The sequence below is a fragment of the Escherichia sp. 10290 genome (assembly GCF_030295155.1).
Taxonomy (GTDB): domain Bacteria; phylum Pseudomonadota; class Gammaproteobacteria; order Enterobacterales; family Enterobacteriaceae; genus Escherichia; species Escherichia coli_F.
In genome coordinates this window covers 3,102,344-3,217,686 of sequence record NZ_AP025741.1, presented here as the reverse complement: position 1 = coordinate 3,217,686, position 115,343 = coordinate 3,102,344, and the positions used below count along the sequence as shown (strand labels likewise).

The following is a 115,343-nucleotide window of genomic DNA, read 5'->3' as shown; positions in this document are numbered from 1 at the left end:
ACACTGTCACTGGGGCTGGTGGATATAACGGCGGTAATGTAATTCTGTCGAAGGCGTTAGCTAACGGTTACCAGATTTCTATATCACGAGAGCTCCCGGTTACGCAGGAAACTGATTTGCGTAATCAGGGGAAGTTCTTTGCAGAAGTGCATGAGGATGCTTTTGATAAGCTAACGATGCTGATCCAGCAGGTTCGAAGTTGGTTTAGCTTGGCGCTGCGCAAGCCGTCATTCGTGGCAAATTATTATAACGCGCTGAACAACTATATTCGAAACCTGAAAGACCCGGTAAACCCGCAGGATGCATCCACAAAGAATTATGTGGACAGTACGGTTTTATCGAATATCGACCATACAATCCGTGTTCCTGATTCTTATATCGATCCGCTGCCACCTCTCGCTCAACTTGAAGGAAGCATAATCGGCATCGCCAACGGTAAGCCCGTTCCGTTCCCTGTGCCTTCAGGAACGGCGGCTGACGTATTCAACCAGTTGGCCAGCAGCGCTGACGGGAAAGGTGATGCGCTGATAACAGTGAAGCAGCCTTACCAGGGGGCAATTTCTCTTTCGCAGCATATAAAAAATGCACAAGCCATTAGTGTTGTTGATTTTGGAGCGACAATTGATGGAACGCTTCACCCTTTAAGCGAGATATTTTCAACACTATCAGCTGCTCAGATGGTATATCCATTTGTTTCATCTCTATCTCAATCTGTTGATTATGCTGCGCTTCAGTCCGCATGTAACACGGGAAAAACAGTGCTTATTCCAAAGGGAACTGGTTACTATAATTCAACTATTTTTCTGAAAAACTCCGTTAGGATTGTTGGAGAGGGAACTGATACAATAAATAGAGCGCAATCATTTATGTCTATTGTTGGTAATATTTCAGCCTTTGCTTTAGATCAAGGTGATTCCCTATCGACAAAAATGATTCAGATTTTTATTGATGGTCTTTATATTTTCTATGATCCAGGAACCACACCAACGAATCCTGAAAATGATGGTGGGAAAATTGCATTTAATTTCTACTCGACAATTCCAAATTCAACAATCTTGGAAATGTCTGAAATTAAAAACTGTACAGTTCATGGTGCATGGTCATGCTTTAATGATCAGACTGGCACATACTTGACAAAACTTACGAATGTGTGGGCCAGAAACTGCCATAATGGTTTTACAAAAGGAACTGGCACTACCATTCTGATGGAAAGATGTTATACATCTGGATGTATATCACCATATCAGTTTGGTTCTGTCTTTGCAGCTACAATGATTAACTGTGCCATGGATGGATCAAATATTTCGTTAAACGCAGGTTCGCTTGGTGGGGCTGGCGTTCATGTTCTTAACACACATAGTTTTAACATTATTGGTTTTGATGCGGAGGGTAACACCATCTCTACAGATGGTTATGGAGAGGCAGCACTATTCCATTTCGAAAATAGTAGTGGTGGCATTTCTGGCCTGACTGCACATCAGAACAGCATGCGAAGTGTTGCGCCAAGTGATGCTGGTGTAGTTTCCTACATCAGGGCGTCAGGTAGCAGCGATGTTAAAATTGAGTCATCAGAAGATGATTTATCTGACACCAACACAGTTGCATATACTGGGTCTGGGTATCCCATCATGCTACATGCAACTGACACAGCTAAAATAAGCGTCTTTAATAGCAGATTCAGGGCGACTACCACTGGTACCCCTGTCTTAAGTACGCTAAGTACTGGTGATGTATCATGGTATGACTGCCCTAAAAAAACAGGACTTATCGTAGATGGTTATTCACAAATAACATCTAAGGAAGGATTGCAAACATCATGCTTCTATACCAGTAAAGGCTCTACTGCTGTTGCTGAAAATACTCCGACAACACTTTTCTCTCTACCAGATTCGCAAGGTACTTACATTATTAGCGTATGGGTGGCTGGAAGCGGAGAAAATTACGCATCTACACAACTGGCAATGTATGATGGAGATAAGCTAATTCTTGTTGCGTTAAAAATAGCAGCATTTCTTAGTTTTTCAGCAACAGGGAGAATTGTAACCATTACAAGCCAGGTGGCAGGCACTTTAAACTGGACTTACACTAAAATAGGTTGATGTTATGCGTGGGGAGCAATGCTCCCCATCATCAATTAAAAAATAAATGGCTTGTCATTTTTTAATTTTTTCCCAAACTCCCTTGAGCCTTCTAGAGTGAAATGACTATTATCAAAGTAAAGATAATCACCTTTAGTAGAAAGGATGTCACAATTCATTGACTTTCCGCACTGCTCGGCAAGCGTATCTATGTATTTATACGAATGCTGGTTGCTACCAAGATAGCCTTTTATCGTATTGTTAATTTCAACTCTACTATTGTCATAATACTTTTTAGAGTATTTATTTATCCCATCAACTGTGTTTACGCCAGATTTAAAAGCAGACTTAATTATTTCCATTGGCTGTGCCGTAAACTTCATCTTAGGCCCAAATACAATAACTTCTCCTTTAGTCCTCTCCTGTATTTTGCCTATAGAGTAAAGCATCCCGAACAGATCGCCAACGCCATAATCATCATGAAGGATTATAATGTTAGCTTCAGCTATGGCTGGAGATGAGATTACGTCATTGAATATTTTTTTGCACTTTTCTACATAGGGCATGTCGTTTGGTGTATAACCAAAGTTTGAACATAAGTTTGTAGTTCTTATATAAGTTATATCACCCTTCATCCCATTTTCAGTAAGTGCATAAGTCAGATCTATGCCATGAGAATTACCGATTATTACTATTTTTTTGTCACCTGTCTTCGGTACAGGGTGAGGCTTGTCTCCATCAACCCAATACCTGTTCATTTGTTCTTTTAGCTGTTCGGACGTCATTGTGGCAAACGAAAACCTTGATGGAATTCCAGATAGCAATAGTACAGCGAAGCACAAACCAACTACACCACCTACAGGTAGCACGATTGAAGTTAATTCATTCAAGGACCTGCCGTTTTTAAATTTTGAAAGTGCCTTTCTTGAAGGGTTTTCAATTAAATAAAATGATGCGGCACCAATAAGAATTGATAAGGCAACACCTGATACTGTATAAACCATATCATCCATCTTATTCATTGACATATATACAACTATGGGCCAGTGAACCAGATATACCGAGTATGAAATTTTCCCAACCCATTGAGATAATGCATTATCAAGTAATAGGTTATCTTTACATCCAAGATAAATGACAAAGAAAGTAGAAACGACTGGTATTAAGGCAAGATACCCAGGCCACTTCATTAAGCTGTTAAGCAAGACTATCCCCGATACTGCAAAGGCTATGGCAATCCATCTAAATACAGCAGTGCGTTTTGAATTTTGTATAGTAGGAAGAAGGTAGGCAAGGCCGCCAGCCAGCATCTCCCAAGCTCTGCTTGACAGAAGATAAAATGCAGCGCCCTGATTATTATAAGAAAGATACACTGAGGCAGTAAATGATATAATTGCAAGGATGGCAACAACATACCTTATATGCTTAGCGCCCAATAGCTTTGCAATCACCATCATTATGATTGGATATACCATGTAAAACTGCCACTCTACAGAAAGCGACCATGTATGAAGAAGCCATTTCTGCTTTGATGCAGTATCAAAATAATCAATGCTATGGTAATACTCAACGTTTGAGAAAAATAAAAGGCTACTTCTTACGTGTTGAGCCAGGTATTCATATTCAGAAGGTAAAAGAATGAAGTAACCAACTATCAGAACAGCAACTGAAACTACAGTTAAAGCAGGTATAATTCTTCTTGCCCTATCAAGATAAAATCCTAACAGTGAAAAGTTTCCATTAGATATCTTTGTGTAAATTATTCCAGTCATCAGATACCCTGATATAACAAAGAATATATCTACGCCTGAAAATCCACCAGAGAACCCTTTGACTCCGAAGTGATAAAGGACAACTGCCATAACAGCAATAGCCCTAAGCCCGCCTATATCTGTTCTGTATTTTAAAGAAGACATAATCGCTATCGTTTTGAGTAAGATGCATTAATGATATCACCTTTAGGGTAATTTCGTTAAGAGTTATCCGATCAAATTTAATCCACATATGGTTTATTGTGTATGATGAACTCACCAACTAAGGGGGTTCTTTATGCACAATAAACGGTGGTCACTATGGCGCATGTGCTGACAACAGAGTCAGTAAATCAGGGGTTAAGCCTGACTGCACTGGCGTCCGTGTTCGTTGGTATACCGCCTGAGGTGGCTTTAGGTGCTCTTGCTGGTGCGGTAATTTTTGTTACCTCAGCGGTTGAGTATCCGATAAAGCGTAGGTTGCTCCTGGCGCTCCTAAGCTTCCTCTGCGGCGTTCTCTTCTATAAAGCGACAGCTTCCATTCTGATTGGCTTTGCCAGCCTGATACCAACGATTACGCAGGACTCTTTTGAGAAGGGCATTGTGTATTCCGCCGGGGCATTCGTGTCTGCAATCGTCGCTGTTCGCATTGGCATCTGGCTGTATCACCGTTCTGAAAATCCGCGCGACATGATCCCGGGGAGAAAAGACGATGACCAGTCCTGATCTGCTTCTCATCCTTAACGCCGCTATCTGCGGTGGCATTGCAATCCGAGTGCTTCTGTTCCGCCGTGACGGGTCACGTCACCGCTGGTGGGGTGGGTGGCTCGCCTATCTGCTGATCGTCGTGGCAGCCAGCGTACCTATCCGGACTTTCTACGGGTACTACGTCAGCGCCGACTGGTCAGAAGTCATCATCAAAGCCGTGTTCCTGGCTGCGCTCATCAAGACAAAAGGGAACGTGGTGCAAATTTTCAAGATAACGAGGTCCCAGCATGGACATTAACCAATTCCAGCGTGCAGCTGGCATCAGTGAGGTGCTGGCCGCGCGCTGGTACCTGCATATCACCGCAGCCATGAAAGAGTTTGGCATCGAGCAACCGCTGCACCAGGCGATGTTTATCGCGCAGGTGGGGCATGAGTCTACTGGTTTCACCCGGCTGCAGGAAAACTTCAACTACAGCGTTGCAGGGCTCGCAGGATTCGTCCGCGCCGGGCGACTTACTCAGGGTCAGGCCAACGCGCTGGGCCGCCGTGCTGGCGAGCCATCGTTACCGCTGGAGCGCCAGCGCGCGATCGCCAATCTGGCGTACAGCAAACGCATGGGGAACAATGCCCCTGGTGATGGCTGGAATTACCGTGGCCGCGGACTTATCCAGATTACCGGTTTGAATAACTATCGTGATTGCGGAAACGTCCTGAAAGTGGACCTGCTGGAGAATCCTGAACTGTTGGCGCAGGACGAATATGCGGCTCGTAGCGCGGCGTGGTTCTTCGCCAGCAAAGGATGCATGAAGTATACCGGCGATATTGCACGTGTAACTCTGATTATCAATGGTGGCCGGAACGGCATCGACGACCGGCGCGCGCGGTACATCACTGCCAGTAAGGTGCTGGCGGTATGATCTGGGCATTCGCAAAAGCATACTGGAAACAGTTGCTTATCGTGGTGATGCTTGCTGTTCTGGTCATATCGGGAATTGTTTCCTGGAATGTACACGGCAGTCGTCAGTACGATGCCGGGTATGCGCAGGCGAAGGAAGACCGCAAAGCTGAAGATGAGATAGTTCGTCAGCACTACGAACAGGAGAAATCGATCAATGAACGTGAAGCGCAGCAGAGGATCGACCAGGCGCGCAATGATGCTCTTGATGCTGCCGCTCGCGCTGGCCGGTTGCAGCAACAACTCTTTGCCATCCGTGAGCAGCTCAGGCAGTATAACGCCATTGTCGGCGCTGGGACGTCAGCCGCAGACACCGGAGTTTTGCTTGCCGACGTGCTCAGCAAATCTCTCGAGAGAAACAGACAACTGGCAGAGTATGCTGACCGGGCAGCCGAAGCCGGAAGAGTCTGCGAAAAACAATACGACACCCTGACCAGATAGCATGGCATTTTTCATGGTACTGATTTCCGGTGACGGTATATAAAACGGTACTAGAAAAATGAAGTTTTGGAAAAATGTTATCACTCAATTGGTTATGATTGTCGTAAATAATTGAGTGGGAATGATTTGATCCCTGCACTATGAATTAGCAAAACCCTCTGTTACTACAGAGGGTTTTTATACTCACGAATCATAGGATTGAAGTTACTGACATCGCTTAGTTAAACCAGCTGTCCGATTTGTTCTCTTCTGCTTTGCCCACGCTTTTCATCAGATCGCGACCGCCTTCAGTCATATTCCTGTTTGCGTCAGCTTCAGATTGCACCACATCGGTTTGCGCAGCTTTGTGCTTCAGTTCCTGATCGATAAATTCGTTTTCTCGCTTAACGCGGGCTTCTTCTTTCGCCAGCGCCAGTTTTTGTTTCTGAATCTCTAAGCTGCGTAGCTCATCTTCATAACTTTGATCGCGTTTCTTGTCCGCAGTGGCTTCGGCGTCCAGTTTATCCTGACGAGCTTTCTTATTCGCCGCTGCCGTTGCCGCTCTTTTATTAGCCGCGGCCTGGGCGTTTGCGCGACGTTGCTTCTCTTGCTGGATTTCCCTGTTGCGCTCCGCGACCCATTCGTCATGCTGCCTTTGCTCTTCATTTTTACCTTGCTGTTCCGCTTCTGCGACAGCAGAGAGTTGATCCTGCAATGATGAGGCGATAGCCGGATAGCTTAAGGAGGCTAAGATGGCGCAAAGAAAAACTTTCTTCATGACTCCTCCTGATTATTAGCTCTTTTCAGGACATTTGGTATTTGGCTGAATACGCGTTTCGTTATACGTCGTGGTAATAACAACGGCTAAACCTGTCGTAAACTGGCACTCTTTACCCACCTGGGTGGAGGTATACACTTTGGTGCCTTCCTTATACGTTAGAGAAACACCTTCCACTAAGGTTTTATCATTCACCATAGAACCTGCTGCCGCGCCAACAGCTCCGCCGCCAACTGCACCTGCCGTCGTTCCGGAATTGCTGCCAGACCCCACGTTGTGGCCGATAACACCGCCAGCGACTGCACCAATAAGCGCGCCGAAGGCTTGTGCGTTTCGTTTATTTTGGGAGTTGTCTACGGCAACTTTTGCGGGAAGAATGGAAATAATATTAACGGTTTTAGTTTCTTGTTTGGTATTCAGTTGATCGGTTTGATAAACATCGGCGGCATGATCATCAGCATTTGACTGGCATCCTGCCAGAGTGAATGACGCTAACATTGCCACAGGCAGAAGACATTTTTTAAATTTCATCACTATTCCTTGTTATACACATTACGAAAAATAAGACATTTAAGATCATCAAAAGAGGAAAGTAAATGTATTGCGTATAAAGGAATAGATTAAATTTATTAAAATTCATGTGGAAAATAATTTATAAAAATACATCATTAAAACATATGTATTAATTTTATATTTATTTCGCAGCCAAACAGGATAAACATCAGTCAGGACAAAGACGTAAAATTTAAGATGAAAGAATATCTGCCGCTTTGATAATCCCAAAGAGCAAAAGCATCCGACAGCGAGGTGCCGTTATGTTCTGTGAAAGTGGAGAAGGTAACCGCTAACGTTGTACCGGTGATTCGACGGAGAGTGTGGATTGCTGAGCTTCTTTTTTGCTCTGATGGTGCTGCCATGCACCGACGGACGAGTAGATAAAACGGCCAAAGAAGAAGATAAAGCTGATGAGCAGTACGATACGGGTCATGCGACTGTTAAATCGGTGTCGTTTTCGCATACTGGTTGCCTGACTCACAAAAGGTTCCTTGAAGTATGTCCCACGCCGTGGACGGTACTTACATTAAGGCACAACAGGACAAAATGGTCAATTCTTCGTTATGTAAAAAAGCGTCAGTGGATACATATTTTAATGTTATGGAAGTTAATTTAATTATTTACAATGATGATGTAATAATGATGAATTAACATGATAAACGTAATAATTCATTAATCAGGGTTATTTTGTTTGATATATATCAATTGGAACTTTCATATGACACTTAGAATCAATGCTCTCTATAGTGATGAATAATCATCATTCGAAGTCAGGTGGGATGCCTGTCTGAATACACCTCCTTCAGGATGTGGGGGATTCTGCTGAGCATCTATGAAACTGAATGCAACCTATATAAAAATACGTGATAAATGGTGGGGGCTTCCGCTGTTCCTGCCTTCTTTAATCTTGCCCATTTTCGCCCATATTAATACTTTCGCGCATATTTCTTCCGGTGAGGTTTTTCTCTTTTACCTGCCTTTGGCACTGATGATCAGCATGATGATGTTTTTCAGCTGGGCGGCATTGCCAGGGATCGCCTTAGGGATTTTTGTTCGCAAATATGCAGAGCTGGGTATTTACGAAACGCTCTCATTAACAGCTAATTTTATTATCATTATCATTCTCTGTTGGGGCGGTTACAGGGTCTTTACTCCCCGGCGTAACAACGTTTCACATGGTGATACCCGTTTAATTGCCCAGCGTATATTCTGGCAGATTGTATTTCCTGCAACGCTGTTTCTAATACTTTTCCAATTTGCTGCGTTTGTTGGATTACTGGCGAGCAGAGAAAATCTGGTCGGCGTCATGCCCTTTAACCTCGGGACCTTAATCAATTATCAGGCCTTGCTGGTAGGTAATCTGATTGGTGTCCCGCTGTGCTATTTCATCATTCGGGTGGTGCGAAATCCGTTTTATTTACGCAGCTATTATTCGCAATTAAAACAGCAAGTTGATGTCAAAGTCACCAAAAAAGAGTTCGCGCTCTGGCTACTGGCATTAGGTGCGTTGTTGTTGCTGTTATGCATGCCGTTAAATGAAAAAAGCACGATTTTCAGCACCAATTATACCTTGTCATTATTGCTACCCCTGATGATGTGGGGAGCCATGCGCTATGGTTATAAGTTGATTTCGCTGCTCTGGGCGGTCGTGCTGATGATTAGCATCCACAGCTATCAAAATTACATTCCCATTTATCCTGGCTATACCACGCAACTGACCATAACCTCCTCCAGTTATCTGGTATTCTCTTTTATTGTCAATTATATGGCTGTACTGGCAACCCGTCAGCGAGCGGTAGTCAGACGCATTCAGCGGCTTGCGTATGTGGACCCGGTGGTTCATCTGCCAAATGTTCGCGCCCTGAATCGCGCGTTGCGTGATGCCCCCTGGTCTGCGCTTTGTTATTTACGCATCCCCGGCATGGAAATGCTGGTTAAGAACTATGGCATCATGCTACGGATTCAATACAAGCAAAAACTTTCTCACTGGCTGTCACCATTGCTGGAACCGGGTGAAGATGTTTATCAGCTTTCGGGTAACGATCTCGCGCTGCGACTGAATACAGAAGCGCACCAGGAGCGCATTACCGCACTGGATAGCCATCTCAAGCAATTTCGTTTCTTTTGGGATGGAATGCCGATGCAACCGCAGATTGGCGTCAGTTACTGCTATGTGCGCTCGCCAGTGAATCATATCTACTTACTGCTGGGAGAGCTAAATACGGTTGCTGAACTCTCCATCGTGACCAACGCCCCGGAAAATATGCAGCGTCGCGGGGCAATGTATTTGCAACGCGAATTGAAAGATAAAGTCGCGATGATGAATCGGCTACAGCAGGCGCTGGAACACAACCATTTTTTCCTGATGGCCCAGCCGATTACCGGTATGCGTGGTGATGTCTACCATGAGATCCTTCTGCGCATGAAAGGTGATAATGATGAACTGATCAGCCCCGACAGCTTCTTGCCGGTCGCGCACGAATTTGGTTTATCGTCGAGTATCGACATGTGGGTCATTGAGCATACGCTGCAATTTATGGCTGAAAACAGAGCGAAGATGCCCGCTCACCGTTTTGCTATTAATCTGTCGCCAACCTCGGTATGTCAGGCTCGTTTTCCATTTGAAGTCAGTCAGTTGCTGGCTAAATATCAAATTGAAGCGTGGCAACTTATTTTTGAAGTCACCGAAAGTAATGCTCTGACCAATGTTAAGCAGGCGCAGATCACCTTGCAGCATCTTCAGGAATTAGGCTGCCAGATTGCGATTGATGATTTCGGAACCGGCTACGCCAGCTATGCACGGCTTAAAAATGTGAATGCCGATCTGCTTAAAATTGACGGCAGTTTTATCCGCAATATTGTGTCAAATAGTCTGGATTATCAGATAGTGGCGTCGATTTGCCACCTGGCGCGAATGAAGAAAATGCTGGTAGTGGCAGAGTACGTTGAAAACGAAGAGATCCGCGAGGCGGTGCTCTCTTTGGGGATCGATTATATGCAGGGTTATCTTATTGGTAAGCCGCAACCGTTAATTGATACGCTGAATGAAATCGAACCCATTCGCGAAAGTGCCTGAATAATGCGGGCCGACATTTCTTGTCGGCCCGCAAAGCATTAAGCGGCGATTTCTGGTGTACTTTCTTCTTCAATTTTCAACCGCCAGCCAGCCACGCCTTCCCAGTATTCTTGCTCCTTTTCCAGATCAAGCAGTACCAGCGCATTCTGACTAAACCAGTCATGCGGAAAACGCAGTGTCCAGTGACTGTCATCGGTAATCAGCGTCAATGTTGGCGGTGTGGTGGTTGCCTGACGTTGATTATTGAGTAATACGCCAAGGCGCAATAGCTGAATCAGTGGCAGGAACTGTTTCTTCTTAAACAAGGTAAAGCGCGGCAGATCGTCGAGCTTAATCGCTTTACGGTGATAGCGCACCAGCGTCGCCATCATCAACTGCTGTTCCTGATTAAAACCCGGCAAGTCGCTGTTTTGCAGAATATAAGCGGAGTGGCGATGCAAACCGCTGTGGTTGATATTCAACCCGACCTCATGCAGCATGGCGGCCCATCGCAGTAGCGCCTCCAGTTGCGGATGCGCCAGCTTCGGTTGCTGTTCCCGCCACTGTTCGTACATTTGCATAGTGGTATCCAGCACCCGTCGGGCCTGTTCACTGTCGATGTGATACTGGTTAGCGAGACTACTGGCGGTGCGACTACGCACATCCTGATGACGGAAACGTCCTTCCATTTCATACAATACGCCTTCGCGTAACGCCCCGTCAGAAAGGCGCAGTTCACGGATGGCTAAAGCATCAAACACACCGCATAAAATCGCCAGTCCAGGAACGAAGACTGTTTTCCGTTCTTCGGAAAGACCCGGTAAACTCAGCGATGCGAAATTACGGTGACGTAAAACTTCTTTTACCAGTTTTTCCAGACGTTCCGGGGTAATTATCCCGTCTTTCTCGCCCATTTCCATTAACACTTCATGGGCGGCTTTTATGGTACCGGAAGCGCCCATTGCCACGTTCCAGCCCTGAATACGGAATTGCCAGGTTAAAGTTTCCAGTTTTTGTGCTGCCGCCATGCGAGCGCGCTGAAAATTCTCTTTATTGATGACCCCGCCCGGGAAATAGAGTTGGGCAAAGCTGACACAACCCATCCGGCGGCTTTCAACGAGAATCGGTTCGAAATTTTCACCAATCACCAGTTCCGTAGATCCGCCGCCAATATCAATAACCAGTTTGCGACCTTTTTCCGGCTGGGTATGTTCCACGCCCATGAAAATCAGACGGGCTTCTTCATTACCGGAAATAATTTCAATCGGGTAGGGAATGACCTTTTCCGCGCGTTTCAAAAAGTCAGTAGCATTCAACGCCTGACGCAGCGTATGGGTGCCAACAATACAAACGCTGGCAGGCGAAAATCCCTGCAAGCGTTCAGCAAACAACGATAGGCAGTTCAATCCGCGTGTGATTGCCTCTTCACTCAACATATTATCTGGCCCCAGACCGTCTGCCAGATGGACCCGCTGTTTCAGGCGACCAATAATCTGCATAGCGCCATCCACCACACGGGCAATAACCATGTGGAAACTGTTTGAACCAAGATCGACCGCAGCAAACTCCTGCGGACGAGGGGATTTGTCGTGTATTGGCATAGGGTTATTCAGGTTGTTCGAGGGATTTGATGTAATCGTAAATCGCCAACTGCGCCCGCACTTTGCGGCGGTTACCGCGGGGAACGTAGCGATTACTAAGTTCTTTATCGATATAACGCGCTTTGACCGTATCGCTGAATAAAATGTCGATGATGTCCAGTACTCGCTGCTTCAGGCGTGGATCGAGTAGTGGCGTCGCTACTTCAATACGATAATCAATATTGCGCGTCATCCAGTCGGCGGAAGAAAGATAAACCTTTTTATCGCCGCCATTTTCAAAAATATAAACCCGGTCATGTTCAAGGTAACGGTCAACAATACTGATAGCACGGATGTTATCACTAATGCCTTCCAGATTAGGGATCAGCGAACACATGCCGCGAACCAGCAGATTCACCGGCACGCCGGAGCTGGAAGCCGCATACAGACGGTCGACCAGACCTTTATCGACAAGGTTATTTAGCTTTAGAGTGATACCGCTGGGCAGCCCCTGCTGCGCGTTGGCGATCTCGCGGTCCACCATCTCATACAACAAACGGCGGGAGTTTTGTGGTGACACCATTAAATAATCAAATGTCACCGGACGGTATGGGTTTTCAATAAAGTTGAACACACGCCGTACTTCGTTGGTAATGCGCGCATCAGCGGTCAGCAACGAGTAATCAGTATAAAGCCGCGCGGTTTTTTCGTTAAAGTTCCCGGTCCCGATGTGCGCGTAACGCACCACTTCACCGTTTTCTTTACGTGAAATCAGGAACAGCTTGGCGTGAATTTTCAGCCCCGGCGCAGAGAAGATAACGTGCACGCCTGCTTCGGTCAGGCGCTTCGCCCAGTGAATGTTGGCTTCTTCGTCGAAACGCGCCTGTAACTCAACCACCACGGTGACTTTCTTACCGTTGTGTGCGGCGTGGATCATCGAGTCGATGATGCGTGAATCTTTCGCCACGCGGTAAATGTTAATTTTAATCGCCAGTACGCTCGGGTCGAACGAAGCCTGACGCAGCAGTTCCAGTACATGCTCAAAGGTATGATAAGGATAATAGAGCAACACATCGCGTTCGCGAATAGCATCAAAACCATTGCGGAACTGGGCTTTATCAAACCAAATGTGGCGTAAACGCGGCAGTGGTTTGTTCACCAGATTGGCTTTGCCGACGTTGGGGAAATTAATAAAGTCTTTAAAATTGTGATAACGGCCGCCGGGGACGATGGAGTCGTAGCGGGAAATAGTCAGTTTTTCACGTAATACTTCAACCAGCGCATTAGGCATATCGCGCTGATAAACAAAACGCACCGGCTCAGCAGTTAAACGCTGCTTGAGACTGGAAGACATCAACTCCATCAGGCTGGCTTCCATCTCATGCACTAAATCGTATTCGGCATCGCGGGTCATCTTCATTGAATAGGCATTCAGCGCGTCATAATCAAAGAAGCCTTTGAAAATATCATCAAGGCAGTAACGCAGAATGTTATCCAGAAGAATCATCGGCTTGCGTCGACGCGGCGCTTCTGGCGGTAAATTCACAAATCGCGGCACTTTATCTGATGGGATCTCCAGCAGCGCGTAACGGATGGTATCGCCACGGATAATTTCCACCGCCAGATAGGTGTAATCATCTTTCAGGAACTGCACTAAGTCAGTGTCAGGATTGATTAAAATCGGCGTAATGTGCTGACGCAGATACTGCTTAAAATAATGACGCAGCCAGTTTTGTTGATTGACGGAGAGTTGGCGTTCATTAATCAGGAAGATCTGGTTGCGCGCCATCTCCAGCAACAGCTCGTTGTAGAGGCCGTCGAATTCCTGATCGGCTTTCAGCACCCGGGACTGAATTTTGCCCAGTAAATGGCGGGAATGAGAGTTGGAACCTTGTTCTTCGCTAATAATGATGCGTCGCTTCAGTTCAGCGAAGCGGACTTTATAGAACTCATCAAGGTTATTGGAATAGATCCCCAGGAAACGCATCCTTTCAATCAGCGGGTTAGATTTGTCCGCCGCTTCCTGAAGCACGCGTTCATTGAACGATAACCAACTGAGCTCTTTTTCGATGTATAGCTTTTCCTGACCCATTACCACTTTTACTCCGTTTTATTCACGGGACACTGCCTGGATATTATGGCGAGCAATATTGGCAGATGTCCAACTATGCCAGAAAAGGGGGAAAAAAACTGCTGGAGCTTGCGATTTACAGGTGAATTGAAAAACGCCAGCGGCAGAGCTGGCGCTTTAACTACGGGGGCATTACTCGTCGGCAGCGTAGCCCTGCGGCGGCAGACGTTGACCATCCAGCCACGCGGCGTTTTCGTGCATTTTCAGACGACCATCGGCAAACCAGCTAATCACCAGTGGATAAATAGCGTGTTCCTGGGTTTGCACGCGGGCGGTGATGTCATCCTCCGTATCACCAGCAAATACCGGGACTTTCGCCTGTAAAATAACCGGGCCACCGTCCAGTTCATCGGTGACGAAATGCACCGATGTACCGTGCTCTTCATCGCCATTTTCCAGCGCCTGACGATGGGTGTGTAATCCGGGATATTTCGGCAGCAGAGAAGGGTGAATATTCAGCAAACGCCCGGCATAGTGGGAGACAAACGCCGGGCTGAGAATGCGCATAAAACCAGCCAGCACGACCACATCGGGTGCGTACATGTCGATTTCATGAATCAACTCCCGGTCATAGGCTTCACGACTGTCAAACGCGCTGGCGATGAGCGTATGGGTAGCAATACCCGCCTGGCGGGCGCGTTCAAGGCCGAACGCGTCGGCCTTATTGCTGAAAACTGCCCGTAGGGTGCCTTTAATTTTGTTGGCTTTGCAGGCGTCAATTATTGCCTGCAAATTACTTCCGTTGCCGGAAATAAGCACCACAATATTCATTATTCGATAACCACGCGTTGTTCGGAATCAGAAGCTTTGATGATACCGATTTTCCACGCGTTTTCACCGTTGGCATTGAGCAGGGCGAGGGCTTTGTCCACTTCCGGAGCAGGCAGGGCAATAATCATCCCGACGCCGCAGTTGAAGGTGCGATACATTTCATGGCGCTCAACGTTACCTGCCGTTTGCAGCCAGTTGAACACTTCCGGCCACTGCCAGGAAGATTCATCAATCACTGCCTGGGTATTATCTGGCAATACGCGCGGAATGTTTTCCCAGAAGCCGCCGCCGGTCAGGTGCGCAATAGCATGCACATCGACCTTTTCAATCAACTCCAGCACGGACTTCACGTAAATGCGGGTTGGTGCCAGCAGATGATCGGCTAATGGCTTACCATCAAGTTCGGTGGTTTGCGGATCACAACCGCTGACTTCGAGAATTTTGCGCACCAGCGAGTAACCATTTGAATGCGGGCCGCTGGAGCCGAGTGCAATCAGTACATCGCCGTCGCTGACTTTAGAACCGTCAATGATTTCTGATTTTTCTACTACCCCGACACAGAATCCGGCGACATCGTAATCTTCACCATGATACATCCCCGGCATTTCTGCCGTTTCGCCACCCACAAGCGAACAGCCCGATTGCAGACAACCTTCGGCGATGCCGCTGATCACCGCTGAAGCGGTATCAACATCCAGTTTTCCGGTTGCGTAATAGTCGAGGAAAAACAGCGGTTCCGCACCTTGCACCACCAGGTCATTAACGCACATGGCGACCAGATCAATACCAATGGTGTCGTGACGTTTTAAGTCCATCGCCAGACGCAGCTTGGTACCTACGCCGTCAGTGCCGGAAACCAGCACGGGTTCACGATATTTTTGCGGCAATGCACACAGCGCACCGAAGCCGCCCAGACCGCCCATCACTTCCGGACGACGCGTTTTCTTCACTACGCCTTTGATTCTTCCAACCAGAGCATTACCCGCGTCAATATCAACACCGGCATCTTTGTAGCTAAGAGAGGTTTTATCGGTCACTGCTTGGGTCCCCACGCGTTACTTGCGGTAGAAAAATAAAATTCGGCGCAATTCTAACAGGGAAAGCAAACGTTTGCGAGACTGCTTTACACAACCTTTTTGCACTTCATTTTCCCAAGCGCGCGGCGAAAGAATAGCTGCACCGTGGCAAAGGAGAGTTTTTGGATGGAATAATATTCTTTCATAACCACATGAATATAAAGTAACTTTATCTAAAACCGTTATCATTTTGACTAAAGTCAACGAAAATAATATTGCCGCCTTGAAGAAAGGAGGTATAATCCGTCGATTTTTTTTGTGGCTGCCCCTCAAAGGAGAAAGAGTATGAAGATCGTGGAAGTCAAACACCCACTCGTCAAACACAAGCTGGGACTGATGCGTGAGCAAGATATCAGCACCAAGCGCTTTCGCGAACTCGCTTCCGAAGTGGGTAGCCTGCTGACTTACGAAGCGACCGCCGACCTCGAAACGGAAAAAGTAACTATCGAAGGCTGGAACGGCCCGGTAGAAATCGACCAGATCAAAGGTAAGAAAATTACCGTTGTGCCAATTCTGCGTGCGGGTCTGGGGATGATGGACGGTGTGCTGGAAAACGTTCCGAGCGCGCGCATCAGCGTCGTCGGTATGTACCGTAATGAAGAAACGCTGGAGCCGGTACCGTACTTCCAGAAACTGGTTTCTAACATCGATGAGCGTATGGCGCTGATCGTTGACCCAATGCTGGCAACCGGTGGTTCCGTTATCGCGACCATCGACCTGCTGAAAAAAGCGGGCTGCAGCAGCATCAAAGTTCTGGTGCTGGTAGCTGCGCCAGAAGGTATCGCAGCGCTGGAAAAAGCGCACCCGGACGTCGAACTGTATACTGCATCGATTGACCAGGGACTGAACGAGCACGGATACATTATTCCGGGCCTCGGCGATGCCGGTGACAAAATCTTTGGTACGAAATAAAGAATAAAAATAATTAAAGCCGACTTTAAGAGTCGGCTTTTTTTTGAGTAAAGCGCCTATAACACATAATACAGAGGATAATACTATGACGCGCCGTGCTATCGGGGTGAGTGAAAGACCGCCACTTTTACAGACAATCCCGCTTAGTTTGCAACATTTGTTCGCCATGTTTGGTGCAACCGTCCTGGTGCCCGTCTTATTTCATATTAACCCGGCGACTGTACTGTTATTTAACGGTATAGGAACGCTGCTGTATCTCTTCATCTGTAAAGGGAAAATCCCGGCTTATCTTGGTTCCAGCTTTGCCTTTATTTCACCGGTATTGTTACTGTTGCCGTTAGGGTATGAAGTCGCGCTGGGCGGCTTTATTATGTGCGGCGTGCTGTTCTGCCTGGTTTCTTTTATCGTGAAGAAAGCGGGGACCGGCTGGCTGGACGTGCTGTTTCCACCTGCGGCAATGGGCGCAATCGTTGCCGTCATCGGTCTGGAGTTGGCGGGCGTAGCTGCCGGTATGGCAGGTTTACTCCCGGCTGAAGGGCAAACGCCAGACTCCAAAACCATCATCATCTCCATTACCACGCTGGCAGTCACGGTTTTAGGTTCCGTGCTGTTTCGTGGTTTCCTGGCAATTATCCCGATTTTAATTGGTGTGCTGGTAGGGTATGCGCTCTCTTTCGCAATGGGGATTGTCGATACCACGCCGATTATTAACGCCCACTGGTTTGCGCTGCCAACTCTCTATACGCCGCGCTTCGAGTGGTTTGCCATTCTGACTATTCTGCCAGCGGCGTTAGTGGTTATTGCCGAACACGTAGGGCACCTGGTAGTAACGGCTAATATCGTCAAAAAAGATCTGCTGCGCGATCCAGGTCTGCACCGTTCGATGTTTGCTAACGGCTTGTCGACCGTGATCTCCGGCTTCTTTGGCTCCACGCCAAATACTACCTACGGGGAAAACATTGGCGTGATGGCGATCACCCGTGTTTACAGTACCTGGGTTATCGGCGGGGCGGCGATTTTCGCTATCCTGCTTTCCTGCGTCGGTAAACTGGCTGCTGCTATCCAGATGATCCCATTGCCGGTGATGGGCGGCGTTTCGCTGCTGCTTTATGGTGTTATCGGTGCTTCCGGTATTCGTGTTTTGATCGAATCGAAAGTGGATTACAACAAAGCACAGAACCTGATCCTGACTTCCGTGATTTTGATCATCGGTGTCAGTGGTGCCAAGGTAAACATTGGCGCGGCGGAGCTGAAAGGTATGGCGCTGGCGACCATCGTCGGTATCGGCTTAAGTTTGATCTTCAAACTGATTAGTGTGCTGCGCCCTGAAGAAGTGGTGCTGGACGCAGAAGACGCGGATATAACAGACAAATAATGTACCGACCGGGCAGTGTTGCTGCCCGGTTCAAACATCATGGGATTCTGTGGTAAACTTCTCGCGATTTTGTGAAATCCTGGTTGAGGTATCTCTGAACACACCGGCACAGCTCTCTTTGCCACTTTATCTTCCTGACGACGAAACCTTTGCAAGTTTCTGGCCGGGGGATAACTCCTCTTTACTGGCCGCGCTGCAAAACGTGCTGCGTCAGGAACATAGCGGTTACATCTATCTCTGGGCACGCGAAGGCGCGGGGCGCAGCCATCTGCTGCACGCGGCTTGCGCGGAATTGTCGCAGCGTGGCGATGCGGTGGGCTATGTCCCGCTGGATAAACGCACCTGGTTTGTTCCGGAAGTGCTCGACGGTATGGAGCATTTGTCGCTGGTCTGTATCGACAACATTGAGTGTATTGCAGGCGATGAGTTGTGGGAGATGGCGATTTTCGATCTCTACAATCGAATTCTGGAATCGGGTAAAACACGGTTGTTAATCACCGGCGATCGTCCACCGCGGCAGTTGAATCTGGGATTACCGGATCTCGCGTCGCGACTCGACTGGGGGCAGATCTACAAATTGCAGCCTCTTTCTGATGAAGATAAGTTGCAGGCGCTACAGTTACGCGCGCGTTTGCGTGGTTTTGAACTGCCGGAAGATGTGGGGCGTTTCTTGCTGAAGCGGCTCGACAGAGAGATGCGCACGTTATTTATGACGTTGGATCAGTTGGATCGTGCGTCGATTACCGCGCAACGTAAGCTGACCATTCCGTTTGTGAAAGAGATTCTGAAACTGTAGACAAGACGTTTATTGTCGGATGCGCACCCATAGTATTCGTCGGCCGGATAAGACGCGGCAAGCGTCGCATCCGGCAACGTGATTTAACTCGCGAAAGGGCGCATATTAACCCACGATTTCCAGCACCTGCTCCGGTGGACGACCAATTCGCGCTTTGCCATTCGCGACCACAATCGGGCGCTCCATTAGCTTCGGATTATCCACCATTGCCTGAATCAGCGCCTCTTCGCTAAGCGAACTGTCAGCCAGGTTCAGTTCTTTATAAAGATCCTCTTTCTGGCGCATCAATTCACGAGCGCTATTCATTCCCAGCATTTTCAGCAAATCGCGCAGCGTTGCCGCATCGGCGGGTGTCTCAAGGTAGAGCACCACTTCTGGCTCCACGCCGTTTTCTTTCAGCAGGTTCAGCGTTTCCCGGCTCTTTGAACAGCGTGGGTTATGGTAGATTTTTACCTGTTTGGTCATTGTTCTTCCTTTAATGCGAATTACATCTTGGTATAAGGCTTAAAGCGTTCTTGCAGCTGGCGCAACTGGTCGATGCGCGCATCGTAACGCGCTTGTTGCAGGCTGCCTAATTTCACCTGAGAACTGGCGCTACTCAACAAGGAAATGGCCTGATCGAGTCGCCCGGCGAGCGCATAACCTTCTGCTCGCGCAGCCAGTTCCTGATCGCGGTTATTTAGTGCGGCTTCCGCCTGTGCCAGTAAATCCCAGCCGTTGCTGTCATCTTTATTGTTAAAAGTGTAGCGATTCAGAATATTGGCCGCTTCCTGTGGTTGCCCCCCTTGCAGATAAGCGTTCGCCAGGTTGAGCTGCAACACCGGATTGGTGCGCAAATCGCGGGCATTTTTCAGGCGATTGATAGCGTCATTGGCTTTGTTTTGCCCAAGATCGATATCGGTAGCCAGATCGAGATACCATGCGTTGCCAGGTTCTGCCGCCAGTAACGGTTGCAGCGTTTTACGCGCTTCGTCGTATTTATTGGCTTCCATCGCCTGTAAAGCACGACCATATTGCGCCGCTCGTTGCTGACGAACGTTTCCTTTCGCCCATTCATCCAGCAAATCACTGGTGAGCTGATTACGTCCGGAATTATACATCCCCAGTGTGCGCGCTTTCGCCAGATAGAAATCCTCCGACGACTGCACCACCATCGGGCGCATCTGATTAGCACGGTTGCGGGCATCTGCCAGACGACTTTCCGGCAATGGGTGAGTCAATAAAATTTCCGGCGGACGCGAGGAGTAACGCGCCTGATCGAGCAATTTTTCGAGGAAGGTCGGCATCGCCTGCGGATCGAATCCTGAGCGTTGCAGCACCTGAATACCAATGCGATCCGCTTCCTGTTCATTTTGCTGGGTGAAGCTGATCATCCCCTGGCGCGTTCCCGCCAGTGTACCGGTCAGCGCTGCCATCCCCGCCTGCGGACTGGCCATCGCCAGTAAAATAGAACCTAACGCGCCGACCCAGGTAAGCGGTGCGCTGCGCTGTTGATCTTCCATCGCTCGCGCCAGGTGACGTTGGGTGACGTGGGAGATTTCGTGCGCCATAACTGAAGCCAGTTGACTTTCGTTATCGGAATAACGGAACAGGGCAGAGTGCAACACCACGTTGCCGCCAAAGAAAGCAAAGGCGTTAATTTCGTCGTTATTGATCAAAAAGAAATGGAACGGCGTCTTAACCGAATTGGCATGCGAAACCAGACGCATCCCCAGCGAATTAATGTACTGCGTTAACAACGGGTCATTAATTAACGGCGCACTGCCGCGTAATTGGCGGACATAATAGTCGCCCATCTGCATTTCCTGACCAATGGAAAGCGTGCTTCCTGCGGAGGTTCCCATATCCGGCAAGGTGTCTGCGCTATCGGCAAACGCCGGGGCTACCTGACCGATAGTCATAGCAGCAATGAGGGTAGCAACCAGGTTTTTTTTCAACTGCCTGAACATAACCTCTGTCCTGTGTTTCTGGAGATAGTCATTTGACCGATACTGTGAAATATCGTTCCCACCGCGCCGCCTTTGAGTGTAACGGCGAAGATTAGCCCACTCAAATGACTTTTCAGTTTCCTGAATCCGTCATAAAAAGCGAAGTCTTTTTTGTGACATTTCGATACAATTGCGGATCACAATCCCGCTCTTGAGGTTCAGGGAAGGTCTTTATGCTCGAAATGTTGATGCAATGGTATCGCCGCCGTTTTAGTGACCCGGAAGCGATTGCCTTGCTGGTTATTTTAGTTGCCGGATTTGGCATTATCTTTTTCTTTAGCGGCCTACTCGCACCGTTGCTGGTGGCGATTGTGCTGGCCTATTTACTGGAATGGCCAACCGTGCGGCTACAATCAATAGGCTGCTCCCGACGCTGGGCGACGTCGATTGTATTGGTCGTTTTCGTCGGTATTTTGCTGCTGATGGCGTTCGTGGTAATGCCTATCGCCTGGCAACAGGGCATCTACTTAATCCGCGATATGCCGGGGATGCTCAATAAGCTCTCTGATTTTGCCGCCACGTTGCCGCGCCGCTATCCGGCGTTAATGGATGCGGGGATTATTGATGCAATGGCCGAAAATATGCGCAGCCGGATGCTCACCATGGGCGATTCGGTGGTGAAAATTTCCCTCGCCTCGCTGGTCGGTTTGCTGACCATTGCCGTCTATCTGGTGCTGGTACCATTGATGGTCTTCTTCCTGCTGAAAGACAAAGAGCAGATGCTGAACGCCGTTCGCCGGGTGCTGCCGCGTAACCGTGGACTGGCAGGACAGGTGTGGAAGGAGATGAATCAACAAATCACCAACTATATCCGCGGCAAAGTGCTGGAGATGATCGTGGTGGGGATTGCCACCTGGCTGGGATTCTTACTCTTCGGGCTGAACTATTCGCTGCTGCTGGCGGTGCTGGTCGGCTTCTCGGTACTTATTCCGTACATTGGTGCATTTGTGGTGACCATTCCGGTGGTTGGCGTGGCGCTATTCCAGTTTGGTGCTGGCACGGAATTCTGGAGCTGCTTCGCGGTGTATCTGATCATTCAGGCGCTGGACGGCAACCTGTTAGTACCTGTGTTGTTCTCCGAAGCGGTTAACCTGCATCCGCTGGTCATTATTTTATCAGTAGTGATCTTCGGTGGTTTGTGGGGATTCTGGGGCGTATTCTTCGCCATTCCATTGGCGACGCTGATCAAAGCCGTGATTCACGCCTGGCCCGATGGGCAAATCGCGCAAGAATAATCTTCAGCCCGACGAACTGTTTCGCCGGGCTGATTTTTAGGGTTCCTGACGTAAATAAATCGCCCGATAACAAATACTCACCAACACTGCACCGCCGATAATATTACCCAGCATCACCGGGAGCAGATTGGCGGTAATAAAATGGCTGACCGTCAGTGCCGGAAAATTGTCTGCGCTACTGTGCGCCAGTTGCCAGAAGGAGGTAGGGGCGAAATGGCGAATGGCAATGGCGAACGGAATCACAAACAAATTGGCGATACAGTGCTCAAAGCCACTGGCGACAAACAGGGTGATGGGCAAAATCATGGCGACGATTTTGTCGCATAATGAACGTCCGCAATAACTCATCCACAGCGCCAGACAAACCATCAGATTGCACATAATGCCGAGGCTGACAGATTCAGTAAATGTATGATGCATTTTGCCCTCGGCGCAGTGTAAAACCGCGACTCCCCACATCGCGTTTTCACTCATCACCAGCCCGGAAAACCAGATTAACAAACTGAAACAGGCAATACCTGCCAGATTACCGCAGGCCACCAGAAGTGCATTAATCAGCCATGTTCGCCAGCTAATAATGCCCCGACTTTTTGCCATCACCGTCATTACCGACGAGGTGAACAGGCTGGTGCCGCAAACCGCCAGCAAAATAAAGCCGAGTGTAAAGCAAAGGCCACCCACCAGATGGGTTAATGCCTGTGAAGACGGGGCATCGGCGATAACGGTAAGGTAAAAAGTAAATCCGATCGTCATAAACACGCCTGCGGACATCGCCATTAAAAAGACCGACACTTTGCTGCGGGCAATTTTATGGGCGGCAATCCGTTCAGCGATTGCCGCTTTTCTGGCGCTCAACTGCAAGTCGAAAGAGAGTTTGTTTCTCATGCATACTCCTGCAAAAACAGATTACAACACCTCGCGAACCGAGATCCCCAGCCGCTGCATTCGTGACAGCAGCGTGGTGCGCTTCATCCCTAATCGCGTCGCCGCGCCACGGGGCCCGGCAACAATGCCATTGGTTTCTCGCAATACCTGAACAATGCGCTTACGTTCTTCTTCGTCATTCTCTGGCGTCGTCGGGTGCAGTAACTGCGCCATTGAACTGCGAAGCGCTGAATCTTCATTTAGCGTCGGCAGTAAACGGCTTTGTCGGACATTAAGATGTAAATTCAGACTGTTACCGCGAGTCAGTAGTACCGCTCGCTCAATCACGTTTTCCAGCTCGCGCACGTTGCCCGGCCAGTCCCACGACATCAACTGGCGTAGCGCTTCTGTTGGAATGGCATCAATTGTGCGATTCATATGGCGAGCCATTTTTTGTGTAAAATGTTTTGCTAAAAGAGGGATATCTTCCGGACGGTCGCGTAGCGGCGGCAATTCCAGTGGAAAGACGTTCAGGCGATAAAAGAGATCGCTGCGAAACTGGCGATCTTCTACCATTTGCCACAAATCACGGTTGGTGGCGGCAATGACTCTGACATTCACCGGGATCGTTCTACTCCCACCGAGACGCTCAATTTCCCGCTCCTGTAATACGCGTAGCAGTTTGGGCTGAAGTTCTAACGGCAGATCGCCAATTTCATCGAGAAATAACGTGCCGCCATCGGCAATTTCAAAACGACCACGATGAGTGTTAATCGCGCCAGTAAATGCCCCTTTGTCGTGACCGAATAACTCACTTTCCAGAAGACTGGCGGGGATGGCAGCGCAGTTGATTTTGACCAGCGGCTTGTCGCGTCGTGGGCTAAGTTGATGGATCGCTCTGGCGATCACCTCTTTGCCGGTTCCGGTTTCACCACAAATCAACACCGTACTGTCGCTCTTCGCCACAATATCTACCTGCTGGAGCAAATCTTCCATTGCCTGGCTTTGATAGATAATGTCACCGACGCCCAGATTCGAAAGGAGCTGCTCGCTAAGCTGGTGGTTTTCTTGCTGCAAGCTTTCCTGCAAATCGGTCATGCTACGCCAGGCATCGGCATTGCCAACGGCAATAGCGATGCGATCGGCAATATGTTGTAGTAGCTGGCAGTTTTCCTCCCCAAAGAGAGTGGAAGAGGTATGCGCCAGCAACAATGCACCCGGTGTATGGTTGCCAAAGGTGAGCGGTATAAGGAGCGCAGATTCGCAGCCGTTAGATGCAAGTAAGTGTAATAACGGGTCGCGTTGCCAGAGAAACAGATCGTCTGCACGGTGCGTCAAGGTCGGTTGTCGGGTTTGTAGCGTTTGTGTCAGCAATACACTTTCGCCAGGCATACAGCGTGGCAGACTCGCACAATGTGAGGCAGAAAGATCGCTGCACCACAGGCTGAACTTCTCGTTCTTTCGATGATCGCCCAGTACCATACTGACTGAAGCCAGACCGAAAAAATGATGGATCTCACGAGCGACGTCAGCGATCAGATCGTCGAGATCAAGATGTGACAACACTGCATTAGTGATATCCACCAGTACCCGATGATGATCGCGATCTTTCTCCAGCAAACGCAGCGCCACCTGCTGTTCTTCATCATTGAGCCATGATTGCAGAACCGGAGTGATTATGTGTGCCAGCCAGTTAAACAGTGTGCAATCCTGGGGAGTAAAACGATTGCCGTGGGTGCGAATAAAGCGTAGCTCCGCCATTCCACTACTGCCGAGAAGGACGGCGTGGCGCGAATAATCGACCATCTCGCCCTGATACTCTGTTGTTGCCGTCACATCGCTGCCATCATCATGGTAGCGGTAATAGAAGTTGCTTTTGAGAACATGCAGTTCAATAAGTTGTACCGGGCTGAACGGCGGCGGCAGCGGGATGAAGGCGCGTAATAAAGACGCCTTGCCGTGTTTCTGCGCTAACCGCTCCGCGAGCATTCCGTTTACCGCTTCAATTGTTATTCCTTGTGGCGGGGCAAACATCGCCTCGTCTGACATAGCCATTAACAGTCCTTATTAATGAGAAATCCTTCTCACGCAATTTTTCTGGCCATCAGATAGATGGCCGGTTCCTGCACAATTTCATCCAACAGATGAATGAATTGAATGCTACGCGCCTGCCACACAGACGTCGCGTCATCTGCCAGTGGCGCGAATGCCCGGGTCAACAGGGCGGTGTGGCTGGCGTCAATAACAATCTCACCAAAGGTCATCACCCCCAGCATCTTACGTCGGGCTTGCTCCTCTTCGACCTGTGCAAGCCAATCTTCGTATTCCGTCTGTGGGCAGCGGAAGGCGACATTCAGACAATCAATCACGCCAACGTGATGACCGATAGCCAACGAGTAATACATTACCTGGGAGCTGTGTTCCGGCATCTCGTCGCTACTGGCGATAAATTTTTTTCGCAGTGTCCAGAAAACAATTTCCCCGCACTCCTCAGCCATGTAACCCCCGGAGAACGCGAAAGAGTTGCTGAACGATACTATTGAGACGCGGATCGTCGGCTTCGCGCAACCAGGTGTTAACCCGATTTCCTGTAGGATCGTCGCTTAAATGGCGCAGGAGCCGATCGCAAATTTCTCGCCCCTGACGATAGCCCGCCAGCCGCCTCGCTTCTCGCTCAATGGCGATACGCTGTGATGGCGGGATATGCGGCCACAGCGGTTGCATGGTCACCCCGGTGGGATCGCGATAATCCACCGCGTGAATCTTCTGTTGTAGCAAACCGAGCGCCACGGCGAAACCGTGAATGGTGGCGGCCGGTGTTGGCGGGCAGCCGGGGATCCAAACATCAATGGGGACAATGGTGTCGCTGCCGCCCCAGACGCTGTAGAGATCGTGGAAAATACCGCCGCCGACACCGCACGCGCCGTAGGAAACACAGATTTTATGATCGGGGGCAGACTCATATGCCCGAAGTGCAGGCATACGCATCGCCCGGGTGACTGCGCCAGTAAATAACAAAATATCGGCGTGACGAGGTGATGAAACAACCTTAATGCCAAAGCGTTCTGCGTCGAACACTGGCGTGATGGCGGCAAAAATTTCGATTTCACAGGCGTTGCAGCCGCCACAATCCACGCGATAAACGTAGGCCGAACGACGGATATCCTGTAGCAAATGCTGCTTCATCTTTTGCGTTTGTTCGTCCAGCGTGATGGGCTGGCTGACATGTTGCGTAAGCACTGGACTCATAGCTGCTCCTTAGCCACCAGCGGTTCATCTGTGTCGTCGTTGATCAGCGTCGCGCGTTGTTTGCATTCCGGGCAGACGCTCGCTTGCGCCCACAACATTTCGCGGTTTTGTGGTGCATTTTGTTGCTGTGCCAACAGTTCTGCAGCCAGTGCGACGGTTTTTTGCGGGGCAAACGGGCGTTCGCAACGGCTGCAACGTTGTAGATGGAACTTCGCGCGGGTATAGAGATCGGCTTTATTGGTGACGGTCAGTTCAAAGTTATCAGTAAGCTGAATGGCTCTGGTCGGGCACACTTCTTCACAACGTCCGCAGTAAATACAACGCCCCAGATAGAGCTGCCAGGTGCGCGTATTTTGCTGGTCGTCGGTCTGGATAGTCAGCGCATTTGCCGGACAAGCACAGGCGCAGGCACCGCAGGCAATACATTGGCTGGGCATCAGGTCCGGTTTCCCGCGAAAGCCTGGGCTGACCTCCAGTGGCGCGAAGGGATATTTCACCGTCGCGGTTCCGGCGCGCATAATAGTTTTCAGTAACTTCAGCATTTTCTGTCCTTACTTCAGCGGCGAACGGTTACGATCAATGCCGTAGCGTTCGATCTCTTTATACGGCACGGTTTTTGACTGGCGCTTGCGCACATCAACCAGCGTCACACGGTCGGTACAGGAGTAGCAGGGATCAAGGCTACCGATAATCAGCGGTGCGTCAGAAACGGTATTGCCGCGCAGCATGTAACGCAGCACTGGCCAGTTGGCGTAGGTGGCGGCACGACAGCGCCAGCGGAACAATTTTTGGTTATCGCCGAGCATGCTCCAGTGCACGTCTTCACCGCGTGGCGCTTCAACAAAGCCCAGCGCGAATGCGTGAGGTTTATAGCTAAAGCCTTCGGTCAGCAGTGGGGTATCCGGCATGTTGTCGAGGGCAAATTCCAGCATTGCCAGCGAATCAAACGTCTCTTTGACACGGACCATCACGCGGGAGAAGACATCGCCGCCGGTAAAGGTAAACAGCGTTTTTGGAATATTGCCGTAGTCGGCGTAGGGGTGATCAAAGCGCAAATCACGGGCAAAACCACTGCCACGGATCAGCGGCCCTACGGGGCTATAATCACGGGCGATTTGTCGGTCGAGAATGCCAATGCCCTGAGTGCGTTGTTCCATATTCGGCGTGGCAAGCAGCATCTCTACCAGCTCCGACACGTCGGCGCGCATCTCGCGCACCAGTTTCATCGTTTGCAGACGTTGCTCTTTGAGAATATCGCGGCGAACACCACCAATCAGATTCAGACCGTAGGTTTTACGCGACCCGGTCAGCAATTCCGCCATCGTCATCGACTTTTCCCGCACGCGGAAAAATTGCATAAAACCGGTATCAAAACCAACAAAATGGCAGGAGAGGCCAAGGTTGAGCAAATGACTATGCAGCCGTTCGACTTCCAGCAGAATCGAGCGAATAGTATGCGCTCGTTGCGGCACCTCAATCCCCAGTGCATTTTCAACCGAGTTGGTATAGGCCACACTGTGGGCAAAACCGCAAATCCCACACACGCGGTCCGACAAGAAGGTCACTTCGTTGTAGCCCATCCGCGTTTCTGCCAGTTTCTCCATGCCGCGATGGACATAAAACAGGCGGTAATCAGCATCGACAATATGCTCGCCATCCACAAACAAGCGGAAGTGACCTGGTTCATCGGAGGTGATATGCAGCGGGCCAACAGGGATCACCCGCGCATCGCTGTTGCCCTCGTTGATAAACGGATACGTTTCGGTATCAGTCGTCGGTTCAGGGCGCAGGCGATAATCCATCGCGTCTTTGCGCAGCGGATGCATATCTTCCGGCCAGTCATCGGGCAACACCAGGCGACGCTGATCCGGCAGGCCAACCGGAATCAGCCCGTACATATCGCGAATTTCTCGCTCGCCCCAGACCGCGGCAGGGACGCGCGGTGTGACTGACGGAAACTCCCGACTGTCGGCATCGACCAGTGCCTTCACCACGATCCAGCATTTTTCGGCCCCTTCCATTGAAAGGGCATAATAAACCGCGTAATGACCGTTAAGTGTCCGCTCGTCGTTGCCAAACAGGACCGGAAGCCAGCCATCATGTTGATAATAAAGATAATGTACAACGTCAGGCAGCAGATTTATTTTCACCGTAATGGTGACCTGTTCAGGCGTTTGTCGCTCTTCATCCAGCACCGCGCCGGGGAACTGCGTTTTCAGGGCGGCGAGAATCGCTTCGCCACGATTTGACGATGAATTAACGTTCACTGTGTTTCTCCGAAACAGATGCGGTGCCTGAAGGCAAAAAATCATGCCAGGTGCTACGTTGTGCAGGCAGGTCGTGCGTCCCTGAGAGGACTATAGTGGAAGCGCCCGCCAGGATCCTGATGACAGGTTGTGGAATATGCGTTCCCATCGCCAGCATCATGACCAGCAGAATCACCATTGGCGAGGTGGTCAACCAGCCAAGTTCACCCCGGTTAACGGCCTGCGGCGGTTTCGCCATTAACACCCGCGCAGCCATCCGTACCAGGCCCGCCAGCACCAGCGTTAACAGCAATAACAGCAGGACGATAATCAACAGGTGATTACGAGCCAGTCCGGCGGTAACGGTCATAAATTCGCTAAGAAAAATGTTGAAGGGCGGCATCCCGGCCAGCGCCAGCGCACCGCCGCCAAACAGCACGGCGGTAAATGGCATGATTTTGAGCATTCCGCAGACGACGTTGAGATCGCGCGTGCCGTACTTGAGCAGTACATTGCCGGAACCGCAGAACAGCAGCGTTTTTGCCAGACTGTGGTTTAAGGTGTGCAGCAGCGCAGCAAAAATTCCCAGCGGCCCGCCAATGCCTAGCGCCACCGCGACCAGTCCCATGTTCTCCACGCTGGAGTACGCCAGCAGACGCTTAATGTCCCGCTGTACCAGAATGAAAAATGCCGCCACGGCAACCGACAACATGCCGAAGATGAGCAACAACCGGTTGGGGAAATCGCTGCCGATGGCCTGGCAAATAATGATGTAATAGCGAATCAGCACCAACAGCGCGCAGTTCAGCAATACGGCGGAGAGCAGGGCGCTGACCGGACTCGGCGCTTCACTGTGAGCATCCGGCAGCCAGGCGTGCATGGGAAATAGCCCGGTTTTGGTGCCAAAGCCAATTAGCACAAACACAAAGGCCAACAGCATTAATGTTGGGTCAAGCAAGGACGATTGCTTAAGAACCTCGCTCCAGAATATCGCCATTTCTGCCTGCGGCATAACGCTGGCGGCGTTGGCGTATACCAGCACGGTACCGAACAGACCAAAAGCGACACCAACAGTACAAATAATGATGTACTTCCATGCAGCTTCCAGAGATGAACGCTGACCGTAAATGCCTACCAGAAACGCCGAGCTTAAGGTGGTGGCTTCGATTGCCGCCCACATCACAATCAGGTTATTGCTGGTAACAACCAGCAGCATGGTGAACAAAAACAGATGGAAGAAACCGTAGTAATCGCACAGCGTAACGGGTGAAAGCTCGCCGTGAGCCACTTCATGACGCATGTAGCCAATCGAGTAAACACCGGTGAGAAAGCCAATCACACCAAGAATGGCGAGGAACAAACCGCCCAGACCATCAATATGAAGCCACAGTCCGGCGGCGAATATTTCTTCCGCATCCGCGGCGGTTTTGACCACCCAGAGTGCCAGAATCAGCAGCAGCGTGATCCCTAAGCTATGTAATACTGTCACCGTGCGAGTCGCAGAGTGTCCCCGTTTCCGGCAGGCAAAACAGAGCAGCGAAAAAAGCAGCGGCGTGAGCAGGAGTAAAGCGAACATCACAGAATAACTCATCTCATTATCCCTTCAGCGCGGTCAAGTTGTTCACGTCCAGCGTGCCGTGGGTACGCCATATTTTTCTTGCCAGCAACACCATCACAACGACGGCGAAAATGGCATCGGTAGCGATACCAATTTCCACCAGTTCCGGTGCACGCCAGGCAAGAAGTGCCAGCACCAGATGGGAGCCGTTTTCCATCAGGCAGTAACCAAAAATTTGCCGCAGGATATTGCGCTGGCTGACAATGCACAGCAGGCCAAGCAGAAAATGACCTAACGCCACCGCCAGCGCCGGTTTCAGCCCGGTAGCCATCGGTAGCTTCACGGGCTGAACGACAAATGCGCAAAGCAGGACAATTAATGCCGCGAGCAATGCCATCATTGCCGGACCGAATAACGCTTTTTCCGGGAGGTTCTGGGGAATATTTCGTGCAGCGTAAATCATGATTAACGGTACCATCAGTACTTTGGTGATAAAGGCGCTGGCGGACCAGATCAGCAGTTGCTCTGCGGCGAACAGGCACGAGAGGGTGGCGAAAATAGACACCAGCACCAGCGACTGGCAGGCGTAAAATCCGCATGACAGGCGATAGCTTTTGACACTAATCACAAACAGCGATGTCAGCATCATCAGTCCCGCCAGATTATTTACGATCATAGAACCGGTCATTCATCATCTCCTTACTGCAACCAGGTCGCGGCGAATACGCTGGAAATCAGCGACATCACAATCAGTACAATCAACACCAGGCGCATTGATCCTGGCAGCGGTGCGGCATCAGCGACGGCCTCGCTCGGTTTGCCAGGCACAACGCGACCAAACCAGCGAATAAACCAGGCGAAACTGGCAATCGATTCAATCATCAGCAGAATCATGGCGGGCAGCAGGATCCAGTACTCCACTGACAACGAAAAACCGGCAGCAAACAGTGGGAATTTACTGAAGAAGCCGTTGAACGGCGGCACGCCAGTAATCGCCAGCGCGGCCACGCAGAAACCCACGCCTGGCAACGGCAGGGTGTGCAATACGCCACGCAGACGCGGCAACAAGCGCGTGCCGCAGCTGTAACTCAGCGCACCGGCTACAAGGAAAAACAGGCTTTTAGCGAACGCGTGGTTGACGATGTAGGCGATGCTGCCCTCCAGTGCCAGCCGCGAGCCGAAGATGGAGAGCGACAAGCCGAAGAACATCCAGCCAAGTTGAGTGATGGTCGACCAGGCCAGCAACCGCTTCATATCCTGCTGCGGCAAATACATCAGGAAGCCGTAAAGAATGGTGACCAGTGCCATGACCATGCCAACGCCGCCAATCACATGCGGGATATTGCCGCCGTCGATAATGGCGCGGGCAAAAATGTAAACGCCCACTTTCACCATCGATGCGGCGTGGAGATAGGCGCTGATCGGTGTTGGCGCTTCCATTGCATCCGGTAGCCACGCTTGCATCGGTAGCTGGGCCGATTTCCCCCACGCGGCAAACAGGATGCCACCATAAACCAGATAGCGTGCGTCGCCGTGTAACTCGCTCATCGCGCTAAGCGCAAACGTTCCGGTCTGCAAAAACAGCGTGGCGGCGGCAAGATACAACCCCAGCGAACCGATATGAGTGATAAGTAACGCTTTTAGTGCTGAACGTTGCGCTTTATCGCTCTGGTAATAACTGATCAACGCCCAGGAGCAGCCGCCCGTAATTTCAAAAAACAACAACTGACCGAGCAGCGTCGAGGAGAGTACCAGTCCCGCCATCGCGCCGATAAAAACCAGCAAAAATGCGTAATAACGATTCGTGCCGTTATGCGGGTGTTCGCGATTTTTATCCGTCAGATAACCCGTGGAGTAGATCGTGACCAGCAAACCGAGGAACACCACCACAAACAGAATCAGCGTACTCACGCGATCAATGATCAGGCCAAACAACGCCACATCCCCCACGTTGACCAACGTCAACGTGACGGCAACTTTATCGGCCTGATAAAACGCGGAGATCAGCGACAACATGCACAGCGTGGTCAGCGCGGCGAACAAAATCCCCCATTCGGCGGCCCGACGTTGTGGCGAAAACGAAACGACCAGTGCGCCGATAAAAGGCAGCAATAACGTCGTCAGAGCAAGATTTTCCATATTCCGTCAGTGCTCCTTACAGACCGGTTAACCAGAAGACCCAGGCAAGCGCAGCAAGGCTGAAGCCAAGCCAGGTCACATGGTGAATGAGTAAAAAACGCCCGCGTGCCAGCGTGTTTTCTGCGATAGAGGCCAGAACAAAAATCAGCAAAACCTTGAGCAGCGTAACGACAAGTGAAGTCAGCAGGCAGGTGAGAGAAAGCTCTTGCGCGCGCCCAAAGGGCAGAAACAGGGCCACAAACAGTGCTGCCATCACGACCTGTTTCAGCCCCAGCCCCCATTTCGCCAACGCCAGCCCGGCACCGGAATATTCGGTCAGCGGGCCTTCCTGTAATTCCTGTTCTGCTTCAGCAACATCAAAGGGAATTTTTCCCATCTCAATGAAGCAGGCAAAACCACAGGCCAGTAACGCCAGTACGGTGGTTAGCGGCGAGTTCCAGCCCGTCGCCAGCGTCTTGCTGATCATCTCGATATGCGTGGAATCCGCTATCAGCGCCAATACCAGCAGTGAGAGAATGAGCATTGGTTCGACCAGAATGCCGAGCGTCAACTCGCGACTGGCACCGACACCCGCAAACGGACTTCCGGTATCCAGCCCGGAAAGAGCAAAGAAAAAACGAAACAGGGCAAGAAGATAGATAAGGGTGATCAGATCGCCGCCGCCCGCAAAAGGGGAAACAGTAATAAATAGTGGTAGGGCCATCGCCAGCACCAGCATGCTGCTGATTAATACCCACGGCATCAGGCGGAACATCAGACCTGAAGATGTCGGCGCAACTTCCTGGCGTTTAAACAGTTTGTGGATATCGCGATAATCCTGCCAGATCCCCGGTCCGCGACGGGAGTGCATACGCGCGCGTATCTGCCGGGAAATCCCCGTAAAAAGCGGGGTTAGCGCCAGCAGAATCACGGCCTGTGCTAACGCAAAAATGATCAGATATCCGTCGCAAAGAGTTTGTCTCATGGTGATTTCCTTAGACGGCAATAGCGATTAGCAGCACAACCAGTGCGGCGACCACATACAGGCAATAGAGACGAAAGTCGCCGCTTTGCAGATGCTGTATTTCTTTGGCCAGCCGTTGGGTGGCGCTCACGATGGGGCGGATCACCCGCTCATCCCAAAAGGGTTCTGTGCTCTGAGCCCTGGCGGTGATGTGCGCGAGACCTTTGTTCAGCCTCAGCGTAGGGTCGAGCTGTTGTCGTAGACGAAATAGCGCAGAAAAGACCACACGCAGCGGCTGCATCACGCCATTGCCTGACGGGGCCATCGCATTTTCCCAGCCGTAGCCGCATGCCCAGGCATCTCCTGTGCGACGAAACGCTGCGCGGCGCGAACGACACCACAGCCAGTAAAGGCCAGGCAGCAAAGGCATCGCCAGTAGTAACAGCAACAGTAATGAGGGAGTGACCCGTGTATGAAACGTGCCGGGTACAAGTGCCATTCCGCTGGCGACAGTGACGGAAGGGGTATTGGTAAACGCATGGGCAATGTGCATTATCTTCGGTGCCAGCCAACTGGCACTAAGCGCAATGAATACGCAGAGTGCCGCGAGCAGTAGCATGGCGACGATCATCGTATTTGGCACTTCCTGTGCCTCTTCAGCGTGTGTACTGCGCGGCGCACCACAGAAAGTAATGCCGTACATTTTGACGAAGCACATTACTGCCAGCCCACCAGTGACTGCCAGCATCACCATAGCAATAGGACCCGCAAGTTGTAGCGCTACGGCTTCCACACGACTTAGTGAGAACAGCGACTGCCAGGTGTACCATTCGCTGATAAAACCATTCAGCGGAGGAATGGCTGATATCGCGAGGCAACCAATCAGGCATGCTGCGGCTGTCCACGGCATCCGTTTTGCCAGTGCCCCCATTTTTTCCATGTCGTGGGTATGCAAACGCGAAATAATCGCACCCGCGCCGAGAAATAGCAGCCCTTTGAACAGCGCATGGTTGAGCAGATGAAACAGTGCGCCGAGCAGTCCAACCACGGTGAGCAGCGGGTCGTGCAGTGACAGACCGACCATGGACACACCGACCGCCAGCAAAATAATGCCGACGTTTTCGACGGTACTCCAGGCCAGCAGCCGTTTGATATCCTGTTCCGCCAGCGCATACAGCACGCCCAGGAGCGCGGAGATTGCGCCGATCGCCATCACCAGAATGCCCCACCACAGCGGCAAACCCGTTTGCGCCAGCAGATCCATCGCCACTTTCAGGATGCCGAAAATACCGATTTTGACCATTACGCCAGACATCAACGCCGAAGCGTGCGATGGTGCGGCAGGGTGAGCGCGCGGCAACCAGCTGTGCAACGGCATCATCCCGGCTTTCGCGCCAAAACCGAAGAAGGCCAGCAGGAACACCGCCGACGCCAGCCCCGGAGAAAGTGAAAGCGTGCGGAAACTGGCAAAATCGAGGTTGCCGCTTTCGCGCCACATCAGCAAGAAGGCAATCATAATCAGCACCGATCCGGCGTGGGCGATAAAAAAGTAGAGCATGCCAGCGTTGATTGACGTTTTATCCTGCCTGGCAATGACCAGAAACCAGGAAGACAGCGACATCATTTCAAACAGCACGATGAACCAAAAAGCGTTGTCCATCACCAGCAGGGCAACCATCGATGCGATGAAAAGATTCATAAAGAAGCCCATCGCCGCCGCGCCTTTGCCCTCGTATTCGCGCATATAAGTCAATGAATAGAGCGAACAAACCACCACCAGCAAGGAGATAACCAGCACCATAAATGCCGAGAGGCTATCCATTCGCAGGGTTAAATCGGCAAAGTCAAAAGGCGTGGCAAAACGGGCGACTAAAGTTACGCCTGCATGTAATTGCGTAATTCCGCTGATGATGCCAATCGCGCCGCCCACCAGCGATGTGATGCCGGAAAGCTTAATAGCCAGTCTGTCCAGACCGAGTAAAAACAGCGAAGCCAGACTGGCAAACAGATAGAGGATCAGCGACCAGGTTAATAATTGCAGGGCATCCATTAGCGTTGCTCCTGAGTGAGGGAAAGGGGATCCTCCCCGCCATTGGCAAACCAGCTTGCGGCAAGGCGCTGTTTTTCTTTCATCTGACGTTGCAGGCTATCGTCGGTGATCAGCCGTAACGCATGATTCGGGCAAGCGCGAACGCAGGCCGGACCTTCTGGCAAGAAATCACACAGGTCGCATTTCACCGCGACGCTCTGGACACCCGGTTCCCAGCGCAGCAAAGCATGTTGGGTCGGCGCGTTTTCTTCGCCGTCTTTGAGTGAGCCGTCAGCCTGAAAAACATATTGCGCAGGGGCATTCACCGGACGGCTTCCTGAAGCGCTGATTGCGCCAAATGGGCAGACCACGGCGCAAAGCTTGCAGCCAATACAGAGGCTTTCGTTGAGTTGGATCGCATCATCTCTCTGGGAGATGGCATTGACCGGGCAGACCTGCAGGCAAGGGGCTTCCTCACAGTGATGACACACGACAGGGGCAGTGAGTGTTGACGTCTTCGCCAGGGCCAGGCGCGGGTGTTGCTGTAAACCTTGCGTTTTATGCACGTCCGAACAGGCAGCGAGACAGGTATTACATCCTGTACACCACAGTGGTTCGGCCACCACAAAGCGGTTCATGTCGGCTCCTTGAAAATGATATGAAACATTGCATTTCATATTGCATAAAGGATGCCAGTCTGATTAATTTAATATATTCAATAAGTTATGTATTAACTGGATTCTGAACGGTACAAAAATGATGGTCATTAACGTTCAGCAATAAATGGATTCGACACCCGTGTCGCAGGGGAAAGCGAGAATGTGATCTTGATCACGAGAAGTGAGGTGTGCTGGCCGCAAGCGCAGCCAGCACTGAATGGAGCAAAGTAATCAGGCGTGTTCTTTCAGCCAGTTCAGCACAACGTCGTGGTGATTGCTGGTTTTGAAATCGTCAAAGACATGTTCGATTTTGCCATCAGCGTCAATCAGGAAGCTGATGCGATGAATACCATCGTAGGTTTTGCCCATGAAGGACTTTTCACCCCAGACGCCGAATTGTTCGCACACCTGGTGGTCCTCATCAGACAGGAGCGTAAAGTTAAGCAGCTCTTTTTCCGCAAAACGGGAGAGTTTTTCGGGTTTATCGGTGCTGATACCCAGCACATCAACGCCCGCTTTTTTCAATTCATCCATGTTATCGCGTAAGCCGCAGGCCTGTACGGTACAGCCGGGAGTCATGGCTTTTGGGTAAAAATAAACCAGAACACGCTGTCCCTGGAAGTCGGTCAAATTAACTTGTTCTCCGTCTTGATCCGGCAAGCTAAATTTCGGTGCGATATCACCGGCTTTCAGTGGATTCATTACTTAACTCCATCCTGTTCATCATGTGGGGAATAATTGACGACGTTTATACTGCCTTGTGCATTGAGTTCTGTACATAGGGCTTTAAACGCTTGCTCAATATTTGCTGCATCCGCAGAGGCGGGACTGTGGGCGGTTATCTGAATATGCAACTGTGCAGCCCGTTCATTTTCAGCAGGTTGCGTGCGCGACACCAGCTCCGCAATGTTCATATGGTGCGCGTCGAAAAGTGCCGTGAAGCGTTCAATTAAATGCGGGGAGTCTGCCACATCGACCTGAACCCAGACAGATGCTGGCATTGGCGGACGCGGACGCGCCGTCGTGCGCTTCATCACGATTAAAAGATCCAGTTCGGCACCTTTCAACGGTAACGTTGATTCAATCAGAGTAATGGCATTCCATGAACCGGAAAGCAGCATGATAAACGTGAACTCTTCTCCCAGCATCGCCAGGCGACTGTCTTCAATATTACAGCCGCAACTACTGACATGACGGGTGATGGTGTTCACAATTCCAGGGCGATCGGCACCCAACGCAGTGATCACCAGATAATGTTGCGATGACAGTGTCAAACTGGTTATTCCTTTAAGGGGTGAGTTGTTCTTAAGGAAAGCATAAAAAAAACATGCATACAACAATCAGAACGGTTCTGTCTGCTTGCTTTTAATGCCTTACCAAACGTACCATTGAGACACTTGTTTGCACAGAGGATGGCCCATGTTCACGGGAAGTATTGTCGCGATTGTTACTCCGATGGATGAAAAAGGTAATGTCTGTCGGGCTAGCTTGAAAAAACTGATTGATTATCATGTCGCCAGCGGTACTTCGGCGATCGTTTCTGTTGGCACCACTGGCGAGTCCGCTACCTTAAATCATGACGAACATGCTGATGTGGTGATGATGACGCTGGAGCTGGCTGACGGGCGCATTCCGGTAATTGCAGGGACCGGCGCTAACGCTACTGCGGAAGCCATTAGCCTGACGCAGCGCTTCAATGACAGTGGTATCGTCGGCTGTCTGACGGTAACCCCTTACTATAATCGTCCGTCGCAAGAAGGTTTGTATCAGCATTTCAAAGCCATCGCTGAACATACTGACCTGCCACAAATTCTGTATAATGTGCCGTCCCGTACTGGTTGCGATCTGCTCCCGGAAACGGTGGGCCGTCTGGCGAAAGTAAAAAATATTATCGGAATCAAAGAGGCTACAGGGAACTTAACGCGTGTAAACCAGATCAAAGAGCTGGTTTCAGATGATTTTGTTCTGCTGAGCGGCGATGATGCGAGCGCGCTGGACTTCATGCAATTAGGCGGTCATGGGGTTATTTCCGTTACGGCTAACGTCGCAGCGCGTGATATGGCCCAGATGTGCAAACTGGCGGCAGAAGGGCATTTTGCCGAGGCACGCGTTATTAATCAGCGTCTGATGCCATTACACAACAAACTATTTGTCGAACCCAATCCAATCCCGGTGAAATGGGCATGTAAGGAATTGGGTCTTGTGGCGACCGATACGCTGCGCCTGCCAATGACTCCAATCACCGACAGTGGTCGTGAGACGGTCAGAGCGGCGCTTAAGCATGCCGGTTTGCTGTAAAGTTTAGGGAGATTTGATGGCTTACTCTGTTCAAAAGTCGCGCCTGGCAAAGGTTGCGGGTGTTTCGCTTGTTTTATTACTCGCAGCCTGTAGTTCTGACTCACGCTATAAGCGTCAGGTCAGTGGTGATGAAGCCTACCTGGAAGCGGCACCGCTTGCGGAGCTTCATGCCCCGGCTGGAATGATTTTGCCGGTGACCTCCGGTGATTATGCAATCCCGGTGACCAACGGTAGTGGTGCTGTCGGTAAGGCGCTGGACATTCGTCCACCAGCCCAGCCGCTGGCACTGGTTTCTGGCGCGCGTACCCAGTTCACGGGCGATACCGCTTCATTGCTGGTGGAAAATGGTCGTGGCAATACTCTGTGGCCGCAGGTGGTTAGCGTGCTGCAGGCGAAAAACTACACCATCACCCAACGTGATGATGCGGGTCAGACGCTGACCACCGATTGGGTACAATGGAACCGTCTGGACGAAGACGAGCAGTATCGTGGTCGTTATCAAATCTCTGTTAAGCCGCAGGGTTATCAGCAGGCGGTTACGGTTAAACTGCTGAACCTGGAACAGGCGGGCAAACCGGTTGCAGACGCGGCTTCCATGCAGCGTTACAGCACGGAGATGATGAACGTTATTTCCGCCGGTCTGGATAAATCTGCCACTGACGCCGCGAACGCTGCGCAAAATCGTGCCTCCACCACTATGGACGTACAAAGTGCAGCTGATGACACCGGTTTACCGATGCTGGTCGTACGCGGGCCGTTCAATGTGGTTTGGCAACGTCTGCCAGCGGCGCTGGAAAAAGTGGGCATGAAAGTGACCGACAGCACCCGTTCGCAGGGCAACATGGCCGTAACTTACAAGCCGCTGTCTGACAGCGACTGGCAGGAACTGGGCGCGAGCGATCCAGGCCTGGCATCCGGTGACTATAAACTGCAGGTTGGCGATTTAGATAACCGCAGCAGCCTACAGTTCATCGATCCGAAAGGTCATACTCTGACTCAGAGTCAGAACGACGCGCTGGTAGCTGTCTTCCAGGCTGCGTTTAGCAAGTAAAAATACAGGGCTGGAGTCATCCGGCCCTTTTTTCTGATATGATACGCAAACGTGTGCGTCGGCAGAAAAATGCGATTTTGGCGGTAATTCGCACGAAATTTGTTTGTCGGACGTAGGGCGGATAAGGCGTTCTTGCCGCATCCGACAAAACATCCGGCACACCAGACAGCAAAAGATTTTAAAACGTTAATTCACACCCAGGAGTGATAAAGATGCAAAAGCAAGCTGAGTTGTATCGTGGTAAAGCGAAAACCGTATACAGCACGGAAAACCCGGACCTGTTGGTGCTCGAATTCCGCAATGATACGTCAGCAGGGGATGGCGCGCGCATTGAGCAGTTTGATCGCAAAGGTATGGTGAACAACAAGTTCAACTACTTCATTATGAGCAAACTGGCTGAAGCGGGTATCCCGACTCAAATGGAGCGTCTGCTCTCCGATACCGAATGTCTGGTGAAAAAGCTGGATATGGTGCCGGTTGAGTGTGTCGTGCGTAACCGTGCTGCTGGCTCTCTGGTGAAACGTCTTGGAATCGAAGAAGGTATTGAGCTGAACCCGCCGCTGTTCGATCTGTTCCTGAAAAACGACGCCATGCACGATCCGATGGTCAACGAATCTTACTGCGAAACCTTTGGCTGGGTGAGCAAAGAGAATCTGGCGCGTATGAAAGAGCTAACCTACAAAGCGAACGACGTGCTGAAAAAACTGTTCGATGATGCTGGTCTCATTCTGGTCGACTTCAAGCTGGAGTTTGGTCTGTACAAAGGCGAAGTGGTTCTGGGCGATGAGTTCTCCCCGGACGGCAGCCGCCTGTGGGACAAAGAAACGCTGGAGAAAATGGATAAAGACCGTTTCCGCCAGAGCCTCGGTGGCCTGATCGAAGCCTATGAAGCCGTTGCCCGCCGCCTGGGTGTACAGCTGGACTGATTTTTCTATTCATCATCTTGCCGTGCTGCTGGCACGGCAAGACAACCGCGCTCATAAGATGTGCATTGAACGCTCATTCCTCCGCCATTTCATTCCGCTTTCCTGTGGTAATCTTCCTCTGAACCACCTACGATCATTTCTATAATGAATATATTGTTGAGGTATCTATGCGTTGGCAAGGGCGACGTGAAAGTGACAATGTTGAAGACAGGCGCAATAGCTCCGGTGGTCCGTCAATGGGCGGTCCCGGTTTCCGTCTGCCAAGCGGTAAAGGCGGGCTGATTTTACTGATAGTCGTGCTGGTTGCAGGCTACTATGGCGTTGATTTAACTGGGTTGATGACCGGACAGCCGGTTTCCCAACAGCAATCAACGCGGTCAATTAGCCCAAATGAAGACGAAGCCGCAAAATTCACCTCGGTGATTCTGGCAACCACCGAAGACACCTGGGGACAGCAGTTCGAGAAGATGGGTAAGACCTATCAGCAACCGAAGCTGGTCATGTACCGTGGAATGACGCGCACCGGCTGCGGGGCGGGCCAGTCCATTATGGGGCCGTTCTATTGCCCGGCGGATGGCACGGTTTATATCGATCTCTCCTTCTATGATGACATGAAAGACAAACTTGGCGCGGATGGCGATTTTGCCCAGGGGTACGTTATCGCCCATGAAGTCGGTCATCATGTGCAGAAACTGTTAGGCATCGAGCCGAAAGTCCGTCAACTGCAACAAAACGCGACGCAGGCGGAAGTGAACCGCTTATCTGTACGTATGGAACTCCAGGCCGACTGTTTTGCCGGTGTCTGGGGGCATAGCATGCAGCAGCAAGGCGTTCTGGAAACCGGCGATCTGGAAGAAGCGCTGAACGCGGCGCAGGCCATCGGCGATGACCGTTTACAGCAGCAAAGTCAGGGGCGAGTCGTACCAGACAGTTTCACTCATGGCACTTCTCAGCAACGCTACAGCTGGTTTAAACGTGGTTTCGACAGCGGCGATCCGGCACAATGCAATACTTTTGGTAAAAGCATTTAACTTTCGGGGCAGGGATGGCTGAACTGACTGCGCTTCACCCATTAACAGCGCAAATGAAACGTGAAGGGATCCGCCGCTTGCTGGTGTTGAGCGGGGAAGAACGTTGGTGCTTTAACCTTGCGCTTAAGTTGAGTGATGCCTTACCTGGCGACTGGTTGTGGGTTTCGCCGCAGCCAGTCGCTGAAAACCACTGTACTCCCTCGGCGCTACAAACTTTACTTGGACGCGAATTCCGGCATGCGATATTCGACGCCCGCCAGGGCTTTGATGCCGCTGCCTTTGCTGCACTTAGCGGAACGTTGAAAGCCGGAAGCTGGCTGGTGTTGTTACTCCCTGTATGGGAAGAGTGGGAAAACCAACCTGATGCCGACTCGCTGCGCTGGAGTGATTGCCCTGACCCTATTGCGACGCCGCATTTTGTCCGGCACCTCAAACGCGTACTTACGGCGGATCACGATGCTATCCTCTGGCGGCAAAACCAGCAGTTCACGTTGACGCATTTTATTCCCCGTACTGACTGGCAACCCGCGACCGGCGCACCACAACCAGAACAACAGCAACTCTTACAGCAGCTACTCACCATGCCGCCGGGTGTGTCAGCGGTAACTGCTGCGCGTGGGCGCGGTAAGTCGGCGCTGGCAGGGCAACTCATTTCTCGTATTGCGGGCAGTGCGATTGTCACCGCGCCTGCAAAAGCGGCAACGGATGTACTGGCACAATTTGCGGGCGAAAAGTTTCGCTTTATTGCGCCGGATGCCTTGTTAGCCAGCGATGAGCAAGCCGACTGGCTGGTGGTCGATGAAGCCGCAGCCATACCTGCGCCGTTGTTGCATCAACTGGTATCGCGTTTTCCTCGAACGTTGTTAACCACTACGGTACAGGGCTACGAAGGTACCGGACGTGGTTTTTTGCTGAAATTTTGTGCGCGTTTCCCGCATTTACACCGTTTCGAATTGCAACAGCCGATCCGCTGGGCGCAGGGATGCCCGCTGGAAAAAATGGTCAGCGAGGCACTGGTTTTTGACGATGAAAACTTCACCCATACACCACAAGGCAATATCGTCATTTCCGCTTTTGAACAGACCTTATGGCGAAGCGATCCGGATACACCGTTAAAGGTATATCAGCTATTGTCTGGCGCGCACTACCGGACCTCGCCGCTGGATTTACGCCGCATGATGGATGCACCTGGGCAACATTTTTTCCAGGCGGCTTGTGAAAACGAGATCGCCGGGGCGCTGTGGCTGGTGGATGAGGGCGGATTATCTCAAGAACTCAGCCAGGCGGTATGGGCAGGTTTTCGTCGCCCGCGCGGTAATCTGGTAGCCCAGTCGCTGGCGGCGCACGGCAGCAATCCACAGGCAGCGACATTGCGCGGACGGCGGGTCAGCAGGATAGCAGTTCATCCAGCTCGTCAGCGTGAAGGCATTGGGCAACAGCTTATTGCCCGTGCTTTAAATTATACGCATGACCTCGACTATCTTTCGGTGAGTTTTGGCTACACCGCGGAGTTATGGCGTTTCTGGCAACGCTGCGGTTTTGTGCTGGTGCGAATGGGTAATCATCGTGAAGCCAGCAGCGGTTGCTATACGGCGATGGCACTGTTACCGATGAGTGATGCGGGTAAACAGCTGGCTGAACGTGAGCATTACCGTTTACGTCGCGATGTGCATGCTCTCACGCAGTGGAATGGCGAAACGCTCCCCGTCGATCCACGAAATGATGCCGTCCTTTCTAAGGACGACTGGCTTGAACTGGCCGGTTTTGCTTTTGCTCATCGTCCGCTATTAACGTCGTTAGGTTGCTTAACGCGTCTGCTACAAACCAGTGAACTGGCATTACCGGCGCTGCGTGGTCGTTTACAGAAAAACGCCATTGACGCGCAGTTATGTACCACACTTAAACTTTCAGGCCGCAAGATGTTACTGGCCCGTCAGCGAGAGGAGGCCGCGCAGGCGCTGTTCGCACTTGATAATGTTCGCACTGAGCGTCTGCGCGATCGCATAACGCAATGGCAATTTTTTCACTGACTCCTTCAATTTTCTCCCATGGTCATTGTGAGTCAGCGGCGTAAAATTAATGACATCAGTTAAGGAGTTCGCCATGAAACATGACCATTTTGTTGTTCAAAGCCCGGATAAACCTGCACAACAGTTGTTACTGCTTTTCCACGGTGTCGGGGATAACCCGGTAGCGATGGGTGAGATCGGCAGCTGGTTTGCGCCGCTGTTTCCTGATGCACTGGTGGTGAGCGTCGGTGGCGCGGAGCCGAGCGGTAATCCGGCGGGGCGTCAGTGGTTTTCGGTACAGGGTATTACGGAAGATAATCGCCAGGCGCGTGTGGATGCCATCATGCCGACGTTTATTGAGACGGTGCGCTACTGGCAGAAACAGAGCGGAGTAGGGGCTAACGCCACGGCGCTAATCGGTTTCTCACAAGGCGCGATTATGGCACTGGAGAGCATTAAAGCCGAACCGGGTCTTGCTTCGCGCGTCATTGCCTTTAACGGACGTTACGCCAGCTTGCCGGAAACCGCGTCTACAGCCACGACAATTCACCTGATTCATGGCGGTGAAGATCCGGTTATCGATCTGGCGCATGCGGTTGCGGCGCAGGAAGCGTTAATCAGTGCCGGTGGTGACGTGACGCTGGATATTGTGGAGGATTTAGGCCATGCAATCGACAATCGCAGTATGCAATTTGCCCTGGATCACTTGCGTTATACCATACCGAAACATTATTTCGACGAAGCGCTAAGTGGTGGCAAACCTGGCGATGATGATGTAATTGAAATGATGCAATAATAGCCTGGTAGGCCTGATAAGACGCGTGAGCGTCGCATCAGGCATCGTTCACCATTGCCGGATGCGGCATTAACGCCTTATCCGGCCACTTAGCTTACTTCTTCGGTTGATCCTTTTTCGGCCAATCGTCGTCATCGTCCCACTTATCGTTGAAATCACGATGCGGGGGAAGCTCCGGCTTGTTGGCGAGAAATTTCTTATGGTCGACGCGCTTGAGATCTTTAATCACGTTCAGCAGGACGCCAACCAAAAAGACAATCACCAGAATCCACCAATATTTAGCCAGCCAGTCCATGCTTATTTCCTCTTGCAGAACCACTCATCAGGCGACGAGCTGTTCCATGATACGTTGATACATACGGGCAAGTAGCTGCAGGTCGGCAGCGTTCACACATTCATTAATTTTATGAATAGTGGCATTGACCGGCCCGAGTTCCACCACCTGCGCCCCCATGCGGGCAATAAAGCGCCCGTCAGACGTTCCGCCTGTGGTCAGTAGCTGCGGTTTAATTTCATTATAGTGCTCAACCGCGTTAACGACCGCATCCACCAGTTTGCCGCGCGCGGTCAAAAATGGCTGCCCGGAAAGCCACCAATCCACCGTATAACGCAGTTGATGTTTTTCAAGCAGGGCAAGCACCTGCGCTTTGATCATCTCATCCGTCAGTTCGGTGCTAAAGCGGAAGTTAAACTGCACAAACAGTTCACCCGGAATAACGTTGTTACTGCCCGTTCCCGCCTGAATATTGGCAATCTGCATACTGGTCGCCGGGAAAAATTCATTACCCTGATCCCACTCGATAGCCACTAGCTCATTTAGGAAAGGTGCTGCGCGATGTACCGGGTTGTCAGCCAGATGCGGGTAGGCTACATGCCCCTGCACGCCATGAATGGTGAGGTTGCAGGTTAACGATCCGCGACGACCATTTTTCACCACGTCACCAACCACTTCGATGCTCGATGGTTCGCCGACCAGGCAGTAATCGAGACGCTCATTACGCGCCATTAACGCTTCGACGACTTTTACCGTACCGTTGTGGGCACTGGCTTCTTCATCAGAAGTGATCAGGAATGCCAGTCGACCTGTATGGTTGGGATGTTGCGCGACAAAACGTTCTGCTGCTACCACCATCGCCGCCAGTGAGCCTTTCATATCTGCCGCGCCGCGCCCGAACAACATGCCGTCACGAATGGTTGGTTCAAACGGCGGATTAATCCAACGGTCTGCGTCGCCAGGCGGTACCACGTCGGTATGTCCGGCAAAGGCTAACGTTTCGCCCTGCCCACGCCACGCCCAAAAGTTTTGCGTATCGGCAAAGTCCATGCGTTCAACGGTAAAACCGATCGCCTGCAGACGTTCGATCATGATTGCCTGACATCCCGCATCATCAGGGCTTAAGGATGGGCGGCGAATAAGCTGCTGGGTCAGCTCAATAACCGGGCACGACATAGACTACACCTCATGGAAAAATTGCTGATAACTGGAATCACTGAAACCCAGCAGCATAGGCTTCCCGGGCGCACAGAGCAATGGGCGTTTGATAATTGCAGGCATTTCAGTCATTAATGCCGCCGCAGAGGCCGCATCGGTGATTTTATTGCGGGTGGTTTCGTCCAGTTTACGCCAGGTTGTACCACGGGTGTTGAGTAACGCTTGCCAGCCTAATTCGTTGATAAAACCGTTCAATAATCCGCTGTCCAGCCCATCAATGCGGTAATCATGAAAACGATAGGCGATGTTATTGGCTTCCAGCCAACGGCGAGCCTTTTTAATGGTGTCACAATTTTTGATGCCGTAAAGTGTAACCATAATGAATCCTTTTTCGATTTATGAGAATAAATACTCATTTAAGGGTGAAAACATTTTGCCTGCAAATCATTATCAAGAAATATAACATTATCGAAGTATTCAAATTAACAACTATTAAATAATATTAAACATTTTTAACGTAAGCATTAAGAATATTCATCTTGTTATCTGCCTGTATTTTAAACAGAATTAAACCAGTACTAGATTCCGTATGAATATCTCGAAATGTTGCTGTGTATCACATACAAATCATTGCTGCAGGACCATAGTATTTACATAAAGTTTGTCCCCCGGAGGTAGTCATCGCAGCAATCGAGTAAATTAGCTTCACCACGGTATATTGTTTCCGTAGAATACCCATAATTATAAGAGAGGTTGTTATGATTGAACGTGAACTGGGGAACTGGAAAGACTTTATCGAAGTTATGCTTCGTAAGTAATTCCTGAGACAAAGTACAAACAGAAAGTACCTGCTGAACAGGTTCTTTATCGGAAAGTTGAAAAAGGCGACACATTGGTATGTCGCCTTTTTAATTGCTTATTCCGGGCGTGGCTTCAGCGGGAAGCGGCGGCGTACCAACACAAAGAACAGCGGCACGAAGTAAATAGCCAGAATCGTGGCCGAAATCATCCCGCCCATTACGCCAGTACCCACCGCATGCTGGCCACCGGAACCGGCCCCTGTGCTGGTTGCCATTGGCAATACGCCGAAGATAAAGGCCAGAGAGGTCATCAGAATCGGACGTAAACGCTGACGGCAGGCGTGGAGCGTCGCTTCAAACAGGTCGTGGCCTTTTTGGTTCATCTCGTTAGCAAACTCGACGATAAGGATGGCGTTTTTCGCCGATAAACCAATCACCGTTAACAGGCCTACCTGGAAGTAAACGTCGTTTTCCAGCCCGCGCAGCCATGTTGCCAGCAGCGCGCCGATAACGCCCAGCGGCACGACCAGCATCACCGAGAACGGCACCGACCAGCTTTCATACAGCGCCGCCAGACACAGGAATACCACCAGCAATGAAATGGCATACAGCGCCGGAGCCTGCGCGCCGGAGAGTCGCTCCTGATACGACATCGCCGTCCATTCCAAACCAAAGCCGCTTGGCAACTGCTTCACTAACGATTCCATAATATCCATTGCCGTACCGGTGCTGACCCCCGGCGCGGCTTCCCCGACAATCTCTACCGCTGAATAACCGTTATAGCGTTCCAGACGCGGCGAGCCTGTTTCCCAGCGTGAGGTCGCGAAAGCAGAGAAGGGGACCATGCCACCATCTTTATTTCGTACATACCAGAGATTGATGTCATCTGGCAGCATGCGATATGGCGCAGCTGCCTGCACATAGACTTTCTTCACGCGACCGCGATCCATAAAGTCATTCACATAGCTCGAACCCCACGCGGTTTGCAGCGTGTCGTTAATATCGTCGATAGCAACGCCCAGCGCCTGAGCTTTACGCTGATCGATATCAATCTGCAACTGCGGACTGTCGTCGAGGCCGTTATGGCGTACACGGGTTAACTCCGGATTTTCCGCCGCCAGAGCCAGCAACTGGTTACGTGCTGCCATCAGCGCATCGTGACCCGCACCAGCGTGGTCCTGCAACTCCATATCAAAACCCGCAGAACTGCCAAGGCCACTAATTGCTGGCGGGCTGCTGGCGATAACGCGAGCTTCTTTAATCTTATTAAATTCCTTCGTTGCACGTTCGATAATGGCAAACGAGGTGCCGGTCTTACTGTCGCGTTCGCTCCAGTCTTTCAGGCGGATAAACATTCGCGCCACGTTTTGCCCGTTACCCCCAGGGCCAGAACCAACGGTGGCAAACACTGACATGATGTTGTCTTTTTCATGGGTGAAGTAATATTTCTCGATTTGCTCAACGACTTTCAGGGTCTGTTGTTGGGTTGAACCGCTGGGCAACTGTACCGAGGTAGTAAACATGCCACGGTCTTCCAGCGGCAAGAACGACGTCGGCAAACGCAGGAACAGGAACACCATGCCGCCAAGCAGCAGGACATAAATCACAATCCAGCGCAGGCTACGGTGGAGAATTTTTGCTACCCCTTTTTCGTAGCGTTCGGCGTTGCGGTTAAACATCTGGTTAAACCAGGCAAAAAAGCCTTTTTGCCCGTGATGCTCACCTTTTTTCAGTGGCTTAAGTAGCGTGGCGCACAGAGCCGGAGTGAGGATCATCGCTACCAGTACTGACAGCACCATCGCCGCAACAATGGTAATAGAGAACTGGCGATAGATAGCTCCGGTGGTGCCGCCGAAGAAGGCCATTGGCACAAATACCGCCGACAGCACCATCGCAATCCCGACCAGTGCTCCCTGGATCTGCCCCATCGATTTACGTGTGGCTTCGCGAGGAGTGAGTCCTTCCTCACTCATAATACGTTCGACGTTTTCCACCACCACGATGGCGTCATCCACCAGCAGACCGATCGCCAGCACCATCGCGAACATGGTTAAGGTGTTGACGCTGTAACCGAAGGCGTAAAGTACGGAGAAGGTTCCCATCAACACCACCGGCACGGCGATAGTTGGTATCAGCGTGGCACGGAAGTTTTGCAAGAACAGATACATAACGAGGAAAACCAGGGCGATAGCTTCCAGCAGCGTTTTCACCACGTCTTCAATGGAGGCTTTAACAAATGAGGTGGTTTCATATGCCACCTTGTATTCCAGTCCATGTGGGAAGTACTGCGCCAGTTCGTCGAGACGATTGAGTACCAGCTCCGCTGTTGCCATTTCGTTCGCGCCGGAGGCCAGTTTTACCCCCAGCCCGGAGGCTGGCTTACCGTTGAAGCGGCTGAGATAATCGTATTTCTCTGCCCCCATTTCGACGGTGGCGACATCGCCCAGCCTTACTTCTGAGCCGTCCTGATTCACCCGTAAGGTGATATCGCGGAACTGTTCTGGTGTTTGCAGCAGTGACTGGGCGTTAATGGTGGCGTTGAGCGCCTGCTTATCGACGGAAGGCGTACCACCAAGTTGCCCAACCGCAATCTGCGCGTTCTGTGACTCAATGGCATCAGTGACATCTTTAGCCGTCATCTGAAAACTGTTGAGTTTCGCCGGGTCCAGCCAGATACGCATTGAATATTGCGAACCATAGGCATCGATATCCCCGACGCCATTCACGCGGCTTAATGGGTCCTGAATATTACTGGCAACGTAATCGGCAATATCCTGCTTATCCATCGAACCATCGGTAGAGACGAAGGCAATGGTAAGAATGTTGGTATCGCCGGTTTTACGCACCGTCACGCCCTGATTTTGCACCGCCTGCGGCAACTTTCGCATGGCTGATTGCAGCTGGTTTTGTACTTGCTGCACTGCTTCGTCCGGATCGGTGCCCGCTTTAAAACTTAAGGTGACAGATGCCTGACCGGTGCCACTGCTTTGAGACGACATATACATGAGATTATCGAGGCCGGTCATATTTTGCTCGATAACCTGGGTCACGGTGTTTTCCAGCGTCTGAGCCGATGCGCCGGGGTAGTTAGCGGTTACTCGCACGTTAGGCGGTGCAAGATCCGGGTATTGTTCAACGGGCAATGAGAAAATCGCCAGGGTTCCTGTCAGACACAACAGGATTGCCAGCACCCAGGCAAAAATGGGGCGATCAATAAAGAAATTCGCCATTAAAAGAGGACCTCGTGTTTCTGCGTATTGTTGTTGGCATGCCTTGCTTCACTGTAGCGGCAAGGTACGGACCAATCGTGGAGAAAAAAAGGAGTTAATGTAAATTATCATGCCCTTTTATACTGAACCTTAAGTGCAAGTATTCTTTGGTAAGTAGGTGGCATTACATTAGCTGGCTTTCCTCACCCTCCGCAGAGCGAAAGCTAATACTCACTAACGTGCCGCCACCGGAAGGTTGTGAAAAAGTCAGCGTTCCACCCAGTCGTTCCGCGCGTTCGCGCATAATATTCAGACCATAGTGACCTTCGGGTTCTTTCGGTTCTCCGATGCCAATCCCGTTATCACGGATATAGACTGTGTGATTGCCGTCCGGCGCGGTGACGCAACTAACGGCTATTTCGCTGGCGTTGGCGTGCTTCATCGCATTGAGTACCGCTTCGCGAATAATTTGCAACAAATGCACCTGCATTTGCGCATCCAGCGCCAGTGTTGGCAGACGGCAGTCGAGAGTCAGTTTTGCGCTGGTTTGATTTTGTAACGTATCCAGCATTTCCCGCAACGCGGAGGGAAGATCCGCTTGCTGCAGCGTCAGGCGGAACGTGGTCAACAGCTCGCGTAACTGTCGATAAGCATCATTCAATGCCTGGGAGAAATCGGCCATGATATTTTGTGCGGTGGCGTTATCTTCCGGTATCGAACGTTTAAGTAACGTCAACTGGATACGTAAGTAAGAAAGCACCTGGGCCAGCGAATCATGTAATTCCCGTGCGATGGTGGCACGTTCTTCCATCAACAGTAACTGCTGAAAATGCTTCTGCGCCTGATTAAAGTACAAACCGCGCCCCAGCATCGACGAAACGCTGTTAAGCAGCGGTTCTGATGATGACACGTGGCTATTTTGCCAGTGCAGTTCGCCGTAAACCGTCTCTTGCATCGTTACCGGTAAAATCTGCATCGGCAATTCGGGGTTTGGTTTCCCTTCACTAATCCGCCAGTTTTCACCGACATTCAACTCCAGATATTCAGCCGCTTCATTGTCGCGAACAATCTGCAAAATATGGCGGAAACAATGCACATCTATCTGGCTGGTGTTCAGCGCCTGCGAACACTGATACAACACCTCCAGGCGACGCTTGGCCTCGTGGAGATCACGGGTTTTTTCTTCTACTGAAGCTTCCAGCGAACGATACAATTTATGCAGCTCGCTCGACATCTGGTTAAAGGTTTTGGCCAACAGTCCCAGCTCATTGGGCAGACTGGTATCCAGCGGCGGCGAATCGAACTGGCCGTGTTCAATACGCTGACTGGCGGTAACCAGCTGATTCAGCGGGGCAACCACCTGATGGCGTATGCGGCGCAGAGTAAAAAAGACCAGCGTGAAAATACCGATGCCGCCAGCCAGGGAGATCGCCACCACCAGCAGCATTTTGCGTTCGGCGTAGTGCTGTAAAGCCAGCACGAACAGGTCTATCTGATTAACATAATTATTAATATTGGCCTGATACCACGGCAAATCGCCCTTGCTGAGCCGATTATTCATCTCCAGCCAGTTGGCATTCAGATGCGCATAGCGGGTTTTTACTGCCTCTGGCACATACCAGACGTTGAGATTGGTTAACACCGGTGAGTGCAGTGCCTGTTGGAACAGCTGGCGATGCGCATTGAGTTGTGGACTGCCGCTTTGCAAGTCGTAGCCCAGGCGGTAACTCTGCATACGCAACGATCCGGCAATATTGATAGCCTCAGCGTCGCGCAAACTGCTCGCCAGAGTTAGCAGTGCGATACCCGTGGAAAGAATCGACAGCAGCACAATGTAAAAAAAGGCCCGGGCCAGACTGGCCGAGACGGGGCGTTTAACAATCACACGCGTCTTCTCCACATAAAATCATTAATGTTCCAGTTTGCTGAAATGCAATTTAATCAGTGATGGGATTATTTGATCTGCCACAGTTTATAGCGAAATAGTGACTTATTCTGGGCACATGAACATTGCCGATTCCCCTGTAAGTCGGGTAATAACAACACTCATATAAAGAATAAGGTTTTTACAACCAAAAAAGAAGGTCGTTATGAATCGTTTTATTATGGCCAACAGTCAGCAATGTCTGGGTTGTCATGCTTGTGAAATCGCCTGTGTCATGGCTCACAATGATGAGCAACATGTCCTGAGCCAACACCATTTTCATCCCCGAATTACGGTTATCAAACATCAGCAGCAACGTAGTGCGGTGACCTGTCACCATTGCGAAGATGCGCCCTGCGCCCGTAGTTGCCCTAATGGCGCGATCAGCCATGTTGATGACAGCATTCAGGTCAATCAGCAAAAGTGTATTGGCTGTAAATCCTGCGTGGTTGCTTGTCCATTTGGTACGATGCAAATCGTCCTGACACCCGTCGCGGCAGGCAAAGTTAAAGCCACGGCGCATAAATGCGACCTTTGTGCAGGTCGCGAAAGCGGTCCTGCCTGTGTCGAGAATTGTCCGGCGGACGCTCTGCAATTGGTCACTGACGCCGCACTCTCCGGCATAGCGAAATCTCGCCGCCTGCGCACCTCACGTCAGGAGCATCAACCGTGGCATGCCAGTACTGGGGCACCAGAAATGCCGGCGATGAGTAAAGTCGAGCAAATGCAGGCAACCCCCGCGCGAGGCGAGCCGGATAAACTGGCGATTGAAGCGCGCAAAACTGGTTTTGATGAAATTTATCTGCCATTTCGCGCCGACCAGGCACAACGGGAAGCCTCGCGTTGCCTGAAGTGCGGCGAGCACAGCGTTTGTGAATGGACCTGCCCTCTGCATAACCACATTCCGCAGTGGATAGAGCTGGTGAAAGCCGGAAATATCGACGCCGCCGTCGAGCTTTCTCACCAGACCAACACCCTGCCAGAAATTACCGGACGTGTTTGCCCGCAAGACCGTCTGTGCGAAGGAGCCTGCACCATTCGCGATGAGCACGGAGCGGTAACTATCGGCAACATCGAACGCTACATTTCGGATCAGGCGTTGGCGAAAGGTTGGCGTCCTGACTTAAGCCATGTCATCAAAGTGGATAAGCGGGTGGCGATTATCGGTGCAGGTCCGGCAGGGCTAGCCTGTGCGGATGTTCTGATCCGCAATGGCGTGGAGGTGACGGTGTATGATCGCCATCCAGAAATCGGTGGCCTGCTCACCTTCGGCATTCCTTCTTTCAAACTGGATAAGTCCCTGCTGGCGCGTCGCCGGGAAATCTTCAGCGCGATGGGGATTCACTTCGAACTCAATTGTGAAGTGGGTAAAGATGTCACTTTGGATTCGCTTTTGGAACAATACGACGCGGTCTTCGTTGGCGTAGGCACTTACCGTTCCATGAAAGCGGGTTTACCTAATGAAGATGCGCCGGGCGTTTATGACGCGCTGCCATTCCTCATCGCCAACACTAAACAGGTGATGGGACTTGAAGAGTTACCTGAAGAGCCGTTTATCAATACCGCCGGACTCAATGTCGTGGTACTGGGCGGTGGCGACACCGCGATGGACTGTGTGCGTACCGCGCTGCGCCATGGCGCGAGTAATGTCACCTGTGCCTATCGTCGTGATGAAGCTAACATGCCTGGCTCGAAGAAGGAGGTGAAAAACGCCCGCGAAGAGGGGGCAAACTTCGAATTTAACGTCCAGCCGGTGGCGCTTGAGCTGAATGAGCAAGGTCATGTTTGCGGAATTCGTTTCCTGCGTACGCGTCTTGGCGAGCCGGATGCCCAGGGGCGTCGGCGTCCGGTGCCGGTGGAAGGCAGTGAGTTTGTGATGCCAGCCGATGCGGTGATCATGGCATTTGGTTTTAATCCTCATGGTATGCCGTGGTTGGAGTCGCACGGTGTAACGGTGGATAAATGGGGCCGCATCGTAGCGGACGTTGAAAGCCAGTACCGTTACCAGACCACGAATCCGAAAATCTTCGCCGGTGGCGATGCCGTGCGTGGTGCGGATCTGGTGGTTACCGCAATGGCAGAAGGACGTCATGCGGCACAGGGGATCATTGACTGGCTGGGGGTAAAATCAGTCAAATCTCACTAATAGCCTGCGCAGACAAATCCGGCTTCCCAGCGTAAGATAATTGTTCATTTCGCGCAGTGGAGTCGGTATGACGCAACAAATCACCCTCATCAAAGACAAAATTCTCTCCGATAACTATTTCACCCTGCACAACATAACTTACGATCTCACGCGAAAAGATGGCGAAGTTATCCGCCATAAACGTGAAGTTTACGATCGCGGTAATGGTGCGACGATCCTCCTGTACAACGCGAAGAAAAAGACCGTCGTTCTGATTCGTCAGTTCCGCGTCGCTACCTGGGTTAATGGCAATGACAGCGGGCAGCTGATTGAAACCTGCGCCGGGCTGCTGGATAACGACGAACCGGAAGTGTGTATTCGCAAAGAAGCGATTGAAGAGACGGGGTATGAAGTTGGCGAAGTCCGCAAATTATTTGAACTGTATATGTCGCCAGGCGGTGTGACTGAGCTAATCCACTTTTTTATCGCCGAATACAGTGACAGCCAGCGCGCTAATGCGGGCGGTGGTGTCGAAGATGAAGATATTGAAGTGCTCGAGCTGCCGTTCAGCCAGGCGCTGGAGATGATCAAAAGCGGCGAAATACGTGACGGTAAGACGGTGTTATTGCTTAACTATTTGCAAATGTCACATTTAATGGACTGAAAAATAACAATAATATTTCGTTGTTTATTATTGGCTCAATCCGATAAATCCGATTGAGCCGCGCTACCTGCGCAACGAAGATACGACTTGTGCTGTTTGTTTGAACTTCTGGGGTCGTACCGTCCATGCGCTATCGCATTTTTCTTCTCTTTTTTTTCGCTTTATTGCCGACGTCTTTGGTGTGGGCGGCACCAGCGCAACGGGCATTTTCCGACTGGCAGGTCACCTGTAATAATCAAAATTTCTGTGTGGCGCGCAATACGGGCAATCATAATGGACTGGTGATGACCCTGAGCCGCAGCGCCGGGGCGCATACCGATGCCGTTTTACGTATTGAGCGCGGCGGGTTGAAGTCGCCGGATGCGTCGGAAGGGGAGATAGCGCCACGGCTGCTGTTAGATGGCGAGCCGTTGGCGTTGAGTGGTAACACGTGGCGGATTTCACCATGGTTATTAGTAACCGATGATACGACAACCATCACCGCGTTTTTGCAGATGATTCAGGAAGGGAAAGCGATCACCTTACGCGACGGCGATCAGACCATTTCACTGAGTGGCTTAAAAGCAGCGTTGTTGTTTATTGATGCCCAGCAAAAGCGCCTCGGCAGTGAAACCGCGTGGATCAAGAAAGGGGACGAACCGCCGCTCAGCGTACCGCCAGCGCCTGCGCTAAAAGAGGTCGCGGTAGTGAACCCGACGCCGACCCCACTTTCTCGTGAAGAACGTAACGATTTGCTGGATTACGGTAACTGGCGGATGAATGGTCTGCGCTGTTCGCTTGATCCGTTGCGTCGTGAAGTGAGCGTTACGGCGCTGACCGACGATAAAGCATTAATGATGATTAGCTGTGAAGCAGGCGCGTATAACACCATTGATCTTGCGTGGATTGTGTCGCGTAAAAAGCCACTGGCTTCGCGCCCGGTACGGTTGCGTTTGCCGTTCAACAACGGTCAGGAGACCAATGAACTCGAACTGATGAACGCAACATTCGATGAAAAATCGCGTGAACTGGTGACCTTAGCGAAAGGGCGAGGATTAAGCGATTGTGGCATTCAGGCGCGCTGGCGCTTTGACGGTCAGCGTTTTCGCCTGGTGCGTTACGCTGCAGAACCCACCTGCGATAACTGGCATGGACCAGACGCCTGGCCCACGTTGTGGATCACCCGTTAAACATAATAGCGGGAACATGTCAGCCTGATAAGACGCGTCAGGCCGGATAAGACGCGGTAGGCCGGATAAGACGCGTCAGCGTCGCATCCGGCAATCAGCATCCGGCGATCACCATCAGGCACCTTTCACTCCCAGTACCTTATGCGCTTTTGCCACAATATTCTCGGCGGTAAAGCCAAAGAACGGGAACAGCTTATCCGCAGGAGCAGATTCCCCATAACCCGTCATCCCGACAATTGCCCCTTTCAGACCAACATATTTGTACCAGTAATCGGCGATGCCTGCTTCCACCGCCACGCGAGCCGCAACGTTAGAAGGCAACACCGACTCCCGATATTCCTCATCCTGGGCGTCGAAAATATCGGTCGAGGGCAGGGAAACTACGCGTACATTGCGACCTTCTCCCGCTAATTTCTCCGCTGCTTGCAAGGTGATTTCCATCTCTGAACCAGTGGCAATCAAAATAATATCCGGCTTGCCGCCGCTGTCTTTCAACACATAACCACCGCGGGCAATCTCTTTTACCTGATCTGGCGTACGTTCCACCTGGGCCAGATTCTGCCTTGAGAGGATAAGCGCCGTCGGCCCGTTGTGACGCTCGACCGCCAGCTTCCAGCCCACCGCAGCTTCCACCTGATCACACGGTCGCCAGGTGCTAAAATTCGGCGTCAAGCGCAGACTGGCCAGTTGCTCAACGGCCTGGTGGGTCGGACCATCTTCCCCTAAGCCAATTGAGTCGTGGGTATAAACCATAATCTGCCGCGCTTTCATCAGTGCCGCCATCCGCGCGGCGTTACGAGCGTATTCAACAAACATCAGGAACGTCGCGGTATACGGCACGAAGCCGCCGTGGTGCGCAATGCCATTGGCGATAGCGGTCATACCAAATTCACGCACCCCGTAGTGAATATAATTCCCCGCCGGATCTTCCTTCAGCGACACAGAACCTTTCCAGATGGTGAGGTTGCTGGGAGCCAGATCCGCCGAACCGCCGAGCAACTCAGGCAGCATCGGCCCGTAAGCGTTAAGCGTATTTTGTGAAGCCTTACGGGTAGCGATTTTCGCCGGATTCGCCTGCAACTCATTGATATATTTCTGAGTCGTTTTCTCCCAGTCTTTTGGTAAACCACCGCTCATCCGGCGAGTAAACTCTTCTGCCAGTCGCGGATGAGCCTTTTTATACGCGGCAAACTTCTCATTCCAGCTCTGCTGTGCTTTATCGCCTTTTTCGCGGGCATCCCAGGCGTGATAAATCTCTTTGGGGATCTCAAATGGCGGATGATGCCAGCCCAGTTTCTGTCGTGCCAGCGCCACCTCTTCTTCACCCAGCGGTGCACCGTGGGCCTCTTCTTTACCCGCTTTATTGGGTGAACCAAAGCCAATCACCGTACGGCAGATAATCAACGACGGCTTATCTTTTACGCTTTGCGCTTCAAGAATCGCTTCCTTCACCGCCTGCGGATCGTGACCGTCGATTTCATGGATCACATGCCAGTGATAGGCTTCAAAACGTTTTGCCGTATCGTCGGTAAACCAGCCTTCGGTTTCACCGTCGATGGAAATACCATTGTGATCGTAAAAACCAATCAGCTTGCCCAGCCCCAGCGTGCCCGCCAGCGAACAGACTTCGTGAGAAATACCTTCCATCAGGCAGCCGTCGCCCATAAACACATAGGTGAAGTGATCGACAATTTCATGATCCGGCTGGTTAAACTGCGCCGCCAGTGTACGTTCTGCTATCGCCAGTCCGACCGCGTTCGCCAAACCTTGTCCAAGTGGACCGGTGGTGGTTTCAACACCAGGCGTATAGCCAATCTCCGGGTGACCAGGGGTTTTCGAATGCAACTGACGGAAGTTCTTCAGCTCTTCCAGCGGCAGGTCGTAACCGGTCAGATGAAGCAAACTGTAGAGCAGCATCGACGCGTGACCGTTGGAGAGAATAAAGCGGTCGCGATCATACCAGGTTGGATCGTTGGGGCTATGTTTAAGAAAATCGTTCCACAGCACTTCGGCAATATCGGCCATGCCCATCGGCGCGCCGGGATGACCAGAATTGGCTTTTTGCACCGCATCCATACTGAGCGCGCGAATCGCATTGGCAAGGTCTTTTCGGGACATATAACACTCCGTGGCTGGTTTATAGTTTGACGGCAAGAAGATCTTCCAGTTTGCGTTGATCAACGGCGAACAGGCGGATGCCTTCAGAGAGTTTTTCTACCGCCATTGCATCCTGATTGTGCTCCCAACGGAACTCCGCTTCGCTCATCGGGGCTGGGCGTGGGAACGTCTGAGAAGGCGGGATTAATTTACGCACTACTGGAGAAACTTTTTCCTGCAGCTCCTTCAGCAAATTCGGCGCAATAGTCAGTCGATCACAGCCGGTTAAGGCGAGGATTTGTTCGGTGCGACGGAAGCTCGCGCCCATTACAATGGTTTCGTAGTGGTGTTGCTTATAGTAGTCGTAGATATTGCGCACTGACTTAACGCCCGGATCTTCTTCCACCACATACGGGTCCATCGGCTTACGCGCCTGATACCAGTCATAAATACGCCCGACAAACGGCGAAATCAGAAAAACGCCTGCTTCTGCACAGGCCCGCGCCTGAGCAAAAGAAAACAGTAGCGTCAGGTTGCAGTTAATACCTTCTTTTTCCAGTTCTTCTGCCGCGCGAATTCCTTCCCAGGTTGAAGCCAGCTTGATCAGAATACGTGATTTCTCAACGCCTTGTTGCTGATACAGGTCCACCAAATGGCGCGCCTTCTCAATACTTTTTTCTTTATCAAAAGAGAGGCGTGCATCAACTTCTGTTGACACGCGACCGGGTACGATTTTGAGAATTTCAGTGCCGAAATTGACCGCCAGTTTGTCACATGCAGCGACCACCTGTTGTTCCTGGGTCTTGCCATTTTTTTTACCCCAGGCGATAGCATCGTCTATTAAATGCTCATATTGTGATAATCCGGCAGCCTTGAGTAACAGCGAAGGATTGGTGGTGGCATCCTGGGGATGATAATGGCGAATGGACTCAATATCACCACTGTCTGCCACGACAGTGGTGAACTGTTTGATGCCGTCTAACTCGTTCATAGGAAATACTCCTTGAAAAGTAAAGTGTTAGATGAGTGCGTTAATTCACACTTCTGAGAAATTTCGCTAAACGCATCAAAAAAGCATAGCAGACAGGCATGGTATTGCTGGATTAAGCAGGTAACATCAGTGTTATAGGATTATTACCAAAACATTATATTAATGGTGAGAGTTTGGACTTGCTCAAAGTCTGTAGACTCCGGCAAGGTAATAATGTGCGCCACGTTGTGGGCAGGGGCTGTTGCCCACACACTTTATTTGTGAACGTTACGTGAAAGGAACAACCAAATGGATGACCAGTTAAAACAAAGTGCACTTGATTTCCATGAATTTCCAGTTCCAGGGAAAATCCAGGTTTCTCCAACCAAGCCTCTGGCAACGCAGCGCGATCTGGCGCTGGCCTACTCACCAGGCGTTGCCGCACCTTGTCTTGAAATCGAAAAAGACCCGTTAAAAGCCTACAAATATACCGCTCGTGGTAACCTGGTGGCGGTGATCTCTAACGGTACGGCGGTGCTGGGGTTAGGCAACATTGGCGCGCTGGCAGGCAAACCGGTGATGGAAGGCAAGGGCGTTCTGTTTAAGAAATTCGCCGGGATTGATGTATTTGACATTGAAGTTGATGAACTTGACCCGGACAAATTTATTGAAGTCGTCGCTGCGCTCGAACCGACCTTCGGCGGCATCAACCTCGAAGACATTAAAGCGCCAGAATGTTTCTATATTGAACAGAAACTGCGCGAGCGGATGAATATTCCAGTATTCCACGACGATCAGCACGGCACGGCAATTATCAGCACTGCAGCCATCCTCAACGGATTGCGCGTGGTGGAGAAAAACATCTCCGACGTGCGGATGGTGGTTTCCGGCGCGGGTGCAGCAGCAATTGCCTGTATGAACCTGCTGGTGGCGCTGGGGCTGCAAAAACATAACATCGTGGTTTGTGATTCAAAAGGCGTTATCTATCAGGGCCGTGAGCCAAATATGGCGGAAACCAAAGCCGCATATGCGGTGGTGGATGACGGCAAACGTACCCTCGATGATGTAATTGAAGGCGCGGATATTTTCCTGGGCTGTTCCGGCCCGAAAGTGCTGACCCAGGAAATGGTTAAGAAAATGGCTCGTGCGCCGATGATCCTGGCGCTTGCAAACCCGGAACCAGAAATTCTGCCGCCGCTGGCAAAAGAAGTGCGTCCGGATGCCATCATCTGTACCGGCCGTTCCGACTACCCGAACCAGGTTAATAACGTGCTTTGCTTCCCATTCATCTTCCGTGGCGCGTTGGACGTTGGTGCAACAGCCATCAACGAGGAAATGAAACTGGCGGCGGTACGCGCGATTGCAGAACTGGCCCATGCGGAACAGAGCGAAGTCGTTGCTTCGGCGTATGGCGATCAAGATCTGAGCTTCGGCCCGGAATACATCATTCCAAAACCGTTTGATCCGCGTTTGATCGTTAAGATCGCTCCTGCGGTCGCTAAAGCGGCGATGGAGTCGGGCGTGGCGACGCGTCCGATTGCTGATTTCGACGTCTACATCGACAAGCTGACTGAGTTCGTTTACAAAACCAACCTGTTTATGAAGCCGATTTTCTCCCAGGCCCGCAAAGCGCCGAAGCGCGTTGTTTTACCGGAAGGGGAAGAGGCACGCGTTCTGCATGCTACTCAGGAACTGGTGACTCTGGGACTGGCGAAACCGATCCTTATCGGTCGTCCGAACGTGATCGAAATGCGCATTCAAAAACTGGGCTTGCAGATCAAAGCGGGCGTTGATTTTGAGATCGTCAATAACGAATCCGATCCGCGTTTTAAAGAATACTGGACCGAATACTTCCAGATCATGAAGCGCCGTGGTGTAACTCAGGAGCAGGCACAGCGGGCGCTGATCAGTAACCCGACAGTGATCGGCGCGATCATGGTTCAGCGTGGCGAAGCCGATGCAATGATTTGCGGTACGGTGGGTGATTATCATGAACACTTCAGCGTGGTGAAAAATGTCTTTGGTTATCGCGATGGCGTTCACACCGCAGGTGCAATGAACGCGCTGCTATTGCCGAGTGGTAACACTTTTATTGCCGATACCTACGTCAATGATGAGCCAGACGCAGAAGAGCTGGCGGAGATCACCTTGATGGCGGCAGAAACTGTTCGTCGTTTTGGTATTGAGCCGCGTGTGGCTCTGTTGTCGCACTCCAACTTTGGTTCTTCTGACTGCCCGTCGTCGAGCAAAATGCGTCAAGCGCTGGAACTGGTCAGAGAGCGTGCGCCAGAACTGATGATTGATGGTGAAATGCACGGCGATGCAGCGCTGGTGGAAGCGATTCGCAGCGATCGTATGCCGGACAGCCCTTTGAAAGGTTCCGCCAATATTCTGGTGATGCCGAACATGGAAGCTGCCCGTATTAGTTACAACTTACTGCGCGTTTCCAGCTCGGAAGGTGTGACTGTCGGTCCGGTGCTGATGGGTGTGGCGAAACCGGTTCACGTGTTAACACCAATCGCATCCGTACGTCGTATCGTCAACATGGTGGCGCTGGCCGTGGTTGAAGCGCAAACCCAACCGCTGTAATTCATTCTTAACTCTCACGCTTACCCTGAATATTCAGGGTAAGCGGTTTTACTATAATATATTAGTAAAGCTTATTACTAAGTTTTCGAATAATAAAAAAAGCAGCATATAAACTATCTCGATATCATTTTATTTATATTCATGCGTTGCATATGAAAGTTTATGCATCACAGTAAATATCTCTCCATTCTTAGTGATCTACCTCACCTTTTAAACGCGCTTGCCGAATTTTGTTATTTACTCTGACGAAAAATTGTCACGATACACGCAAGTTTTTCACAGGCGGCGACTTATGGATAAAGAACGCATCATTCAGGAATTTGTGCCCGGCAAACAGGTCACACTGGCGCATCTCATTGCGCATCCCGGCGAAGAACTGGCGAAGAAAATCGGCGTTCCGGATGCGGGCGCAATCGGCATTATGACGCTAACTCCCGGCGAAACGGCGATGATCGCCGGTGATTTAGCACTGAAAGCTGCCGATGTGCATATCGGTTTCCTCGACCGTTTTAGCGGCGCACTAGTGATTTATGGCTCGGTGGGCGCAGTAGAAGAAGCGTTATCACAAACCGTCAGTGGTTTAGGTCGTTTATTAAATTATACGCTTTGTGAAATGACCAAAAGTTAATACGAGGCATTCATGAAACGAATTGCGTTTGTGGGTACCGTCGGGGCAGGAAAAACAACGTTATTTAATGCGTTGCAGGGGAATTATACCCTCGCCAGAAAAACACAGGCCGTGGAATTTAATGATAAGGGTGATATTGATACGCCGGGTGAATATTTTAGCCATCCCCGCTGGTATCACGCCTTAATTACCACGCTACAGGATGTGGACATGCTGATTTATGTCCACGGCGCGAATGACCCGGAAAGCCGATTGCCTGCCGGGTTGCTGGATATTGGTGCCAGCAAACGGCAAATCGCCGTCATCAGTAAAACGGACATGCCGGATGCTGACGTCGCAGCAACGCGAAAGTTATTGCTTGAAACTGGTTTTGAAGAGCCGATTTTCGAGCTAAACAGCCACGACCCGCAAAGCGTGCAGCAACTGGTGGATTATCTGGCATCTCTCACCGAACAGGAGGAAGCAGGTGAAAAAACTCATCACAGCGAATGATATTCGTGAAGCACATGCGCGCGGCGAACAGGCAATGTCTGTGGTTCTGCGCGCCAGCATTATTACCCCGGAAGCCCGCGAAGTGGCGGACTTGCTGGGGTTTACCATCACCGAATGCACTGAATCGACGCCAGTAGCGGCATCTGTTCCCGTCAGCGTGCCTGCCGATAAAACTGAAAGCCAGCGTATCCGCGAAACCATCATCGCCCAGCTGCCGGAAGGCCAGTTTACCGAAAGCCTGGTCGCGCAGCTGATGGAAAAAGTGATAAAGGAAAAACAGTCGCTGGAGCAGGGTGCAATGCAGCCGAGTTTTAAATCGGTGACCGGCAAAGGCGGCATCAAAGTTATTGATGGCAGCAGCGTGAAGTTTGGTCGTTTCGATGGCGCGGAACCGCACTGCGTAGGCTTGACTGATCTCGTGACCGGAGACGACGGCAGCAGCATGGCCGCCGGTTTTATGCAGTGGGAGAACGCCTTCTTCCCGTGGACCCTGAACTACGACGAAATCGACATGGTACTGGAAGGGGAGCTTCATGTTCGCCATGAAGGCGAAACCATGATCGCTAAAGCAGGCGACGTGATGTTTATCCCGAAAGGTTCCAGCATCGAATTTGGTACGACATCCAGCGTGAAATTCCTGTATGTCGCCTGGCCGGCTAACTGGCAATCCCTATGAAAGATTTCATCACCGAAGCATGGCTAAGAGCGAACCATACGCTCAGCGAAGGCGCAGAGATCCATCTCCCTGCGGACAGTCGCCTGACGCCCTCTGCCCGGGAGTTACTGGAAAGCCGCCATCTGCGCATCAAGTTTATTGACGAGCAGGGCCGCCTGTTTGTTGACGATGAACAGCAGCAGCTACAGCCCGTTCACGTGCTGACCAGTAGTGATGAACATCCGCAGGCGTGCTGCGAACTGTGTCACCAGCCAGTGGCGAAAAAGCCGGACACGCTGACTCACCTGTCGGCGGAAAAAATGGTCGCCAAAAGCGATCCGCGCCTGGGTTTTCGCGCTGTTCTCGACAGCACCATTGCGCTGGTAGTGTGGCTGCAAATTGAACTGACAGAACCGTGGCAGCCGTGGCTGGCGGACATCCGTTCGCGTCTTGGCAACATTATGCGTGCCGATGTGTTGGGCGAACCGCTGGGCTGCCAGGCGATTGTCGGGTTTTCTGACGAAGATCTGCATCGACTTTCTCACCAGCCACTGCGTTATCTCGACCACGATCATCTGGTGCCGGAAGCCAGCCACGGGCGCGATGCGGCGTTGCTGAATCTGCTACGCACCAAAGTGCGGGAAACCGAAACCGTCGCGGCGCAGGTGTTTATTACCCGTAGTTTTGAAGTATTACGCCCGGACATCTTGCAGGCGCTGAACCGCCTTTCCAGCACGGTTTACGTGATGATGATTTTGAGCGTAACGAAGCAGCCGCTAACGGTGAAGCAGATCCAACAACGACTGGGGGAAACGCAATGATTATTGAACGTTGTCGTGAACTGGCGTTGCGAGCGCCCGCCAGAGTGGTTTTTCCTGATGCGTTAGACCAACGCGTGCTGAAAGCCGCGCAATATCTGTATCAACAAAGTCTGGCGACGCCCGTTCTTATCGCCAATCCGTTTGAACTTCGCCAGTTTGCGCTCAGCCACGGCGTGGCGATGGACGGGCTACTGGTGATTGATCCTCGTAGCAACCTCGCAATGCGGGAAGAATTTGCTGACCGCTGGCAGGCCCGTGCGGGAGATAAAACGCCGTCGGATGCGCTGGAAAAACTTACCGATCCACTAATGTTCGCCGCTGCGATGGTTAGCGCTGGTAAAGCGGATGTCTGTATTGCAGGCAACCTCTCTTCAACGGCAAATGTACTACGTGCCGGATTACGCGTTATCGGCTTGCAGCCTGGCTGTAAAACGCTCTCCTCCATTTTCCTGATGCTGCCACAGTACAGCGGTCCAGCATTGGGCTTTGCCGATTGCAGCGTAGTGCCACAGCCGACGGCGGCGCAGTTGGCGGATATCGCGCTTGCCAGCGCCGAAACCTGGCGAGCCATCACCGGAGAAGAGCCGCGCGTGGCGATGTTGTCGTTTTCCAGTAACGGCAGCGCCCGTCACCCCTGCGTTGCCAACGTGCAGCAAGCGACAGAAATCGTCCGTGAGCGCGCACCAAAGCTGGTCGTCGATGGCGAGTTGCAGTTTGACGCCGCCTTTGTGCCGGAAGTGGCGGCGCAAAAAGCGCCAGCCAGCCCGCTACAAGGCAAAGCCAATGTGATGGTTTTTCCGTCGCTGGAGGCGGGAAATATTGGCTACAAAATCGCACAACGACTTGGCGGATATCGTGCCGTCGGGCCATTGATACAAGGACTTGCCGCGCCGATGCACGATCTCTCTCGTGGTTGTAGCGTGCAGGAAATTATCGAGCTGGCGCTGGTGGCAGCCGTGCCGCGTCAGACAAAAGTGAACCGCGAAAGCAGTTTACAAACACTGGTTGAATGAACGGTCCCGTTCTGGACCCCTATAAAGAGGAAAACACAATGGAAGCATTAGGAATGATCGAAACCCGGGGCCTGGTTGCACTGATTGAGGCTTCTGATGCGATGGTGAAAGCTGCGCGCGTCAAACTGGTTGGTGTTAAGCAGATTGGCGGCGGCCTGTGTACTGCCATGGTTCGCGGTGATGTTGCAGCCTGTAAAGCCGCGACCGATGCCGGTGCCGCAGCGGCACAGCGTATCGGTGAACTGGTATCCGTACATGTTATTCCGCGTCCGCACGGCGATCTGGAAGAGGTCTTCCCGATCGGCCTGAAAGGCGATAGCAGCAACCTGTAATCACCCTGTGTGACGTCGATTCGGGCGTCACGCTCTCTCCTTTTTCAGTTTACCTTCCGCGGAGGGTAGGGGGAGCTTTTACCTGAAATACGCCACGGAGGCGGGTATGAAACTGGCAGTCGTCACTGGACAAATTGTTTGTACCGTACGCCATCACGGACTGGCGCATGACAAATTGCTGATGGTGGAAATGATTGATCCACAAGGTAATCCTGACGGGCAATGCGCCGTCGCCATCGACAATATTGGCGCGGGAACCGGGGAGTGGGTGTTGCTGGTGAGTGGCAGTTCCGCCCGCCAGGCGCATAAAAGCGAAACGTCACCGGTCGATCTGTGCGTGATTGGCATCGTCGATGAGGTGGTCTCTGGCGGTCAGGTAATTTTCCACAAATAAGGCAGAACATCATGAATCAACAGGATATTGAACAGGTGGTGAAAGCGGTACTGCTGAAAATGCAAAGCAGTGACACGTCGCCCGCCGCCGTTCATGAGATGGGCGTTTTTGCTTCCCTGGATGACGCTGTTGCGGCAGCCAAAATTGCCCAGCAAGGGTTAAAAAGCGTGGCAATGCGCCAGTTAGCCATTGCTGCCATTCGTGAAGCAGGCGAAAAACACGCCAGAGATTTAGCGGAACTTGCCGTCAGTGAAACGGGTATGGGCCGCGTAGAAGATAAATTTGCCAAAAACGTCGCTCAGGCACGCGGTACGCCAGGCGTTGAGTGCCTCTCTCCACAGGTGCTGACCGGTGACAACGGCCTGACTTTAATTGAAAACGCGCCCTGGGGCGTGGTGGCTTCGGTGACGCCTTCCACTAACCCGGCGGCAACCGTAATTAATAACGCCATCAGCCTGATTGCCGCGGGCAACAGCGTCATTTTTGCCCCGCATCCGGCGGCGAAAAAAGTCTCTCAACGGGCTATTACGTTGCTCAACCAGGCGATTGTTGCCGCAGGCGGGCCGGAAAACTTACTGGTTACTGTGGCAAATCCAGATATCGAAACCGCGCAACGTTTGTTCAAGTTCCCGGGTATCGGCCTGCTGGTGGTGACCGGCGGCGAAGCGGTAGTGGAAGCGGCGCGCAAACACACCAATAAACGTCTGATTGCCGCAGGTGCTGGCAACCCGCCGGTGGTGGTGGATGAAACCGCCGACCTCGCCCGTGCCGCTCAGTCTATCGTCAAAGGCGCTTCTTTCGATAACAACATCATTTGTGCCGATGAAAAGGTACTGATTGTTGTTGATAGCGTAGCCGATGAACTGATGCGTCTGATGGAAGGCCAGCACGCGGTGAAACTGACCGCAGAACAGGCGCAGCGACTGCAACCGGTGTTGCTGAAAAATATCGACGAGCGCGGAAAAGGCACCGTCAGCCGTGACTGGGTGGGTCGCGATGCGGCGAAAATCGCGGCGGCAATCGGCCTGAACGTGCCGCAAGAAACGCGCTTGCTGTTTGTAGAAACCCCCGCAGAACATCCGTTTGCCGTGACCGAACTGATGATGCCAGTGCTGCCGGTCGTGCGCGTCGCCAACGTGGCGGATGCCATTGCGCTGGCGGTGAAACTGGAAGGCGGTTGCCACCACACGGCGGCAATGCACTCGCGCAATATCGAGAACATGAACCAAATGGCGAACGCCATTGATACCAGTATTTTCGTTAAGAACGGACCGTGCATTGCCGGGCTGGGGCTGGGCGGGGAAGGCTGGACCACGATGACCATCACTACGCCAACCGGTGAAGGGGTAACCAGCGCGCGTACGTTTGTCCGTCTGCGTCGCTGTGTATTAGTCGATGCGTTTCGCATTGTTTAAGGAGTAACCGATGGCGCACGACGAACAATGGCTTACCCCGCGGCTGCAAACGGCGGCAACGCTGTGTAACCAGACGCCCGCCGCGTCGGAATCTCCGCTGTGGCTGGGGGTAGATCTGGGCACCTGCGATGTGGTGTCGATGGTTGTCGACTGCGACGGTCAGCCGGTGGCGGTATGTCTCGACTGGGCCGATGTGGTCCGCGACGGCATCGTCTGGGATTTCTTCGGTGCTGTCACCATTGTTCGTCGCCATCTCGATACCCTTGAGCAGCAATTTGGTCGCCGTTTTAGCCATGCGGCGACCTCATTTCCTCCTGGTACGGACCCGCGTATTTCCATCAACGTGCTGGAGTCTGCCGGGCTGGAAGTGAGCCATGTGCTTGATGAGCCAACCGCAGTCGCGGATCTACTGCAACTGGACAACGCCGGTGTAGTGGATATTGGCGGCGGCACTACCGGAATTGCCATCGTGAAAAAGGGCAAGGTGACTTATTCAGCGGATGAAGCGACCGGCGGACATCACATTTCTCTGACTCTCGCCGGAAATCGCCGTATTTCGCTGGAAGAGGCAGAGCAGTACAAGCGCGGTCACGGTGACGAGATTTGGCCTGCGGTGAAGCCGGTGTACGAAAAAATGGCGGACATTGTTGCCCGGCATATTGAAGGGGAGGGCATTACTGATTTATGGCTGGCGGGCGGCTCTTGTATGCAACCGGGCGTGGCGGAACTGTTTCGCAAACAATTCCCGGCGTTACAGGTGCATTTACCGCAGCACAGTTTGTTTATGACCCCGCTGGCGATCGCCAGTAGCGGGCGAGAGAAAGCGGAGGGGCTATATGCAAAATGAATTGCAGACCGCGCTCTTTCAGGCGTTCGATACCCTGAATCTGCAACGGGTAAAAACATTTAGCGTTCCACCGGTGACGCTTTGCGGTCCGGGCGCGGTGAGCAGTTGTGGGCAGCAAGCGCAAACGCGTGGGCTGAAACATCTGTTCGTGATGGCAGACAGCTTTTTGCATCAGGCGGGGATGACCGCCGGGCTGACGCGCAGTCTGGCAGTAAAAGGCATCGCCATGACGCTCTGGCCGTGTCCGGTGGGCGAACCGTGCATCACTGACGTGTGTGCAGCCGTGGCGCAGTTGCGTGAATCAGGCTGTGATGGGGTGATCGCGTTTGGCGGTGGCTCGGTGCTGGATGCGGCAAAAGCCGTGGCGTTGCTGGTAACGAATCCCGATAGCACGCTGGCAGAAATGTCAGAAACCAGCGTTCTGCAACCGCGCCTGCCGTTGATTGCCATTCCAACTACCGCCGGAACCGGCTCTGAAACCACCAATGTAACGGTGATTATCGACGCGGTGAGCGGGCGCAAGCAGGTGTTAGCACATGCCTCGTTGATGCCGGATGTGGCGATTCTCGACGCCGCGCTGACCGAAGGTGTGCCGTCGCATGTCACGGCAATGACCGGTATCGACGCGTTAACTCATGCTATTGAAGCGTACAGCGCGCTGAACGCTACACCGTTTACAGACAGCCTGGCGATTGGCGCAATTGCGATGATTGGTAAATCACTGCCGAAAGCAGTGGGCTACGGTCATGACCTTGCCGCGCGCGAGAGTATGTTGCTCGCATCATGCATGGCGGGAATGGCATTTTCCAGTGCCGGACTTGGGTTATGTCACGCGATGGCGCATCAGCCGGGGGCGGCGCTGCATATTCCGCACGGACTGGCGAACGCCATGCTGCTGCCCACGGTGATGGAGTTTAACCGGATGGTCTGTCGCGAACGGTTTAGTCAGATTGGTCGGGCGCTGCGAACTAAAAAATCCGACGATCGTGATGCTATTAACGCGGTAAGTGAGCTGATTGCGGAAGTCGGGATTGGTAAACGGCTGGGCGATGTTGGCGCGACATCTGCGCATTACGGTGCATGGGCGCAGGCTGCGCAGGACGATATTTGTCTGCGTAGCAACCCGCGTACTGCCAGCCTGGAGCAGATCGTCGGCCTGTACGCGGCGGCGCAATAAATGCCGGATGCGACGCTTGCCGCGTCTTATCCGGCCTTCGGGATTGCACATGTAGGGCGGATAAGGCGTTCACGCCGCATCCGCCAATGGCGCGGTGCAAGTGCCGGATGCGACGCTTGCCGCGTCTTATCCGACCTGGGGGATTACACATGTAGGGCGGATAAGGCGTTTACGCCGCATCCGCCAATAAATAACAACTAACAGGGAGTAAAGGCGATGGGAATTAACGAAATCATCATGTACATCATGATGTTCTTTATGCTGATAGCTGCCGTGGACAGGATCCTGTCGCAGTTCGGCGGTTCTGCTCGTTTCCTCGGTAAGTTCGGTAAAAGTATCGAAGGATCCGGCGGCCAGTTCGAAGAAGGCTTTATGGCAATGGGCGCACTGGGCCTGGCGATGGTCGGTATGACCGCACTGGCACCAGTTCTGGCCCACGTACTTGGGCCGGTGATTATCCCGGTTTACGAAATGCTCGGTGCTAACCCATCGATGTTCGCCGGAACACTGCTGGCGTGCGACATGGGCGGCTTCTTCCTCGCGAAAGAGCTGGCGGGCGGCGATGTGGCAGCGTGGCTATACTCTGGGTTAATTCTCGGATCGATGATGGGGCCAACGATTGTGTTTTCCATTCCGGTGGCGCTCGGCATTATCGAACCTTCTGACCGTCGTTATCTGGCGCTCGGCGTGCTGGCGGGCATTGTGACCATTCCAATTGGCTGTATCGCTGGAGGTCTGGTAGCTATGTATTCCGGTGTGCAGATCAACGGGCAGCCGGTGGAATTCACCTTTGCGCTTATCCTGATGAATATGATCCCGGTACTTATCGTCGCGGTGCTGGTGGCGCTGGGGCTGAAATTCATCCCGGAAAAAATGATCAACGGCTTCCAGATCTTCGCCAAATTCCTCGTTGCATTGATCACCCTCGGTCTTGCCGCTGCGGTAGTGAAATTCCTCCTTGGCTGGGAACTGATCCCCGGTCTGGATCCGATCTTCATGGCTCCAGGCGACAAACCCGGTGAAGTGATGCGCGCCATTGAAGTTATCGGTTCTATCTCCTGCGTTCTGTTAGGGGCGTATCCGATGGTGCTGCTGCTGACACGCTGGTTTGAAAAACCGCTGATGAGCGTCGGTAAAGTGCTGAATATGAACAATATCGCGGCAGCCGGCATGGTGGCAACGCTTGCCAACAACATCCCGATGTTTGGCATGATGAAGCAGATGGATACCCGCGGCAAAGTCATCAACTGTGCCTTCGCCGTTTCCGCTGCTTTCGCCCTGGGTGACCACTTAGGCTTCGCCGCTGCCAACATGAACGCCATGATCTTCCCGATGATTGTCGGCAAGTTGATCGGCGGCGTAACGGCGATTGGCGTGGCGATGATGCTGGTGCCAAAAGAAGACGCGACCGCGGCTAAAACCGAAGCGGAGGCACAATCGTGAACACTCGCCAGCTACTGAGCGTCGGTATCGATATCGGCACTACCACCACCCAGGTGATCTTCTCCCACCTGGAGCTGGTTAACCGTGCGGCGGTGTCGCAGGTGCCGCGCTACGAATTCATCAAACGCGAAATTAGCTGGCAAAGCCCGGTGTTCTTTACCCCTGTCGATAAACAGGGCGGTTTAAAAGAAGAGGAACTGAAATCCTTAATCCTCGAGCAATATCAGGCTGCGGGCATTGCGCCGGAAAGTGTGGATTCCGGTGCCATCATCATCACCGGCGAAAGCGCGAAAACCCGCAATGCTCGCCCGGCGGTGATGACGCTCTCTCAGTCGCTGGGCGATTTTGTCGTTGCCAGCGCTGGGCCGCATCTCGAATCCGTGATCGCCGGTCACGGTGCCGGGGCGCAAACCCTTTCTGAACAACGGTTATGTCGGGTACTGAATATCGACATCGGCGGTGGCACCGCGAACTACGCTTTGTTCGATGCCGGAAAAATCAGCGGCACTGCCTGCCTTAACGTCGGCGGCCGCCTGCTGGAAACCGACAGCCAGGGACGCGTGGTTTACGCTCATATACCGGGGCAGATGATTGTGGATGAGTGCTTCGGTGCAGGCACTGACGCCTGTTCACTGACCGGCGCGCAGCTGGTGCAGGTTACCCGGCGGATGGCGGAACTGATTGTCGAAGTGATTGACGGAACGCTCTCGCCGCTCGCGCAGGCATTGATGCAAACCGGTTTGCTGCCCGCAGGTGTTACGCCCGAAATCATTACGCTTTCTGGCGGCGTGGGCGAATGTTATCGCCACCAGCCCGCTGACCCGTTCTGTTTTGCCGATATTGGCCCGCTTCTGGCAACGGCGCTGCATGAGCATCCTCGTCTGCGTGAGATGAACGTGCAGTTTCCAGCGCAAACCGTGCGCGCCACGGTGATTGGCGCAGGCGCACATACCCTTTCGCTCTCTGGCAGCACAATCTGGCTGGAGGGGGTACAACTGCCGCTGCGCAATTTGCCGGTGGCGATCCCAATTGATGAAACGGATCTGGTGAGTGCCTGGCAACAAGCGCTAATTCAACTGGATCTTTGCCCCAAAACTGACGCGTACGTGCTGGCGCTTCCCGCCTCGCTGCCTGTGCGTTACGCTGCGGTACTGACGGTCATCAACGCGCTGGTCGATTTCGTCGCGCGTTTTCCGAATCCGCATCCCCTGCTGGTGGTGGCCGGGCAGGACTTTGGTAAAGCTCTGGGCATGTTGTTGCGTCCACAGCTACAACAACTCCCGTTGGCAGTCATTGACGAAGTGATTGTCCGCGCGGGGGACTATATCGACATTGGTACGCCTCTTTTTGGCGGATCGGTTGTGCCGGTGACGGTGAAATCACTCGCATTTCCTTCCTGAGGGAACGACTTATGAAACTAAAGACCACATTGTTCGGCAATGTATATCAGTTTAAGGATGTAAAAGAGGTGCTGGCTAAAGCCAACGAACTGCGTTCGGGGGATGTGCTGGCGGGCGTTGCAGCGGCAAGCTCACAGGAGCGCGTGGCGGCAAAGCAGGTGTTGTCGGAAATGACCGTAGCGGACATCCGCAATAATCCGGTGATTGCCTATGAAGATGACTGCGTTACGCGGTTGATTCAGGACGACGTTAACGAAACGGCATACAACCAGATTAAAAACTGGAGCATCAGCGAACTGCGTGAGTATGTGCTGAGTGATGAAACCAGCGTTGACGACATTGCTTTTACCCGCAAAGGGCTGACCTCGGAAGTGGTCGCGGCGGTAGCGAAGATTTGCTCTAACGCGGACCTGATCTACGGCGCGAAGAAAATGCCGGTAATCAAAAAGGCCAATACAACTATTGGTATTCCGGGCACCTTCAGCGCCCGTTTGCAGCCAAACGATACCCGCGACGACGTGCAAAGTATCGCCGCGCAAATCTACGAAGGGCTTTCTTTCGGGGTGGGCGATGCGGTGATCGGCGTTAACCCGGTGACTGACGACGTGGAAAACTTAAGCCGCGTGCTGGATACCATCTATGGCGTGATCGACAAATTCAACATTCCGACCCAGGGCTGCGTGCTGGCGCACGTTACTACCCAGATTGAAGCGATCCGTCGCGGCGCGCCGGGCGGGCTGATTTTCCAGAGCATCTGCGGCAGCGAAAAAGGGCTGAAAGAATTTGGCGTGGAGCTGGCGATGCTCGATGAAGCACGCGCAGTGGGCGCAGAGTTTAACCGTATCGCCGGGGAAAACTGCCTCTACTTCGAAACCGGGCAGGGTTCTGCGCTATCGGCGGGCGCTAACTTCGGTGCAGATCAGGTAACGATGGAAGCGCGTAACTACGGGCTGGCACGTCATTACGATCCGTTTATCGTCAACACCGTAGTGGGCTTTATTGGGCCAGAGTATCTCTACAACGACCGGCAGATTATCCGTGCGGGCTTAGAAGATCACTTTATGGGCAAACTGAGCGGCATTTCTATGGGCTGTGACTGCTGCTACACCAACCACGCTGACGCTGACCAGAACCTCAACGAAAACCTGATGATCCTGCTCGCCACCGCAGGCTGTAACTACATCATGGGGATGCCGCTGGGTGATGACATCATGCTCAACTACCAGACTACGGCCTTCCACGACACCGCCACTGTGCGTCAGTTACTCAACCTGCGCCCGTCACCGGAGTTTGAACGCTGGCTGGAAAGCATGGGCATTATGGCAAACGGTCGCCTGACCAAACGGGCGGGCGATCCGTCACTGTTCTTCTGATGACGCGGAGATAACACATCATGGATCAAAAACAGATTGAAGAAATTGTACGCAGCGTGATGGCGTCAATGGGACAAGCGGCCCCCGCGCCGTCAGAAGCAAAATGCGCCACTACCACCTGTGCAGCACCGGTGACCTCGGAAAGCTGCGCGCTGGATTTAGGTTCCGCAGAAGCAAAAGCGTGGATTGGCGTTGAAAACCCGCATCGCGCAGACGTATTAACAGAACTGCGCCGCAGCACCGTGGCTCGCGTCTGTACCGGTCGTGCCGGTCCGCGTCCGCGTACCCAGGCGTTGCTGCGTTTCCTGGCCGATCACTCTCGTTCGAAAGACACCGTACTGAAAGAAGTGCCGGAGGAGTGGGTGAAAGCGCAGGGCTTGCTGGAAGTCCGCTCTGAAATTAGCGACAAAAATCTCTATCTGACTCGCCCGGATATGGGCCGCCGCTTGTGTGCAGAGGCTGTTGAAGCGCTGAAAGCGCAGTGTGTTGCCAATCCGGACGTACAGGTGGTTATTTCCGATGGTCTATCTACTGATGCGATCACCGTGAACTATGAAGAGATTCTGCCACCGCTGATGGCGGGCCTGAAACAGGCCGGGTTGAAAGTCGGCACACCGTTCTTTGTGCGTTACGGTCGCGTGAAGATTGAAGATCAGATTGGCGAACTTCTTGGCGCGAAAGTGGTGATCCTGCTGGTGGGTGAACGTCCGGGGTTGGGGCAGTCAGAAAGTCTCTCCTGCTACGCCGTTTACTTGCCGCGTATGGCAACCACCGTTGAGGCCGACCGTACCTGTATCTCTAACATTCACCAGGGCGGCACGCCGCCGGTTGAAGCCGCAGCCGTCATTGTGGATTTGGCGAAACGTATGCTGGAGCAGAAAGCATCCGGCATCAACATGACCCGATAAGGAGGCATCATGCCAGCTTTAGATTTGATTCGACCGTCGGTAACCGCCATGCGGGTGATTGCCTCTGTTAACGCCGAATTTGCGCGTGAACTGAAATTGCCGCCGCATATTCGTAGCCTCGGGCTGATTTCTGCTGATTCCGATGACGTCACCTACATTGCGGCTGACGAAGCGACCAAGCAGGCGATGGTTGAAGTCGTGTATGGTCGCTCGCTGTATGCGGGAGCTGCACACGGGCCGTCACCGACTGCCGGTGAAGTGCTGATTATGCTCGGGGGGCCAAACCCGGCGGAAGTGCGTGCCGGTCTGGATGCGATGGTTGCGCATATTGAAAATGGCGCTGCTTTCCAGTGGGCTAATGATGCAGAAAACACAGCCTTCCTGGCGCATGTCGTTTCGCGTACCGGCTCTTATCTCTCATCAACCGCCGGGATCACGCTTGGCGATCCGCTGGCGTATCTGGTGGCACCGCCGCTGGAAGCGACCTACGGCATTGATGCAGCGTTGAAATCTGCCGACGTGCAGCTGGTGACCTATGTCCCGCCACCGTCTGAAACCAACTACTCGGCAGCATTTTTAACCGGTAGCCAGGCCGCGTGTAAAGCAGCCTGTAACGCCTTTACCGATGCAGTGCTGGAAATCGCGCGTAATCCAATCCAGCGTGCGTAACGGAGGTTGCCGATGATCAATGCACTGGGATTGCTGGAAGTGGACGGCATGGTCGCCGCGATAGATGCAGCTGATGCCATGCTCAAAGCAGCTAACGTTCGTCTGCTCAGTCACGAAGTGCTTGACCCTGGTCGCCTAACGCTGGTGGTGGAAGGCGATCTGGCGGCGTGTCGTGCGGCGCTGGACGCAGGTTGTGCTGCCGCGATGCGTACCGGGCGTGTCATCAGCCGTAAGGAGATCGGTCGGCCAGACGATGACACCCAGTGGCTGGTTACTGGCTTTAACCGCCAACCGAAGCAACCCGTAAAGGAACCCGACGCGCCAGTTATCGTCGCGGAATCTGCTGACGAGTTGTTGGCGCTGTTAACATCAGTACGTCAGGGAATGACGGCAGGAGAAGTGGCTGCCCACTTTGGCTGGCCGCTGGAAAAAGCCAGAAATGCGCTCGAACAGCTCTTTTCTGCCGGGACGTTACGTAAACGCAGTAGTCGTTATCGTCTCAAGCCCCATTAACCTGTCGGAGGTGCCGGGTGTCCTACAACACCCGGCATTAACATCATGAAAAAGACCCGTACAGCCAATTTGCACCATCTTTATCATGAACCCTTACCCGAAAACCTGAAGCTCACGCCGAAGGTCGAAGTGGATAATGTTCATCAACGACAGACAACGGATGTCTATGAACATGCTTTGACGATTACCGCCTGGCAGCAGATTTACGATCAGCTGCATCCGGGCAAGTTTCATGGTGAATTTACGGAAATTCTACTCGATGATATTCAGGTTTTTCGTGAATACACCGGTCTGGCGCTGCGTCAGTCGTGCCTGGTCTGGCCGAACTCGTTCTGGTTTGGCATTCCGGCGACGCGCGGTGAGCAGGGATTTATCGGTTCGCAATGTCTGGGAAGCGCAGAAATTGCGACACGCCCTGGAGGAACCGAGTTTGAATTAAGTACGCCGGACGATTACACGATCCTTGGCGTGGTGCTTTCTGAAGATGTCATCACCCGTCAGGCTAACTTTTTGCATAACCCGGAAAGGGTGCTGCATATGTTACGTAACCAGTCGGCGCTGGAAGTGAAAGAGCAGCATAAAGCCGCGCTGTGGGGCTTTGTCCAACAGGCTCTGGCGACATTTTGCGAGAACCCGGAAAATCTCCATCAGCCTGCAGTGCGAAAAGTGCTGGGGGATAATTTGCTAATGGCGATGGGGGCGATGCTGGAAGAAGCGCAGCCAATGGTGACGGCGGAAAGTATCAGCCACCAGAGTTACCGTCGCTTGTTGACCCGCGCGCGTGAATATGTGCTGGAGAATATGTCCGAACCGGTAACCGTGCTGGATTTGTGCAATCAACTGCATGTCAGCCGCCGCACGCTACAAAACGCGTTTCACGCTCTTTTAGGCATTGGCCCAAACGCGTGGCTGAAACGCATTCGCCTGAACGCCGTGCGCCGCGAACTGATAAGCCCGTGGTCGCAAAGTACAACGGTCAAAGATGCCGCCATGCAGTGGGGATTCTGGCATCTGGGGCAATTCGCCACGGATTACCAGCAACTGTTTGCCGAGAAGCCGTCTCTGACGCTACATCAGCGGATGCAGGAACTGGAGTGAGGGTGAGGGCCGGATGAGGATGGTGTTTGATCCGGTCCATAGTGAAGTTACAAATTACGTTGAATTGCTATGTATTTTATTGCCCAACGGGATAGGCGATAAACAAACCGACAATTGTCAGAATACACGCCAGCAGGAATACCAACATACAATTTACGCGCTTTCGCGAAATTTTAAATAAATAGCAAAATAGTGTTGTTACCACGATCACTACCGGGATAGTCATAAAATTAATAACGATGAGTGCTATCAATCCAAAACTTGCTCCTCCACCGTGGGGAATAAAAATGTGTTCTTCAAAATAAACTTCTATAGCAAATGCCAGCACACATCCCAGAAAACTCATATCCAGATGAGGGTGCCATTTACTTTCTTTATTTGATGTGTCTGACATTCTTAAATGCTCCCGTGAGCAAACTGGCGCAAAATAATTTCTAAGATTGCTGATAAGACGTCGCTGTTGTCCGGCACTCCGGGCAGATAAACGCGTAAATTATCCCTTCGCCATATTGTTCAATATCGGCATAATCCAGTTGCGCAAGAAACATCATTGTGTGGGAACATTGCGGACAGAGAGGATATTCCGCGTCCTGAATCCAGGTTGGATGCCCGCCAAGTTGCGAGAAAGAGACAGGTAAAAATGGGTCTGCGGCAAATAACGGTGACCTAAGGTTTCCCTGTCTCATGCTGTTTACAGGGAGTCGACGCCATTCCGATACATCATCCGGCAGCCAGGCAGGCGGGATATTTTTTGCAGACAAATGAGCGTTACCCTTTGAGTCCATGTAGCCGAAAATGGTGCTGTAGGCGGTGCAACATTCGCAAGTCACGACGCGAAAACTGCCGTTATCGCTAAGACCCGTTGCCTTCAGGTCAACGTCGAAAAGATTTGTTAGGGGCAATGCGCACTTTGGACAGGTATCGCTGCGTTCATCAACAACACGCAAAGCTTCGCAAGACCCGGTGCTTTTCATCTCCAGATGAAAACATTGAGGAAAATAGAGATTACGCCTTTGATCTTCAGCGGTTAACTCCCAACCGGCCTCATGCGCATATTCTTCTGGCGCGATGTAAAGTGAACTGCGCCACAGCGGCGGGTTATTGCGCCAGTAGGCAAAACGTTCAACAACAACGTCATCCCCAATCCATGCCAGACATTGCAGAATACAATTTCTGTTTTCTGCATCATCCTCAACCCGTTCTAACAGCGTATCGCGAACATCCGCTGGGGCGCGGTGGAAAGGCAGAGGAGAATAAGCGTCTAAATCATCATAAGAGATCCACTCTCGTAAATATGCATCCAGATTTGCCTGGGTAAACGCCGCCAGACAAAGACAAATCTCCTGAGCGTGTTCATATTCACCAGACGCAAAGCGTTCTGTGGCGTAATCAGCCATTTGCTGCGCTTGCTCGGCGGTCAACTGTTGATACAGGGCATCGGTGGGAACGGGGCAGGGAGTCCAGTCGATTAACGCATCGAATTTCCGCGGTTGGTGAATTAATTTAAGCATGGCAACCGGATCGCTTAACCCAGCAAACGCATTCACGATCTTTTTGTTTTTCTTGATATATTCGTCGTGCTCACGCTGCTGTTGGGCCTGCTCGCAGGGCATGCAGTATCCGTTAGTACGCGCTGCGGTTTCCGGAAGAATGGTTGATGTACAAGCGGGGCTTTTACAGGGAATACGGTGAGTCATAGAGGCGCTCCTTGCCTGAGGATATTAAGTCGAAAGAGATTATTATTAGATATTAGGGTGTCACTATGGCACACAAATTAAACAGAATTAATTTCAAGCCACAAACATAGGGTTATTTTTCTTTTATTTTCATGATATTAAATCCAATCCTTGACCTTAATAAACTCACTTAACGCCGCTTCCGGGCTGCCTGCTTCTGGCTGATAATCATATTCCCAGCGTACCAGTGGCGGCATTGACATCAGGATAGACTCGGTGCGCCCGCCAGTTTGCAGGCCAAACAGCGTTCCGCGATCCCAGACCAGGTTGAACTCGACATAGCGACCGCGACGGTAGAGCTGGAAATTGCGCTCGCGCTCGCCGTATTCCATCGCTTTGCGTCGTTCAACAATCGGTAAATAAGCGTCGGTGTAGCCGTGACCTACCGCCTGCATAAAGGCGAAACAGTGATCAAAGTCTGGCGTGTTCAGGTCATCAAAGAACAACCCGCCAATGCCGCGTTGTTCGTTACGATGTTTGAGGTAGAAGTATTCGTCGCACCACTTTTTGTAACGCGGATAAACGTCTTCGCCAAATGGCAGGCACAGGTCACGGGCGGTGCGGTGCCAGTGAATGGCGTCTTCTTCAAAACCATAGAAAGGGGTTAAATCGAAGCCGCCGCCAAACCACCAGACGGGCTCGGCACCCGGTTTTTCGGCAATAAAAAAGCGCACATTCGCGTGGCTGGTGGGAACGTACGGGTTATGCGGATGCACTACCAGCGAAACGCCCATCGCTTCGAAACTGCGTCCGGCAAGTTCCGGGCGATGAGCAGTGGCGGAAGCAGGCATCGCCTCACCGTGGACATGTGAAAAGTTGACGCCCGCCTGTTCGAAAACACCACCATTACGCAACACCCGGCTACGTCCGCCGCCGCCAGCTTCGCGCTGCCAGCTATCTTCGACAAATTCTGCGCCATCGACGGCGCTCAACTGCTGACAAATTGTATCCTGAAGGTTGAGCAGAAACTGTTTAACCTGGTGTGCGTTGGGTTTCATCTCTTACCGCTTTCTCGAGTGTGCTTTCTGGTTGTCAAACCAGTGGAAATAACTGATCACGCCTTCGGCAATGGCTGTGGCGATTTTCTGGCGAAATGCCGCCGTGCCTAACAGCCGCTCTTCTTCCGGGTTGGTGATAAAAGAAGTTTCCACCAGCACCGAAGGAACAGATGGCGATTTCAACACTACAAACGCGGCTTGTTCGGTATTGCGACTGTGCAGCTTATGCACCGGCTTAATCTTCTTCAGAATATGCGAGCCAAGCGTCAGGCTGTTTTTAATGGTATCGGTTTGCACCAGATCAAACAGCACTTGCTGCAATAGGTGATCCTTGTCAGTCGCTTTTTTACCGGCAACTTCATCAGCGCGGTTTTCGCGTTCAGACAGGTATTTCGCCATTGCGCTACTTGCGCCGCGGTTAGAGAGAGCAAATACCGAAGCACCGGCAGCTTTCGGGTTAGTAAAGCCGTCGGCGTGAATTGACATAAACAGGTCAGCGCCATGTTTATGGGCGATTTCAACGCGATCGTACAGCGGGATAAACGTATCGCCAGAACGCGTTAAACGCGCATCAATGCCATGATTACGCAATATGGAACGGACGTTTTTGGCAATCGCCAGCACCACATGTTTTTCTTTCGATCCATTGCGACCAATCGCTCCGGTATCAATTCCGCCGTGGCCTGGATCGAGAACAACGACACGTTTGCCGCCGCTTTTTTTGGCTTTCGGCTTACTGTGTCCGTTACTGGTTTTTAAAGGTTCTTCTTTGGCGATGGCTTGCGACATTCCTGACAACGTCAGGGCAGCCAATCCGGCTTTCAGCACCTGGCGGCGCGAAGTGAGTGTTTTTAGTGGTTTAAAAGTGCTCATACGGCCTGAGTTGTAATAATAAAGTTCCAGATGTTATATCGTATCGCGTAATCCGTTACGACCGTTTGCTGTTGAGAATTGTTTTACTTTTCATTTCAATAGTTGACAACTCCCCATTATGCCACTTTTTTAACCGATTTTCGTCAGATATTGGCTAATTCGACCGTTCACGCCATAATCAGCCTTTTAACCCGCAAAAAGGTAACGAATACCATGGAGATACGCGTATTTCGCCAGGAAGATTTCGAAGAGGTCATCACCCTTTGGGAGCGTTGCGACTTGCTGCGTCCGTGGAACGATCCGGAAATGGACATCGAGCGCAAAATGAACCATGACGTCAGTCTGTTTCTGGTCGCTGAGGTAAACGGTGAAGTGGTCGGAACGGTGATGGGCGGTTATGACGGGCATCGCGGGTCTGCTTATTATCTTGGCGTGCATCCAGAGTTTCGTGGGCGTGGGATTGCTAATGCGTTGCTTAATCGGCTGGAGAAAAAGCTGATTGCTCGCGGCTGCCCGAAAATTCAGATCAATGTGCCGGAAGATAACGACATGGTGCTCGGAATGTATGAACGCCTTGGATATGAACACGCCGACGTGCTGAGTCTGGGCAAGCGTTTGATTGAAGATGAAGAGTACTGAGTTTCATCCTGCCCATTATGATGCGCACGGACGCCTGCGTTTACCTTTTCTCTTCTGGCTTGTGCTGTTGCTTCAGGCGCGAACCTGGGTGCTGTTTGTCATTGCCGGTGCGTCGCGTGAGCAGGGTACTGCGCTGTTGAATCTGTTTTATCCCGATCACGATAATTTCTGGCTGGGGTTAATTCCTGGCATTCCTGCGGTGCTGGCGTTTTTGTTGAGCGGTCGGCGGGCTACGTTTCCTCGCATCTGGTATGTACTCTATTTTCTGTTGCTGTTGGCGCAGCTCGTTTTGCTTTGCTGGCAACCGTGGTTGTGGCTGAACGGTGAATCCGTTAGCGGTATCGGTCTGGCGCTGGTAGTGGCGGATATTGTGGCGTTAATCTGGCTGCTGACCAATCGACGTTTACGCGCTTGTTTTAATGAAGAAAAAGAATAACGGCACTTTTTGGTGAATTTGCACTCCAAGCAACGTTATTGAATAACCAAAGGAAGTGACATGAAATCGCTGCGTTTAATGTTATGCGCTATGCCGTTGATGCTGACCGGCTGTTCCACGATGTCGTCAGTTAACTGGTCTGCCGCTAACCCGTGGAACTGGTTTGGGTCGTCCACCAAAGTGAGCGAGCAGGGCGTTGGTGAATTAACGGCGTCCACACCACTGCAAGAACAAGCCATTGCCGATGCGCTTGATGGCGATTATCGCCTGCGCAGCGGAATGAAAACCGCGAACGGCAACGTGGTGCGCTTTTTTGAAGTGATGAAAGGCGACAACGTGGCGATGGTGATTAACGGCGATCAGGGCACGATCAGCCGCGTTGATGTGCTGGATAGCGATATTCCAGCTGACTCCGGTGTTAAAATCGGTACACCGTTTAGCGACCTTTACAGCAAAGCATTTGGCAATTGCCAAAAAGCTGATGGTGATGATAATCGTGCCGTCGAATGTAAAGCCGAAGGCAGTCAACATATTAGCTACCAGTTCAGCGGGGAATGGAGTGGTCCTGAAGGGTTAATGCCTTCGGACGATACCCTGAAAAACTGGAAAGTCAGTAAAATTATCTGGCGGCGTTAATTTGCGTCTGAACAAACCGCCGCCGCGAAAAAACACGTAAAATAGCGCCCAACAATGCCACGGATTGCGTGGCATTCTTATTTTCAGGAGGAACAATGTCTCAGGTTCAGAGTGGCATTTTGCCAGAACATTGCCGCGCGGCGATTTGGATCGAAGCCAACGTGAAAGGGGAAGTTGACGCCCTGCGTGCGGCCAGTAAAACATTTGCCGACAAACTGGCAACTTTTGAAGCGAAATTCCCGGACGCGCATCTTGGTGCGGTAGTTGCCTTTGGTAACAACACCTGGCGTGCTCTGAGCGGCGGCGTTGGGGCCGAAGAGCTGAAAGATTTTCCGGGCTACGGTAAAGGCCTTGCGCCGACGACCCAGTTCGATGTGTTGATCCACATTCTTTCTCTGCGTCACGACGTAAATTTCTCTGTCGCTCAGGCAGCGATGGAAGCCTTTGGTGACTGCATTGAAGTGAAAGAAGAGATCCACGGCTTCCGTTGGGTTGAAGAGCGTGATCTGAGCGGCTTTGTTGACGGTACAGAAAACCCGGCGGGTGAAGAGACGCGTCGCGAAGTGGCGGTTATCAAAGACGGCGTGGATGCAGGCGGCAGCTATGTATTTGTGCAGCGTTGGGAGCACAACCTGAAGCAACTCAACCGGATGAGCGTTCACGATCAGGAGATGATGATCGGGCGTACCAAAGAGGCTAACGAAGAGATTGACGGCGATGAGCGTCCGGAAACTTCTCACCTGACCCGTGTTGATCTGAAAGAAGATGGCAAAGGACTGAAGATTGTTCGCCAGAGCCTGCCATACGGCACTGCCAGCGGCACTCACGGTCTGTACTTCTGCGCCTACTGCGCGCGTCTGCATAACATTGAGCAGCAACTGCTGAGCATGTTTGGCGATACCGATGGCAAACGTGATGCGATGTTGCGTTTCACCAAACCGGTCACTGGCGGCTATTATTTCGCGCCGTCGCTGGACAAACTGATGGCGCTGTAAGCGCTTCTGATTCGATGATTAAAGGCCAGCCAGTATCACAACTGACTGGCCTTTTTATTACTGCTTTAACGCCGCATACACCTGATCCACCACCCAACCATAAGTTGCAATCGGTAGCTGACCGCTTTCGAACATATTGGGATTTTTGTGTGGATCGGCAACTGGTGAATGTGGCTTGTTGCTTAACATCACAATCGCCATATGATTGATAGGATCGATAACGGTCACCGTCCCGGTCCAGCCAGTGTGACCGTAGGTTTGCGGGCTTGCCAGCGTGCCAAACGTCGGCGTCATGGTGGCATTACCATTCACGCGCCAGCCGAGGCCAAAAGTAGCATCTTCCTTAGAGCTGGTGGTGAACATCTTCACCGTTTCCGCACTGAACAGCTGCACATCGCCATAGCCGCCGCCGTTCAGCATCGTTTGCATTAACACCGCAATATCGCCGGTATTGGAAAACAAACCTGCGTGCCCGGAAACGCCGCCCATCGAATAGAATGCTTTTTCATCGTGCACCTGACCCCAGAGAGTGGAGGTGCGGATATTCGGGAAGTGAATCACGCCATCGCGGGTATTGCCGTTCAGTTCCGTGGCGGCAATTTGCTGTGGTTTAAAGCCTTTCAGCAGCGGATTAAACACCGTATGCGTCAGGCCGAGCGGGCGATAAATCGACTCTTCAACATAGCGGTCAAGCGGCTGACCAGTAACTGACTCGACGATAAATCCAAGCAGCATATAATCGACATCGCTGTAGATATGTTTGCTGCCGGGCTGATATTCCAGGGGCGTGCGCTTGATCATTTCCAGCGTCTGGCCTTTATCCTGGGAATATAACGCGCCCGCGACGGCTTTATTTGGGTATTGCGGGTCTGCCGGGAAACCGCCGCTGTGATGCAGCAGATCAGAAATCCGCAGCGTGTTTTTGCCTTTGATGGTGTCATTTGGACTGTCGGCAAATCCCGGAATATATTTCGCAATCCGATCGTCAGGATGTAGTTTGCCTTCGCTCATTAGCTTTTGTAGGGCGAAGTTAGTGGCGTACATTTTTGTGTTTGAGGCCAGGTCATACAGCGTCTCGGTGGTTGCTTTTACTGGCTGCTTCATTAACACGCTGCCATCGTACTTTTTCGCCGCGCCCCAGGCTTTGCGATACACAATCTGATTATCTTTAATGATCAGCAGGTTAACGCCGGGATAACCGGCATCAACTTGCTGGCTAATCCAGCGATCCATCTGATTAAGCCGTTCGACGTTAAACCCTGCTTTCTCTGGCGAACTTTCTGTCAGAACAGGGTATTTTGCGGCGCTGACGCTACAGCTGACAGCCAGCAGAGAAAAATAGAGCATTGTCCGTTTCATAATCAGTCCAGATTGACGTTACGGCAGCCAAAGAGTGTGGTGAAAATAAACCCACAAACCCATGCCACCAGAATCCCGCCAGCGTAAACCGCCATTGCCGGAAGGATGCCTTGCGCGGATGTCATCAGCGGCAGCGCCACCAGGCCAGACGGCCCAAAGGCGCTGTTTAAGCCCATCGGCAGACCCCACCAGGCTATCAGGCCGATAAACAAACCGCCCGCCGCGCCACCTAAACAGGCAGTAACAAACGGTTTCATGCGGGGTAGGGTAACGCCGTAAATTAACGGTTCGCCAACGCCCAGCAGGCCGGGAATAATTGCCCCGCGGACCTGACTGCGTAATGCACTGTGCGGTTGCGCCCGCCAGTAGAGTGCCAGCGCCGCACCCACCTGGCCCGCGCCTGCCATTGAAAGGATGGGGAACAGGCTGTTGAATCCCTGGCTGTCCATTAAGGCCAGGTAAACAGGAATAAAGCCCTGATGCACGCCAAACACCACGGCGATCAGGAATAGCCCTGCTAAAACTGCACAACCGAGCGGATTACTGTTCAGGTGCATAAACAGCCACGACATGCCTTCGAATAACCAGCCACCCAGCGGCATAATGATCAAATACGCCAGTGTGGCGGTGATCAGCAGAGTGATTAACGAGGTCAACAGCATGTCGAGATCGTCTGGCATAAAGCGGCGCACCATGCCTTCGATGCGGGCGCAGGCCCAGGCGGCAATCAACACGCCGATAATATTGCCACGCGGATCGATGGGCAGACCGAAGAAATCGTGAAAACCGGCGTAGTAACCGGTGGTGGCAGCAGGGTTATAACCGAGCAAAAAGAGCGCGGCGATAATTGCGCCATTGACGCCCGTGCCGCCAAATGCCTGGGCAGCGTTATAGCCCACCAGAATCACCAGGAAAGTGAACAAACCTTTGCTGAACACCTTCATAAAATTCAACGCATCAGGTAGCGTTCCCTGAGCATCTGCCGGAACGTGCATCACGGTGGCAATTAACGTCGCTATCCCCAGCAACAGACCCGCAGCAATAAAACCGGGGATCAGCGGCGTGAAGATAGTGGCGAATTTGGCAAGAAACTGTTGCACGCCGGAGGTCTGTTTGGCTTTTAACTGGCGTTTATTCTGAGCGGCGATTTCTGCGGCATCCTGTACCGGGGCTTCGCCCAGCAGTTCGCTCATCGCTTTTGCGGCACGATGCGCTTTACCTGGTCCAAAAACGACCTGTACCTGATCGCTGGTCAAAATGACGCCCTTCACGCCTTCCAGCGTTTTGATATTGGGATCAACCAGTGAACTGTCATGTACACCCAGACGCAGGCGCGTCATACAGTTACCACAACTGGCGATATTCCCCGGTCCGCCGACACGGGTAAGGATGGTGTTCAGAAGTTCACTGCTGATCTCTTTGGCCATGGGTTATTCCTTGTCTAAAACCTGACGAATAAAGCCGCCGTGTTGATCCAGGCGTTTTTTTGCTTCTGCGGCATCGAGATTTTTCAGCACCATCACAATGGCCGTTTTGCAGTTGCGCTCGCAGGCAATTAACGCCGCTTCCGCTTGTTCGGCGTTACATCCGGTGGCGTTTTTAACGATATTGACCTGGCGCACATGCAATTTTTCGTTGGTGGCGACCACATCGACCATCAGGTTGCCGAACACTTTGCCGGATTTAATCATCAGCCCGGTAGAAAGCATATTGAGCACCAGTTTCTGCGCTGTGCCTGCTTTCATTCGCGAAGAACCGGTAACCACTTCGGCACCAACCACCGGAGTAATAGCAAACTCAGCGGTGGTTGAAACGGCGCTCCCCGGATTACAGGAAATGCCCACTGTGCGGCAACCGAGTTGGCGTGCGTATTCCAGCCCGGCAATCACATACGGTGTGCGACCGCTGGCAGCAATACCAACCACCACATCCTGTGCGGTTAAGCCGATATTTTTTAGATCGTTAACACCACCTTCCCGGCTATCTTCTGCGCCTTCCACCGCGTGCTGAATGGCATATTCACCGCCAGCAATCAAACCAACCACCAGGTCCGGTTTGACGCCGTAGGTCGGCGGACATTCGCTGGCATCAAGAATACCCAGACGACCGGAAGTCCCCGCACCGATGTAAATCAGTCGACCGCCGCCGCTTACCTGGGCGTGGATAACATCGATCGCTGCGGCGATATCCGGCAGTACACGCTCAACGGCAAGTGGTACGGTTTTATCTTCATCGTTGATAATCCGGCACATTTCCAGCGTTGATACGCGGTCAATTTCAGCCGAAGCGGCGTTCGAGCCTTCGGTAATCATCTTTTCAAGTTGCATCGGTGGTGACCTTACTATTTACGATCAAATAATTGCAGATGGATGGAATCATATATCCCGAATTGACAGACTTAAAGGAATCATTGAGTCTACACTCGCAGAGTGTGAAGAGCGTCATAAGAACTTAAGCGGAATTTTTGCTGCCAGCCCAGGAGAGTGGAAGATGTTGTACCTGACGAAAATACGCAATGCAGAAAGTGAATTTACCGAGAACGAGCAAAAAATAGCTGACTTTCTGCAGGCTAAAGTGAGTGAGCTGAAATCCGTCTCTTCGCGCAAGATGGCGAAACAGCTCGGTATCAGCCAGTCGAGTATTGTGAAGTTTGCCCAGAAGCTCGGCGCGCAAGGATTTACTGAATTGCGTATGGCGTTAATTGGCGAATACAGTGCCAGCCGGGAGAAAACGAATGCCACGGCGCTGCACTTGCACAGTTCGATTACCAGTGACGATTCGCTGGAAGTGATTGCCCGCAAACTGAATCGCGAAAAAGAGCTGGCACTGGAGCAAACCTGCGCCTTACTCGATTACGCGCGGCTGCAAAAAATCATTGAGGTCATCAGTAAAGCGCCGTTTATCCAGATAACAGGCCTGGGCGGGTCGGCGCTGGTGGGGCGCGATCTTTCATTCAAACTGATGAAAATTGGTTATCGCGTGGCCTGTGAAGCCGACACGCACGTACAAGCTACCGTTTCCCAGGCGTTGAAAAAAGGTGATGTACAAATCGCTATCTCTTACAGCGGCAGTAAAAAAGAGATTTTGCTATGCGCCGAGGCAGCGCGAAAGCAGGGGGCAACGGTGATTGCCATTACTTCACTGACTGATTCTTCGCTGCGGCGGTTGGCACATTTCACCCTCGATACCGTTTCTGGTGAAACCGAATGGCGTAGCTCGTCGATGTCCACCCGCACGGCGCAAAATTCGGTTACCGATTTACTGTTTGTTGGGCTGGTACAACTTAATGATGTCGAGTCATTGAAAATGATTGAGCGCAGCAGTGAGCTAACACAACGCCTGAAATGATGCATAAAGCAGCGACTGGATTGAGATTTTCCTGAATTAGTGAGCTGATCCGCAGCAATATTTTGTTTATCCTGTATTTTCAGAGGGAATGGAGTGTAACGCTCTGTATTAACAAGGAGAGCATTAAAATGGGTAAACTCACGGGCAAGACAGCACTGATTACGGGCGCATTGCAGGGAATTGGCGAAGGAATTGCCAGAACTTTTGCGCGTCATGGCGCAAACCTAATCTTGCTGGATATCTCCCCTGAGATCGAAAAGCTGGCGGACGAACTGTGTGGTCGTGGTCATCGCTGTACGGCGGTTGTCGCCGATGTGCGTGACCCGGCGTCGGTAGCCGCAGCTATCAAGCGCGCAAAGGAAAAAGAAGGGCGCATTGATATCCTGGTGAATAACGCAGGCGTTTGTCGTCTGGGCAGTTTCCTCGATATGAGCGATGAAGATCGCGATTTCCATATTGATATCAATATAAAAGGCGTATGGAACGTCACGAAGGCGGTGCTGCCGGAGATGATTGCCCGCAAAGATGGTCGCATTGTGATGATGTCTTCGGTCACTGGCGATATGGTGGCCGATCCGGGCGAAACGGCGTATGCCTTAACGAAAGCGGCGATTGTTGGCCTGACTAAATCGCTGGCGGTGGAGTACGCGCAGTCTGGTATTCGCGTTAACGCCATCTGCCCAGGATATGTTCGCACGCCAATGGCGGAAAGCATCGCGCGTCAGTCAAACCCGGAGGATCCGGAATCGGTGCTGACTGAAATGGCGAAAGCAATCCCGCTGCGTCGCCTCGCCGATCCGCTGGAAGTTGGCGAACTGGCGGCCTTCCTCGCATCCGATGAATCCAGCTATTTAACCGGTACACAGAATGTGATTGATGGCGGCAGCACACTGCCGGAGACGGTTAGCGTCGGCATCTGATTCACCTCTGTTTCCTCCCTGCATGTGTGGGGAGGATTTCGTCTTGAACTAAGTTCACCAGGCTATTTTATTTGTCATTTTGGCCCCGGGCAGTGCTCGAAATCCTCACGTACTATGTGTACGCTCCGGTTTCTCCGCGCTGTTCGTGTCCAAACTGACTGCAACAATTACGCCTGTTGAACCAAGTTCTTATTCCCTTTTCAACTTCCAAATCACCAAACGGTATATAAAACCGTTACTCCTTTCACGTCCGTTATAAATATGATGACTAATAGAAAGTCATTTAATTAATAAGGGTGCGCAATGGCCGTTAACTTACTGAAAAAGAACTCACTCGCGCTGGTCGCTTCTCTGCTGCTGGCGGGCCATGTACAGGCAACGGAACTGCTGAACAGTTCTTATGACGTCTCCCGCGAGCTGTTTGCTGCCCTGAATCCGCCGTTTGAGCAACAATGGGCCAAAGACAACGGCGGCGATAAACTGACGATAAAACAATCTCATGCCGGGTCATCAAAACAGGCGCTGGCGATTTTGCAGGGCTTAAAAGCGGACGTTGTCACTTATAACCAGGTGACCGACGTGCAGATCCTGCATGATAAAGGCAAGCTGATCCCGGCTGACTGGCAGTCGCGCCTGCCGAATAACAGCTCGCCGTTTTACTCCACCATGGGCTTCCTGGTGCGTAAGGGCAACCCGAAGAATATCCATGACTGGAACGATCTGGTGCGCTCCGACGTGAAGCTGATTTTCCCGAACCCAAAAACCTCCGGTAACGCGCGTTATACCTATCTGGCGGCATGGGGCGCAGCGGATAAAGCTGACGGTGGCGATAAAGCCAAAACCGAACAGTTTATGACCCAGTTCCTGAAAAACGTGGAAGTGTTCGATACCGGCGGTCGTGGCGCGACCACTACTTTTGCCGAGCGCGGGCTGGGCGATGTGCTGATTAGCTTCGAATCGGAAGTGAACAACATCCGCAAGCAGTATGAAGCGCAGGGCTTTGAAGTGGTGATTCCGAAAACCAACATTCTGGCGGAATTCCCGGTGGCGTGGGTCGATAAAAACGTGCAGGCCAACGGCACGGAAAAAGCGGCAAAAGCTTACCTGAACTGGCTCTACAGCCCACAGGCGCAAACGATCATTACCGATTATTACTACCGCGTGAATAACCCGGAAGTCATGGACAAACTGAAAGACAAATTCCCGCAGACCGAGCTGTTTCGCGTGGAAGATAAATTTGGCTCCTGGCCGGAAGTGATGAAAACCCACTTCAACAGCGGCGGCGAGTTAGACAAGCTGTTAGCGGCGGGGCGTAACTAATGTTTGCAGTTTCTTCCAGACGCGTGCTGCCGGGCTTTACCTTAAGCCTCGGCACCAGTCTGCTGTTTGTGTGCCTGATTTTGCTGCTGCCGCTCTCCGCACTGGTGATGCAACTGGCTCAGATGAGCTGGGCGCAGTATTGGGAGGTGATCACCAACCCGCAGGTGGTTGCGGCCTATAAAGTGACGCTGCTGTCGGCGTTTGTGGCATCGATTTTTAACGGCGTTTTCGGCCTGCTGATGGCGTGGATTTTAACCCGCTATCGCTTTCCGGGCCGCACGCTGCTTGATGCGCTGATGGATTTACCGTTTGCGCTACCAACGGCGGTAGCAGGTTTAACGCTGGCCTCGCTCTTTTCCGTGAACGGTTTTTACGGTGAATGGCTGGCGAAGTTTGATATCAAAGTCACCTATACGTGGCTTGGTATCGCGGTGGCGATGGCCTTTACCAGTATTCCGTTTGTGGTGCGTACCGTGCAGCCGGTGCTGGAGGAGTTAGGCCCGGAATATGAAGAAGCCGCAGAAACGCTCGGCGCAACGCGCTGGCAGAGTTTCTGCAAAGTGGTGCTGCCGGAGCTTTCTCCGGCGCTGGTGGCGGGCGTGGCGCTGTCGTTTACCCGTAGTCTCGGTGAGTTTGGTGCGGTGATTTTTATCGCCGGGAACATCGCCTGGAAGACGGAAGTGACGTCGCTGATGATTTTTGTTCGCTTACAGGAGTTTGATTACCCGGCGGCGAGCGCAATTGCTTCGGTGATCCTCGCGGCGTCACTGCTGCTGCTGTTCTCAATTAACACTCTGCAAAGTCGCTTTGGTCGGCGTGTGGTAGGTCATTAATGGCGGAAGTGACACAGTTGAAGCGTTATGACGCGCGCCCAATTAACTGGGGCAAATGGTTTCTGGTTGGCATCGGGATGCTGGTTTCGGCGTTCATCCTGCTGGTGCCGATGATTTACATTTTCGTGCAGGCATTCAGCAAAGGGCTGATGCCGGTGTTACAGAATCTTGCTGACCCGGACATGCTGCACGCTATTTGGCTGACGGTGATGATCGCGCTGATTGCCGTACCGGTAAACCTGGTGTTCGGTATTCTGCTGGCGTGGCTGGTGACGCGCTTTAACTTCCCCGGACGCCAGTTATTGCTGACGCTGCTGGACATTCCGTTTGCCGTGTCGCCGGTGGTTGCCGGTCTGGTCTATCTGCTGTTCTACGGCTCTAACGGCCCGCTCGGCAGCTGGCTGGATGAACATAATCTGCAAATTATGTTCTCCTGGCCGGGAATGGTGCTGGTCACCATCTTCGTGACCTGTCCGTTTGTGGTGCGCGAGCTGGTGCCGGTGATGTTAAGCCAGGGCTGCCAGGAAGACGAAGCGGCGATTTTGCTTGGCGCGTCTGGCTGGCAGATGTTCCGCCGCGTCACGCTGCCGAACATCCGCTGGGCGCTGCTTTACGGCGTGGTGCTGACCAACGCCCGCGCGATAGGCGAGTTTGGCGCGGTGTCGGTGGTATCCGGCTCGATTCGCGGCGAAACACTTTCGCTGCCGTTACAGATTGAATTGCTGGAGCAGGACTACAACACCGTCGGCTCCTTTACCGCCGCTGCGCTGTTGACGCTGATGGCGATTATCACCCTGTTTTTAAAGAGTATGTTGCAGTGGCGCCTGGAGAATCAGGAAAAACGCGCGCAACAGGAGGAACATCATGAGCATTGAGATTGCCAATATTAAGAAGTCGTTTGGTCGCACCCAGGTGCTGAACGATATCTCACTGGATATTCCTTCTGGTCAGATGGTCGCATTGCTGGGGCCGTCCGGTTCCGGGAAAACCACGCTGCTGCGGATTATCGCCGGGCTGGAGCATCAAACCAGCGGGCATATTCGTTTCCACGGCACCGACGTCAGCCGCCTGCATGCACGCGATCGTAAAGTCGGTTTCGTGTTTCAGCATTACGCGCTGTTCCGCCATATGACGGTGTTCGACAATATCGCCTTCGGCCTGACGGTGCTGCCGCGTCGCGAGCGCCCGAATGCCGCAGCCATCAAAGCGAAAGTGACAAAATTGCTGGAAATGGTGCAGCTTGCGCATCTGGCGGATCGTTATCCGGCCCAGCTTTCAGGCGGGCAGAAACAGCGTGTGGCGCTGGCGCGCGCGCTGGCTGTGGAACCGCAAATTCTGCTGCTTGATGAACCGTTTGGCGCGCTGGATGCGCAGGTGCGTAAAGAGCTGCGTCGTTGGCTGCGTCAGTTGCATGAAGAGCTGAAATTCACCAGCGTGTTCGTTACCCACGACCAGGAAGAAGCGATGGAAGTCGCCAACCGCGTTGTGGTGATGAGCCAGGGCAATATCGAACAGGCTGATGAACCGGATCAGGTCTGGCGCGAACCGGCGACCCGTTTTGTGCTGGAGTTTATGGGCGAAGTGAACCGCTTGCAGGGAACGATTCGCGGTGGGCAGTTCCACGTTGGTGCGCACCGCTGGCCGCTGGGATACACCCCTGCGTATCAGGGGCCGGTGGATCTCTTCCTGCGCCCGTGGGAAGTGGATATCAGCCGCCGCACCAGCCTCGATTCGCCGCTGCCGGTGCAGGTGCTGGAAGCCAGCCCGAAAGGCCACTACACCCAATTAGTCGTGCAGCCGCTGGGGTGGTATGAAGATCCGCTCACCGTGGTAATGCGTGGCGATGATGCGCCAGTGCGCGGCGATCGTTTGTTCGTCGGGCTGCAACATGCGCGGCTGTATCACGGCGACGAGCGTATTGAAACCCGTGATGAGGAACTTGCCCTCGCACAAAGCGCCTGATAGGTTGAGTGAATGTTAAACGCCCGGAGGCGCTTCCCGCGATCCGGGCTTTTTAATGGCAAGGTTTTGTAACCTGTAGGCCTGATAAGACGCGTAAACGTCGCATCAGGCAACACCACGTATGGACAGAGATCGTGAGTACATTAGAACAAACAATAGGCAATACGCCTCTGGTGAAATTACAACGAATGGGGCCGGATAACGGCAGTGAAGTGTGGTTAAAGCTGGAAGGCAATAATCCGGCCGGTTCGGTGAAAGATCGTGCGGCGCTTTCGATGATCGTCGAGGCGGAAAAGCGCGGGGAAATTAAACCGGGTGATGTGTTAATCGAAGCCACCAGTGGTAACACCGGGATTGCGCTGGCAATGATTGCCGCGCTAAAAGGCTATCGCATGAAATTGCTGATGCCCGATAACATGAGCCAGGAGCGTCGCGCGGCGATGCGTGCCTACGGTGCGGAGCTAATTCTGGTCACCAAAGAGCAGGGCATGGAAGGTGCGCGCGATCTGGCGCTAGAGATGGCGAATCGTGGCGAAGGCAAGCTGCTCGATCAGTTTAATAATCCCGATAATCCTTATGCGCATTACACCACCACCGGGCCGGAAATCTGGCAGCAAACCGGCGGTCGCATTACCCATTTTGTCTCCAGCATGGGGACGACCGGTACGATTACCGGCGTGTCGCGCTTTATGCGCGAGCAATCCAAACCGGTGACCATTGTTGGTCTGCAGCCGGAAGAGGGCAGCAGCATTCCCGGCATTCGTCGCTGGCCTGAGGAATATCTGCCAGGCATCTTCAACGCTTCGCTGGTGGATGAGGTGCTGGATATTCATCAGCGCGATGCGGAAAACACCATGCGCGAACTGGCAGTGCGGGAAGGGATTTTCTGCGGTGTAAGTTCCGGCGGCGCGGTTGCCGGAGCACTGCGGGTGGCAAAAGCCAACCCCGGCGCTGTAGTGGTGGCGATCATCTGCGATCGCGGCGATCGCTACCTTTCTACCGGGGTGTTTGGGGAAGAGCACTTTAGTCAGGGGGCGGGGATTTAAGGATTAATAGCATTGGAGGCTGATGACAAACGCAAAACTGCCTGATGCGCTACGCTTATCAGGCCTACAAGGTTCCTGTAATATATTGAATTAGCAATATTTTGTAGGCCGAATAAGGCGTTTACGCTGCATCTGGCATAAACAAAGTGCACTTTGTCAATAATCTGCTTTGTCGGCAGTTGTTGCTGCCGACAAATGCAGTTTTTAATTTTCGTGTGGAAACGTAGTAAGGTCATCAATCATTTTTTGAAGTATTGGTGAGTCCTGACCATCACCCCATTGAAGAATTTTTGCGGTAAGCTGATGACGGGCTAGTGCATTGAGTCCCATCTTTTTAAGTTTATGGGAGATTTTACCCATGACTTTAATCTGACCGAATGCAGTTGCGTAGGTAATCATATTGCTCTGGATAGTGCTCATTTCATCGGCTAGTAATTGCGCACGAATATCCTCTTCAAGAATACTTTCCATAGCGATATATTTCATACCCCAGATAGTTTCAATTAACATTTGAGGGAAATCAGCACAATCTAGATCCGGCTCTTTACGCAGGCTATTTTCAAGAACGTTTAGAGCATCAGCACCTTCATCGCTGCCAAAAGGTGATTCTTCATCCCAGCAACACACATAAAGTGGATCAGTAAAATGGCACTGGAAGTTTGGGTGTGACGTTTTAACATGTAACCCAATTTCTTCATCATCAAAATAGTAGCGATCCATGTAGTTAAAGTTTGGATCTTCTTGATAGCCTTTCTTCATTTTTGCGGCAATCAATTTACTGGCTTCTTTCAGACACTGTTCTTCATTATCGAACTCTTTTGTCTGGAATTTACCAATATTACCTACCTTGCCATAGTTGATAGCTAAACTATCCCCTTCGTAATCTATCCACCAAAATTTATTCGATTTTTCATCGTTATAAATAAAGCATTTTTTCATGTTACCTCCTGTAAATGCCTTGCCAAAGCGGATTAATTCCCTTCCGCAGGCACCGTTTTATCCGTCTGCGCAATTAACGCATGTAAAAAAGGTTGCGCGTTTTCATCGCTCTTACCGGGCATCTTCACGATATACGGCTTCCCGGTAATCGATGATGACGAAGCAACCTTATCAATAAATTGCTCAGCAGTATCAATGCGATTACGGGTATTGCCCAGCTTCAGACGCAAATGGGAAACCGCTTCATCGCAGGTATGTTCATCGCCGTTGCGCACAAATATCAAATCCTTTTTCTGTGCTAATCCCTCCAGCATGGCGTTGATGCGGGCTTCTTCGTGGGCGGTTAACTTCGCGTAAGCGGGGAGTGTCATTAGCAGCGTAATGACCAGACAAATGATTTTCTTCATTGAATTACCTTATCCTTGTTTTGTGATAGCCGATTTGACTGCCAGAATCAGGTAAAGTTTCGGTTGGAATACGATGAGGATCATCGGCAAGGAGAAAAAATTAAATGAGTAGTTTGTTGTTGTTTAACGATAAGAGCAGGGCATTGCAGGCGGATATCGTCGCCGTGCAGTCGCAGGTAGTGTACGGCAGCGTAGGCAACAGCATTGCCGTGCCTGCTATCAAACAGAACGGCCTGAATGTCTTTGCCGTGCCGACGGTATTGCTGAGCAATACGCCGCATTATGACACTTTCTACGGTGGTGCGATTCCGGACGAATGGTTTAGCGGTTATTTGCGTGCGCTTCAGGAGCGTGATGCGCTGCGCCAGCTGCGCGCTGTCACCACGGGCTATATGGGAACGGCATCGCAAATCAAAATCCTTGCCGAGTGGCTGACTGCGCTACGCAAAGACCATCCTGACTTATTGATTATGGTCGATCCGGTGATTGGCGATATTGATAGCGGAATTTATGTCAAACCTGACCTTCCTGAGGCATACCGACAATATTTACTGCCTCTGGCGCAGGGTATTACGCCCAATATCTTTGAGCTGGAAATCCTGACAGGTAAAAATTGCCGCGATCTCGACAGCGCCATTGCTGCCGCAAAAAGTCTGCTTTCAGACACATTAAAGTGGGTGGTGATTACCAGTGCCTCCGGTAATGAAGAAAATCAGGAGATGCAGGTGGTGGTGGTCAGTGCCGACAGCGTGAATGTCATTTCCCATTCACGGGTTAAAACTGACCTGAAAGGGACTGGCGACCTGTTTTGTGCTCAGCTTATCAGTGGCTTGTTGAAAGGTAAGGAATTAACTGACGCGGTACATAGCGCGGGATTACGCGTGCTGGAGGTGATGCGCTATACCCAGCAGTATGGTAGCGATGAATTGATTTTGCCGCCGCTGACTGAAGCATAAAAAAATGGCGCCGATGGGCGCCATTTTTCACTGCGGCAAGAATTACTTCTTGATGCGGATAACCGGGGTTTCACCCACAGTCACGCTACCGGACAGTTTGATCAGTTCTTTGATTTCGTCCATGTTGGAGATAACAACCGGAGTCAGGGTAGACTTGGCTTTCTCTTCCAGCAGCGGCAGATCGAATTCAATCACGGTATCACCAACTTTCACGCGCTGACCTTCTTCAGCAATACGCTTGAAGCCTTCGCCTTTCAGTTCAACGGTGTCGATACCGAAGTGGACGAACAGTTCAACGCCGCTATCAGATTCGATAGAGAACGCGTGGTTGGTCTCAAAGATTTTACCAATGGTGCCGTCTACAGGCGCGACCATTTTGTTTCCAGTTGGTTTGATAGCAATGCCATCACCAACGATTTTTTCCGCAAAAACGACATCCGGCACGTCTTCGATATTGACGATCTCGCCAGAGAGCGGAGCAATGATCTCAATAGTTCCGGTATCCTTCTTGTCGTCGGAAACCAGAGATTTCAGTTTATCGAACAAACCCATGATCTTCTCCTAAGCAGTAAATTGGGCCGCATCTCGTGGATTAGCAGATTGTTTTTTCTTCAATGAACTTGTTAACCAGCGTCATTAACTCGTCCGTTGTCGGTTGAGCAAGAGCCTGCTCTGCTAACACCTTCGCATCTTCGAAGTTCGTGTTACGGATAATCTTCTTAATGCGCGGGATAGAAATGGCGCTCATAGAGAATTCGTCCAGACCCATCCCCAGCAACAGAAGTGTAGCACGTTCATCGCCAGCAAGCTCACCACACATGCCAGTCCATTTGCCTTCAGCATGAGAAGCATCAATAACTTGCTTGATCAAGTTCAGCACGGACGGTGACATTGGCTGGTAAAGGTGTGAAATCATATCATTACCACGGTCAACTGCCAGAGTGTACTGCGTTAAATCATTGGTGCCGATACTAAAGAAATCAACTTCTTTGGCTAAATGACGTGCAATTGTTGCGGCCGCTGGTGTTTCCACCATTACGCCGATTTCAATTGACTCGTCAAACGCTTTACCTTCGTCGCGCAGTTCCTGTTTGTAGATTTCGATCTCTTTGCGCAGTGCACGCACTTCTTCAACAGAGATGATCATCGGGAACATGATGCGCAATTTACCGAAAGCAGAGGCACGCAGGATAGCGCGGAGCTGATCGCGAAGGATCTCTTTACGATCCATCGCGATACGGATAGCGCGCCAGCCGAGGAACGGGTTCTCTTCTTTCGGGAAGTTCATGTATGGCAGCTCTTTGTCGCCGCCGATGTCCATGGTACGAACGATAACCGCTTGTGAGCCACACGCTTCAGCTACTGCTTTGTAAGCAGCAAACTGTTCTTCTTCAGTGGGCAGCGCGTCGCGGTCCATGAACAGGAACTCAGTACGATAAAGACCAACGCCTTCAGCGCCGTTACGCTCAGCACCTTCAACGTCACGAACCGTACCGATGTTAGCGCACACTTCTACCTGGTGACCGTCCAGCGTAATAGCTGGCAGATCTTTCAGTTTAGCAAGCTCTGCTTTTTCAGAAGCCACTTGCTCCTGAACAGCGCGCATTTTATCAATAACTTCGTTGGTTGGATTGACGTAAACCTGATTATTTACGGCATCCAGAATCAGATAGTCGTCATTTTTCACCTGAGAGGTGACGCTACCGGTACCCACGATAGCAGGCAGTTCCAGAGAACGCGCCATGATAGAGGTGTGGGAAGTACGGCCACCCGCGTCGGTGATGAAACCCAGCACCTTCTTCAGGTTCAGCTGTGCGGTTTCGGACGGCGTCAGATCAGCGGCAACCAGAATGACTTCATCCTGAATGGCGCTCAGGTCGATAATCTTCAGGCCCAGGATGTTGCGCAGCAGGCGCTTACCGATATCACGTACGTCAGCCGCACGTTCTTTCAGGTATTCATCATCCAGTTCTTCCAGGGCAGAAGCCTGACCTTCGATAACTTCATGAGCAGCTGCGTCAGCTGTCATGTGCTTATCTTTAATCAGGGCTATGATTTCCTGCTCCAGCTCCTCATCTTCGAGCAGCATAATATGCCCTTCAAAGATGGCTTCTTTTTCTTCACCGAACGTTTCACCAGCTTTCGTTTTGATCGTTTCCAGCTGGGCTGATGCCTTGGCACGACCGCTCAGAAAACGTTCAACTTCCTGATCAACCTGGTCGGCAGAAATTTTTTTCCGGTCAATGACAATTTCGTCTTCTTTCAGAAGCAGAGCTTTACCGAAAGCGATACCCGGGGATGCTAAAATGCCTGAAATCATAACCCTACCTTACTTGTGACTGATTTTTAAAAGAACCCGGGAAATTACTCGAGTTCCGCCATCAGTTTAACCAGATGTTCAACCGCTTTCTGTTCGTCTTCGCCTTCTGCGGAGATAGTCACAACGGTACCTTGAGTCAGGCCCAGAGTCTGCAGTTTAAACAGGCTTTTCGCGCTGGCGCTTTTGCCGTTGGAAGTCACAGTAATTTCAGAAGTGAAGCCCTTAGCTTCTTTTACAAACTGGGCAGCAGGGCGGGTGTGCAGACCGTTCGGAGCGGTAATGGTAACTTCTTGCTGGAACATTGTATTTCCCCAACTTATAGGTTTAGTGTTGTGGAACTAAAGTCTAGCCTGGCGGTTCGACTTTAGCCTGTATTGTTAGCGCCAGTTTTTAACAGACGCGACGCACGAAGAGCGCAATACAGTCCTTTGCTGGCGGGTGTTGACCGCTGACGTTTCGTACGTCATTAAACATTATGCCGCTAAAGGAAGAATTGAACCAAATCATAAAATCGATTCAGCTATGGCTTTTCCTGTAACGATTAATTTCGCGCATCAAAATAATTAGTCTGGTTAAATACCAGTTCCGACAGGCTGAATCAATGCCAGGAGGGGCGAAAGTTTGAAGCAGGCCACAAAAAAGCACCTGAAAAGGTGCTTTTTTACGCATTTTTAACAAGCTGGCATTACTGTTGCAATTCTTTCTCAGTGAAGAGATCGGCAAACAATGCGGTGCTTAAATAACGCTCACCCGATGACGGTAGAATAACCACAATATTCTTGTTGGTAAAGCTTTCATCTTCTTGTAGTTTCAATGCTGCAGCAACAGCCGCTCCAGAAGAGATACCTGCAAGAATACCTTCCTCTTCCATCAGACGACGCGCGGTAGAAATAGCTTCTTCATTGGTGATGCCAATGACTTTATCGACCAGCTTGAGATCAAGGTTAGCCGGGATAAAACCAGCGCCAATCCCCTGAATTTTATGCGGGCCAGGTTTAATCTCTTCACCTGCCAGCGCCTGGGCGATAACCGGAGAATCGGTTGGCTCCACGGCGACAGAGATGAGATCGGTCTTGCCTTTGGTGCCTTTAATGTAGCGGCTGACGCCGGTCAGCGTACCGCCAGTCCCAACACCAGCAATAAATACATCAACCTGACCGTCGGTATCTTCCCAGATCTCCGGACCGGTGGTTTTTTCGTGAATTTCAGGGTTTGCCGGATTGCTGAATTGTTGCAGCAGTAGGTATTTCTCTGGATTGCTGGCGACAATTTCTTCTGCTTTTTGGATTGCGCCTTTCATGCCTTTAGCACCTTCGGTCAGCACCAGGTTTGCACCTAACGCTTTCAGCAGCTTGCGGCGTTCAATACTCATGGTTTCTGGCATGGTCAGGGTGAGTTTGTAACCGCGAGCGGCAGCCACATAGGCCAGTGCAATCCCGGTATTACCGCTGGTTGGTTCAACCAGTTCAACGCCTGGTTTCAGCACGCCGCGCTTTTCGGCATCCCAAATCATATTGGCACCGATACGGCACTTAACGCTGAAGCTGGGGTTACGAGATTCCACCTTCGCCAGAATGCGTCCGTTACCGATGCGATTCAGGCGAACCAGCGGTGTGTGACCGATAGTCAGCGAGTTATCTTCAAAAATCTTACTCATGGCCTGTCCTTAACTGTATGAAATTGGGATACAACAGGTAGCATACCCGCTCAGAGAATATGCGGAAGTAAGGATTTAGCATATCTATATGCAGAAGGGAAATAATGACATGCAAGATGGAATAAGGGGTGGCATAAGCCACCCCTGTTTCACACAAACGGTTTACAAAATAACCGGTAGATTGTTACCGCCACATCGCGTGTTTATCGCGATAGCAATCGACCCACATCGCCGTCGCGCCACAAACGGCAACGGGCATGATGAACAGGTTAAGCAGCGGGATCATCGTAAACAGGCTGGTTAAAGCACCAAACTGCATATTGGTGATTTTGCGTGTGCGCAGGGCGGTACGCATCTCTTTAAACGGCACTTTGTGGTTATCGAAGGGGTAATCGCAATACTGGATGGCTAACATCCAGGCGCTAAACAGGAACCACAGTACCGGTGCGACGGTTTGCCCAATGCCAGGGATGAAGTAAAGAATTAGCAATACAATTGCGCGCGGCAGATACCAGGCAAATTTTTGCCATTCGCGTTTCATGATTCGCGGCACATCTTTCATGATACCGAAAATTCCAGTATCTGGCGGTGTAGCGCCAGTCAGTCTTGCTTCCAGTTGTTCAGCCAATAAACCGTTGAACGGAGCAGCAATCCAGTTAGCAATCGTTGAGAAGAAATAGCCAAACACTAACAGCACAGAGATGACAGCCAGGGGCCACAACAGATAGCTCAGCCATTGTAACCAGTCCGGAACATAACTCATGAGAGTCGGGATCCAGACATCGAGTTGCGTAAAGAGCCACCAGAATGCGCCCCCCATCAACAAAATATTGACCAACAGCGGTAAAATAACAAAACGCCGAATCCCTGGTTGCGAGACGAGCTTCCAGCCTTGCGCAAAATAGTAAAAACCGCTGCGTGGGGCAGATGTGAATGATGAAACCATAATCAGGATGAGCTCCTTTTGACCAATCCCAGGAAAATTCTGCGTATTTTACCGGGTAATTGCGCAATGGACAGTTAGGATATGTTCGAAAAAACAGCAAAAAGCACGATTTCATCTATCTTTGTGCTGTGAAAGTTAATAGTGCACTTGCACTTGAGGTAATCGGCAAATACTCTTAGTGAGTAAATGTTTGCCGTGGTGGCAAGGTGTTAGAACAACAGAGAATATAATGATGCAGGATTTGCGTCTGATATTAATCATTGTTGGCGCGATCGCCATAATCGCTTTACTGGTACATGGTTTCTGGACCAGCCGTAAAGAACGATCTTCTATGTTCCGCGATCGGCCATTAAAACGAATGAAGTCAAAACGTGACGACGATTCTTATGACGAGGATGTCGAAGATGATGAGGGCGTTGGTGAGGTTCGTGTTCACCGCGTGAATCATGCCCCGGCTAACGCCCAGGAGCATGAGGCTGCTCGTCCGTCGCCGCAACACCAGTACCAACCGCCTTATGCGTCTGCGCAGCCGCGTCAACCGGTCCAGCAGCCGCCTGAAGCGCAGGTACCGCCGCAACATGCTCCGCGTCCAACGCAGCCGGTGCAGCAACCCGTGCAGCAGCCTGCCTATCAGCCTCAGCCTGAACAGCCGTTGCAGCAGCCAGTTTCGCCACAGGTCGCGTCAGCGCCGCAGCCAGTGCATTCAGCACCGCAACCGGCACAACAGGCTTTCCAGCCTGCAGAACCTGTAGCGGCACCACAGCCTGAGCCTGTAGCGGAACCGGCTCCAGTTATGGATAAACCGAAGCGCAAAGAAGCGGTGATTATTATGAACGTCGCGGCGCATCACGGTAGCGAGTTAAACGGTGAACTGCTTCTTAACAGCATTCAACAAGCGGGCTTCATTTTTGGCGATATGAATATTTACCATCGTCATCTTAGCCCGGATGGCAGCGGCCCGGCGTTATTCAGCCTGGCGAATATGGTGAAACCGGGAACCTTCGATCCTGAAATGAAGGATTTCACTACTCCGGGTGTCACTATCTTTATGCAGGTACCGTCTTACGGTGACGAGCTGCAGAACTTTAAGCTGATGCTGCAATCTGCGCAGCATATTGCCGATGAAGTGGGCGGTGTAGTGCTTGACGATCAGCGCCGTATGATGACTCCGCAGAAATTGCGCGAGTACCAGGACATCATCCGCGAAGTCAAAGACGCCAACGCCTGATACACTTAAGGCAAATTAACTCCTCTTCGAACCCCCGCTTGTCGGGGGTTTTTAGCATTGATGGTGCGATATGGAATCAATCGAACAACAACTGACAGAACTGCGAACGACGCTTCGCCATCATGAATATCTTTATCATGTGATGGATGCGCCGGAAATTCCCGACGCTGAATACGACAGGCTGATGCGCGAACTGCGCGAGCTGGAAGCCAAACATCCAGAGCTGATTACACCTGATTCACCTACCCAACGTGTAGGTGCTGCGCCGCTGGCGGCTTTCAGCCAGATCCGCCATGAAGTGCCCATGTTGTCGCTGGATAACGTCTTTGATGAAGAAAGCTTTCTTGCTTTCAACAAACGCGTACAGGACCGTCTGAAAAGCAACGAAAAAGTGACCTGGTGCTGTGAGCTGAAACTGGATGGTCTTGCCGTCAGCATTCTGTATGAAAATGGCGTTTTAGTCAGTGCAGCGACCCGTGGCGATGGCACTACCGGCGAAGACATTACATCAAACGTGCGTACTATTCGCGCCATTCCGCTGAAGCTTCACGGCGAGAATATCCCGGCGCGTCTGGAAGTTCGTGGTGAAGTGTTCCTGCCGCAGGCCGGCTTCGAAAAGATCAACGAAGATGCGCGACGCACAGGCGGGAAAGTGTTTGCTAACCCGCGTAATGCGGCTGCAGGTTCACTGCGTCAGCTTGATCCGCGTATTACAGCGAAGCGACCGCTCACTTTTTTCTGCTATGGCGTCGGTGTTCTGGAAGGTGGCGAGCTACCGGATACTCATCTTGGCCGTTTACTGCAATTTAAAAAGTGGGGATTACCGGTCAGCGATCGGGTAACGCTTTGTGAATCGGCGGAAGAGGTGCTGGCGTTCTACCACAAAGTGGAAGAAGACCGCCCGACGCTGGGCTTTGATATCGACGGCGTGGTAATTAAGGTCAACTCACTGGCACAGCAGGAACAGCTTGGCTTTGTCGCGCGTGCCCCGCGCTGGGCAGTAGCGTTTAAATTTCCGGCGCAGGAACAGATGACCTTTGTGCGTGACGTCGAGTTTCAGGTTGGGCGTACTGGCGCGATTACGCCTGTTGCGCGTCTTGAACCAGTCCATGTTGCTGGTGTGCTGGTGAGTAACGCCACACTGCATAATGCTGACGAAATCGAACGTCTTGGTTTACGCATTGGCGATAAAGTGGTGATTCGCCGCGCTGGCGACGTGATCCCGCAGGTGGTTAACGTCGTGCTTTCTGAACGCCCGGAAGATACCCGTGAGGTTGTATTCCCGACGCATTGTCCGGTATGTGGTTCTGACGTCGAGCGTGTGGAAGGTGAAGCGGTTGCCCGCTGTACCGGTGGCCTGATTTGCGGTGCTCAGCGTAAAGAGTCGCTGAAACACTTTGTTTCCCGCCGTGCGATGGACGTTGACGGTATGGGCGACAAAATCATCGATCAACTGGTTGAAAAAGAATATGTCCATACCCCGGCGGATCTGTTCAAACTCACCGCAGGCAAACTGACCGGACTGGAGCGCATGGGGCCGAAATCGGCACAAAATGTGGTTAACGCGCTGGAAAAAGCGAAAGAAACCACCTTTGCCCGCTTCCTCTATGCACTTGGCATCCGTGAAGTCGGCGAGGCCACCGCAGCAGGTCTGGCGGCATATTTCGGCACGCTGGAAGCGCTGGAAGCCGCTTCGATTGAAGAGCTGCAAAAGGTGCCTGATGTTGGCATTGTCGTTGCCTCCCACGTTCACAACTTCTTTGCCGAAGAAAGCAACCGCAATGTCATCAGCGAGCTGTTGGCGGAAGGCGTTCACTGGCCTGCGCCGGTGGTGATTAACGCGGAAGAGATTGACAGCCCGTTTGCTGGTAAAACCGTGGTGCTCACAGGCAGCTTAAGCCAGATGTCGCGTGATGACGCTAAAGCTCGACTGGTCGAACTGGGGGCGAAAGTCGCGGGCAGCGTGTCGAAGAAAACCGATCTGGTGATAGCGGGTGAAGCTGCAGGATCTAAACTGGCGAAGGCGCAGGAACTGGGCATTGAAGTCATCGACGAAACGGAAATGCTGCGTTTGCTGGGTAGCTGAGATGGAAAAAGAGCAGCTGATTGAAATAGCCAATACGATAATGCCGTTTGGCAAATACAAAGGGCGTCGATTAATCGACCTGCCGGAGGAGTATCTTCTGTGGTTTGCCCGCAAAGATGAGTTCCCGGCAGGGAAGCTCGGTGAGCTAATGCAAATCACGCTGCTGATTAAAACCGAGGGGCTGACGCAACTGGTCCAGCCCCTGAAACGCCCACTTTAAGCTTTATCGGCGCTGCTTTCCTGCTGCGCCTGTAACTGTTCGGTCTGGCGTTTGTATCGACGCGCCAGCACCGCACAGACCATCAATTGGATCTGATGGAAAATCATCAGAGGCAGCACCATCATACCGATCACCGATGTGGGGAACAGAATGTTTGCCATCGGGATGCCATTTGCCAGACTCTTTTTCGAACCACAAAAGACGATAGTAATTTCATCTGCCTTATTGAAGCCTAGTCGGCGTGCCATAAAGACGTTAACTACAATCACGATAGCCAGAAGAACGCAACTGACCACCACGATAAACAGCAATGATCCCCAGCCAACTTTGTGCCAGATACCGTTAACGACGGCTTCGCTGAATGCCGTATAAACCACCAACAGAATGGACGTCTGGTCAGTTTTCGCAATCCATTTTTTATTACGCGACACCCAGTCACCAATCCACGGCCGCGAAAGATGCCCCAACACAAATGGCAGCAGCAGTTGCAGCATTATCTTACCTACCTGCTCAAGGCTGCCCCCTGCACCGTGAACATTCATCACCAGGCCAACCAGCAACGGTGAAAGGAAAATCCCCAGTAGGCTGGATGCTGACGCAGAACAAACCGCCGCCGCGACGTTACCGCCCGCCATTGACGTGAAGGCGATTGCAGACTGCACGGTCGCGGGGAGAATGCACAAGTAGAGAAAACCGGAGTAGAGCATCGGGTCGACATTTACCGGTTTCCACCACGCAAACAGCACGCCCAGAATCGGAAACAGCACGAAGGTGCTGCACATTACCCATAAATGCAGTCGCCAATGACCACCGCCTGCAATAATGGCCTCTCGCGATAACTTCGCGCCGTGCATAAAGAACAGCAGAGCAATGGCTGCGGTAGTCAGATTTTCAAAGAAGGGAACGAAATCGCCCCTGGCCGGAAAGAAAGAGGCCAGCAACACCACCGTGATCAGGGTTAAGGTGAAAGGATCGAGGATACGAAAAAGTTTCATAAAGACTCCAGATGATCGATGGTTCTATTGTGCTTCTTCCAGTTTGAGAAATAAAATTGATTTATTGCATCCATTCATGAAGAAAACAGATGAATTATTCTTTAAAGCAATTAAAGGTTTTCGTCACAGTAGCGCAGGAGAAAAGTTTTAGTCGTGCAGGAGAGCGTATCGGCCTGAGCCAGTCGGCAGTGAGTCACAGTGTGAAGGAGCTGGAAAATCATACTGGTGTTCGCCTGCTGGACAGAACCACGCGTGAAGTGGTGCTTACAGATGCAGGGCAGCAGTTGGCTTTGCGTCTTGAGCGACTGCTGGATGAACTTAACAGCACGTTGCGCGATACCGGGCGTATGGGGCAACAACTGAGCGGAAAAGTTCGGGTCGCTGCCAGCCAGACCATTTCCGCGCATCTTATTCCGCAATGCATTGCTGAAAGCCATCGCCGCTATCCAGATATTCAGTTTATCCTCCACGATCGTCCGCAGCAGTGGGTGATGGAAAGTATTCGCCAGGGAGATGTCGATTTTGGCATCGTCATCGATCCAGGCCCAGTGGGCGATCTGCAATGTGAAGCGATTCTTTCCGAGCCTTTCTTTCTGCTTTGCCATCGCGATAGCGCTTTGGCCGTGGAAGATTATGTACCCTGGCAGGCATTACAGGGAGCGAAATTGGTGTTGCAGGATTACGCGTCAGGCAGCCGACCGCTGATTGACGCAGCGCTGGCGCGCAATGGTATTCAGGCGAATATTGTGCAGGAGATTGGTCATCCGGCGACGCTGTTCCCGATGGTAGCCGCAGGCATCGGCATCAGTATTCTTCCCGCACTGGCGCTACCATTGCCTGAAGGTAGCCCGCTGGTGGTAAAGCGCATTACGCCGGTGGTTGAACGCCAGTTGATGCTGGTGCGCAGGAAGAACCGTTCACTTTCCACCGCCGCTGAAGCGTTATGGGACGTAGTACGAGACCAGGGCAATGCGCTAATGGCTGGGCGGGAAGGGGATCCGTTGTATCAGATATAGAGTGAATTCATACTGCCGGGAGCTCCGGCAGTAATCAATCAGAAATTAAATTTGATGGAGTAGATTATCGCATCCTGGTAAAAATCTTCGCCCAGTTTGTCATCCGCATAACGATACTGAATCCCTGTGGTGATGTGTGAAGTTGCATTCCACCAAAGTGCGACGGCACCATTCAGACCTTCTTTGCCGCCATTACCTGCCGCGTAGGTGGCATCACGATCAAACTCGTACTCGTTCCAGTTGGTGAGGGTGAATTTCTCACTGCCCAGCATAAAGCTGTAACCTGCAACCCAACCGGCGACATAACCGTTATCGCCGGTATAATAGGTTTGGTCTGTATAGCGTTTTGCAAAGAACGGTTTGAACCACCAACCGCTGCCGGTGAAATTGTAGCCGATCCCGTAAAGGAACATATCGTCATGGAAATTCACACGATTCGCAGAACCGTAGGTGCCATACGCATGCAAGTAGAGATTAAATCCGGTGTCACCCAGGTAAATACGGTTGGTATTTTTAAATGTATAACGCTGCTCGCTACCCTGTTTATCATGACGATCATTATAAAAGTTTTCCCAGTCGAAGAACCCGTACATTTCTCCCCAACTAAAGTTAGCGCCGCCTTCCAGTTCCAGATATCCAAAATCATCTTTGTGTGATTTGGTCGACGATTTCTCAGTGGTTCTGCTAGTCCAGTCAAGATAATGAATACCTATATCAGCAAAACCGCCTTTAAATTCTGCATGGGATACTGCTGGTATCGCCAATACAGAAGAGAGTGTCAGAGTAAAAAGATGTTTTTTCATAGCATAATTCCCTATGCCGATCGTTATTAGTTGATTGCTTAATAAAAAGGTTGATTAAAAGCGGCATATTGTTAATGCAAGGGAAAGGAGAGTACCAATACAGTTTTTTCAGCCTATTAATAGTGAAAAAATATAAATATATCGATATCGAATAACTATCGGATACATGAAAAAAGTGTATTGGTATGAGGTAGGGCAATCTCGTTATAAAAAGGCGTTAGATTCCACCCTACAAAAAAAGGATATATATGTATCAGGCTCAGTTTTCTCATAACCCACTGTATTGCGTAGATATTATCAAGACTTATAAACCTGATTTCACGCCACGAGTGGCCTTTATTTTAGGTTCCGGGCTGGGCGCGCTGGCCGATCAGATTGAGAACGCGGTCGCAATTTCCTACGAAAAGCTGCCTGGGTTCCCGGTAAGTACCGTACACGGTCATGCGGGTGAGCTGGTGCTGGGTTATCTCCAGGGGGTGCCAGTGGCGTGCATGAAAGGTCGCGGACATTTCTACGAAGGTCGTGGGATGACCATCATGACGGATGCAATCCGTACCTTTAAGTTGCTGGGCTGCGAGTTGCTGTTCTGCACCAATGCGGCTGGCTCACTGCGTCCTGAAGTGGGGGCCGGCAGTCTGGTCGCATTGAAAGATCACATCAACACCATGCCGGGAACGCCGATGGTGGGTCTTAATGATGAACGTTTTGGTGAGCGCTTCTTCTCGCTGGCGAATGCCTACGATGCGGAATACCGCGCACTGTTACAAAAAGTGGCGAAAGAAGAGGGGGTCCCTCTGACGGAGGGCGTGTTCGTCTCGTATCCGGGGCCGAATTTCGAGACTGCGGCGGAAATTCGCATGATGCAAATTATTGGTGGGGATGTTGTTGGTATGTCTGTGGTGCCTGAGGTTATTTCAGCTCGCCATTGCGAACTTAAAGTCGTTGCGGTCTCTGCGATTACCAACATGGCGGAAGGTCTGAGTGACGTGAAGCTTTCTCATGCCCAAACGCTGGCAGCAGCGGAACTCTCAAAGCAAAACTTTATTAATCTTATTTGCGGCTTTCTGCGCAAAATTGCCTGAGTAAAACAACAATAAACGGCCTCACTGAGTGAGGCCATATGATGCGACAAGGAAACGATTATGAGCATCGCTTTGCGCTTAAAGGTAATGTCCTTTTTGCAATATTTTATCTGGGGGAGCTGGCTGGTTACCCTCGGTTCTTACATGATTAATACCCTTCATTTCACCGGCGCTAATGTTGGCATGGTTTACAGTTCCAAAGGGATCGCCGCGATTATTATGCCTGGTATAATGGGGATCATCGCAGACAAATGGCTGCGTGCAGAACGTGCATACATGCTGTGTCACCTGGTGTGTGCAGGCGTACTTTTTTATGCGGCATCCGTAACTGATCCGGATATGATGTTTTGGGTGATGTTAGTCAATGCGATGGCGTTTATGCCGACTATTGCGTTATCGAACAGCGTCTCTTATTCCTGTCTTGCCCAGGCAGGGCTTGACCCGGTGACCGCTTTCCCGCCCATTCGCGTTTTTGGTACGGTGGGGTTCATTGTCGCCATGTGGGCAGTAAGCCTGCTGCATCTGGAATTGAGTAGTCTGCAACTGTATATCGCGTCCGGTGCGTCATTGCTGCTGTCGGCTTATGCGCTGACTTTGCCGAAGATTCCGGTTGCGGAGAAAAAAGCGACTACATCGCTTGCCAGCAAGCTGGGTCTGGATGCCTTCGTGCTGTTTAAAAATCCACGCATGGCTATCTTTTTCCTCTTCGCCATGATGCTGGGTGCGGTGCTGCAAATTACCAACGTTTTTGGCAACCCGTTCCTGCATGATTTCGCCCGTAATCCTGAGTTTGCTGATAGCTTCGTGGTGAAATATCCGTCCATTTTACTGTCAGTTTCACAGATGGCTGAAGTCGGTTTCATTCTGACGATACCGTTCTTTTTGAAGCGTTTCGGTATTAAAACCGTCATGCTGATGAGTATGGTGGCGTGGACGCTGCGCTTTGGCTTCTTTGCCTATGGCGATCCATCACCAACCGGGTTTATTTTGCTGTTGCTGTCGATGATTGTTTACGGTTGTGCATTCGATTTCTTCAATATTTCTGGTTCGGTCTTTGTCGAACAGGAAGTTGATTCCAGCATTCGTGCCAGCGCCCAGGGCCTTTTTATGACGATGGTAAATGGCGTCGGCGCATGGGTTGGCTCGATTCTGAGCGGTATGGCAGTGGATTACTTCTCGGTGGATGGCGTAAAAGATTGGCATACCATTTGGCTGATGTTTGCAGGGTATGCTCTTTTCCTCGCAGTGATATTTTTCTTTGGGTTTAAATATAACCATGACCCTGAAAAGATAACGCATCGTTCAGTTACACATTAAAAGGATTCGCAGCTCTGTTCCTTGGGGCTGCTTTCATGATAAAGGTTAATTAGTGAAAGATATTTTATTTTCTTCTGGCGTTGGTTTTGGCATTGGTGCTTTGTTTACAATCGTGCGATTACCTATTCCTGTTCCAAATGTATTGCCGGGTATATTATCCATCGTGTTTATGTATGTCGGATATCTGGTGGTGAAATACTTTATGCCATGATAATTTAATACGATGTATTTTTTATATGGAGCACTTAATTATGGAACGCATATATAGAACAGATCTTAAGTTGCTCCGTTATTTTCTTGCCGTAGCGGAAGAGTTGCATTTTGGTCGCGCAGCAGCGCGTTTAAATATGTCTCAGCCTCCGCTCAGTATTCATATTAAAGAGCTGGAAAATCAACTCGGCACGCAGCTTTTTATTCGCCATTCGCGCAGCGTCGTACTGACACACGCGGGCAAAATCTTGATGGAAGAATCGCGTCGATTGCTGGTGAATGCAAATAATATATTGGCTCGGGTTGAACAAATAGGTCGGGGAGAAGCAGGGCGGATTGAACTCGGGGTTGTGGGAACGGCAATGTGGGGACGGATGCGCCCGGTTATGCGGCGATTCCTTAGAGAAAATCCTAACGTTGAAGTTCTGTTTCGCGAAAAGATGCCCGCGATGCAAATGGCCTTGCTGGAACGCCGCGAACTTGATGCCGGGATCTGGCGAATGGCGACAGAACCACCGACTGGTTTTACCAGCTTACGGTTGCATGAATCGGCGTTTCTGGTGGCGATGCCTGAAGAGCATCATCTCTCATCATTTTCCACCGTCCCGCTGGAAGCGCTACGTGACGAGTATTTCGTTACAATGCCGCCCGTGTACACTGACTGGGATTTTTTGCAGCGAGTTTGCCAGCAGGTGGGATTTTCACCGGTTGTTATTCGCGAAGTTAATGAACCGCAAACGGTACTCGCCATGGTCAGTATGGGTATTGGTATCACATTGATAGCGGACAGCTACGCGCAGATGAACTGGCCCGGTGTCATATTCCGTCCGCTCAAAGAACGCATCCCGGCAGACTTATATATTGTTTATGAAACGCAGCAGGTGACGCCCGCGCTGGTTAAACTGCTGGCGGCGTTGGCGCAGTAGATGAGAGGCACGGGAACTGCCGGACATAGTTGGTCTGATAAGCGAAGCGCATCAGGCAATTTCGCAAATTGCAGATAGTAAAAAAGCGCCTTTAGGGCGCTTTTTTACATTGGTGGGTCGTGCAGGATGACTCGCTTCGCTCGCCCTTCGGGCCGTCGCCGCGAGCGGCTCCGTTGTTTCGCTGCGCTCAACTCGAACCTGCTGCAGGTTCGAATCTTTGAGTATCGCAGATAGCAAAAAAGCGCCTTTAGGGCGCTTTTTTACATTGGTGGGTCGTGCAGAATCCTTATTCAGACTCTAACCTTTTGAAAAATCAAGAGATATAACACTAACAACCATCACTGTGGGCCTAATTATAGGCCCATTTTTGAAAGCTGCAAGTAAGAATTGATTTTGGTGATTTAAGTGCACAATTTTCAGGCAGCGCGGGAGTTGCAGCGGCATATCAGGAGATCATTAACCCGGATTCACCTTCCACGATCACACCACCATGTTCGGTGGTATCTCCCATACGGGCAACGGCTTTACCGTTAATTTTGAGAACCGTTGAACCGGAAACAATAGTGTCTTTGCTACCGCTACCTTTGCAGGTGAGCTTATCACCCACCAACGCCAGCGGAACACCATTATACGTAACAAAGGTCTGCTGACATTCACTGACCGGGCCACCAATATGTGGGCGGGGGCCGGGATCAACTTTCGGGCAGGTATGGTTATGTCCTTTGAGTACCACGGCTTTACTCATCGTCTGTTCTCCTGCGCAGTTTTTGTGAATATGTCCAGAAGTCGCCAGTAAGCATACTCCTGTTGTCCCAGATTCAGGCAACCATACCACCGTGGATGCAGAGGATCATCAAAACAACGAAATCCGTCATAATATTGGGCTACTGCCAGTAGCACTTCGGCCTGTCCGCCGGATTCATAGCGGGATAGCGCCCGCCTTGCACTAGCCATCAGTTGTCGGTATATATTTTCATATAGCTCAACTGTTGGCGAAAAAGCCGTTCTTTTTTCCACCGTATACAGGCGGGTGAAAATCTGACCACTCCCCAGCCAGGCATTGTGATATTGGGGGATAATGCAGTGAGGCGTATCCGGCCCCCAGGAATGTTTATAGTGTTCACTAAGCCAGTCAACAGACCAGTCATCTTTATGTGCTATCAGGTATGCAGGTATAGTCTCATCTTGCGGGGATGTCTTTGCACTAATGTAGTGTTCAACAATTTTCTGCAATTCCGTATAGCGGACATCCTCCATAAAAAACGATCCCAGGCACAATCTGGCACTGGCAATATGTATAGCAAGCAATTGATCAGGAACTTTTTGAGTCTCAGTCCATTGATAGCTCTGTCTGATTAATTCATCAATAGCGGATGCGGGAAGCTTTCTGTCGGTAATAACCTTACCAAAGCGGTTTACCAGCCAGACGCGGCCCTTTTTCAGAAATTCCATCATCCGGTGCTCCGCCAGACTACGGTAAGTTGCTTCTGTTATCCTCATGACTTCAGCCTCTCCCTTACGCTATTGCAACATTATTTAAAAAGCGTTTTTGTAAAAGCCAATTCCGGGTTAATGGCGATCAGTTTATCCAGCAATGGATAAAACCACTCCGGGGCATTCCAGCGGCTGAAATCGGGGCGATGATCAATTGCCAGCGGTGTTTTTAACAGCGGATGATCGATTTCTGGGGTGGAAAGACCATGCTCTGCCCGAAAATTTTTTACTGCCTGATATTCAAACGGCCAGAGCAGCAATTCTCGGTCTTCAATTTCATAACCATTTCTGGCATATTCGTCTTCAGTTGTTTCGGTACGTGCCGACCATTTAAGATGGTTATCGCAAAGTGCTGTCAGCCACTCCTTCAGCAAGACTTCATTCTGTGTGTAGAGCGCTTCTTTTACAAACTGGGTATAAAAACGATCAGAGGGGATACCAAATGTCTCCCAGTTGATAGTTTGTTTCTGTTCGCTGGCAAGCATTTCAATTGCCAGCACAATCATTTTTTGCGGTTTAAGCTTTTTAGCTTTTGCTACGTCAAAGTTTTTCAAACCTTGGGTGAAATAAGGATAATAAAGACGGGCGATATCAAGACGATGCGTTGCCATAAATGATAGGAGTGGAATTCCTTTCTTATAGAAAAAACCATCTAAGAAACCTGTGGTTTTAGAATATTGAATGGCTTCACAAAACAAATTCATGGATTTACATGCAACATAATCACATATTAACGAGTTATCCTCTTTGTTTTTGTAAAATAAATACCACGCATATAGATAACAAAAGGATGAAGCTGCATCATAGAATATATATTGTGAATCAGATATTTCCTCGCCATTCGAATTGCCCACTTCTAATAAAGCATCAGAAATATCCTCATTGGAAATGTTTATATATCTGTTAACATCCATGTTAAAGGAACTTTCATTAACAAAATAAGAATGAATTTCATTGTATCTTTTCAATTTTAATTTCCTTCTTTTTGAGGAAGACTACTGTGAAAAGGAATATCCGTTTTAAATTTATCTTTGACTATTTTTGCATCACCAAACCACAAGGAAATAGATGACATTCCCTCTGGGCAAGCTATGTTTTCAATTAATTTATATTCTTCGTTTATACCTTGACCAATAACAAGTCCTATAACGCCCATTTCACCATTAGGTTTATTTTGATCTCGAAGTGCTTTTAGCAATTTTTTTACATTTCTTCGTTTTTCATCATCCATCACATAACCACCTGGATTTTCTTTATTCATTTTTAACGCATTTTCAATTCTCTCTATAGCATAGTCAATGGCTCCCTCCTGTTTCTCTGATAAAATACCTTCATACTGCGTAAAATCACCTGCATCGTCACCATGACATGCCTTTGTTTTTACTTCACAGATCAGCCAAAAATCATCCGGCGGCGGTGAAGGGTTTTTTACTTTAGCAACAAGATCAAGGCCGTTTTTGGTTTTGACGTGCTGAACCGACATCACCGAACCTTCTACTACGCTGAAGTTAACGGTAGCCGTTGCCTGTTTAGCCTCCTTATTATAGATATGAAATTGTGCATTTCCCTGTTTCATCTTCCTGGCGAGAAGCACCTCGCCAACATCACCAGTAAACTGATTGATTTTCAAAGAAAATAAGCTATCAAAAATCTTATTTTTAATCAAAAAATTAGCAACCTCAGTTGCGCTCATGCCAATTTCTGTATCGCCATTAACCTTTACGCGAAATGTTGCGTGTGTTGTACTGCCAGGCTCAAGCTCTGACTCAATACGTACAATTGCTTCCGTTGCATCTTTATTACCGGAACCTGACGCATGTGTTATCCCTACAGTAATCCTGGTCGGGCCGGCTTGTTCTTCAAAAGTGGCAAAGGCCGTATTGGCTCTGAGGACTTCAGCCTCGGCTTCTTTTACTCTTTTCGCATCATTAATCGCACGCCGGTTTACCTGCGTAACATTTACTGCATCTTCGATAGCCCCTGTACCTTTTCCCATTATTTTTCCACTCCCTGGTCTTCATTCTCAATCTTCATTGAGGAAACCTCTACTTCATTTACCAGTGCAACCTTACTGCCAAGGTAAGCGCCGCCACCACTGGTAACTAATGCTGAAGCAAATTTATATTGTGGTTTTTTACCAAATACCATCAGGGTATTTATTGCATGAAAGGCCACTTCAATATTATGTCCCCCACCTGATTTTTTATCCAGATAGCGGGAAAACTCAAGCAGTGGATTATATCCATCGGCTTTTGAACCAAGCCACCGATTACGCAGTTTATCCGCTACCTCAATACCATGATTGACATCCACAACAAGCATGGCAATACGAAGAACCTTCATTGAACCTTTTAAAAAAATAGTCCCGGAAACAATAGCAGCAATCGTCAGAAGTGCATCAGCGACCTCTAAAATAACATCCCTTACAACATCAAGAGACCGGTTCTCATCAGCCTGATTAAGAACGGCACGGATAAATTCTTCCGCCAGATCAGAGGGGGATTTATGTAATGGGCCGGCCAGTCTTTCAGGACGACTTCCTGCACTATTTGTCGCCAGCTCACCATATATCAGCGATACATCAAGTGTTTCATATGGACGGTATTTCAGTTGCTCATCGGTTAACACATCCCGGTATTCAGCAGGAAGACCTATCGGAACTTCTGCATCTCTGTAGATATAAATATCCGGCGCAACCTCAACAACAAAATCATCTCCCCAGAATGTACTGCCATGAGTTCTGGCATGTTCCACTTTATAATTATTACTGTAATAAGGGATAATATTTGCACCAACCTCATGGTATCTTAATTTAAATTTAGCATCTTCCAGTTGAACGGTTTCTCCTTTATATTTAACAGCAAACCCGTTGCCGTCTGGGCTTTCCCTGGCCTGTTCGTCAAAAAGCAGTGCAAAATTGAGAAATGCTTCATCCCCAAGTTGTTTTCTGACGGCATCAAAAAACGCATCCATTGCCACAATTTCTTTTGCTGTTTCAATAGCATTTCTTTCCGCATCCGTTAAATCTGGCGAGTCCTGTATTGTTGCATAACGGGTGATTTCATTATTCAGACTACGGAGTGGAATACCTCGCTGTAAATGTACCTGTGAGGTCTTCTTATCCACTGGCTCAAAGAAAGATCCCATGAAACTGGCTGTATTCTTATAAAAGTCTTCTATCGCCTGCTGTCCCTCAGCCGTTGAGCTGTCAAACTCCACAAAAGCGCCAAATGGTTTCAGCGGGCATGTTGCTGTTGCGCTTTTTGCATCACACGGTATTGCGTCAGAAGGAATGCTTCCCGTTGCCGCTCCGTCAGTATCATCCATCACTTACACTCCTTTTTTGCTATATAAAGACCAGACTATTTTTTTCTTTTGGGTTTTCACAAATAATATTTGTCAGTCCGGTGGTAAATTCTGCAAAATCGTCCGCAGGTAAAAAAGGAATAAAATCCCGCACTGTTTCAGGCGCATAATACCGGAACATGACCCACATTTTATTTACCTCATCATAAAGCTGA

Annotated in this window: 112 protein-coding genes and 1 other RNA gene (2 of these 113 running past the window's edge); 59 read left to right on the top strand and 54 right to left on the bottom strand. The window is 51.3% G+C overall.

The window, feature by feature from the left end; genetic code table 11:
* Window positions 1–2,099 carry the 3' portion of a phage tail protein gene (locus QUE74_RS16260; RefSeq protein WP_105287320.1) on the top strand. The gene continues 157 nt to the left of window position 1, outside the view, so the window shows 2,099 of its 2,256 coding nt (coding positions 158–2,256); the start codon falls outside the window, past its left edge; the stop codon is at window positions 2,097–2,099.
* A 35-nt stretch (window positions 2,100–2,134) separates the two neighbouring features.
* Here QUE74_RS16260 and QUE74_RS16255 read toward each other — a convergent pair whose 3' ends face one another.
* The gene (locus QUE74_RS16255) at window positions 2,135–3,994 is read right to left on the bottom strand and encodes an acyltransferase family protein (RefSeq protein WP_105287321.1); all 1,860 of its coding nucleotides are present in this window, start codon (window positions 3,992–3,994) and stop codon (window positions 2,135–2,137) included.
* 156 nt (window positions 3,995–4,150) lie between these two features.
* Here QUE74_RS16255 and QUE74_RS16250 point away from each other — a divergent pair, with 156 nt between their 5' ends.
* The 4 genes from QUE74_RS16250 to QUE74_RS16235 are packed head-to-tail and all read left to right on the top strand — an operon-like array spanning window position 4,151 to window position 5,933.
* Window positions 4,151–4,555, top strand: a complete 405-nt coding sequence (locus QUE74_RS16250) for a putative holin (RefSeq protein ID WP_000951621.1) — start codon at window positions 4,151–4,153, stop codon at window positions 4,553–4,555.
* The gene (locus QUE74_RS16245) at window positions 4,542–4,835 is read left to right on the top strand and encodes a phage holin family protein (protein WP_000203486.1); all 294 of its coding nucleotides are present in this window, start codon (window positions 4,542–4,544) and stop codon (window positions 4,833–4,835) included. Before QUE74_RS16250 ends, QUE74_RS16245 begins: the two co-directional genes overlap by 14 nt.
* Complete coding sequence (locus tag QUE74_RS16240) at window positions 4,825–5,454, top strand: glycoside hydrolase family 19 protein (protein ID WP_000354068.1); 630 nt, start codon at window positions 4,825–4,827, stop codon at window positions 5,452–5,454. Before QUE74_RS16245 ends, QUE74_RS16240 begins: the two co-directional genes overlap by 11 nt.
* Window positions 5,451–5,933 carry a DUF2514 domain-containing protein gene (locus QUE74_RS16235; protein ID WP_001360874.1) on the top strand — a complete coding sequence of 161 codons (483 nt, stop codon included), beginning with the start codon at window positions 5,451–5,453 and terminating at the stop codon, window positions 5,931–5,933. The genes QUE74_RS16240 and QUE74_RS16235 overlap by 4 nt, the downstream gene beginning before the upstream one ends.
* 217 nt (window positions 5,934–6,150) lie before the next feature.
* Here QUE74_RS16235 and QUE74_RS16230 read toward each other — a convergent pair whose 3' ends face one another.
* The 3 genes from QUE74_RS16230 to QUE74_RS16220 form a co-directional block, all read right to left on the bottom strand.
* On the bottom strand, window positions 6,151–6,690 hold the full coding sequence (locus QUE74_RS16230; protein ID WP_000755178.1) for a DUF5384 family protein: 540 nt from the start codon (window positions 6,688–6,690) through the stop codon (window positions 6,151–6,153).
* A gap of 15 nt (window positions 6,691–6,705) precedes the next feature.
* Complete coding sequence (locus QUE74_RS16225; RefSeq protein ID WP_001295476.1) at window positions 6,706–7,224, bottom strand: outer membrane lipoprotein; 519 nt, start codon at window positions 7,222–7,224, stop codon at window positions 6,706–6,708.
* Window positions 7,225–7,534: 310 nt separating this feature from the next.
* Window positions 7,535–7,726 (bottom strand): YfgG family protein, encoded by a 192-nt coding sequence (locus QUE74_RS16220; protein ID WP_000076001.1) that lies wholly within the window; start codon window positions 7,724–7,726, stop codon window positions 7,535–7,537.
* A 17-nt stretch (window positions 7,727–7,743) separates the two neighbouring features.
* Between QUE74_RS16220 and QUE74_RS16215 the strand changes: the two genes are divergently transcribed.
* The gene (locus QUE74_RS16215; RefSeq protein ID WP_000017552.1) at window positions 7,744–7,896 is read left to right on the top strand and encodes a hypothetical protein; all 153 of its coding nucleotides are present in this window, start codon (window positions 7,744–7,746) and stop codon (window positions 7,894–7,896) included.
* Window positions 7,897–8,077: 181 nt separating this feature from the next.
* The gene (gene pdeF, locus QUE74_RS16210) at window positions 8,078–10,321 is read left to right on the top strand and encodes a cyclic-guanylate-specific phosphodiesterase PdeF (protein ID WP_000772752.1); all 2,244 of its coding nucleotides are present in this window, start codon (window positions 8,078–8,080) and stop codon (window positions 10,319–10,321) included.
* 38 nt (window positions 10,322–10,359) lie between these two features.
* Here pdeF and ppx read toward each other — a convergent pair whose 3' ends face one another.
* The 4 genes from ppx to purM all read right to left on the bottom strand — a co-directional run bounded on the left by ppx (window position 10,360) and on the right by purM (window position 15,819).
* Window positions 10,360–11,901: an exopolyphosphatase gene (ppx, locus tag QUE74_RS16205; protein ID WP_001121344.1), complete on the bottom strand. Its 1,542-nt coding sequence runs from the start codon at window positions 11,899–11,901 to the stop codon at window positions 10,360–10,362.
* A gap of 4 nt (window positions 11,902–11,905) precedes the next feature.
* Window positions 11,906–13,972, bottom strand: a complete 2,067-nt coding sequence (gene ppk1, locus QUE74_RS16200; RefSeq protein ID WP_000529576.1) for a polyphosphate kinase 1 — start codon at window positions 13,970–13,972, stop codon at window positions 11,906–11,908.
* Window positions 13,973–14,143: 171 nt separating this feature from the next.
* Window positions 14,144–14,782, bottom strand: a complete 639-nt coding sequence (purN, locus tag QUE74_RS16195; RefSeq protein WP_001028599.1) for a phosphoribosylglycinamide formyltransferase — start codon at window positions 14,780–14,782, stop codon at window positions 14,144–14,146.
* A complete protein-coding gene (gene purM, locus QUE74_RS16190; RefSeq protein WP_001295474.1) occupies window positions 14,782–15,819 on the bottom strand; it encodes a phosphoribosylformylglycinamidine cyclo-ligase in 1,038 nt (345 codons plus the stop codon). Before purM ends, purN begins: the two co-directional genes overlap by 1 nt.
* 324 nt (window positions 15,820–16,143) lie before the next feature.
* Between purM and upp the strand changes: the two genes are divergently transcribed.
* The 3 genes from upp to QUE74_RS16175 all read left to right on the top strand — a co-directional run bounded on the left by upp (window position 16,144) and on the right by QUE74_RS16175 (window position 18,941).
* The gene (gene upp, locus QUE74_RS16185) at window positions 16,144–16,770 is read left to right on the top strand and encodes a uracil phosphoribosyltransferase (RefSeq protein ID WP_001295473.1); all 627 of its coding nucleotides are present in this window, start codon (window positions 16,144–16,146) and stop codon (window positions 16,768–16,770) included.
* Between the two features lie 85 nt (window positions 16,771–16,855).
* A complete protein-coding gene (uraA, locus tag QUE74_RS16180; RefSeq protein ID WP_000198328.1) occupies window positions 16,856–18,145 on the top strand; it encodes a uracil permease in 1,290 nt (429 codons plus the stop codon).
* Between the two features lie 94 nt (window positions 18,146–18,239).
* On the top strand, window positions 18,240–18,941 hold the full coding sequence (locus tag QUE74_RS16175; protein ID WP_001307333.1) for a DnaA inactivator Hda: 702 nt from the start codon (window positions 18,240–18,242) through the stop codon (window positions 18,939–18,941).
* A 105-nt stretch (window positions 18,942–19,046) separates the two neighbouring features.
* Here QUE74_RS16175 and arsC read toward each other — a convergent pair whose 3' ends face one another.
* Window positions 19,047–19,406 carry an arsenate reductase (glutaredoxin) gene (arsC, locus tag QUE74_RS16170; RefSeq protein WP_000166449.1) on the bottom strand — a complete coding sequence of 120 codons (360 nt, stop codon included), beginning with the start codon at window positions 19,404–19,406 and terminating at the stop codon, window positions 19,047–19,049.
* Between the two features lie 20 nt (window positions 19,407–19,426).
* Entirely contained in the window at window positions 19,427–20,890 is a 1,464-nt protein-coding gene (gene bepA, locus QUE74_RS16165) for a beta-barrel assembly-enhancing protease (RefSeq protein ID WP_000489665.1), read from the bottom strand.
* A gap of 212 nt (window positions 20,891–21,102) precedes the next feature.
* On the opposite strand from bepA, the gene QUE74_RS16160 reads away from it, so the two are divergent.
* A complete protein-coding gene (locus QUE74_RS16160) occupies window positions 21,103–22,164 on the top strand; it encodes an AI-2E family transporter (protein WP_000892051.1) in 1,062 nt (353 codons plus the stop codon).
* A 36-nt stretch (window positions 22,165–22,200) separates the two neighbouring features.
* On the opposite strand, the gene focB is transcribed toward QUE74_RS16160, so the two are convergent.
* From focB to QUE74_RS16090, 14 genes are all read right to left on the bottom strand, one after another.
* Complete coding sequence (gene focB / locus QUE74_RS16155; protein ID WP_001244762.1) at window positions 22,201–23,049, bottom strand: formate transporter FocB; 849 nt, start codon at window positions 23,047–23,049, stop codon at window positions 22,201–22,203.
* 21 nt (window positions 23,050–23,070) lie between these two features.
* Complete coding sequence (gene hyfR, locus QUE74_RS16150) at window positions 23,071–25,083, bottom strand: DNA-binding transcriptional regulator HyfR (RefSeq protein WP_001251515.1); 2,013 nt, start codon at window positions 25,081–25,083, stop codon at window positions 23,071–23,073.
* Window positions 25,084–25,112: 29 nt separating this feature from the next.
* Window positions 25,113–25,526 carry a hydrogenase 4 assembly chaperone HyfJ gene (hyfJ, locus tag QUE74_RS16145; protein WP_000796783.1) on the bottom strand — a complete coding sequence of 138 codons (414 nt, stop codon included), beginning with the start codon at window positions 25,524–25,526 and terminating at the stop codon, window positions 25,113–25,115.
* Entirely contained in the window at window positions 25,519–26,277 is a 759-nt protein-coding gene (gene hyfI, locus QUE74_RS16140) for a hydrogenase 4 catalytic subunit HyfI (protein ID WP_000075545.1), read from the bottom strand. Before hyfI ends, hyfJ begins: the two co-directional genes overlap by 8 nt.
* Window positions 26,274–26,819, bottom strand: coding sequence for a hydrogenase 4 subunit H (gene hyfH, locus QUE74_RS16135; protein WP_000916069.1), 546 nt, complete (start codon window positions 26,817–26,819; stop codon window positions 26,274–26,276). Before hyfH ends, hyfI begins: the two co-directional genes overlap by 4 nt.
* Window positions 26,820–26,828: 9 nt before the next feature.
* Window positions 26,829–28,544 carry a hydrogenase 4 catalytic subunit HyfG gene (hyfG, locus tag QUE74_RS16130; RefSeq protein ID WP_001102310.1) on the bottom strand — a complete coding sequence of 572 codons (1,716 nt, stop codon included), beginning with the start codon at window positions 28,542–28,544 and terminating at the stop codon, window positions 26,829–26,831.
* A complete protein-coding gene (gene hyfF / locus QUE74_RS16125; RefSeq protein WP_000122522.1) occupies window positions 28,534–30,114 on the bottom strand; it encodes a hydrogenase 4 subunit F in 1,581 nt (526 codons plus the stop codon). The genes hyfG and hyfF overlap by 11 nt, the downstream gene beginning before the upstream one ends.
* A gap of 4 nt (window positions 30,115–30,118) precedes the next feature.
* Complete coding sequence (gene hyfE, locus QUE74_RS16120; RefSeq protein WP_000147996.1) at window positions 30,119–30,769, bottom strand: hydrogenase 4 membrane subunit; 651 nt, start codon at window positions 30,767–30,769, stop codon at window positions 30,119–30,121.
* Window positions 30,770–30,780: 11 nt separating this feature from the next.
* Window positions 30,781–32,220 (bottom strand): hydrogenase 4 subunit HyfD, encoded by a 1,440-nt coding sequence (gene hyfD, locus QUE74_RS16115; protein WP_000429079.1) that lies wholly within the window; start codon window positions 32,218–32,220, stop codon window positions 30,781–30,783.
* Between the two features lie 16 nt (window positions 32,221–32,236).
* The gene (gene hyfC / locus QUE74_RS16110; protein WP_001354813.1) at window positions 32,237–33,184 is read right to left on the bottom strand and encodes a hydrogenase 4 subunit HyfC; all 948 of its coding nucleotides are present in this window, start codon (window positions 33,182–33,184) and stop codon (window positions 32,237–32,239) included.
* 10 nt (window positions 33,185–33,194) lie between these two features.
* On the bottom strand, window positions 33,195–35,213 hold the full coding sequence (gene hyfB, locus QUE74_RS16105; RefSeq protein ID WP_000339441.1) for a hydrogenase 4 subunit B: 2,019 nt from the start codon (window positions 35,211–35,213) through the stop codon (window positions 33,195–33,197).
* On the bottom strand, window positions 35,213–35,830 hold the full coding sequence (gene hyfA, locus QUE74_RS16100) for a hydrogenase 4 subunit HyfA (RefSeq protein WP_001354812.1): 618 nt from the start codon (window positions 35,828–35,830) through the stop codon (window positions 35,213–35,215). The genes hyfB and hyfA overlap by 1 nt, the downstream gene beginning before the upstream one ends.
* A gap of 252 nt (window positions 35,831–36,082) precedes the next feature.
* Window positions 36,083–36,553 (bottom strand): thioredoxin-dependent thiol peroxidase, encoded by a 471-nt coding sequence (gene bcp / locus QUE74_RS16095; RefSeq protein WP_001068682.1) that lies wholly within the window; start codon window positions 36,551–36,553, stop codon window positions 36,083–36,085.
* Window positions 36,553–37,125, bottom strand: coding sequence for a glycine cleavage system transcriptional repressor (locus QUE74_RS16090; protein WP_000176186.1), 573 nt, complete (start codon window positions 37,123–37,125; stop codon window positions 36,553–36,555). The genes bcp and QUE74_RS16090 overlap by 1 nt, the downstream gene beginning before the upstream one ends.
* Before the next feature lie 145 nt (window positions 37,126–37,270).
* Between QUE74_RS16090 and dapA the strand changes: the two genes are divergently transcribed.
* The 6 genes from dapA to ypfH all read left to right on the top strand — a co-directional run bounded on the left by dapA (window position 37,271) and on the right by ypfH (window position 43,962).
* Entirely contained in the window at window positions 37,271–38,149 is an 879-nt protein-coding gene (gene dapA / locus QUE74_RS16085; protein WP_001295469.1) for a 4-hydroxy-tetrahydrodipicolinate synthase, read from the top strand.
* A gap of 16 nt (window positions 38,150–38,165) precedes the next feature.
* Window positions 38,166–39,200, top strand: a complete 1,035-nt coding sequence (bamC, locus tag QUE74_RS16080; RefSeq protein WP_001297320.1) for an outer membrane protein assembly factor BamC — start codon at window positions 38,166–38,168, stop codon at window positions 39,198–39,200.
* Window positions 39,201–39,412: 212 nt separating this feature from the next.
* The gene (purC, locus tag QUE74_RS16075) at window positions 39,413–40,126 is read left to right on the top strand and encodes a phosphoribosylaminoimidazolesuccinocarboxamide synthase (RefSeq protein WP_001295467.1); all 714 of its coding nucleotides are present in this window, start codon (window positions 39,413–39,415) and stop codon (window positions 40,124–40,126) included.
* Window positions 40,127–40,293: 167 nt separating this feature from the next.
* Window positions 40,294–41,157 carry a KPN_02809 family neutral zinc metallopeptidase gene (ypfJ, locus tag QUE74_RS16070; protein WP_001267498.1) on the top strand — a complete coding sequence of 288 codons (864 nt, stop codon included), beginning with the start codon at window positions 40,294–40,296 and terminating at the stop codon, window positions 41,155–41,157.
* Between the two features lie 14 nt (window positions 41,158–41,171).
* Window positions 41,172–43,187: a tRNA cytosine(34) acetyltransferase TmcA gene (gene tmcA / locus QUE74_RS16065; RefSeq protein ID WP_000829298.1), complete on the top strand. Its 2,016-nt coding sequence runs from the start codon at window positions 41,172–41,174 to the stop codon at window positions 43,185–43,187.
* A gap of 73 nt (window positions 43,188–43,260) precedes the next feature.
* A complete protein-coding gene (gene ypfH, locus QUE74_RS16060) occupies window positions 43,261–43,962 on the top strand; it encodes an esterase (RefSeq protein WP_000679813.1) in 702 nt (233 codons plus the stop codon).
* A 94-nt stretch (window positions 43,963–44,056) separates the two neighbouring features.
* Here the strand turns inward: ypfH and QUE74_RS16055 are convergent, their stop codons facing one another.
* From QUE74_RS16055 to QUE74_RS16045, 3 genes are read right to left on the bottom strand one after another with little or no spacing between them, the layout of a single operon-like run.
* Window positions 44,057–44,257 carry a YpfN family protein gene (locus QUE74_RS16055; protein ID WP_000383836.1) on the bottom strand — a complete coding sequence of 67 codons (201 nt, stop codon included), beginning with the start codon at window positions 44,255–44,257 and terminating at the stop codon, window positions 44,057–44,059.
* Between the two features lie 27 nt (window positions 44,258–44,284).
* Complete coding sequence (gene dapE, locus QUE74_RS16050) at window positions 44,285–45,412, bottom strand: succinyl-diaminopimelate desuccinylase (protein WP_001277784.1); 1,128 nt, start codon at window positions 45,410–45,412, stop codon at window positions 44,285–44,287.
* 3 nt (window positions 45,413–45,415) lie between these two features.
* Window positions 45,416–45,772 carry an ArsC family reductase gene (locus tag QUE74_RS16045; RefSeq protein ID WP_000258228.1) on the bottom strand — a complete coding sequence of 119 codons (357 nt, stop codon included), beginning with the start codon at window positions 45,770–45,772 and terminating at the stop codon, window positions 45,416–45,418.
* A gap of 380 nt (window positions 45,773–46,152) precedes the next feature.
* Here QUE74_RS16045 and ypfM point away from each other — a divergent pair, with 380 nt between their 5' ends.
* A complete protein-coding gene (gene ypfM, locus QUE74_RS16040) occupies window positions 46,153–46,212 on the top strand; it encodes a protein YpfM (RefSeq protein ID WP_001386977.1) in 60 nt (19 codons plus the stop codon).
* A gap of 98 nt (window positions 46,213–46,310) precedes the next feature.
* Here ypfM and acrD read toward each other — a convergent pair whose 3' ends face one another.
* Both acrD and narQ read right to left on the bottom strand, forming a co-directional pair.
* On the bottom strand, window positions 46,311–49,424 hold the full coding sequence (gene acrD / locus QUE74_RS16035) for a multidrug efflux RND transporter permease AcrD (protein ID WP_001273157.1): 3,114 nt from the start codon (window positions 49,422–49,424) through the stop codon (window positions 46,311–46,313).
* A gap of 163 nt (window positions 49,425–49,587) precedes the next feature.
* On the bottom strand, window positions 49,588–51,288 hold the full coding sequence (gene narQ, locus QUE74_RS16030) for a nitrate/nitrite two-component system sensor histidine kinase NarQ (RefSeq protein WP_001353046.1): 1,701 nt from the start codon (window positions 51,286–51,288) through the stop codon (window positions 49,588–49,590).
* Window positions 51,289–51,493: 205 nt separating this feature from the next.
* Between narQ and aegA the strand changes: the two genes are divergently transcribed.
* The 3 genes from aegA (at window position 51,494) to QUE74_RS16015 (ending at window position 55,285) form a co-directional block, all read left to right on the top strand.
* Window positions 51,494–53,473: a formate-dependent uric acid utilization protein AegA gene (gene aegA, locus QUE74_RS16025; protein WP_001078895.1), complete on the top strand. Its 1,980-nt coding sequence runs from the start codon at window positions 51,494–51,496 to the stop codon at window positions 53,471–53,473.
* Window positions 53,474–53,540: 67 nt separating this feature from the next.
* The gene (nudK, locus tag QUE74_RS16020) at window positions 53,541–54,116 is read left to right on the top strand and encodes a GDP-mannose pyrophosphatase NudK (RefSeq protein ID WP_001354811.1); all 576 of its coding nucleotides are present in this window, start codon (window positions 53,541–53,543) and stop codon (window positions 54,114–54,116) included.
* A gap of 125 nt (window positions 54,117–54,241) precedes the next feature.
* Window positions 54,242–55,285, top strand: a complete 1,044-nt coding sequence (locus tag QUE74_RS16015) for a DUF1176 domain-containing protein (RefSeq protein WP_001270546.1) — start codon at window positions 54,242–54,244, stop codon at window positions 55,283–55,285.
* A 114-nt stretch (window positions 55,286–55,399) separates the two neighbouring features.
* Here the strand turns inward: QUE74_RS16015 and tkt are convergent, their stop codons facing one another.
* Together tkt and tal are read right to left on the bottom strand one after the other, a co-directional pair.
* Window positions 55,400–57,403: a transketolase gene (gene tkt / locus QUE74_RS16010; RefSeq protein ID WP_000087350.1), complete on the bottom strand. Its 2,004-nt coding sequence runs from the start codon at window positions 57,401–57,403 to the stop codon at window positions 55,400–55,402.
* 19 nt (window positions 57,404–57,422) lie between these two features.
* A complete protein-coding gene (gene tal / locus QUE74_RS16005; RefSeq protein WP_001003725.1) occupies window positions 57,423–58,373 on the bottom strand; it encodes a transaldolase in 951 nt (316 codons plus the stop codon).
* A 288-nt stretch (window positions 58,374–58,661) separates the two neighbouring features.
* Between tal and maeB the strand changes: the two genes are divergently transcribed.
* The 18 genes from maeB (at window position 58,662) to eutR (ending at window position 76,119) form a co-directional block, all read left to right on the top strand.
* Entirely contained in the window at window positions 58,662–60,941 is a 2,280-nt protein-coding gene (maeB, locus tag QUE74_RS16000; protein ID WP_000342645.1) for an NADP-dependent oxaloacetate-decarboxylating malate dehydrogenase, read from the top strand.
* A 292-nt stretch (window positions 60,942–61,233) separates the two neighbouring features.
* Window positions 61,234–61,569, top strand: coding sequence for an ethanolamine utilization microcompartment protein EutS (gene eutS, locus QUE74_RS15995; protein WP_000356956.1), 336 nt, complete (start codon window positions 61,234–61,236; stop codon window positions 61,567–61,569).
* Between the two features lie 12 nt (window positions 61,570–61,581).
* Window positions 61,582–62,061: an ethanolamine utilization acetate kinase EutP gene (eutP, locus tag QUE74_RS15990; protein WP_000820779.1), complete on the top strand. Its 480-nt coding sequence runs from the start codon at window positions 61,582–61,584 to the stop codon at window positions 62,059–62,061.
* Window positions 62,036–62,737, top strand: coding sequence for an ethanolamine utilization acetate kinase EutQ (gene eutQ, locus QUE74_RS15985; RefSeq protein ID WP_000733929.1), 702 nt, complete (start codon window positions 62,036–62,038; stop codon window positions 62,735–62,737). Before eutP ends, eutQ begins: the two co-directional genes overlap by 26 nt.
* Window positions 62,734–63,537 (top strand): ethanolamine utilization cob(I)yrinic acid a,c-diamide adenosyltransferase EutT, encoded by an 804-nt coding sequence (eutT, locus tag QUE74_RS15980; protein WP_000651275.1) that lies wholly within the window; start codon window positions 62,734–62,736, stop codon window positions 63,535–63,537. Before eutQ ends, eutT begins: the two co-directional genes overlap by 4 nt.
* On the top strand, window positions 63,534–64,550 hold the full coding sequence (gene pta, locus QUE74_RS15975; RefSeq protein ID WP_000583008.1) for a phosphate acetyltransferase: 1,017 nt from the start codon (window positions 63,534–63,536) through the stop codon (window positions 64,548–64,550). Before eutT ends, pta begins: the two co-directional genes overlap by 4 nt.
* A 38-nt stretch (window positions 64,551–64,588) precedes the next feature.
* On the top strand, window positions 64,589–64,882 hold the full coding sequence (gene eutM, locus QUE74_RS15970; protein ID WP_000387713.1) for an ethanolamine utilization microcompartment protein EutM: 294 nt from the start codon (window positions 64,589–64,591) through the stop codon (window positions 64,880–64,882).
* A 106-nt stretch (window positions 64,883–64,988) separates the two neighbouring features.
* Window positions 64,989–65,276, top strand: a complete 288-nt coding sequence (eutN, locus tag QUE74_RS15965) for an ethanolamine utilization microcompartment protein EutN (RefSeq protein ID WP_000762196.1) — start codon at window positions 64,989–64,991, stop codon at window positions 65,274–65,276.
* Window positions 65,277–65,287: 11 nt separating this feature from the next.
* Window positions 65,288–66,691: an aldehyde dehydrogenase family protein gene (locus QUE74_RS15960; RefSeq protein WP_001075728.1), complete on the top strand. Its 1,404-nt coding sequence runs from the start codon at window positions 65,288–65,290 to the stop codon at window positions 66,689–66,691.
* 10 nt (window positions 66,692–66,701) lie between these two features.
* Window positions 66,702–67,538: an ethanolamine utilization protein EutJ gene (gene eutJ / locus QUE74_RS15955; RefSeq protein ID WP_000929691.1), complete on the top strand. Its 837-nt coding sequence runs from the start codon at window positions 66,702–66,704 to the stop codon at window positions 67,536–67,538.
* On the top strand, window positions 67,528–68,715 hold the full coding sequence (gene eutG / locus QUE74_RS15950; protein ID WP_001178775.1) for an ethanolamine utilization ethanol dehydrogenase EutG: 1,188 nt from the start codon (window positions 67,528–67,530) through the stop codon (window positions 68,713–68,715). The genes eutJ and eutG overlap by 11 nt, the downstream gene beginning before the upstream one ends.
* Window positions 68,716–68,931: 216 nt before the next feature.
* On the top strand, window positions 68,932–70,158 hold the full coding sequence (gene eutH, locus QUE74_RS15945; RefSeq protein ID WP_000512386.1) for an ethanolamine utilization protein EutH: 1,227 nt from the start codon (window positions 68,932–68,934) through the stop codon (window positions 70,156–70,158).
* Window positions 70,155–71,558: an ethanolamine ammonia-lyase reactivating factor EutA gene (eutA, locus tag QUE74_RS15940; protein WP_001097507.1), complete on the top strand. Its 1,404-nt coding sequence runs from the start codon at window positions 70,155–70,157 to the stop codon at window positions 71,556–71,558. Before eutH ends, eutA begins: the two co-directional genes overlap by 4 nt.
* Before the next feature lie 11 nt (window positions 71,559–71,569).
* Complete coding sequence (gene eutB / locus QUE74_RS15935) at window positions 71,570–72,931, top strand: ethanolamine ammonia-lyase subunit alpha (protein ID WP_000769961.1); 1,362 nt, start codon at window positions 71,570–71,572, stop codon at window positions 72,929–72,931.
* A 20-nt stretch (window positions 72,932–72,951) separates the two neighbouring features.
* Window positions 72,952–73,839, top strand: coding sequence for an ethanolamine ammonia-lyase subunit beta (eutC, locus tag QUE74_RS15930; RefSeq protein WP_000372322.1), 888 nt, complete (start codon window positions 72,952–72,954; stop codon window positions 73,837–73,839).
* Between the two features lie 9 nt (window positions 73,840–73,848).
* Entirely contained in the window at window positions 73,849–74,508 is a 660-nt protein-coding gene (gene eutL, locus QUE74_RS15925) for an ethanolamine utilization microcompartment protein EutL (protein WP_001111034.1), read from the top strand.
* Between the two features lie 12 nt (window positions 74,509–74,520).
* Entirely contained in the window at window positions 74,521–75,021 is a 501-nt protein-coding gene (gene eutK / locus QUE74_RS15920) for an ethanolamine utilization microcompartment protein EutK (protein WP_001295463.1), read from the top strand.
* A gap of 45 nt (window positions 75,022–75,066) precedes the next feature.
* Entirely contained in the window at window positions 75,067–76,119 is a 1,053-nt protein-coding gene (gene eutR, locus QUE74_RS15915; RefSeq protein ID WP_000753720.1) for an HTH-type transcriptional regulator EutR, read from the top strand.
* A gap of 76 nt (window positions 76,120–76,195) precedes the next feature.
* Here eutR and QUE74_RS15910 read toward each other — a convergent pair whose 3' ends face one another.
* From QUE74_RS15910 to amiA, 4 genes are all read right to left on the bottom strand, one after another.
* Complete coding sequence (locus QUE74_RS15910; RefSeq protein ID WP_001285748.1) at window positions 76,196–76,513, bottom strand: hypothetical protein; 318 nt, start codon at window positions 76,511–76,513, stop codon at window positions 76,196–76,198.
* A gap of 40 nt (window positions 76,514–76,553) precedes the next feature.
* On the bottom strand, window positions 76,554–77,816 hold the full coding sequence (locus QUE74_RS15905) for a DUF1963 domain-containing protein (RefSeq protein WP_000149701.1): 1,263 nt from the start codon (window positions 77,814–77,816) through the stop codon (window positions 76,554–76,556).
* 137 nt (window positions 77,817–77,953) lie between these two features.
* A complete protein-coding gene (gene hemF, locus QUE74_RS15900; protein ID WP_000803900.1) occupies window positions 77,954–78,853 on the bottom strand; it encodes an oxygen-dependent coproporphyrinogen oxidase in 900 nt (299 codons plus the stop codon).
* 3 nt (window positions 78,854–78,856) lie between these two features.
* Window positions 78,857–79,726, bottom strand: coding sequence for an N-acetylmuramoyl-L-alanine amidase AmiA (gene amiA / locus QUE74_RS15895; RefSeq protein ID WP_000102907.1), 870 nt, complete (start codon window positions 79,724–79,726; stop codon window positions 78,857–78,859).
* A 213-nt stretch (window positions 79,727–79,939) separates the two neighbouring features.
* On the opposite strand from amiA, the gene QUE74_RS15890 reads away from it, so the two are divergent.
* The 4 genes from QUE74_RS15890 (at window position 79,940) to yfeX (ending at window position 82,432) form a co-directional block, all read left to right on the top strand.
* Window positions 79,940–80,365: a GNAT family acetyltransferase gene (locus QUE74_RS15890; protein ID WP_000406000.1), complete on the top strand. Its 426-nt coding sequence runs from the start codon at window positions 79,940–79,942 to the stop codon at window positions 80,363–80,365.
* Window positions 80,352–80,801 carry a DUF2919 domain-containing protein gene (locus QUE74_RS15885; protein WP_001354808.1) on the top strand — a complete coding sequence of 150 codons (450 nt, stop codon included), beginning with the start codon at window positions 80,352–80,354 and terminating at the stop codon, window positions 80,799–80,801. The genes QUE74_RS15890 and QUE74_RS15885 overlap by 14 nt, the downstream gene beginning before the upstream one ends.
* A 60-nt stretch (window positions 80,802–80,861) precedes the next feature.
* Complete coding sequence (locus QUE74_RS15880) at window positions 80,862–81,437, top strand: RpoE-regulated lipoprotein (protein ID WP_000838951.1); 576 nt, start codon at window positions 80,862–80,864, stop codon at window positions 81,435–81,437.
* Between the two features lie 95 nt (window positions 81,438–81,532).
* Complete coding sequence (yfeX, locus tag QUE74_RS15875; protein WP_000084590.1) at window positions 81,533–82,432, top strand: porphyrinogen peroxidase; 900 nt, start codon at window positions 81,533–81,535, stop codon at window positions 82,430–82,432.
* Between the two features lie 57 nt (window positions 82,433–82,489).
* On the opposite strand, the gene pbp4b is transcribed toward yfeX, so the two are convergent.
* From pbp4b to murQ, 3 genes are read right to left on the bottom strand one after another with little or no spacing between them, the layout of a single operon-like run.
* The gene (gene pbp4b / locus QUE74_RS15870; protein WP_001354807.1) at window positions 82,490–83,791 is read right to left on the bottom strand and encodes a penicillin binding protein PBP4B; all 1,302 of its coding nucleotides are present in this window, start codon (window positions 83,789–83,791) and stop codon (window positions 82,490–82,492) included.
* A 2-nt stretch (window positions 83,792–83,793) separates the two neighbouring features.
* Window positions 83,794–85,218: a PTS N-acetylmuramic acid transporter subunit IIBC gene (murP, locus tag QUE74_RS15865; RefSeq protein WP_001040487.1), complete on the bottom strand. Its 1,425-nt coding sequence runs from the start codon at window positions 85,216–85,218 to the stop codon at window positions 83,794–83,796.
* 3 nt (window positions 85,219–85,221) lie between these two features.
* The gene (murQ, locus tag QUE74_RS15860) at window positions 85,222–86,118 is read right to left on the bottom strand and encodes an N-acetylmuramic acid 6-phosphate etherase (RefSeq protein ID WP_001175598.1); all 897 of its coding nucleotides are present in this window, start codon (window positions 86,116–86,118) and stop codon (window positions 85,222–85,224) included.
* A 163-nt stretch (window positions 86,119–86,281) separates the two neighbouring features.
* On the opposite strand from murQ, the gene murR reads away from it, so the two are divergent.
* The 7 genes from murR (at window position 86,282) to cysM (ending at window position 93,220) form a co-directional block, all read left to right on the top strand.
* Window positions 86,282–87,139, top strand: coding sequence for an HTH-type transcriptional regulator MurR (gene murR, locus QUE74_RS15855; protein ID WP_000966433.1), 858 nt, complete (start codon window positions 86,282–86,284; stop codon window positions 87,137–87,139).
* A 128-nt stretch (window positions 87,140–87,267) separates the two neighbouring features.
* A complete protein-coding gene (ucpA, locus tag QUE74_RS15850) occupies window positions 87,268–88,059 on the top strand; it encodes an SDR family oxidoreductase UcpA (protein WP_000517442.1) in 792 nt (263 codons plus the stop codon).
* A 303-nt stretch (window positions 88,060–88,362) separates the two neighbouring features.
* Window positions 88,363–89,379 carry a thiosulfate/sulfate ABC transporter substrate-binding protein CysP gene (cysP, locus tag QUE74_RS15845; protein ID WP_000290221.1) on the top strand — a complete coding sequence of 339 codons (1,017 nt, stop codon included), beginning with the start codon at window positions 88,363–88,365 and terminating at the stop codon, window positions 89,377–89,379.
* On the top strand, window positions 89,379–90,212 hold the full coding sequence (cysT, locus tag QUE74_RS15840) for a sulfate/thiosulfate ABC transporter permease CysT (protein ID WP_000458406.1): 834 nt from the start codon (window positions 89,379–89,381) through the stop codon (window positions 90,210–90,212). The genes cysP and cysT overlap by 1 nt, the downstream gene beginning before the upstream one ends.
* Complete coding sequence (gene cysW / locus QUE74_RS15835) at window positions 90,212–91,087, top strand: sulfate/thiosulfate ABC transporter permease CysW (protein WP_000852699.1); 876 nt, start codon at window positions 90,212–90,214, stop codon at window positions 91,085–91,087. The genes cysT and cysW overlap by 1 nt, the downstream gene beginning before the upstream one ends.
* Window positions 91,077–92,174: a sulfate/thiosulfate ABC transporter ATP-binding protein CysA gene (gene cysA, locus QUE74_RS15830; RefSeq protein ID WP_000021027.1), complete on the top strand. Its 1,098-nt coding sequence runs from the start codon at window positions 91,077–91,079 to the stop codon at window positions 92,172–92,174. Before cysW ends, cysA begins: the two co-directional genes overlap by 11 nt.
* A gap of 134 nt (window positions 92,175–92,308) precedes the next feature.
* Window positions 92,309–93,220, top strand: coding sequence for a cysteine synthase B (gene cysM / locus QUE74_RS15825; protein ID WP_000105473.1), 912 nt, complete (start codon window positions 92,309–92,311; stop codon window positions 93,218–93,220).
* A gap of 204 nt (window positions 93,221–93,424) precedes the next feature.
* Here the strand turns inward: cysM and QUE74_RS15820 are convergent, their stop codons facing one another.
* On the bottom strand, window positions 93,425–94,159 hold the full coding sequence (locus QUE74_RS15820) for a WGR domain-containing protein (RefSeq protein WP_000710496.1): 735 nt from the start codon (window positions 94,157–94,159) through the stop codon (window positions 93,425–93,427).
* A gap of 32 nt (window positions 94,160–94,191) precedes the next feature.
* A complete protein-coding gene (locus QUE74_RS15815) occupies window positions 94,192–94,566 on the bottom strand; it encodes a YfeK family protein (protein WP_000719944.1) in 375 nt (124 codons plus the stop codon).
* A 104-nt stretch (window positions 94,567–94,670) separates the two neighbouring features.
* On the opposite strand from QUE74_RS15815, the gene pdxK reads away from it, so the two are divergent.
* A complete protein-coding gene (gene pdxK / locus QUE74_RS15810; RefSeq protein ID WP_000096665.1) occupies window positions 94,671–95,522 on the top strand; it encodes a pyridoxine/pyridoxal/pyridoxamine kinase in 852 nt (283 codons plus the stop codon).
* A 42-nt stretch (window positions 95,523–95,564) separates the two neighbouring features.
* Here pdxK and crr read toward each other — a convergent pair whose 3' ends face one another.
* The 5 genes from crr to cysZ form a co-directional block, all read right to left on the bottom strand.
* A complete protein-coding gene (gene crr / locus QUE74_RS15805) occupies window positions 95,565–96,074 on the bottom strand; it encodes a PTS glucose transporter subunit IIA (protein WP_000522247.1) in 510 nt (169 codons plus the stop codon).
* Window positions 96,075–96,114: 40 nt separating this feature from the next.
* On the bottom strand, window positions 96,115–97,842 hold the full coding sequence (ptsI, locus tag QUE74_RS15800; protein WP_000623136.1) for a phosphoenolpyruvate-protein phosphotransferase PtsI: 1,728 nt from the start codon (window positions 97,840–97,842) through the stop codon (window positions 96,115–96,117).
* 44 nt (window positions 97,843–97,886) lie between these two features.
* A complete protein-coding gene (ptsH, locus tag QUE74_RS15795) occupies window positions 97,887–98,144 on the bottom strand; it encodes a phosphocarrier protein Hpr (RefSeq protein ID WP_000487600.1) in 258 nt (85 codons plus the stop codon).
* A gap of 383 nt (window positions 98,145–98,527) precedes the next feature.
* Window positions 98,528–99,499, bottom strand: a complete 972-nt coding sequence (gene cysK, locus QUE74_RS15790) for a cysteine synthase A (protein WP_000034402.1) — start codon at window positions 99,497–99,499, stop codon at window positions 98,528–98,530.
* A 184-nt stretch (window positions 99,500–99,683) separates the two neighbouring features.
* A complete protein-coding gene (gene cysZ / locus QUE74_RS15785; RefSeq protein WP_000254839.1) occupies window positions 99,684–100,445 on the bottom strand; it encodes a sulfate transporter CysZ in 762 nt (253 codons plus the stop codon).
* 229 nt (window positions 100,446–100,674) lie between these two features.
* On the opposite strand from cysZ, the gene zipA reads away from it, so the two are divergent.
* The 3 genes from zipA (at window position 100,675) to QUE74_RS15770 (ending at window position 103,979) form a co-directional block, all read left to right on the top strand.
* Window positions 100,675–101,673, top strand: coding sequence for a cell division protein ZipA (zipA, locus tag QUE74_RS15780; RefSeq protein WP_001305210.1), 999 nt, complete (start codon window positions 100,675–100,677; stop codon window positions 101,671–101,673).
* 70 nt (window positions 101,674–101,743) lie between these two features.
* Complete coding sequence (gene ligA, locus QUE74_RS15775) at window positions 101,744–103,759, top strand: NAD-dependent DNA ligase LigA (protein ID WP_000443657.1); 2,016 nt, start codon at window positions 101,744–101,746, stop codon at window positions 103,757–103,759.
* 1 nt (window position 103,760) lies between these two features.
* Window positions 103,761–103,979, top strand: coding sequence for a DUF3820 family protein (locus tag QUE74_RS15770; RefSeq protein WP_000410201.1), 219 nt, complete (start codon window positions 103,761–103,763; stop codon window positions 103,977–103,979).
* Here the strand turns inward: QUE74_RS15770 and QUE74_RS15765 are convergent.
* Window positions 103,976–104,974, bottom strand: coding sequence for a bile acid:sodium symporter family protein (locus tag QUE74_RS15765; RefSeq protein ID WP_000765604.1), 999 nt, complete (start codon window positions 104,972–104,974; stop codon window positions 103,976–103,978). The genes QUE74_RS15770 and QUE74_RS15765 overlap by 4 nt on opposite strands.
* An 89-nt stretch (window positions 104,975–105,063) precedes the next feature.
* Between QUE74_RS15765 and QUE74_RS15760 the strand changes: the two genes are divergently transcribed.
* A complete protein-coding gene (locus QUE74_RS15760; RefSeq protein ID WP_001109784.1) occupies window positions 105,064–105,990 on the top strand; it encodes a LysR family transcriptional regulator in 927 nt (308 codons plus the stop codon).
* A 38-nt stretch (window positions 105,991–106,028) separates the two neighbouring features.
* Here the strand turns inward: QUE74_RS15760 and QUE74_RS15755 are convergent, their stop codons facing one another.
* Window positions 106,029–106,793: a nucleoside-specific channel-forming Tsx family protein gene (locus tag QUE74_RS15755; RefSeq protein ID WP_000716371.1), complete on the bottom strand. Its 765-nt coding sequence runs from the start codon at window positions 106,791–106,793 to the stop codon at window positions 106,029–106,031.
* Between the two features lie 248 nt (window positions 106,794–107,041).
* Between QUE74_RS15755 and xapA the strand changes: the two genes are divergently transcribed.
* From xapA to xapR, 4 genes are read left to right on the top strand one after another with little or no spacing between them, the layout of a single operon-like run.
* Window positions 107,042–107,875, top strand: a complete 834-nt coding sequence (xapA, locus tag QUE74_RS15750; protein WP_000283879.1) for a xanthosine phosphorylase — start codon at window positions 107,042–107,044, stop codon at window positions 107,873–107,875.
* A gap of 60 nt (window positions 107,876–107,935) precedes the next feature.
* Complete coding sequence (gene xapB, locus QUE74_RS15745; RefSeq protein ID WP_000020390.1) at window positions 107,936–109,192, top strand: xanthosine/proton symporter XapB; 1,257 nt, start codon at window positions 107,936–107,938, stop codon at window positions 109,190–109,192.
* A 52-nt stretch (window positions 109,193–109,244) separates the two neighbouring features.
* Complete coding sequence (locus QUE74_RS15740; RefSeq protein ID WP_000651752.1) at window positions 109,245–109,403, top strand: DUF1427 family protein; 159 nt, start codon at window positions 109,245–109,247, stop codon at window positions 109,401–109,403.
* Window positions 109,404–109,443: 40 nt separating this feature from the next.
* Window positions 109,444–110,328: a DNA-binding transcriptional regulator XapR gene (gene xapR, locus QUE74_RS15735; protein WP_001354806.1), complete on the top strand. Its 885-nt coding sequence runs from the start codon at window positions 109,444–109,446 to the stop codon at window positions 110,326–110,328.
* Between the two features lie 110 nt (window positions 110,329–110,438).
* Here the strand turns inward: xapR and QUE74_RS15730 are convergent.
* The 7 genes from QUE74_RS15730 to QUE74_RS15700 form a co-directional block, all read right to left on the bottom strand.
* Window positions 110,439–110,564, bottom strand: a non-coding RNA gene (locus QUE74_RS15730) — RtT sRNA.
* 209 nt (window positions 110,565–110,773) lie between these two features.
* Window positions 110,774–111,073 carry a PAAR domain-containing protein gene (locus QUE74_RS15725; RefSeq protein WP_000030802.1) on the bottom strand — a complete coding sequence of 100 codons (300 nt, stop codon included), beginning with the start codon at window positions 111,071–111,073 and terminating at the stop codon, window positions 110,774–110,776.
* Complete coding sequence (locus QUE74_RS15720; RefSeq protein ID WP_000969802.1) at window positions 111,070–111,783, bottom strand: hypothetical protein; 714 nt, start codon at window positions 111,781–111,783, stop codon at window positions 111,070–111,072. The genes QUE74_RS15725 and QUE74_RS15720 overlap by 4 nt, the downstream gene beginning before the upstream one ends.
* Before the next feature lie 77 nt (window positions 111,784–111,860).
* Window positions 111,861–112,790, bottom strand: coding sequence for a hypothetical protein (locus tag QUE74_RS15715; RefSeq protein WP_000833323.1), 930 nt, complete (start codon window positions 112,788–112,790; stop codon window positions 111,861–111,863).
* A 2-nt stretch (window positions 112,791–112,792) separates the two neighbouring features.
* A complete protein-coding gene (locus QUE74_RS15710; RefSeq protein WP_000515785.1) occupies window positions 112,793–113,818 on the bottom strand; it encodes a hypothetical protein in 1,026 nt (341 codons plus the stop codon).
* Complete coding sequence (locus tag QUE74_RS15705; protein ID WP_000342837.1) at window positions 113,818–115,149, bottom strand: hypothetical protein; 1,332 nt, start codon at window positions 115,147–115,149, stop codon at window positions 113,818–113,820. The genes QUE74_RS15710 and QUE74_RS15705 overlap by 1 nt, the downstream gene beginning before the upstream one ends.
* Before the next feature lie 19 nt (window positions 115,150–115,168).
* Window positions 115,169–115,343, bottom strand: partial view of a DUF4123 domain-containing protein gene (locus tag QUE74_RS15700; protein WP_286331550.1) — the 3' end only. 377 nt of this gene lie beyond the right edge of the window; only the last 175 of its 552 coding nucleotides appear in the window; its start codon lies off the right edge, out of view; it ends in the stop codon at window positions 115,169–115,171.

Coding starts and splice junctions, on each gene's coding strand:
- QUE74_RS16255 (WP_105287321.1), bottom strand. CDS start 3,994: ATGTCTTCTTTAAAATACAGAACAGATATAGGCGGGCTTAGGGCTATT.
- QUE74_RS16250 (WP_000951621.1), top strand. CDS start 4,151: ATGGCGCATGTGCTGACAACAGAGTCAGTAAATCAGGGGTTAAGCCTG.
- QUE74_RS16245 (WP_000203486.1), top strand. CDS start 4,542: ATGACCAGTCCTGATCTGCTTCTCATCCTTAACGCCGCTATCTGCGGT.
- QUE74_RS16240 (WP_000354068.1), top strand. CDS start 4,825: ATGGACATTAACCAATTCCAGCGTGCAGCTGGCATCAGTGAGGTGCTG.
- QUE74_RS16235 (WP_001360874.1), top strand. CDS start 5,451: ATGATCTGGGCATTCGCAAAAGCATACTGGAAACAGTTGCTTATCGTG.
- QUE74_RS16230 (WP_000755178.1), bottom strand. CDS start 6,690: ATGAAGAAAGTTTTTCTTTGCGCCATCTTAGCCTCCTTAAGCTATCCG.
- QUE74_RS16215 (WP_000017552.1), top strand. CDS start 7,744: ATGTCCCACGCCGTGGACGGTACTTACATTAAGGCACAACAGGACAAA.
- pdeF (WP_000772752.1), top strand. CDS start 8,078: ATGAAACTGAATGCAACCTATATAAAAATACGTGATAAATGGTGGGGG.
- ppx (WP_001121344.1), bottom strand. CDS start 11,901: ATGCCAATACACGACAAATCCCCTCGTCCGCAGGAGTTTGCTGCGGTC.
- ppk1 (WP_000529576.1), bottom strand. CDS start 13,972: ATGGGTCAGGAAAAGCTATACATCGAAAAAGAGCTCAGTTGGTTATCG.
- purN (WP_001028599.1), bottom strand. CDS start 14,782: ATGAATATTGTGGTGCTTATTTCCGGCAACGGAAGTAATTTGCAGGCA.
- upp (WP_001295473.1), top strand. CDS start 16,144: ATGAAGATCGTGGAAGTCAAACACCCACTCGTCAAACACAAGCTGGGA.
- uraA (WP_000198328.1), top strand. CDS start 16,856: ATGACGCGCCGTGCTATCGGGGTGAGTGAAAGACCGCCACTTTTACAG.
- arsC (WP_000166449.1), bottom strand. CDS start 19,406: ATGACCAAACAGGTAAAAATCTACCATAACCCACGCTGTTCAAAGAGC.
- bepA (WP_000489665.1), bottom strand. CDS start 20,890: ATGTTCAGGCAGTTGAAAAAAAACCTGGTTGCTACCCTCATTGCTGCT.
- QUE74_RS16160 (WP_000892051.1), top strand. CDS start 21,103: ATGCTCGAAATGTTGATGCAATGGTATCGCCGCCGTTTTAGTGACCCG.
- focB (WP_001244762.1), bottom strand. CDS start 23,049: ATGAGAAACAAACTCTCTTTCGACTTGCAGTTGAGCGCCAGAAAAGCG.
- hyfR (WP_001251515.1), bottom strand. CDS start 25,083: ATGGCTATGTCAGACGAGGCGATGTTTGCCCCGCCACAAGGAATAACA.
- hyfJ (WP_000796783.1), bottom strand. CDS start 25,526: ATGGCTGAGGAGTGCGGGGAAATTGTTTTCTGGACACTGCGAAAAAAA.
- hyfI (WP_000075545.1), bottom strand. CDS start 26,277: ATGAGTCCAGTGCTTACGCAACATGTCAGCCAGCCCATCACGCTGGAC.
- hyfH (WP_000916069.1), bottom strand. CDS start 26,819: ATGCTGAAGTTACTGAAAACTATTATGCGCGCCGGAACCGCGACGGTG.
- hyfF (WP_000122522.1), bottom strand. CDS start 30,114: ATGAGTTATTCTGTGATGTTCGCTTTACTCCTGCTCACGCCGCTGCTT.
- hyfE (WP_000147996.1), bottom strand. CDS start 30,769: ATGACCGGTTCTATGATCGTAAATAATCTGGCGGGACTGATGATGCTG.
- hyfD (WP_000429079.1), bottom strand. CDS start 32,220: ATGGAAAATCTTGCTCTGACGACGTTATTGCTGCCTTTTATCGGCGCA.
- hyfC (WP_001354813.1), bottom strand. CDS start 33,184: ATGAGACAAACTCTTTGCGACGGATATCTGATCATTTTTGCGTTAGCA.
- hyfB (WP_000339441.1), bottom strand. CDS start 35,213: ATGGATGCCCTGCAATTATTAACCTGGTCGCTGATCCTCTATCTGTTT.
- hyfA (WP_001354812.1), bottom strand. CDS start 35,830: ATGAACCGCTTTGTGGTGGCCGAACCACTGTGGTGTACAGGATGTAAT.
- bcp (WP_001068682.1), bottom strand. CDS start 36,553: ATGAATCCACTGAAAGCCGGTGATATCGCACCGAAATTTAGCTTGCCG.
- dapA (WP_001295469.1), top strand. CDS start 37,271: ATGTTCACGGGAAGTATTGTCGCGATTGTTACTCCGATGGATGAAAAA.
- bamC (WP_001297320.1), top strand. CDS start 38,166: ATGGCTTACTCTGTTCAAAAGTCGCGCCTGGCAAAGGTTGCGGGTGTT.
- purC (WP_001295467.1), top strand. CDS start 39,413: ATGCAAAAGCAAGCTGAGTTGTATCGTGGTAAAGCGAAAACCGTATAC.
- ypfJ (WP_001267498.1), top strand. CDS start 40,294: ATGCGTTGGCAAGGGCGACGTGAAAGTGACAATGTTGAAGACAGGCGC.
- tmcA (WP_000829298.1), top strand. CDS start 41,172: ATGGCTGAACTGACTGCGCTTCACCCATTAACAGCGCAAATGAAACGT.
- ypfH (WP_000679813.1), top strand. CDS start 43,261: ATGAAACATGACCATTTTGTTGTTCAAAGCCCGGATAAACCTGCACAA.
- QUE74_RS16055 (WP_000383836.1), bottom strand. CDS start 44,257: ATGGACTGGCTGGCTAAATATTGGTGGATTCTGGTGATTGTCTTTTTG.
- dapE (WP_001277784.1), bottom strand. CDS start 45,412: ATGTCGTGCCCGGTTATTGAGCTGACCCAGCAGCTTATTCGCCGCCCA.
- QUE74_RS16045 (WP_000258228.1), bottom strand. CDS start 45,772: ATGGTTACACTTTACGGCATCAAAAATTGTGACACCATTAAAAAGGCT.
- acrD (WP_001273157.1), bottom strand. CDS start 49,424: ATGGCGAATTTCTTTATTGATCGCCCCATTTTTGCCTGGGTGCTGGCA.
- aegA (WP_001078895.1), top strand. CDS start 51,494: ATGAATCGTTTTATTATGGCCAACAGTCAGCAATGTCTGGGTTGTCAT.
- nudK (WP_001354811.1), top strand. CDS start 53,541: ATGACGCAACAAATCACCCTCATCAAAGACAAAATTCTCTCCGATAAC.
- QUE74_RS16015 (WP_001270546.1), top strand. CDS start 54,242: ATGCGCTATCGCATTTTTCTTCTCTTTTTTTTCGCTTTATTGCCGACG.
- tkt (WP_000087350.1), bottom strand. CDS start 57,403: ATGTCCCGAAAAGACCTTGCCAATGCGATTCGCGCGCTCAGTATGGAT.
- tal (WP_001003725.1), bottom strand. CDS start 58,373: ATGAACGAGTTAGACGGCATCAAACAGTTCACCACTGTCGTGGCAGAC.
- maeB (WP_000342645.1), top strand. CDS start 58,662: ATGGATGACCAGTTAAAACAAAGTGCACTTGATTTCCATGAATTTCCA.
- eutS (WP_000356956.1), top strand. CDS start 61,234: ATGGATAAAGAACGCATCATTCAGGAATTTGTGCCCGGCAAACAGGTC.
- eutP (WP_000820779.1), top strand. CDS start 61,582: ATGAAACGAATTGCGTTTGTGGGTACCGTCGGGGCAGGAAAAACAACG.
- eutT (WP_000651275.1), top strand. CDS start 62,734: ATGAAAGATTTCATCACCGAAGCATGGCTAAGAGCGAACCATACGCTC.
- pta (WP_000583008.1), top strand. CDS start 63,534: ATGATTATTGAACGTTGTCGTGAACTGGCGTTGCGAGCGCCCGCCAGA.
- eutM (WP_000387713.1), top strand. CDS start 64,589: ATGGAAGCATTAGGAATGATCGAAACCCGGGGCCTGGTTGCACTGATT.
- eutN (WP_000762196.1), top strand. CDS start 64,989: ATGAAACTGGCAGTCGTCACTGGACAAATTGTTTGTACCGTACGCCAT.
- QUE74_RS15960 (WP_001075728.1), top strand. CDS start 65,288: ATGAATCAACAGGATATTGAACAGGTGGTGAAAGCGGTACTGCTGAAA.
- eutJ (WP_000929691.1), top strand. CDS start 66,702: ATGGCGCACGACGAACAATGGCTTACCCCGCGGCTGCAAACGGCGGCA.
- eutG (WP_001178775.1), top strand. CDS start 67,528: ATGCAAAATGAATTGCAGACCGCGCTCTTTCAGGCGTTCGATACCCTG.
- eutH (WP_000512386.1), top strand. CDS start 68,932: ATGGGAATTAACGAAATCATCATGTACATCATGATGTTCTTTATGCTG.
- eutB (WP_000769961.1), top strand. CDS start 71,570: ATGAAACTAAAGACCACATTGTTCGGCAATGTATATCAGTTTAAGGAT.
- eutC (WP_000372322.1), top strand. CDS start 72,952: ATGGATCAAAAACAGATTGAAGAAATTGTACGCAGCGTGATGGCGTCA.
- eutL (WP_001111034.1), top strand. CDS start 73,849: ATGCCAGCTTTAGATTTGATTCGACCGTCGGTAACCGCCATGCGGGTG.
- eutK (WP_001295463.1), top strand. CDS start 74,521: ATGATCAATGCACTGGGATTGCTGGAAGTGGACGGCATGGTCGCCGCG.
- eutR (WP_000753720.1), top strand. CDS start 75,067: ATGAAAAAGACCCGTACAGCCAATTTGCACCATCTTTATCATGAACCC.
- QUE74_RS15910 (WP_001285748.1), bottom strand. CDS start 76,513: ATGTCAGACACATCAAATAAAGAAAGTAAATGGCACCCTCATCTGGAT.
- QUE74_RS15905 (WP_000149701.1), bottom strand. CDS start 77,816: ATGACTCACCGTATTCCCTGTAAAAGCCCCGCTTGTACATCAACCATT.
- hemF (WP_000803900.1), bottom strand. CDS start 78,853: ATGAAACCCAACGCACACCAGGTTAAACAGTTTCTGCTCAACCTTCAG.
- amiA (WP_000102907.1), bottom strand. CDS start 79,726: ATGAGCACTTTTAAACCACTAAAAACACTCACTTCGCGCCGCCAGGTG.
- QUE74_RS15890 (WP_000406000.1), top strand. CDS start 79,940: ATGGAGATACGCGTATTTCGCCAGGAAGATTTCGAAGAGGTCATCACC.
- QUE74_RS15885 (WP_001354808.1), top strand. CDS start 80,352: ATGAAGAGTACTGAGTTTCATCCTGCCCATTATGATGCGCACGGACGC.
- QUE74_RS15880 (WP_000838951.1), top strand. CDS start 80,862: ATGAAATCGCTGCGTTTAATGTTATGCGCTATGCCGTTGATGCTGACC.
- yfeX (WP_000084590.1), top strand. CDS start 81,533: ATGTCTCAGGTTCAGAGTGGCATTTTGCCAGAACATTGCCGCGCGGCG.
- pbp4b (WP_001354807.1), bottom strand. CDS start 83,791: ATGAAACGGACAATGCTCTATTTTTCTCTGCTGGCTGTCAGCTGTAGC.
- murP (WP_001040487.1), bottom strand. CDS start 85,218: ATGGCCAAAGAGATCAGCAGTGAACTTCTGAACACCATCCTTACCCGT.
- murQ (WP_001175598.1), bottom strand. CDS start 86,118: ATGCAACTTGAAAAGATGATTACCGAAGGCTCGAACGCCGCTTCGGCT.
- murR (WP_000966433.1), top strand. CDS start 86,282: ATGTTGTACCTGACGAAAATACGCAATGCAGAAAGTGAATTTACCGAG.
- ucpA (WP_000517442.1), top strand. CDS start 87,268: ATGGGTAAACTCACGGGCAAGACAGCACTGATTACGGGCGCATTGCAG.
- cysP (WP_000290221.1), top strand. CDS start 88,363: ATGGCCGTTAACTTACTGAAAAAGAACTCACTCGCGCTGGTCGCTTCT.
- cysT (WP_000458406.1), top strand. CDS start 89,379: ATGTTTGCAGTTTCTTCCAGACGCGTGCTGCCGGGCTTTACCTTAAGC.
- cysW (WP_000852699.1), top strand. CDS start 90,212: ATGGCGGAAGTGACACAGTTGAAGCGTTATGACGCGCGCCCAATTAAC.
- cysA (WP_000021027.1), top strand. CDS start 91,077: ATGAGCATTGAGATTGCCAATATTAAGAAGTCGTTTGGTCGCACCCAG.
- QUE74_RS15820 (WP_000710496.1), bottom strand. CDS start 94,159: ATGAAAAAATGCTTTATTTATAACGATGAAAAATCGAATAAATTTTGG.
- QUE74_RS15815 (WP_000719944.1), bottom strand. CDS start 94,566: ATGAAGAAAATCATTTGTCTGGTCATTACGCTGCTAATGACACTCCCC.
- pdxK (WP_000096665.1), top strand. CDS start 94,671: ATGAGTAGTTTGTTGTTGTTTAACGATAAGAGCAGGGCATTGCAGGCG.
- crr (WP_000522247.1), bottom strand. CDS start 96,074: ATGGGTTTGTTCGATAAACTGAAATCTCTGGTTTCCGACGACAAGAAG.
- ptsI (WP_000623136.1), bottom strand. CDS start 97,842: ATGATTTCAGGCATTTTAGCATCCCCGGGTATCGCTTTCGGTAAAGCT.
- ptsH (WP_000487600.1), bottom strand. CDS start 98,144: ATGTTCCAGCAAGAAGTTACCATTACCGCTCCGAACGGTCTGCACACC.
- cysK (WP_000034402.1), bottom strand. CDS start 99,499: ATGAGTAAGATTTTTGAAGATAACTCGCTGACTATCGGTCACACACCG.
- cysZ (WP_000254839.1), bottom strand. CDS start 100,445: ATGGTTTCATCATTCACATCTGCCCCACGCAGCGGTTTTTACTATTTT.
- zipA (WP_001305210.1), top strand. CDS start 100,675: ATGATGCAGGATTTGCGTCTGATATTAATCATTGTTGGCGCGATCGCC.
- ligA (WP_000443657.1), top strand. CDS start 101,744: ATGGAATCAATCGAACAACAACTGACAGAACTGCGAACGACGCTTCGC.
- QUE74_RS15770 (WP_000410201.1), top strand. CDS start 103,761: ATGGAAAAAGAGCAGCTGATTGAAATAGCCAATACGATAATGCCGTTT.
- QUE74_RS15765 (WP_000765604.1), bottom strand. CDS start 104,974: ATGAAACTTTTTCGTATCCTCGATCCTTTCACCTTAACCCTGATCACG.
- QUE74_RS15760 (WP_001109784.1), top strand. CDS start 105,064: ATGAATTATTCTTTAAAGCAATTAAAGGTTTTCGTCACAGTAGCGCAG.
- QUE74_RS15755 (WP_000716371.1), bottom strand. CDS start 106,793: ATGAAAAAACATCTTTTTACTCTGACACTCTCTTCTGTATTGGCGATA.
- xapA (WP_000283879.1), top strand. CDS start 107,042: ATGTATCAGGCTCAGTTTTCTCATAACCCACTGTATTGCGTAGATATT.
- xapB (WP_000020390.1), top strand. CDS start 107,936: ATGAGCATCGCTTTGCGCTTAAAGGTAATGTCCTTTTTGCAATATTTT.
- xapR (WP_001354806.1), top strand. CDS start 109,444: ATGGAACGCATATATAGAACAGATCTTAAGTTGCTCCGTTATTTTCTT.
- QUE74_RS15725 (WP_000030802.1), bottom strand. CDS start 111,073: ATGAGTAAAGCCGTGGTACTCAAAGGACATAACCATACCTGCCCGAAA.
- QUE74_RS15720 (WP_000969802.1), bottom strand. CDS start 111,783: ATGATGGAATTTCTGAAAAAGGGCCGCGTCTGGCTGGTAAACCGCTTT.
- QUE74_RS15710 (WP_000515785.1), bottom strand. CDS start 113,818: ATGGGAAAAGGTACAGGGGCTATCGAAGATGCAGTAAATGTTACGCAG.
- QUE74_RS15705 (WP_000342837.1), bottom strand. CDS start 115,149: ATGGATGATACTGACGGAGCGGCAACGGGAAGCATTCCTTCTGACGCA.